This window comes from Streptomyces sp. NBC_00344, from assembly GCF_036088315.1.
Classification (GTDB): Bacteria; Actinomycetota; Actinomycetes; order Streptomycetales; family Streptomycetaceae; genus Streptomyces.
Genome location: NZ_CP107996.1, coordinates 5,204,423 through 5,317,987, shown reverse-complemented (window position 1 = coordinate 5,317,987; position 113,565 = coordinate 5,204,423). Strand labels below are relative to the sequence as shown.

111 protein-coding genes and 2 riboswitches (2 of these 113 only partly in view) are annotated in these 113,565 nt (G+C 70.3%); of the genes, 35 read left to right on the top strand and 76 right to left on the bottom strand.

Going from position 1 to position 113,565, the window contains the following annotated elements; translation table 11 throughout:
• From trpB to hisI, 8 genes are all read right to left on the bottom strand, one after another.
• Positions 1-867, bottom strand: the 5' portion of a protein-coding gene (gene trpB, locus OHS16_RS24015) for a tryptophan synthase subunit beta (protein WP_328539313.1). The gene continues 378 nt to the left of window position 1, outside the view; 867 of the gene's 1,245 nt are visible here — the first part of the coding sequence; it begins with the start codon at positions 865-867; its stop codon lies beyond the left edge, outside the window.
• Positions 868-942: 75 nt separating this feature from the next.
• On the bottom strand, positions 943-1,122 hold the full coding sequence (gene trpM, locus OHS16_RS24010) for a tryptophan biosynthesis modulator TrpM (RefSeq protein ID WP_328539312.1): 180 nt from the start codon (positions 1,120-1,122) through the stop codon (positions 943-945).
• 7 nt (positions 1,123-1,129) lie between these two features.
• Entirely contained in the window at positions 1,130-1,939 is an 810-nt protein-coding gene (trpC, locus tag OHS16_RS24005; RefSeq protein WP_328539311.1) for an indole-3-glycerol phosphate synthase TrpC, read from the bottom strand.
• A 115-nt stretch (positions 1,940-2,054) separates the two neighbouring features.
• Entirely contained in the window at positions 2,055-2,507 is a 453-nt protein-coding gene (locus OHS16_RS24000) for a DUF2752 domain-containing protein (RefSeq protein ID WP_328539310.1), read from the bottom strand.
• Positions 2,508-2,581: 74 nt separating this feature from the next.
• Positions 2,582-2,830 (bottom strand): HGxxPAAW family protein, encoded by a 249-nt coding sequence (locus OHS16_RS23995; RefSeq protein ID WP_328539309.1) that lies wholly within the window; start codon positions 2,828-2,830, stop codon positions 2,582-2,584.
• Positions 2,831-2,921: 91 nt separating this feature from the next.
• Positions 2,922-3,581, bottom strand: coding sequence for a TIGR02234 family membrane protein (locus OHS16_RS23990; RefSeq protein ID WP_328539308.1), 660 nt, complete (start codon positions 3,579-3,581; stop codon positions 2,922-2,924).
• The gene (locus OHS16_RS23985; RefSeq protein WP_328539307.1) at positions 3,581-5,083 is read right to left on the bottom strand and encodes an anthranilate synthase component I; all 1,503 of its coding nucleotides are present in this window, start codon (positions 5,081-5,083) and stop codon (positions 3,581-3,583) included. The genes OHS16_RS23990 and OHS16_RS23985 overlap by 1 nt, the downstream gene beginning before the upstream one ends.
• Before the next feature lie 89 nt (positions 5,084-5,172).
• Positions 5,173-5,532 (bottom strand): phosphoribosyl-AMP cyclohydrolase, encoded by a 360-nt coding sequence (hisI, locus tag OHS16_RS23980; RefSeq protein ID WP_328539306.1) that lies wholly within the window; start codon positions 5,530-5,532, stop codon positions 5,173-5,175.
• An 84-nt stretch (positions 5,533-5,616) separates the two neighbouring features.
• On the opposite strand from hisI, the gene OHS16_RS23975 reads away from it, so the two are divergent.
• Entirely contained in the window at positions 5,617-6,249 is a 633-nt protein-coding gene (locus tag OHS16_RS23975; RefSeq protein ID WP_328539305.1) for a TIGR03085 family metal-binding protein, read from the top strand.
• A gap of 66 nt (positions 6,250-6,315) precedes the next feature.
• Here the strand turns inward: OHS16_RS23975 and OHS16_RS23970 are convergent, their stop codons facing one another.
• Both OHS16_RS23970 and OHS16_RS23965 read right to left on the bottom strand, forming a co-directional pair.
• Positions 6,316-7,557, bottom strand: coding sequence for an MFS transporter (locus OHS16_RS23970; RefSeq protein WP_328539304.1), 1,242 nt, complete (start codon positions 7,555-7,557; stop codon positions 6,316-6,318).
• Positions 7,558-7,719: 162 nt separating this feature from the next.
• On the bottom strand, positions 7,720-8,313 hold the full coding sequence (locus OHS16_RS23965; protein WP_328539303.1) for an ArsR/SmtB family transcription factor: 594 nt from the start codon (positions 8,311-8,313) through the stop codon (positions 7,720-7,722).
• Positions 8,314-8,728: 415 nt separating this feature from the next.
• Here OHS16_RS23965 and OHS16_RS23960 point away from each other — a divergent pair, with 415 nt between their 5' ends.
• Positions 8,729-9,523 (top strand): alpha/beta fold hydrolase, encoded by a 795-nt coding sequence (locus OHS16_RS23960; RefSeq protein WP_328539302.1) that lies wholly within the window; start codon positions 8,729-8,731, stop codon positions 9,521-9,523.
• A 141-nt stretch (positions 9,524-9,664) separates the two neighbouring features.
• Here OHS16_RS23960 and hisF read toward each other — a convergent pair whose 3' ends face one another.
• From hisF to hisD, 8 genes are read right to left on the bottom strand one after another with little or no spacing between them, the layout of a single operon-like run.
• Positions 9,665-10,420: an imidazole glycerol phosphate synthase subunit HisF gene (gene hisF, locus OHS16_RS23955; RefSeq protein WP_328539301.1), complete on the bottom strand. Its 756-nt coding sequence runs from the start codon at positions 10,418-10,420 to the stop codon at positions 9,665-9,667.
• Positions 10,417-10,812 (bottom strand): RidA family protein, encoded by a 396-nt coding sequence (locus OHS16_RS23950; protein ID WP_328539300.1) that lies wholly within the window; start codon positions 10,810-10,812, stop codon positions 10,417-10,419. Before OHS16_RS23950 ends, hisF begins: the two co-directional genes overlap by 4 nt.
• A complete protein-coding gene (gene priA / locus OHS16_RS23945; RefSeq protein WP_328539299.1) occupies positions 10,809-11,546 on the bottom strand; it encodes a bifunctional 1-(5-phosphoribosyl)-5-((5-phosphoribosylamino)methylideneamino)imidazole-4-carboxamide isomerase/phosphoribosylanthranilate isomerase PriA in 738 nt (245 codons plus the stop codon). The genes OHS16_RS23950 and priA overlap by 4 nt, the downstream gene beginning before the upstream one ends.
• Positions 11,546-12,202: an imidazole glycerol phosphate synthase subunit HisH gene (hisH, locus tag OHS16_RS23940; RefSeq protein ID WP_328539298.1), complete on the bottom strand. Its 657-nt coding sequence runs from the start codon at positions 12,200-12,202 to the stop codon at positions 11,546-11,548. The genes priA and hisH overlap by 1 nt, the downstream gene beginning before the upstream one ends.
• A complete protein-coding gene (locus tag OHS16_RS23935) occupies positions 12,199-12,366 on the bottom strand; it encodes a hypothetical protein (protein ID WP_328539297.1) in 168 nt (55 codons plus the stop codon). The genes hisH and OHS16_RS23935 overlap by 4 nt, the downstream gene beginning before the upstream one ends.
• Before the next feature lie 2 nt (positions 12,367-12,368).
• The gene (gene hisB / locus OHS16_RS23930; protein ID WP_328540966.1) at positions 12,369-12,962 is read right to left on the bottom strand and encodes an imidazoleglycerol-phosphate dehydratase HisB; all 594 of its coding nucleotides are present in this window, start codon (positions 12,960-12,962) and stop codon (positions 12,369-12,371) included.
• A 5-nt stretch (positions 12,963-12,967) separates the two neighbouring features.
• Positions 12,968-14,131 carry a histidinol-phosphate transaminase gene (locus OHS16_RS23925; RefSeq protein WP_328539296.1) on the bottom strand — a complete coding sequence of 388 codons (1,164 nt, stop codon included), beginning with the start codon at positions 14,129-14,131 and terminating at the stop codon, positions 12,968-12,970.
• Entirely contained in the window at positions 14,128-15,450 is a 1,323-nt protein-coding gene (hisD, locus tag OHS16_RS23920) for a histidinol dehydrogenase (protein WP_328539295.1), read from the bottom strand. The genes OHS16_RS23925 and hisD overlap by 4 nt, the downstream gene beginning before the upstream one ends.
• Positions 15,451-15,634: 184 nt before the next feature.
• On the opposite strand from hisD, the gene OHS16_RS23915 reads away from it, so the two are divergent.
• The 4 genes from OHS16_RS23915 (at position 15,635) to ybaK (ending at position 19,625) form a co-directional block, all read left to right on the top strand.
• A complete protein-coding gene (locus tag OHS16_RS23915) occupies positions 15,635-17,173 on the top strand; it encodes an oxidoreductase (RefSeq protein WP_443042789.1) in 1,539 nt (512 codons plus the stop codon).
• 153 nt (positions 17,174-17,326) lie between these two features.
• Positions 17,327-18,343, top strand: a complete 1,017-nt coding sequence (locus OHS16_RS23910) for a hypothetical protein (protein ID WP_328539294.1) — start codon at positions 17,327-17,329, stop codon at positions 18,341-18,343.
• A gap of 5 nt (positions 18,344-18,348) precedes the next feature.
• On the top strand, positions 18,349-19,092 hold the full coding sequence (locus OHS16_RS23905) for an LON peptidase substrate-binding domain-containing protein (protein ID WP_328539293.1): 744 nt from the start codon (positions 18,349-18,351) through the stop codon (positions 19,090-19,092).
• Positions 19,093-19,127: 35 nt separating this feature from the next.
• Positions 19,128-19,625: a Cys-tRNA(Pro) deacylase gene (ybaK, locus tag OHS16_RS23900; RefSeq protein WP_328539292.1), complete on the top strand. Its 498-nt coding sequence runs from the start codon at positions 19,128-19,130 to the stop codon at positions 19,623-19,625.
• Between the two features lie 29 nt (positions 19,626-19,654).
• On the opposite strand, the gene OHS16_RS23895 is transcribed toward ybaK, so the two are convergent.
• The 4 genes from OHS16_RS23895 to OHS16_RS23880 form a co-directional block, all read right to left on the bottom strand.
• Positions 19,655-20,344 (bottom strand): hypothetical protein, encoded by a 690-nt coding sequence (locus tag OHS16_RS23895; protein ID WP_328539291.1) that lies wholly within the window; start codon positions 20,342-20,344, stop codon positions 19,655-19,657.
• 34 nt (positions 20,345-20,378) lie between these two features.
• Positions 20,379-21,197 (bottom strand): ABC transporter permease, encoded by an 819-nt coding sequence (locus OHS16_RS23890; RefSeq protein WP_443042685.1) that lies wholly within the window; start codon positions 21,195-21,197, stop codon positions 20,379-20,381.
• Positions 21,194-22,165 (bottom strand): ABC transporter ATP-binding protein, encoded by a 972-nt coding sequence (locus tag OHS16_RS23885; RefSeq protein WP_328540963.1) that lies wholly within the window; start codon positions 22,163-22,165, stop codon positions 21,194-21,196. The genes OHS16_RS23890 and OHS16_RS23885 overlap by 4 nt, the downstream gene beginning before the upstream one ends.
• Positions 22,166-22,254: 89 nt before the next feature.
• The gene (locus OHS16_RS23880) at positions 22,255-23,505 is read right to left on the bottom strand and encodes an NYN domain-containing protein (RefSeq protein ID WP_328539290.1); all 1,251 of its coding nucleotides are present in this window, start codon (positions 23,503-23,505) and stop codon (positions 22,255-22,257) included.
• Positions 23,506-23,743: 238 nt separating this feature from the next.
• On the opposite strand from OHS16_RS23880, the gene OHS16_RS23875 reads away from it, so the two are divergent.
• Positions 23,744-23,932 (top strand): hypothetical protein, encoded by a 189-nt coding sequence (locus OHS16_RS23875; RefSeq protein ID WP_328539289.1) that lies wholly within the window; start codon positions 23,744-23,746, stop codon positions 23,930-23,932.
• An 82-nt stretch (positions 23,933-24,014) separates the two neighbouring features.
• Here OHS16_RS23875 and dnaE read toward each other — a convergent pair whose 3' ends face one another.
• The gene (gene dnaE / locus OHS16_RS23870; RefSeq protein WP_328539288.1) at positions 24,015-27,551 is read right to left on the bottom strand and encodes a DNA polymerase III subunit alpha; all 3,537 of its coding nucleotides are present in this window, start codon (positions 27,549-27,551) and stop codon (positions 24,015-24,017) included.
• Positions 27,552-27,723: 172 nt separating this feature from the next.
• Here dnaE and OHS16_RS23865 point away from each other — a divergent pair, with 172 nt between their 5' ends.
• The 3 genes from OHS16_RS23865 to OHS16_RS23855 all read left to right on the top strand — a co-directional run bounded on the left by OHS16_RS23865 (position 27,724) and on the right by OHS16_RS23855 (position 30,660).
• On the top strand, positions 27,724-29,049 hold the full coding sequence (locus OHS16_RS23865) for a DUF2252 domain-containing protein (protein ID WP_328539287.1): 1,326 nt from the start codon (positions 27,724-27,726) through the stop codon (positions 29,047-29,049).
• Positions 29,050-29,112: 63 nt separating this feature from the next.
• Positions 29,113-29,802 (top strand): hypothetical protein, encoded by a 690-nt coding sequence (locus OHS16_RS23860; protein ID WP_328539286.1) that lies wholly within the window; start codon positions 29,113-29,115, stop codon positions 29,800-29,802.
• 48 nt (positions 29,803-29,850) lie between these two features.
• Positions 29,851-30,660 carry a thioredoxin domain-containing protein gene (locus tag OHS16_RS23855; protein ID WP_328539285.1) on the top strand — a complete coding sequence of 270 codons (810 nt, stop codon included), beginning with the start codon at positions 29,851-29,853 and terminating at the stop codon, positions 30,658-30,660.
• Between the two features lie 23 nt (positions 30,661-30,683).
• On the opposite strand, the gene OHS16_RS23850 is transcribed toward OHS16_RS23855, so the two are convergent.
• Positions 30,684-31,253, bottom strand: coding sequence for a dienelactone hydrolase family protein (locus OHS16_RS23850; RefSeq protein WP_328539284.1), 570 nt, complete (start codon positions 31,251-31,253; stop codon positions 30,684-30,686).
• 29 nt (positions 31,254-31,282) lie between these two features.
• Here OHS16_RS23850 and OHS16_RS23845 point away from each other — a divergent pair, with 29 nt between their 5' ends.
• On the top strand, positions 31,283-32,383 hold the full coding sequence (locus tag OHS16_RS23845) for a mechanosensitive ion channel family protein (RefSeq protein WP_328539283.1): 1,101 nt from the start codon (positions 31,283-31,285) through the stop codon (positions 32,381-32,383).
• A 27-nt stretch (positions 32,384-32,410) separates the two neighbouring features.
• Here the strand turns inward: OHS16_RS23845 and OHS16_RS23840 are convergent, their stop codons facing one another.
• The 5 genes from OHS16_RS23840 to OHS16_RS23820 all read right to left on the bottom strand — a co-directional run bounded on the left by OHS16_RS23840 (position 32,411) and on the right by OHS16_RS23820 (position 37,122).
• Positions 32,411-33,994: a Na+/H+ antiporter gene (locus OHS16_RS23840; protein WP_328539282.1), complete on the bottom strand. Its 1,584-nt coding sequence runs from the start codon at positions 33,992-33,994 to the stop codon at positions 32,411-32,413.
• Positions 33,995-34,163: 169 nt separating this feature from the next.
• Entirely contained in the window at positions 34,164-34,613 is a 450-nt protein-coding gene (locus OHS16_RS23835; RefSeq protein WP_328539281.1) for a GNAT family N-acetyltransferase, read from the bottom strand.
• Positions 34,610-35,551, bottom strand: coding sequence for an RluA family pseudouridine synthase (locus OHS16_RS23830; RefSeq protein ID WP_328539280.1), 942 nt, complete (start codon positions 35,549-35,551; stop codon positions 34,610-34,612). The genes OHS16_RS23835 and OHS16_RS23830 overlap by 4 nt, the downstream gene beginning before the upstream one ends.
• 49 nt (positions 35,552-35,600) lie before the next feature.
• Positions 35,601-36,218 carry a signal peptidase II gene (gene lspA / locus OHS16_RS23825; protein ID WP_328539279.1) on the bottom strand — a complete coding sequence of 206 codons (618 nt, stop codon included), beginning with the start codon at positions 36,216-36,218 and terminating at the stop codon, positions 35,601-35,603.
• A gap of 73 nt (positions 36,219-36,291) precedes the next feature.
• Positions 36,292-37,122 carry a TraR/DksA family transcriptional regulator gene (locus OHS16_RS23820; protein ID WP_328539278.1) on the bottom strand — a complete coding sequence of 277 codons (831 nt, stop codon included), beginning with the start codon at positions 37,120-37,122 and terminating at the stop codon, positions 36,292-36,294.
• 545 nt (positions 37,123-37,667) lie between these two features.
• Between OHS16_RS23820 and ileS the strand changes: the two genes are divergently transcribed.
• Complete coding sequence (ileS, locus tag OHS16_RS23815) at positions 37,668-40,844, top strand: isoleucine--tRNA ligase (RefSeq protein ID WP_328539277.1); 3,177 nt, start codon at positions 37,668-37,670, stop codon at positions 40,842-40,844.
• Between the two features lie 179 nt (positions 40,845-41,023).
• Here the strand turns inward: ileS and OHS16_RS23810 are convergent, their stop codons facing one another.
• The 16 genes from OHS16_RS23810 to rsmH all read right to left on the bottom strand — a co-directional run bounded on the left by OHS16_RS23810 (position 41,024) and on the right by rsmH (position 58,810).
• On the bottom strand, positions 41,024-42,265 hold the full coding sequence (locus OHS16_RS23810) for a DivIVA domain-containing protein (protein WP_328539276.1): 1,242 nt from the start codon (positions 42,263-42,265) through the stop codon (positions 41,024-41,026).
• A gap of 49 nt (positions 42,266-42,314) precedes the next feature.
• The gene (locus OHS16_RS23805) at positions 42,315-42,599 is read right to left on the bottom strand and encodes a YggT family protein (protein WP_250303709.1); all 285 of its coding nucleotides are present in this window, start codon (positions 42,597-42,599) and stop codon (positions 42,315-42,317) included.
• 70 nt (positions 42,600-42,669) lie between these two features.
• A complete protein-coding gene (locus OHS16_RS23800) occupies positions 42,670-43,275 on the bottom strand; it encodes a cell division protein SepF (RefSeq protein ID WP_328539275.1) in 606 nt (201 codons plus the stop codon).
• A gap of 140 nt (positions 43,276-43,415) precedes the next feature.
• On the bottom strand, positions 43,416-44,135 hold the full coding sequence (locus tag OHS16_RS23795) for a YggS family pyridoxal phosphate-dependent enzyme (protein ID WP_328539274.1): 720 nt from the start codon (positions 44,133-44,135) through the stop codon (positions 43,416-43,418).
• A 6-nt stretch (positions 44,136-44,141) separates the two neighbouring features.
• The gene (gene pgeF / locus OHS16_RS23790) at positions 44,142-44,867 is read right to left on the bottom strand and encodes a peptidoglycan editing factor PgeF (RefSeq protein ID WP_443042684.1); all 726 of its coding nucleotides are present in this window, start codon (positions 44,865-44,867) and stop codon (positions 44,142-44,144) included.
• Between the two features lie 14 nt (positions 44,868-44,881).
• Positions 44,882-46,087 (bottom strand): cell division protein FtsZ, encoded by a 1,206-nt coding sequence (gene ftsZ / locus OHS16_RS23785; protein WP_328539272.1) that lies wholly within the window; start codon positions 46,085-46,087, stop codon positions 44,882-44,884.
• 275 nt (positions 46,088-46,362) lie between these two features.
• Positions 46,363-47,166, bottom strand: coding sequence for a cell division protein FtsQ/DivIB (locus OHS16_RS23780; protein ID WP_328539271.1), 804 nt, complete (start codon positions 47,164-47,166; stop codon positions 46,363-46,365).
• A gap of 16 nt (positions 47,167-47,182) precedes the next feature.
• Positions 47,183-48,277 (bottom strand): undecaprenyldiphospho-muramoylpentapeptide beta-N-acetylglucosaminyltransferase, encoded by a 1,095-nt coding sequence (murG, locus tag OHS16_RS23775; protein WP_328539270.1) that lies wholly within the window; start codon positions 48,275-48,277, stop codon positions 47,183-47,185.
• A 6-nt stretch (positions 48,278-48,283) separates the two neighbouring features.
• The gene (gene ftsW / locus OHS16_RS23770; RefSeq protein WP_328539269.1) at positions 48,284-49,621 is read right to left on the bottom strand and encodes a putative lipid II flippase FtsW; all 1,338 of its coding nucleotides are present in this window, start codon (positions 49,619-49,621) and stop codon (positions 48,284-48,286) included.
• 62 nt (positions 49,622-49,683) lie between these two features.
• Positions 49,684-51,066, bottom strand: coding sequence for a UDP-N-acetylmuramoyl-L-alanine--D-glutamate ligase (murD, locus tag OHS16_RS23765; protein WP_328540962.1), 1,383 nt, complete (start codon positions 51,064-51,066; stop codon positions 49,684-49,686).
• Between the two features lie 32 nt (positions 51,067-51,098).
• The gene (mraY, locus tag OHS16_RS23760) at positions 51,099-52,169 is read right to left on the bottom strand and encodes a phospho-N-acetylmuramoyl-pentapeptide-transferase (protein WP_328539268.1); all 1,071 of its coding nucleotides are present in this window, start codon (positions 52,167-52,169) and stop codon (positions 51,099-51,101) included.
• Positions 52,166-53,587, bottom strand: coding sequence for a UDP-N-acetylmuramoyl-tripeptide--D-alanyl-D-alanine ligase (locus OHS16_RS23755; RefSeq protein WP_328539267.1), 1,422 nt, complete (start codon positions 53,585-53,587; stop codon positions 52,166-52,168). The genes mraY and OHS16_RS23755 overlap by 4 nt, the downstream gene beginning before the upstream one ends.
• Positions 53,588-53,591: 4 nt before the next feature.
• The gene (locus OHS16_RS23750; protein WP_328539266.1) at positions 53,592-55,265 is read right to left on the bottom strand and encodes a UDP-N-acetylmuramoyl-L-alanyl-D-glutamate--2,6-diaminopimelate ligase; all 1,674 of its coding nucleotides are present in this window, start codon (positions 55,263-55,265) and stop codon (positions 53,592-53,594) included.
• A 14-nt stretch (positions 55,266-55,279) separates the two neighbouring features.
• On the bottom strand, positions 55,280-57,253 hold the full coding sequence (locus tag OHS16_RS23745; protein ID WP_328539265.1) for a peptidoglycan D,D-transpeptidase FtsI family protein: 1,974 nt from the start codon (positions 57,251-57,253) through the stop codon (positions 55,280-55,282).
• 4 nt (positions 57,254-57,257) lie between these two features.
• Positions 57,258-57,857: a hypothetical protein gene (locus OHS16_RS23740; RefSeq protein WP_328539264.1), complete on the bottom strand. Its 600-nt coding sequence runs from the start codon at positions 57,855-57,857 to the stop codon at positions 57,258-57,260.
• Entirely contained in the window at positions 57,854-58,810 is a 957-nt protein-coding gene (gene rsmH, locus OHS16_RS23735) for a 16S rRNA (cytosine(1402)-N(4))-methyltransferase RsmH (protein ID WP_328539263.1), read from the bottom strand. The genes OHS16_RS23740 and rsmH overlap by 4 nt, the downstream gene beginning before the upstream one ends.
• 386 nt (positions 58,811-59,196) lie before the next feature.
• Here rsmH and OHS16_RS23730 point away from each other — a divergent pair, with 386 nt between their 5' ends.
• From OHS16_RS23730 to OHS16_RS23715, 4 genes are all read left to right on the top strand, one after another.
• Positions 59,197-59,763, top strand: coding sequence for a beta-class carbonic anhydrase (locus OHS16_RS23730; RefSeq protein WP_328539262.1), 567 nt, complete (start codon positions 59,197-59,199; stop codon positions 59,761-59,763).
• Positions 59,764-59,996: 233 nt separating this feature from the next.
• A complete protein-coding gene (locus OHS16_RS23725) occupies positions 59,997-61,052 on the top strand; it encodes an AAA family ATPase (protein WP_328539261.1) in 1,056 nt (351 codons plus the stop codon).
• On the top strand, positions 61,052-62,422 hold the full coding sequence (locus tag OHS16_RS23720; protein WP_328539260.1) for a DUF58 domain-containing protein: 1,371 nt from the start codon (positions 61,052-61,054) through the stop codon (positions 62,420-62,422). Before OHS16_RS23725 ends, OHS16_RS23720 begins: the two co-directional genes overlap by 1 nt.
• The gene (locus OHS16_RS23715) at positions 62,419-64,836 is read left to right on the top strand and encodes a transglutaminase TgpA family protein (protein WP_328539259.1); all 2,418 of its coding nucleotides are present in this window, start codon (positions 62,419-62,421) and stop codon (positions 64,834-64,836) included. The genes OHS16_RS23720 and OHS16_RS23715 overlap by 4 nt, the downstream gene beginning before the upstream one ends.
• A gap of 156 nt (positions 64,837-64,992) precedes the next feature.
• On the opposite strand, the gene OHS16_RS23710 is transcribed toward OHS16_RS23715, so the two are convergent.
• The 3 genes from OHS16_RS23710 to OHS16_RS23700 form a co-directional block, all read right to left on the bottom strand.
• Entirely contained in the window at positions 64,993-65,385 is a 393-nt protein-coding gene (locus tag OHS16_RS23710; protein ID WP_328539258.1) for a DUF3040 domain-containing protein, read from the bottom strand.
• 247 nt (positions 65,386-65,632) lie between these two features.
• Positions 65,633-66,391, bottom strand: coding sequence for a methyltransferase (locus OHS16_RS23705; RefSeq protein ID WP_328539257.1), 759 nt, complete (start codon positions 66,389-66,391; stop codon positions 65,633-65,635).
• A gap of 159 nt (positions 66,392-66,550) precedes the next feature.
• Positions 66,551-67,093, bottom strand: coding sequence for an SAV_6107 family HEPN domain-containing protein (locus tag OHS16_RS23700; RefSeq protein WP_328539256.1), 543 nt, complete (start codon positions 67,091-67,093; stop codon positions 66,551-66,553).
• Between the two features lie 158 nt (positions 67,094-67,251).
• Between OHS16_RS23700 and OHS16_RS23695 the strand changes: the two genes are divergently transcribed.
• From OHS16_RS23695 to OHS16_RS23680, 4 genes are all read left to right on the top strand, one after another.
• Entirely contained in the window at positions 67,252-68,040 is a 789-nt protein-coding gene (locus OHS16_RS23695) for an ATP-binding cassette domain-containing protein (RefSeq protein WP_328539255.1), read from the top strand.
• Positions 68,012-70,096, top strand: a complete 2,085-nt coding sequence (locus OHS16_RS23690) for a YhgE/Pip domain-containing protein (RefSeq protein WP_328539254.1) — start codon at positions 68,012-68,014, stop codon at positions 70,094-70,096. The genes OHS16_RS23695 and OHS16_RS23690 overlap by 29 nt, the downstream gene beginning before the upstream one ends.
• A 28-nt stretch (positions 70,097-70,124) precedes the next feature.
• Positions 70,125-70,730: a TetR/AcrR family transcriptional regulator gene (locus OHS16_RS23685; protein ID WP_328539253.1), complete on the top strand. Its 606-nt coding sequence runs from the start codon at positions 70,125-70,127 to the stop codon at positions 70,728-70,730.
• Positions 70,731-71,095: 365 nt separating this feature from the next.
• Positions 71,096-72,514 carry a phytoene desaturase family protein gene (locus OHS16_RS23680; RefSeq protein ID WP_328539252.1) on the top strand — a complete coding sequence of 473 codons (1,419 nt, stop codon included), beginning with the start codon at positions 71,096-71,098 and terminating at the stop codon, positions 72,512-72,514.
• Between the two features lie 10 nt (positions 72,515-72,524).
• Here OHS16_RS23680 and OHS16_RS23675 read toward each other — a convergent pair whose 3' ends face one another.
• The 6 genes from OHS16_RS23675 to OHS16_RS23650 form a co-directional block, all read right to left on the bottom strand.
• Positions 72,525-73,535, bottom strand: a complete 1,011-nt coding sequence (locus OHS16_RS23675) for a hypothetical protein (protein ID WP_328539251.1) — start codon at positions 73,533-73,535, stop codon at positions 72,525-72,527.
• Between the two features lie 51 nt (positions 73,536-73,586).
• Entirely contained in the window at positions 73,587-74,504 is a 918-nt protein-coding gene (gene metF, locus OHS16_RS23670; protein WP_328539250.1) for a methylenetetrahydrofolate reductase [NAD(P)H], read from the bottom strand.
• A 99-nt stretch (positions 74,505-74,603) separates the two neighbouring features.
• Complete coding sequence (gene thiE, locus OHS16_RS23665; protein ID WP_328539249.1) at positions 74,604-75,281, bottom strand: thiamine phosphate synthase; 678 nt, start codon at positions 75,279-75,281, stop codon at positions 74,604-74,606.
• Between the two features lie 74 nt (positions 75,282-75,355).
• Positions 75,356-75,721, bottom strand: a complete 366-nt coding sequence (locus OHS16_RS23660) for an Rv2175c family DNA-binding protein (protein WP_328539248.1) — start codon at positions 75,719-75,721, stop codon at positions 75,356-75,358.
• Between the two features lie 59 nt (positions 75,722-75,780).
• Positions 75,781-76,956, bottom strand: coding sequence for an NAD(P)/FAD-dependent oxidoreductase (locus OHS16_RS23655; protein ID WP_328540961.1), 1,176 nt, complete (start codon positions 76,954-76,956; stop codon positions 75,781-75,783).
• A gap of 57 nt (positions 76,957-77,013) precedes the next feature.
• Positions 77,014-77,364, bottom strand: a complete 351-nt coding sequence (locus tag OHS16_RS23650; protein WP_328539247.1) for a hypothetical protein — start codon at positions 77,362-77,364, stop codon at positions 77,014-77,016.
• A 51-nt stretch (positions 77,365-77,415) separates the two neighbouring features.
• Positions 77,416-77,529, top strand: a riboswitch (TPP riboswitch).
• Here OHS16_RS23650 and thiO point away from each other — a divergent pair.
• From thiO to OHS16_RS23620, 6 genes are all read left to right on the top strand, one after another.
• A complete protein-coding gene (gene thiO, locus OHS16_RS23645; protein ID WP_328539246.1) occupies positions 77,527-78,690 on the top strand; it encodes a glycine oxidase ThiO in 1,164 nt (387 codons plus the stop codon). (Overlaps the previous riboswitch by 3 nt.)
• Positions 78,687-78,908 carry a sulfur carrier protein ThiS gene (gene thiS / locus OHS16_RS23640; protein WP_328539245.1) on the top strand — a complete coding sequence of 74 codons (222 nt, stop codon included), beginning with the start codon at positions 78,687-78,689 and terminating at the stop codon, positions 78,906-78,908. The genes thiO and thiS overlap by 4 nt, the downstream gene beginning before the upstream one ends.
• A gap of 5 nt (positions 78,909-78,913) precedes the next feature.
• Positions 78,914-79,708, top strand: coding sequence for a thiazole synthase (locus OHS16_RS23635; protein WP_328539244.1), 795 nt, complete (start codon positions 78,914-78,916; stop codon positions 79,706-79,708).
• A 164-nt stretch (positions 79,709-79,872) separates the two neighbouring features.
• Positions 79,873-81,798, top strand: a complete 1,926-nt coding sequence (pknB, locus tag OHS16_RS23630) for a Stk1 family PASTA domain-containing Ser/Thr kinase (protein WP_328539243.1) — start codon at positions 79,873-79,875, stop codon at positions 81,796-81,798.
• Between the two features lie 6 nt (positions 81,799-81,804).
• Positions 81,805-82,656, top strand: coding sequence for a deoxyribonuclease IV (locus OHS16_RS23625; RefSeq protein WP_328539242.1), 852 nt, complete (start codon positions 81,805-81,807; stop codon positions 82,654-82,656).
• A gap of 77 nt (positions 82,657-82,733) precedes the next feature.
• On the top strand, positions 82,734-83,228 hold the full coding sequence (locus OHS16_RS23620; RefSeq protein ID WP_328539241.1) for a DUF4396 domain-containing protein: 495 nt from the start codon (positions 82,734-82,736) through the stop codon (positions 83,226-83,228).
• Between the two features lie 18 nt (positions 83,229-83,246).
• Here the strand turns inward: OHS16_RS23620 and OHS16_RS23615 are convergent, their stop codons facing one another.
• Positions 83,247-83,879 (bottom strand): sulfite oxidase-like oxidoreductase, encoded by a 633-nt coding sequence (locus OHS16_RS23615; protein WP_328539240.1) that lies wholly within the window; start codon positions 83,877-83,879, stop codon positions 83,247-83,249.
• Between the two features lie 153 nt (positions 83,880-84,032).
• On the opposite strand from OHS16_RS23615, the gene bfr reads away from it, so the two are divergent.
• Positions 84,033-84,512, top strand: a complete 480-nt coding sequence (bfr, locus tag OHS16_RS23610; protein WP_328539239.1) for a bacterioferritin — start codon at positions 84,033-84,035, stop codon at positions 84,510-84,512.
• A 55-nt stretch (positions 84,513-84,567) separates the two neighbouring features.
• Here the strand turns inward: bfr and OHS16_RS23605 are convergent, their stop codons facing one another.
• Positions 84,568-84,798 carry a (2Fe-2S)-binding protein gene (locus OHS16_RS23605; protein ID WP_443042683.1) on the bottom strand — a complete coding sequence of 77 codons (231 nt, stop codon included), beginning with the start codon at positions 84,796-84,798 and terminating at the stop codon, positions 84,568-84,570.
• A gap of 197 nt (positions 84,799-84,995) precedes the next feature.
• Complete coding sequence (locus tag OHS16_RS23600) at positions 84,996-86,327, bottom strand: class II 3-deoxy-7-phosphoheptulonate synthase (protein WP_328539237.1); 1,332 nt, start codon at positions 86,325-86,327, stop codon at positions 84,996-84,998.
• 96 nt (positions 86,328-86,423) lie between these two features.
• Here OHS16_RS23600 and OHS16_RS32165 point away from each other — a divergent pair, with 96 nt between their 5' ends.
• The 3 genes from OHS16_RS32165 (at position 86,424) to OHS16_RS23590 (ending at position 89,414) form a co-directional block, all read left to right on the top strand.
• A complete protein-coding gene (locus OHS16_RS32165; RefSeq protein ID WP_353961846.1) occupies positions 86,424-86,480 on the top strand; it encodes a trp operon leader peptide in 57 nt (18 codons plus the stop codon).
• A 116-nt stretch (positions 86,481-86,596) separates the two neighbouring features.
• Positions 86,597-88,564: an anthranilate synthase family protein gene (locus tag OHS16_RS23595; RefSeq protein WP_328539236.1), complete on the top strand. Its 1,968-nt coding sequence runs from the start codon at positions 86,597-86,599 to the stop codon at positions 88,562-88,564.
• 361 nt (positions 88,565-88,925) lie between these two features.
• Complete coding sequence (locus OHS16_RS23590; protein WP_328539235.1) at positions 88,926-89,414, top strand: SRPBCC family protein; 489 nt, start codon at positions 88,926-88,928, stop codon at positions 89,412-89,414.
• A gap of 254 nt (positions 89,415-89,668) precedes the next feature.
• On the opposite strand, the gene OHS16_RS23585 is transcribed toward OHS16_RS23590, so the two are convergent.
• The 4 genes from OHS16_RS23585 to OHS16_RS23570 all read right to left on the bottom strand — a co-directional run bounded on the left by OHS16_RS23585 (position 89,669) and on the right by OHS16_RS23570 (position 93,474).
• Positions 89,669-90,697: a 6-phosphofructokinase gene (locus OHS16_RS23585; RefSeq protein WP_328540960.1), complete on the bottom strand. Its 1,029-nt coding sequence runs from the start codon at positions 90,695-90,697 to the stop codon at positions 89,669-89,671.
• Between the two features lie 113 nt (positions 90,698-90,810).
• On the bottom strand, positions 90,811-91,482 hold the full coding sequence (locus OHS16_RS23580; protein WP_328539234.1) for a response regulator transcription factor: 672 nt from the start codon (positions 91,480-91,482) through the stop codon (positions 90,811-90,813).
• On the bottom strand, positions 91,479-92,678 hold the full coding sequence (gene macS / locus OHS16_RS23575; protein WP_328539233.1) for a MacS family sensor histidine kinase: 1,200 nt from the start codon (positions 92,676-92,678) through the stop codon (positions 91,479-91,481). The genes OHS16_RS23580 and macS overlap by 4 nt, the downstream gene beginning before the upstream one ends.
• A gap of 28 nt (positions 92,679-92,706) precedes the next feature.
• A complete protein-coding gene (locus tag OHS16_RS23570; protein ID WP_328539232.1) occupies positions 92,707-93,474 on the bottom strand; it encodes a lysophospholipid acyltransferase family protein in 768 nt (255 codons plus the stop codon).
• 164 nt (positions 93,475-93,638) lie between these two features.
• Here OHS16_RS23570 and OHS16_RS23565 point away from each other — a divergent pair, with 164 nt between their 5' ends.
• Entirely contained in the window at positions 93,639-94,418 is a 780-nt protein-coding gene (locus tag OHS16_RS23565; RefSeq protein WP_328539231.1) for an alpha/beta hydrolase, read from the top strand.
• On the top strand, positions 94,330-94,965 hold the full coding sequence (locus tag OHS16_RS23560) for a hypothetical protein (protein ID WP_443042682.1): 636 nt from the start codon (positions 94,330-94,332) through the stop codon (positions 94,963-94,965). The genes OHS16_RS23565 and OHS16_RS23560 overlap by 89 nt, the downstream gene beginning before the upstream one ends.
• Positions 94,966-94,996: 31 nt before the next feature.
• Here the strand turns inward: OHS16_RS23560 and OHS16_RS23555 are convergent, their stop codons facing one another.
• The 6 genes from OHS16_RS23555 to OHS16_RS23530 form a co-directional block, all read right to left on the bottom strand.
• Entirely contained in the window at positions 94,997-95,737 is a 741-nt protein-coding gene (locus OHS16_RS23555; protein ID WP_328539229.1) for an endonuclease/exonuclease/phosphatase family protein, read from the bottom strand.
• Positions 95,738-95,826: 89 nt separating this feature from the next.
• Positions 95,827-96,768 carry an ROK family glucokinase gene (locus OHS16_RS23550; protein WP_328539228.1) on the bottom strand — a complete coding sequence of 314 codons (942 nt, stop codon included), beginning with the start codon at positions 96,766-96,768 and terminating at the stop codon, positions 95,827-95,829.
• A gap of 54 nt (positions 96,769-96,822) precedes the next feature.
• On the bottom strand, positions 96,823-97,254 hold the full coding sequence (locus tag OHS16_RS23545) for a DUF5304 domain-containing protein (protein WP_328539227.1): 432 nt from the start codon (positions 97,252-97,254) through the stop codon (positions 96,823-96,825).
• 98 nt (positions 97,255-97,352) lie between these two features.
• Entirely contained in the window at positions 97,353-98,492 is a 1,140-nt protein-coding gene (locus tag OHS16_RS23540; protein WP_328539226.1) for an ArsA family ATPase, read from the bottom strand.
• A gap of 7 nt (positions 98,493-98,499) precedes the next feature.
• The gene (locus OHS16_RS23535; protein WP_328539225.1) at positions 98,500-98,970 is read right to left on the bottom strand and encodes an SRPBCC family protein; all 471 of its coding nucleotides are present in this window, start codon (positions 98,968-98,970) and stop codon (positions 98,500-98,502) included.
• An 80-nt stretch (positions 98,971-99,050) separates the two neighbouring features.
• Positions 99,051-99,812, bottom strand: a complete 762-nt coding sequence (locus tag OHS16_RS23530; RefSeq protein WP_328539224.1) for a metallophosphoesterase family protein — start codon at positions 99,810-99,812, stop codon at positions 99,051-99,053.
• Between the two features lie 229 nt (positions 99,813-100,041).
• On the opposite strand from OHS16_RS23530, the gene OHS16_RS23525 reads away from it, so the two are divergent.
• A complete protein-coding gene (locus OHS16_RS23525; RefSeq protein WP_328539223.1) occupies positions 100,042-101,838 on the top strand; it encodes an AMP-dependent synthetase/ligase in 1,797 nt (598 codons plus the stop codon).
• 80 nt (positions 101,839-101,918) lie between these two features.
• Here the strand turns inward: OHS16_RS23525 and OHS16_RS23520 are convergent, their stop codons facing one another.
• The 6 genes from OHS16_RS23520 to OHS16_RS23495 form a co-directional block, all read right to left on the bottom strand.
• A complete protein-coding gene (locus OHS16_RS23520) occupies positions 101,919-103,061 on the bottom strand; it encodes a glycosyltransferase family 4 protein (protein WP_328539222.1) in 1,143 nt (380 codons plus the stop codon).
• Between the two features lie 51 nt (positions 103,062-103,112).
• Positions 103,113-104,336, bottom strand: a complete 1,224-nt coding sequence (locus OHS16_RS23515) for a hypothetical protein (protein ID WP_443042681.1) — start codon at positions 104,334-104,336, stop codon at positions 103,113-103,115.
• A gap of 33 nt (positions 104,337-104,369) precedes the next feature.
• On the bottom strand, positions 104,370-105,401 hold the full coding sequence (locus OHS16_RS23510; protein WP_328539221.1) for a C40 family peptidase: 1,032 nt from the start codon (positions 105,399-105,401) through the stop codon (positions 104,370-104,372).
• Between the two features lie 237 nt (positions 105,402-105,638).
• Complete coding sequence (locus OHS16_RS23505; RefSeq protein ID WP_328539220.1) at positions 105,639-106,664, bottom strand: C40 family peptidase; 1,026 nt, start codon at positions 106,662-106,664, stop codon at positions 105,639-105,641.
• Positions 106,665-106,936: 272 nt separating this feature from the next.
• A complete protein-coding gene (locus tag OHS16_RS23500) occupies positions 106,937-108,298 on the bottom strand; it encodes an NYN domain-containing protein (protein ID WP_328540958.1) in 1,362 nt (453 codons plus the stop codon).
• Between the two features lie 34 nt (positions 108,299-108,332).
• Entirely contained in the window at positions 108,333-108,575 is a 243-nt protein-coding gene (locus tag OHS16_RS23495) for a hypothetical protein (protein WP_328539219.1), read from the bottom strand.
• A 172-nt stretch (positions 108,576-108,747) separates the two neighbouring features.
• On the opposite strand from OHS16_RS23495, the gene OHS16_RS23490 reads away from it, so the two are divergent.
• Entirely contained in the window at positions 108,748-109,461 is a 714-nt protein-coding gene (locus OHS16_RS23490) for a rhomboid family intramembrane serine protease (RefSeq protein WP_328539218.1), read from the top strand.
• A complete protein-coding gene (locus tag OHS16_RS23485; RefSeq protein ID WP_250304618.1) occupies positions 109,458-109,739 on the top strand; it encodes an Lrp/AsnC family transcriptional regulator in 282 nt (93 codons plus the stop codon). The genes OHS16_RS23490 and OHS16_RS23485 overlap by 4 nt, the downstream gene beginning before the upstream one ends.
• A 40-nt stretch (positions 109,740-109,779) precedes the next feature.
• Here OHS16_RS23485 and OHS16_RS23480 read toward each other — a convergent pair whose 3' ends face one another.
• The 3 genes from OHS16_RS23480 to qcrB form a co-directional block, all read right to left on the bottom strand.
• Positions 109,780-111,156 (bottom strand): aminotransferase class V-fold PLP-dependent enzyme, encoded by a 1,377-nt coding sequence (locus OHS16_RS23480; protein ID WP_328539217.1) that lies wholly within the window; start codon positions 111,154-111,156, stop codon positions 109,780-109,782.
• A 158-nt stretch (positions 111,157-111,314) separates the two neighbouring features.
• A riboswitch (SAM riboswitch) is annotated at positions 111,315-111,432 on the bottom strand.
• A gap of 193 nt (positions 111,433-111,625) precedes the next feature.
• Positions 111,626-112,690, bottom strand: coding sequence for an anthranilate phosphoribosyltransferase (trpD, locus tag OHS16_RS23475; protein WP_328539216.1), 1,065 nt, complete (start codon positions 112,688-112,690; stop codon positions 111,626-111,628).
• Positions 112,691-112,815: 125 nt separating this feature from the next.
• Positions 112,816-113,565, bottom strand: the 3' portion of a protein-coding gene (gene qcrB, locus OHS16_RS23470) for a cytochrome bc1 complex cytochrome b subunit (protein WP_328539215.1). The gene runs 876 nt beyond the window's last position; the window shows 750 of its 1,626 coding nt (coding positions 877-1,626); the start codon falls outside the window, past its right edge; its stop codon occupies positions 112,816-112,818.

Genomic DNA, 113,565 nt, shown 5'->3' with positions numbered 1-113,565 from the left:
CGGCTCACCGGCGGAGAGAGTGGCCGCGTGTTCGCCGGTCTCGATGCCGTGTCCGGCGGGCTCGAAGCCGAGCAGCCGTACCCCGGTGTCCGGGACGAACGCGTGGAAGAGCCCGATCGCGTTGGAACCGCCGCCGACACAGGCGGCGACGGCGTCGGGCAGCCGGCCTGTCCGCTCCAGGATCTGCCGGCGGGCCTCCACCCCGATCACCCGGTGGAAGTCGCGGACCATGGCGGGGAAGGGGTGCGGGCCGGCGACCGTACCGAAGAGGTAGTGCGTGCGGTCCACGTTCGCGACCCAGTCACGGAACGCCTCGTTGATGGCGTCCTTGAGGGTGCGGCTGCCGGACTTCACGGCGATGACCTCGGCGCCGAGCATCCGCATCCTGGCCACGTTGAGCGCCTGGCGCTCGGTGTCGATCTCGCCCATGTAGATCGTGCACTCGAGGCCGAAGAGGGCGCAGGCCGTCGCCGTGGCGACGCCGTGCTGGCCGGCGCCGGTCTCGGCGATGACCCGGGTCTTGCCCATGCGCTTGGTCAGCAGGGCCTGGCCGAGCACGTTGTTGATCTTGTGCGAGCCGGTGTGGTTGAGATCCTCACGCTTGAGGAACATCCGCACACCGCCGGCGTGCTCGGCGAATCGCGGGACCTCGGTGAGGGCGCTCGGCCGGCCGGTGTAGTCGACCATGAGCGCGTCCAGCTCGGCTGCGAAGGCCGGGTCGGCCTTGGCCTTGTCGTATTCGACGGCGACCTCGTCCACCGCGGCGACCAGCGCCTCGGGGATGAATTTGCCGCCGAACTCACCGAAGTAGCCGTCGGTGCTCGGAATGTTGCCGTCGGGGTCCGGAACGAAGAAATCTGAAGGCATGCGTGATCTCCACGGGTACGTGTACGGGTACGCAGGAAGTCGTACGTGTGGGTGGGGGTGTCGCTGAGCAGCTGCTCAGCGACGCCATCGCATGCCGTTGATCTGGCCGGGCTCGGAGCCGATGTGGTAGCGCACCCGCCGCCCGTGCACCCGCCGGGCGGGCGCACGGCAGCCGCGGGGCTTGCACCCACGCGCGAGCCGGGCATGGGCGCTCCCCTGCCCGGACGATGCCGGGAGCGCGGGGAACATGGACATGGCCGGGTCAGCCCCGTCCGTGGCGCAGCGCCGGGTGGGCACCCGCCGCGACGAGATCGGCAACGGCCGCCTTGGGGTCACGGCCGGTGACCAAGGACTCCCCGACCAGGACCGCGTCCGCGCCGGAGTTGGCGTAGGCGATCAGGTCGTGCGGACCGCGGACGCCGGACTCGGCGACCTTGACCACGTGCGCGGGGATCTCGGGAGCCACTCGCTCGAAGGTGCCGCGGTCGACCTTGAGGTCCTTCAGATTGCGGGCATTGACCCCGATGATCCGGGCGCCGGCCGCCACGGCCCGCTCGGCCTCGTCCTCGTCGTGCGCCTCGACCAGCGGGGTGAGCCCGATCGACTCGGCGCGCTCGATCAGCGAGACCAGGGCCTCCTGCTCCAGGGCCGCGACGATCAGCAGCACCAGGTCGGCGCCGTACGCCCGCGCCTCCCAGAGCTGGTAGGCGGTGACGATGAAGTCCTTGCGCAGCAGGGGGACATCGACCTTGGCCCGGACCGCCTCGAGATCCGCCAGGGATCCGCCGAAGCGGCGCTGCTCGGTGAGCACGGAGATGACCGAGGCTCCGCCGGCCTCGTAGTCGGCGGCGAGAGCGGCGGGGTCGGCGATCGCGGCCAGCGCGCCCTTCGAGGGGCTGGAGCGCTTCACCTCGCAGATGACCTTGACGCTGTCGCCGCGCAGGGCGGCGACACCGTCCTTCGCCCGGGGGGCCTTCGCGGCGCGGTCCTTGAGCTCGTCGAGGCTGACGCTCGCCTGCCGCTCCGCGAGGTCGGCGCGCACGCCTTCGATGATCTCGTCGAGCACACTCACGCGAGCGGCCCCCTTCCGGAACGGTGTGGATGGATCAGGATCAGCCATGGCGATGTTATCCGCATACGGGCCGCGGCCCCGCATCCAGTCGGTGCGAGTCCCACCTGGTGGGCTTTCACGGAGCCAGTGCGGCGCCCATGGGCAGGTTCCGCACGACGGTGAAGACCAGGACCACCGCCCCGATCGTCCACCAGAGGGCGGGCCTGAGCGTCACCTGGGTGGGGCGGCCGCGTACGGCGCGAATCAGCCACACCGCCATCACCAGCGCGAAGACGCCGTATCCGATCACGGCCAGCGCGTTGTCACCGAAAGCGGTGACGATGTCGCCGTGGGCGACGGCGTGGGCGCTGCGCAGACCGCCGCAGCCCGGGCAGTAGATGCCGGTGAGCGCCAACAGCGGGCAGACGGGATAGTGCCCGGGGTGGTTGGGATCGACGGCGCCCACGTAGCCGAATGCGGCACCCACCGCGGCCAGCGTGCCGAGCGGGGTGAGGAGCCGCCGTACGAGGGGTTCGGGGGAGGGGGCCGGTGCGGACGGCCGGAAGGCGGGCGCTGGGTATGGATCCACTCGGTGATTGTCCCCGTTCACGCCGGAAGGCGCAGCCCGGCTGGGGCTGCGCCTCACTTCGGATGTACGGCGCTTCAGTGCGCCTGTGCCTGAGCGGCGTTCGCCCTGGCCTGCACGCTCGCCTCGGACTCCTTGGGCATGCCCATGCCGGCGAGCTTCATGGCGTAACCGACGACGCCGCCGATGGCGACGACGATCAGGCCGGCCCAGAACCCGAGCGGGTTCGCCACCACCATGAAGGCGCCCGAGACGCAGAAGCCGATGAAGGCGATGACGACGCCGGTCCAGGCGGCCGGGGTGTGTCCGTGGCTGGTGCCCGCCATGAGTTGCTCCTCGTTAGCTGTAAGTCAAAAAGCTCACTCACATTGTCGCGCACCCGGGCCCCCCGGCGTGAACCGGGGGGTGAGCTGAGCGTCACGCCTCGCGGGTGGGGTCCTCACCGCGGTCCAGCGCCTTCCAGATCTCCTCGGGCCGCTCCGGGTCCGGCGCCTTGCGGGCGGCCCGCCGCTGGCGGGGGGTGCCGTCGCGTTCGTAACGGCCGGACATGGCCGGCCACTGCCTGCCGTAGCGCAGGGCCAGCAGGCCGGCGAAAAGGATCAGCAGGCTGCCCACGGCGGTCACATAGGGCCACGCCGTGTGGGAGAGCGAGCCGATGGTGGCGGCGGTGTTGCCTGCCGCGCGGGCGGCCTTCTCGTCCAGCGCGCTGCTGTCCTGCGCACCGATGAAGGCGGCCACGGCGGCCCCGGCGCCGCAGAGCGCCAGCAGAGCCGCGACCAGCACCCGGCCCGCGCTGCGTACCGCGAAGATCGCGACGAGTGCGGCAAGGCCCACTATCGCGAGTGCGGTCGGGACACCGGTGACATCCCCGCCGTCGGCGGAGAGCGGCAGGGAGCCGCCACCGCCGATGGCGGCCTTGCCCTCGGCCCATGTCCGGCCTGAGGCGAGGAGGACGACCGCAGCGCCGAGCGCACCGAGCATCAGGGCGGCGGCAAGACTGCGGCGGCCGCCCGAGGAGGCGGCGGCCGGTCCTGTTTCGGATCGGGGTGGGGGTACGGCGCTACTCACGCACTCCACTATCCCCTACCCGGTGACGGCGCTGCGAGGCGGTTCGCCGTACCGACGGCCCGCAGCACCGCGGCGGCCTTGTTGCGGCACTCGTTGTCCTCGGACACCGGATCGGAATCGGCAACAACACCCGCTCCGGCCTGAACATACGCGGTGCCGTCGCGGAGCAGCGCGGTACGGATGGCGATCGCGGTGTCGGAGTCGCCCGCGAAGTCCAGATAGCCGACGCAGCCTCCGTAGAGTCCGCGCCTGGAGGGCTCCACCTCGTCGATGATCTGCATGGCGCGTGGCTTGGGCGCTCCGGAGAGGGTGCCTGCGGGGAAACAGGCGGTGAGTACGTCGAACGCGGTGCGCCCCTCGGCGACCCGGCCGGTCACGGTGGAGACGATGTGCATGACGTGGGAGTACTTCTCGACGGACATGAAGTCCACCACCTCGACGGAACCCGGTTCGCACACCCGGCCCAGGTCGTTGCGGCCGAGGTCCACCAGCATCAGATGCTCGGCGCGCTCCTTGGGGTCGGCGAGCAGTTCGTCGGCGAGTTCCTGGTCCTCGCGCGGGGTGGCCCCCCGGTGCCTGGTCCCCGCGATGGGGTGGACCATCGCCCGCCCGTCCTCGACCTTGACCAGCGCCTCGGGGCTGGAGCCGACGACGTCGAAGCCGTCGAACCGGAACAGGTACATGTACGGCGACGGGTTGGTGGCCCGCAGCACCCGGTAGACGTCCAGTGCGCTCGCCGTGCAGGGGGTCTCGAAGCGCTGCGAGGGCACGACCTGGAAGGCCTCGCCGGCCCTGATCCGCTCCTTGATGTCGTCGACGGTGTCCTGGTAGGCCTTGCCGCCCCACAGCGCGGTGTACTCCGGCAGCTCGGAGGCCGGCAGCGCGACCGGCGCGGTCTCGGTGGCGCGCGCGAGGCCGGCCTCCATGGTGTCGAGCCGGGCCACGGCGTCGGCGTACGCCTCGTCGACCCCGGTCTCGAGGTCGTTGTGGTTGATCGCGTTGGCGATCAGCAGGACCGAACCGTCCCAGTGGTCCAGCACCGCGAGGTCCGATGTGAGCAGCATGGTCAGCTCGGGGAGTTTGAGGTCGTCGCGTTCGCCCGGGCCGATCTTCTCCAGCCGGCGCACGATGTCGTATCCGAGATAGCCGACCATTCCCCCGGTGAAGGGCGGCAGCCCGGCTGACAGGTCGTGCGGGGTGTGCAGCGCCTCGACGGTTGCGCGCAGCGCCTGCAGCGGGTCACCGTCGACGGGGACGCCGACCGGCGGGACGCCGTCCCAGTGGGTCTGCCCTGCCCGCTCGGTGAGGGTGGCGGCGCAGCGCACTCCGATGAAGGAGTAACGGGACCAGGAGCGCCCGTTCTCGGCGGACTCCAGGAGGAAGGTGCCCGTCCGCTCCGCCGCGAGCTTGCGGTAGAGGCCCACCGGGGTGTCGCCGTCGGCGAGCAGTCTGCGGCTGACGGGGATGACACGGCGGTCTGCGGCCAGTTTGCGGAAGGTCTCCAGGTCCATGGCGGAAAGCTTAGGGGGCCGGACAGGTAGTTCCCGCTGCCCGGCCCCGGGGGCCGCCCGGGGCCGGGCCGGGTCCGGGACAGCGGGACCTATCCGAGCAGCACGTCCGCGTCGAAGCAGGTCCGGTCCCCGGTGTGGCATGCCGCACCCACCTGATCCACCTTCACCAGAATCGTGTCGGCGTCACAGTCCAGGGCCACGGACCTGACGTGCTGGACATGGCCGGATGTATCGCCCTTGACCCAGTACTCCTGGCGGCTGCGCGACCAGTAGGTGCAGCGGCCGGTGGTGAGCGTGCGGTGAAGGGCCTCGTCGTCCATCCACCCGAGCATCAGCACTTCACCCGTGTCGAACTGTTGTGCGATGGCCGGAATCAGACCATCCGCGGTGCGCTTGAGGCGGGCGGTGATGTCGGGGGCGAGGCTGCTGGCGCCGGGCGTGCTGCTCATGGGGTCCATTGTGCCGTGGCCACGGGCCGCGGCAGTGCGCCGTCCACTGGGCGGAACACAGGCCGCGGTCGTACGCTGGCGGGCATGTCGACCCATGCCAAGCGCGAACGACTTCTCCTGGCCGATCTGTTGGAAGCGGCGGGGCCCGACGCCCCGACCCTCTGCCACGGCTGGCGGACCCGCGAGCTCGCCGCCCATGTGGTGGTGCGCGAACGCCGTCTCGACGCGGCGGGCGGGATCATGATCGACGCGCTCAGGGGGCGCCTCGACCGGGTCCAGGGCGAATTCGCCGCGAAGCCCTACGAGGAACTGATCCAGCTGATCCGTACCGGGCCGCCGAAGTTCTCGCCCTTCTCGGTCAAGCAGATCGACGAGGGCGCCAACGCGGTCGAGTTCTTCGTGCACGCGGAGGACGTCCGGCGGGCGCAGCCCGACTGGTCGCCGCGCGAGCTGGACCCGGTCTTCTCGGAAGCGCTGTGGAAGCGGCTGGAAAAGGCGGCCAGGCTGATCGGCCGCAAGGCGCCGGTGGGGCTGGTGCTGCGCCGCCCGGACGGCCAGACCGCGGTCGCGCACCGCGGCACCCCGGTGGTGACGGTCACCGGCGAGCCGGGCGAGCTGACCATCTTCGCCTTCGGCCGGCAGGAGGCGGCGAAGGTGGAGCTGGAGGGCGACAAGGACGCGTCGGCAAGGGCGCTCGAGGCCAAGCTCGGGATGTGACGGCGCCGGCCGGTGCGGTCGCACCGTGTGGCCGGCGAGCGCACGGTGCGGTCAGCGGCAGTGCCGTCAGTGCGGGAGTTCGACGCGGCGCAGCACCCGGGAGGCGAGCCCGGTCAGGGCGCCCGTGGCACAGACTGCCGCGCTGGCGACGAAGACCGGGCCGGTGCCCCAGGCGCCGATCGCCGCACCGGTCACCGGGTAACTGAGCGGCGCGATCCCGAGGCTGAAGAGGGTGGCGACCGAGGTGACCCGGCCCAGGTAGGCGGGTGCGGTCACGGTCTGCAGCAAGGCCCCGCAGATCGCTCCGCTCAGCCCTGCCAGGGCCCCGATGAGGGCGCCGGCGGCGGCGGCGAGCACGACCGAAGGGGCGAAGGCGAGACCGACGGCGGAGGCCGCCCCGCCGAGCAGAGCGCACGACTGGACCAGCCCGGCCCGCGGTATCCGTCCCCGTACCGCGAGCAGCAGCGAGGCTGCTCCGGCGCCGGTTCCGAACGCCGCGACGATCCAGCCCATCCCGGCGGCGCCCCAGCCGCGCTGCTGGGCGAGCAGGGTGAGCCCGATGTTCATCGGACCGACGAAACCGAGCTCGCCGACCGCGAGGACAACCATCAGCGGGGCCAGCACCCGGTGGCTCCGGATGTAGCGCAACCCGTCGGCGAGCCGGCGCCATGCGGTGCTCTCGCTCCTCGCCCCGCCGGCCAGGGGCGACATCCGCACCGTGAGCAGCAGCGCCAGCGAGACCGCGAAGAGGGCGCCTGCCGCGGTGAAGGCGGCCACTGATCCGCCGAGCGCGACCGCGAGGCCGCCGATCGGCGCACCGGTGACGTTGGCGATCCGGGCGGCAAGCCCCCGCAGCCCCTGAACCCGGCCGAGCTGCCCCTCCGTGGTAATCCGCGGCGGCAACGCGCCGACGGCCGGCAGAAACAGCGCGTCGACCACGCCGAAGACCAGCGCCGTCGCGATCAGCAGCCCGAGTGCGGGGCCGGTGAACAGCAGACAGGCGGCCATCCCGAGGATGATCACGGACCGGGCGGCATCGCTGCCGATGACGACCCGGCGCGGTCCGAAGCGGTCGGCGAACACTCCCCCGCCCAGCATCAGCAGGGCCCGGGGCACGGAGCCGACAGCGAGCACGAGGCCGGCCTGCGCGGGACTTCCCACGCGGGCCGCCGCCCAGGAGAGCGCCAGATAGTAGACGCTGTCGCCGACCATCGACGCGGTGTAGGCGGCGAGCCAGCGCAGCACGTTGCCGTCGCGGTGGGCGGGGCGTTCCAGCGGAACCGCGGGTATGACAGCGGTCGTGCTCATGCTGGCCGGTCCTCTCGGTCTCGGATACGGATCGGTCTCCGGTGCGGACGGGTTGGTGCGTGCGGACACGTCCTTCCGCGGTCGGGTCGCGGTCGGGTCTGTGGTGCGGATCGGCCTTCGCGCCACGGATCAGGCGCGCGACACCCGGCAGCCGCCCGTTGATCAGACACGGAACGGGAAGCCGTACACATGCAGTGCGACGTTCTCGCGGCCGGCGGTGTCGCCCGCTTCCTCGGCCCGGCGGGCCATCTCGCTGTATCTCCGCATCAGGGCGTCCATCTCCCTGCTGAGCTCCGCGAGCTCGGGCGCGGTGAGCCGTGGCAGATACTCGCTGCCGAAGGACGCGCTGCGCCACTCGGGCGGCCAGGCGGACCGGGAGTCCAGGTGGGCGCGGTACATGTCGGCGTGCTGCTCGAAGGCCATCCTGCCGACCGCGGCATGGGTCGCGGCCTTCTCCGGGGCATCTCTGAAGTCCTCGTCGTGGAAACTGAGGCCCTGTGCCACGACCTGCCACCACCGCTCGCGGCCGTCGCCGCTCTGCGCCTCGGCCTGCTCGATCAGCCCGTGTTCGGCGAGCTTGCGCAGATGGTAGCTGACCAGCGAAACAGCCTCGTCGACCTGTTCGGCGAGGTGCGAAGCGGTGGCCGTGCGGGCGACGTAGAGCGAGCGGTAGAGGCGCATCCGCAACGGGTGCCCGAACGCCTTCAGGGTGTCGAGATCGGTGATCCTGCGGAGTTCTCCGGGCGCGTCTGCCATGCCTCCACCGTAAACAGAAAAGAAAACTTGCACAATATTATTTGCGCAATTTGATGTGCGTGGATCGGCCGGGCGCCACGGGCCGGTCGCCGAGAAGCTGCCGGGCTGCGGGCGGTGGGCGCGAGGAAGACCTCGACCGCGTCGGCGAGGCGCGCCAGGACGTCCGGTGAGCCGCTCGAAGCGGCGCAGCCGGTTCAGGACGGTGTCGCGGTGACAGGAGAGGCGGGCGCGGGCGGCGCCGCGTTCCCCCGGTGCCCAGCCGGACGGCGGAGCACAGAGCCGCCTTCCCGCGGACAGGCGCCCGCAGGTACCCGTGCGGGGCGCGAGGTGCTGGGCACCCGCCAGGACGTCCGGGGCGCCGGTGCACCCGCACACCCCCGGCGCATCGGACGGTGTCCGCACCTACCTTGTGCGCATGACCTCTGCGCCGCACACGCCGCACACCCTGCGCACATCCGACGGGCTGTCCCTGCGCTACTACGCGTGGGGAGAGGAGAGCGCCCGGCCACCGGTACTGCTGCTGCACGGCTTCGCCGCACACGCCAGGCTCAACTGGGAGTCGTCGGGCGTGGTGGACGCACTGGTCGCCCGGGGCCGCCGGGTGCTCGCCCTCGATGCCCGTGGCCACGGCTCGTCCGCCAAGCCCGAGGACCCGGGCAGTTACGGGGAGCGGGTGATGGCCCGCGATGTCGGCGAGCTGATCGATCTGACGGGGGCCGGCCGGATCCATCTGGCGGGCTACTCGATGGGCGCCGTGGTCGCCCTGCTCGCCGCGACCGCCGACCCGCGTATCACCCGGCTGGTGATCGGCGGGGTGGGCGCGGGTGTGGTGGAGGTCGGCGGCCTCGACACCAGGGCGATGCCGGTGGAGCTGGTGGCCCGGGCGCTGAGCGTCGACGACCCGGCGGACGCGCCCGCCGCGGCGGCCGCGTTCCGGATGCTGGCCGACGCGGTGGGCGCACACCGGCCCGCGCTGGTCGCCCACTTGGGGGCGGCGCAGCGCGGGCCGATGCCACTGGAACGGATCAGGATTCCGGCACTGGTACTGGCCGGGGACAAGGACCCGCTGGCCGTCCGCCCCGAGGTGCTGGCCGCCGCCGTCGACGGGGCCCTGCTGCGGGTGCTGCCGGGTGACCACCTGACCGTGGTGCGCGATCCCGGGTTCGCTTCGTCCATCGCCGGTTTCCTGACGGACGACGACGCACCCTGACAGGGAACGGACCCGTCCGCCTTCGGGGAGCCACCGGGTGGAAACCCCCGTATTCGTCGGCGGTTTCCACATGGCGGCTCGTCTGTCGCCGGGCACCGGCCGGAACACCGGTCTTCGCACTGCGGGCGGACCGGGCTGCCGCTATCTGACCGGGTGACCGGCCCCCCGCAGTGTGTCCTTGACCTGGGAGATCCGCAGATCGCCGAAGTGGAAGACCGACGCGGCGAGCACCGCGTCCGCGCCGGCGGTGATGGCCGGCGGGAAGTGGCCGAGGGCCCCGGCGCCGCCACTCGCGATGACCGGGACGGTGACATGACTGCGCACCGCCGCGATCATCTCGGTGTCGTAGCCATCCTTGGTGCCGTCCGCGTCCATGGAGTTGAGCAGGATCTCGCCCGCGCCCAGTTCGGCGGCCCGGTGCGCCCATTCCACGGCGTCGATGCCGGTTCCCTTGCGTCCGCCGTGCGTGGTGACCTCGAACGAGCCGTCGGCGGCGCGCCGGGCGTCGACGGACAGGACGAGCACCTGGCGTCCGAAGCGCTCGGCGATCTCCCGGATGAGTTCCGGGCGGGCGATGGCCGCCGTGTTGACACCCACCTTGTCCGCGCCGGCCCGCAGCAGCTTGTCCACGTCCTCGGTGGTCCGTACGCCGCCGCCGACAGTGAGCGGGATGAAGACCTGCTCGGCGGTGCGGCGCACCACGTCGTAGGTCGTCTCACGATTGCCCGACGAGGCGGTGATGTCGAGGAAGGTCAACTCGTCGGCGCCCTCGGCGTCATAGAGCTTGGCCATCTCGACGGGGTCTCCCGCGTCGCGCAGATTCCGGAAGTTGACGCCCTTGACGACCCGGCCGTTGTCCACGTCGAGGCATGGGATGACCCGTACGGCGAGTGTCATGCGGAGTCCCCCCGATATGCGTCGACCTCGACCTCGACGACCAGGCTCGGGTCGATGAAGCCGGAGACGATGAGCATCGAGGCGGCCGGGCGCACCGTGCCGAACAGCTCCTTGTGGGCGCGGCCCACCTCCTCGACGTCCCGGGCGTGGGTGATGTACATCCTGGTGCGGACCACGTGCCGGGCCCCGAGACCGAGTTGCCCGAGCGCGTCGATGGCGACACCGAAGGCGGTGACAGCCTGGTCGTAGGGGCCGCCGGCCGAGATCTGGCCGTTGACGATCGAGGTGCAGCCGGAGACGAGGACCAGACCGTTCGGGAGTTCCACCGCGCGGGAGTAACCGACGCTCTCCTCCCACGGCCCGCCCGATGTGATGCGGCGGACTTCGCTCATACCGACACCACTTCGAGCGCCTCCTGAAGGGTGAAGGCCTTCGCGTACAGCGCCTTGCCGACGATCGCGCCCTCGACGCCCGCGGGAACCAGCGAGGCGATGGCCCGCAGGTCGTCCAGGGAGGAGACACCGCCCGATGCGACGACGGGCTTGTCGGTGGCGGCGCAGACGTTCTTCAGCAGTTCCAGGTTGGGGCCCTGAAGGGTGCCGTCCTTGGCGATGTCGGTGACGACATAGCGGGCGCAGCCCTCGGCGTCGAGCCGGGCCAGCGTCTCGTAGAGGTCGCCGCCGTCACGGGTCCAGCCCCGGCCACGCAGCGTCGTACCCCGCACGTCGAGTCCGACGGCGATCCTGTCGCCGTACTCGGCGATGATTTTGGCGACCCATTCGGGGCTCTCCAGGGCGGCTGTGCCGAGATTGACCCGGGTGCAGCCGGTGGCCAGCGCGGCGGCGAGCGAGGCGTCGTCACGGATGCCGCCCGACAGCTCGACCTTGATGTCCATCGCCTCGGCCACCTCGGAGATCAGCTGCCGGTTGTCGCCGGTGCCGAAGGCCGCGTCGAGGTCCACCAGATGCAGCCACTCGGCGCCGGCGCGCTGCCAGGCGAGTGCGGCTTCCAGCGGGGAACCGTAGGAGGTCTCCGAGCCGGACTCGCCATGGACGAGACGGACCGCCTGGCCGTCGCGGACATCGACGGCGGGGAGGAGTTCGAGCTTCTTCTGCAACGCAGACATCACAGGGTTCCGATCCAGTTGGTCAGCAGCTGGGCGCCGGCGTCGCCGGACTTCTCGGGGTGGAACTGGGTGGCCCTCAGCGGGCCGTTCTCCACGGCGGCCACGAAGCGCTCGCCATGAGTGGCCCAGGTCACGCGCGGGGCGCGGATCCTGGCGTTGGTGACTTCCAGCGACCAGTCGTGCGCCGCGTAGGAGTGCACGAAGTAGAAGCGCGCTCCTGGGTCGACGCCGGCGAAGAGCTCGGAGTCCTCGGGGGGCTCAACGGTGTTCCACCCCATGTGCGGTACGACGTCGGCCTTGAGCGGACCGACCGTACCGGGCCACTCGTCGAGGCCCGTGGTCTCCACACCGTGCTCGATGCCGCGCTCGAAGAGGATCTGCATCCCGACGCAGATGCCCATGACCGGCCGGCCGCCGGCCAGCCGGCGGCCGACGATCCAGTCGCCGCGGGCCTCCTTGAGGCCCTGCATGCAGGCCGAGAAGGCTCCGACGCCGGGCACGAGCAGCCCGTCGGCGTTCATCGCCCGGTCGAAGTCGCGGGTGATCTCGACATCCGCACCGACGTGGGCGAGGGCGCGCTCCGCCGATCGGACATTGCCGAAGCCGTAGTCGAAGACCACGACCTTCTTGCGCGCGGTCGTCCCGGGCGCGCTCATGACCAGATCCCCTGGATACGCATCACACCCGCGGCCAGGCACATCACCGAGCCGAGGGAGAGCAGGATGAGCAGGCTCGCGGGCATCTTCTGCTTGTAGAAGGAGTAGACACCGCCGAGCAGGAACAGTCCGACGACGATCAGGATGGTGTTGAGGCCAGTCATGCTTACAGTGCGCCCTTGGTCGAAGGAAGGATGCCCGCGGCACGCGGGTCGTGTTCGGACGCGTAACGCAGTGCGCGGGCCAGGGCCTTGAACTGACACTCCACGATGTGGTGTGCGTTGCGTCCGTACGGTACGTGCACATGCAGCGCGATCTGTGCCTGGGCGACGAACGACTCCAGGATGTGCCGGGTCATCGTCGTGTCGTAGGAGCCGATCATCGGCGCCATGTTCTCCGGCTCGGTGTGCACCAGATACGGACGGCCGGAGAGATCCACGGTGACCTGGGCGAGGGACTCGTCCAACGGAACCGTGCAGTTGCCGAACCGGTAGATCCCCACCTTGTCGCCCAGCGCCTGCTTGAAGGCGGCGCCGATCGCCAGCGCCGTGTCCTCGATGGTGTGGTGGGAGTCGATGTGCAGATCGCCGTCGGTCTTGACCGTGAGGTCGAAGAGCCCGTGGCGGCCCAGCTGGTCGAGCATGTGGTCGTAGAAGCCGACGCCTGTCGACACATCGACCCTGCCGGTGCCGTCGAGGTTGATCTCGACGACGACCGAGGTCTCCTTGGTGGTGCGTTCCACACGTCCGATGCGGCCCACGCGAGTCATGCGGTGATCTCCTTGTGCAGTGCGCGTGCCGCTTCGAGGAACGCGTCGTTCTCGGCCGGGGTGCCCACGGAGACCCGCAGCCACCCGGGAACCCCGTTGTCCCTGATCAGGACGCCGTGTTCGAGGATCGCCCGCCATGCGACGCGGGCGTCGTCGAAGCGACCGAACTGGATGAAGTTGGCGTCCGACGCGGTGACGTCGTAGCCGATGGAGCGCAGCTCGGCGACCAGACGGTCGCGTTCGGCCTTCAGCTGCTCGACGTACTGCAGCAGGGTATCGGTGTGCTCCAGGGCGGCGAGCGCGGTGGCCTGGGTGATGGACGACAGGTGGTACGGCAGCCGTACCAGCTGGACGGCGTCCACCACGGCGGGGTCCGCGGCGAGGTAGCCGAGCCGCAGGCCCGCCGCGCCGAAGGCCTTGGACATGGTGCGGGAGAGCACCAGGTTGGGGCGGCCCTCGATCAGCGGGAGCAGCGAGGGCGCGTGGCTGAACTCGCCGTACGCCTCGTCGACCACGACCATCGACGGACCCGCCGCCTGAGCGGCGTCGAACAGCGCGACGACCGTTTCGGTGTCCACGGCCGTGCCGGTCGGATTGTTGGGCGAGGTGATGAAGACGACATCCGGCTTGTGCTCGGCGATGGCCCGCTCGGCCGCCGCGACGTCGATGGTGAAGTCGTCGTTGCGCGGGCCGGAGATCCAGCCGGTGCCGGTGCCGCGTGCGATCAGGGCATGCATCGAGTACGAGGGTTCGAAGCCGATGGCGGTGCGTCCTGGCCCGCCGAAGGTCTGCAGCAGCTGCTGGATGACCTCGTTCGAACCGTTCGCCGCCCACACATGGGCCGTGGAGACGTGGTGCCCGGCGGTGCGGCTGAGGTACCTGGCGAGTTCGGTACGCAGCTCGACCGCGTCCCGGTCGGGGTAGCGGTTGAGGGAGCGGGCCGCCTCCCGTACCCGTTCGGTGATGCGTTCGACCAGCACATCGGGCAGCGGGTACGGGTTCTCGTTGGTGTTCAGCCGTACGGCGACATCCAGCTGGGGCGCGCCGTAGGGGGACTTGCCGCGCAGCTCCTCCCGTACCGGCAGATCGTCGATACGTGCCGCACCGGTGTCCGCCACGCGGGGGCCGGTCACGGAGCCGGTCGGGTCGGGGTGTGTCATGCGTTCGGCACCTTCCAGTCGAAGCGCGCCCTCATTGCGGCGCCGTGCGCGGGCAGATCCTCGGCGTCGGCGAGCGTCACCACGTGGTGGGTGACCTCGGCGAGCGCGTCGCGGGTGTAGTCCACGACATGGATGCCGCGCAGGAACGACTGGACCGAGAGGCCGGACGAGTGGCAGGCGCAGCCACCGGTCGGCAGGACGTGGTTGGAGCCCGCGCAGTAGTCACCGAGCGAGACCGGGGCCCAGGGGCCGACGAAGACCGCTCCGGCGTTGCGTACCCGGTCGGCCACCGCGGCGGCGTCGGCGGTCTGGATCTCCAGGTGTTCGGCGCCGTACGCGTCGACGACCTTCAGGCCGTCGTCAATGGACTCGACCAGGACGATCGCGGACTGCTTGCCCTGGAGTGCCGGGACGATCCGGTCCTCGACGTGCTTGGTCGCGGCGATCTGCGGGACCAGTTCCCTCTCGACCGCGTCGGCGAGCTCCGGGGAGTCGGTGACCAGCACTGCGGCCGCCAGCGGGTCGTGCTCGGCCTGGCTGATCAGGTCCGCCGCGACATGCGCCGGGTCAGCGGTGGAGTCGGCGAGAACCGCGATCTCGGTGGGGCCCGCTTCGGTGTCGATGCCGATGCGGCCGGTGAAGTACCGCTTGGCCGCGGCGACCCAGATGTTGCCGGGGCCGGTGACCATGTCCGCCGGGGCGCAGGACTCTGTGCCGTACGCGAACATCGCGACGGCGGTTGCCCCGCCGGCCGCGTACACCTCGTCGACGCCGAGCAGCGCGCAGGCCGCCAGGATCGTCGGGTGCGGCAGGCCGCCCGACTCCTTCTGCGCGGGGGATGCGAGGGCGATCGACTCGACGCCGGCCTCCTGGGCGGGGACCACGTTCATGATCACCGAGGACGGGTACACGGAACGTCCGCCCGGGGCATAGAGCCCCACCCGCCCGACCGGCACCCATTTCTCGGTGACCTGGCCGCCGGGGACGACCTGGGTGGTGTGGTCGCTGCGGCGCTGGGCGCGGTGCACCAGCCTGGCGCGGCGGATGGACTCCTCGAGTGCCGCCCTGACCTCCGGATCGAGCTGTGCGAGTGCGGCACTCAGCGCCTCGGCGGGCACCCGCACCCGTGCGAGCTGCACACCGTCGAATTTCTCCGCGTACTCGACCAGCGCCGCGTCGCCGCGATGATGCACGTCCTCGCAGATGGGCCGGACCTTTTCCAGGGCGGCCTGTACGTCGAAGTCGGCACGGGGCAGCAGGTCGCGCAGCGCGCCGCCCTCGGGGAGGGCGTCGCCGCGCAGATCGATTCGTGAGATCACGGGGCCAATTCTCTCAGACCGGCCGGGGCCACCGGTCGCCCGTATCAGTGGCTGATACACGCCACGGACGCCTCTCGTGACCATTAGCGTTCAGTCCATCACTCATGGGCAGGAAGGGGCGGCAGTGACCGAGGCGCAGCACGACGACGATGCGCCCGACTGGCTGACCGGTGCCGAAGTCGGCATGTGGCAGGCCTTCCGCAACGGCAGCACCTACGATCTTCGCACTCGCAATCCGGTACTCGACGATCCGCTCTCCACGCGCGCCTGGGGGCCCGAGCGCACCGTCCGCGCCCGGGTGGTCGCGCTGCTGCTGCTCGACGGTCCGCAGGCGCTCGCCGGGCGGGTCGCCGCACTCAAGCTGAGAGGCGTGCAGATCAGCGGCACGCTCGACCTCGCGGGCGGCACCGTCGAGCCGTACATGGAGCTGAACGACTGCCGTTTCGAGAACGAAGTAGTGATGCCCGAGTGCCGGGTGAACACGGTCCGGATGGTCGGCTGCGCCCTTCCGCGCCTGGAGGCGGCCCGGCTGCACACGGAGGGTGACCTGCATCTGCCCCGCTGCCATGTGGCACGCGGCATCCGTCTCACCGACGCTCAGATCGGCACCGATCTGCTGCTCAACATGCTGGTGGTGCATCCGGACCGGATGGGGCGTTCGATCGCCGCGGACGGACTGACGGTCGGCCAGGACCTGCAAGCCGAGATGATCGAGTCGCACGGCGAGGTGAGTCTCCGCGCGGCGCGGATCGGCGTCTCACTGAGCCTCAACGGCAGCAGGCTGCTCAACCCCGGCGGCCGCCGGGCACTGAACGCGCCCCAGCTCACGGTGGAGCGCACGCTGTACCTGACGGCCGCCGGGGTGGCCCCCGACGGCGCCGGCACCGGGGCCACACCCCCGTACGGAACGGGGACCACTCCGCGGTTCGGCACCCGGCTCCAGCCGTTCGAATGCAACGGCGGGGTCCGGCTGGACGACGGGCGCTTCGGCGATGCCGTGGATCTCCGGAGCGCGAAATTCCGGATGCAGGGCGAGCAGGAACTCTCGCTGCGCCGGATCCAGACCCCGGAACTGCGCTTCCTCGGGGAGCGCCCCGACCAGGGCCGCGTGGTTCTCTCCGGCGCCAAGGTGGTCAATCTGGTCGACATGTCGACCAGCTGGCCCGGCCCCGGCGGCCTCGCCATGGGCGGCTTCAGCTACGAGAATCTGGTCCCGGTCGGCCACTTCCCGCTGGACCGCAGGCTGGAATGGGTGACGGCGGCCACCCCGGAATACGCCCCCGAACCCTATGAGCGGCTGGCCTCGGTGCTGCGCAACAGCGGCGAGGACGCCGATGCCCGCGAGGTGCTGCTGGCCAAACAGCGCAGACGACGCGAGACACTCCCGCTGGCCGCGAAACTGTGGGGCTACCTCCAGGACTGGACCGTGGCCTACGGCTACCGGCCCGGGCGGGCCGCGCTGTGGATGGCGGTGCTGTGGGCGGCGGGCACCGTGGCGTTCTCGCGCTACGACCCGGCGGCGATGAACGCGGACGAGCATCCGCAGTGGAACGCCGCCCTGTATGCCCTGGATCTACTGATTCCGGTGATCAATCTCGGCCAGGACGGCTACTGGAAACTCTCCGGCGGCTGGCAGTGGGTGGCCGCGTCGCTGGTCCTGCTCGGCTGGATCCTCGCCACCACTATCGCGGCCGGGGCCTCCCGGCTGCTGCGCAGAGGGTAGCGGGACACCCCGGGAAGCGCTGATTCTTCCGGGAGTTGACCCACGTCTTTACCGCCCCTTGACTGTGTGCCGTACAACCATCACGGCCGATACGAACTCTTCACAGCTTGCCCCTGGCGCCCTCCTCACCTGCGGTTTTCAATGGTCCGCACCATGTCTTACCTTCGCTCCCTGATCGGCACCGCGCGCAGGCTGCGGCCCAGGCCACAGCCTGCCGCCGGGCTGCCCTTCGACAACGAGGTACTCCTCGACGTCCCCGACGAGCGGCTGGCCCCCGCGCTCGTCGCCGCGGCGAACGGGGAGTACGAACCGGCCGCCAAGCTCCTCGCCACCACCCGCGACGCGGCCGAGTGGGAGGACCGGGACCGCTACACCGCACGGCTCGCCGCCTTCACCCTCAGCCGTGAGGACTGGCTCTCGGACTGGCTGGCGGCGGCCCCCTACGACCCGGACGCCCGGTTGCTCAAGGCCCAGCTCGCGGTGCTCAAGGCCTGGGACTCGCCCGCGCGCGCCGAGCGGCTGCGGGAGGTCGGTCCGCTGATCGACGCGGCCGCCGCCGGCGACCCGCACGACCCGGTGCCCTGGCGGATAGCGCTGGACCACGCCCGGGGTGTGCACGCCCCGCACACCGCCTTCGAAACCCTCTGGGAGCAGGCACTCCACCGCTCGTCCCGGCACTACGGCTGCCATGTCGCGGCCCTCCAGTACCTCTCGGCCCAGTGGTACGGCTCGCACCGCGAGTGCTTCGACTTCGCCGAGCAGGCCGCCGACGACGCACAGCCGGACTCGCTGATCCAGGCGCTGCCGGTGCGTGCCGCCTTCGCCTACCTCCTCAGCGGCGGCCATCTGGCCATCGCGCGGGAGCGGATGGACGCCGCGGCCGACCGGGCGATCGCGCTGTCCTCCGGATATCCGGCCGGCGACATCTGGCCGGCGGAGATGCGGAACCTGCTGGTGTACGTGCTGGTCAGCCGCGAGCGGTGGACCGAGGCACTGGAGCAGTTCCGGCTGATCGGCCCGTATGTGACGTCGTTCCCGTGGGCGCAGCTGAACGACGATCCGCTGGGCCGGTTCCTGGAACTGCGGGCCGGCGCACGGCTGCGGGCCGCTCCGGGGCGGCCGGTGTACGGCAGGGCGGAGCACACCCGGGCCGACGGCCATTACGCTTGACCGCTGTGACCACCGCGCGCCTCCCTCTCTTCCCGCTGAACTCGGTTCTGTTCCCGGGCCTCGTGCTGCCGCTGAACATCTTCGAGGAGCGTTATCGCGCCATGATGCGCGACCTGCTGAAGGTGGACGACGAGGCCGAGCCCCGTCGCTTCGCCGTGGTCGCCATCCGGGACGGCCACGAGGTCGCCCCGACCGCGCCCGGTCTGCCGGACGGCACACCGGCGCCCGAGCCGGGCCCGGCCGCCGGATTCGGCGACGACCCGCTGCGGTCCTTCCACGAAGTGGGCTGCATCGCGGACGCCGCGACGATCCGCGAGCGCGACGACGGCAGCTTCGAGGTACTGGCGACCGGCACCGCCCGGGTCAGGATCCGCTCGGTGGAAGCGAGCGGGCCGTATCTGACGGCCGAGGTCGAGGAGCTCGCCGAGGACCCCGGCGACGAGGCCACCGCGCTCGCCGAAGGTGTGCTGCGTGCCTTCCGCACCTACCAGAAGCGGCTGGCGGGAGCGCGCGAGCGTTCGCTGTCGACCGGCGCGGATCTGCCGGACGAGCCGTCGGTTGTCTCGTATCTCGTCGCGGCCGCCGTCGTTCTGGACGTACCCGCGAGGCAGCGGCTGCTCGAGGCGGCCGACGTCGAGACCCGCCTGCGGGAGGAACTCGCCCTGCTGCGGGCGGAGACCGCGGTGATCCGCCATCTTCCCTCGCTGCCCGCCACCGAGCTGACACGCGCCCCGACGAATCTCAACTGACGCGTACCCCAGGCCCGCACAAGGAGCAGCCCCCCGTGGCGAAGAAGCCGAAGAAGCAGCCGGGCGGCACCCCCGCCACCGTCGCGCTGACCGCGGCAGGTACCGCGTACACCCTGCATGCCTATGAGCACGACCCCGCTGCGGCGTCCTACGGTGAGGAGGCGGCCACGGCGCTCGGCGTCACCCCCGACCGGGTCTTCAAGACGCTGCTGGCCGAGGTCGACGGCGAACTGACGGTCGCCGTCGTGCCTGTCTCCGGCTCCCTCGACCTCAAGGCCCTGGCCGCCGCGGTGGGCGGCAAACGCGCCGGGATGGCGGACCCGGCGGCTGCCGAGCGTGCCACCGGATACGTGCGCGGCGGCATCTCACCGCTGGGCCAGCGCAGACGGCTGCGCACGGTGCTGGACGCGTCGGCTTCCGCGCATCCCACGATCTGTGTCTCGGCGGGACGTCGGGGTCTGGAGGTCGAGCTGGCGCCGGGTGATCTGGCCGGGCTCACCGCGGCCGCGATGGCGCCGATCGGGCGGGCGTAGGCCGCCGGGATCGTTCGTCCGGACAGCCCTCAGGCCCCCGGCCCGTCCTGCGGACGGTCGCCAGGCCCGGACGGCAGCGGATGCGACGCCATGCCGTAGTCCCCGGCGCCCCACACCGGCTCGGGGTCCCGGGGGCCGAAGACCGCTGTGACTCCGAGGTGCACCAGCATGGCCGCGACCGGCCAGGCCAGCAGAGCGCCCTTCGCCGCCAGCTTCAGTGGCGCGTCGAAGGGGACGCCCTTCCCCGCGTGCTGCGCCGCGGCGACCACATCGTCCGTCGGGCCGAGCCAGACGCCGAGACCCCAGGCGACCAGGGAGCCGAGCAGACCGCCCACCGCGAGGGCGATCACCAGCGGCACCCCACCACGCCTGCGGAAGAGGAACACGGCGAGCGCGCTCACCAGGCCGAAGGCGAGACCCAGCAGGGCGAACACTCCGTCCGCGCCGATCGCCTCCTCCCCCTCGGAGTCCTTGAGGAAGACGGTCGAGCCGTCGGAGACCAGCGGGACGCGAGGGGCGAGCCACACCCACAGCAGGCCGAGGAGCACCCCCGCCACCGTGACCAGCAGCACGACGAGCGCCGCCTGGATCACTTCCGCCCGCATCCCGGGGCCGCTCTCCTCGGCCGTGCCCGGCCAGGGGGTGGCGCCCGATGGGCTCTTCTGCCACGGGTCGTGTTCGGGCTGCGGCTGGTGAGGAGGTGTCAGCGGTGCGGTCACCCTGCCATCGTGCCAGGCCGTCCTGTGCGCCGCCTCACCGGACTGCCGCCCGGCGGTACGCCCAGGTGGCGACGGCCAGCGAGGCCACTCCGACAGCCGTGCAGACCGCCAGATCGAAAGCGACGGCCGACCAGTCGGGGCGGGCGGCGAAGGTGCGGGCCAGGGCCTCCACGCCGTACGTCGACGGCAGCAGATCGCGGGCCCAGACGATCGGCTCGGGCAGTCGGCCGGCCGGCAGCACGCCGAGGAGCAGGGCGGCGGACATGCCCAACTGTCCTAGTAGGGTGGCGAGTTCCTGGCGCGGTGCGAGCAGGCCGAGCGCTGCGCCGAGCCCGGCCAGCGCCGCCCCTGCCAGCGGGATCACCGCTGCGAGCACCCACAGATGTGTCAGTGGCAGCTGAAACAGCACCGAGCCGGCCACCGCGGTGACGACGGTGCCGGGGACGGTGAAGGAGGCATACGCCCCGGCCGTGCCCAGCACCACCGATGCCGGCGGCACCGGCAGCGTGGCGTAGTGATCGAGACCTCCGCTCGCCCGCAGCGAGCCGAAGTACTGGGCGAGCAGGTTGAGCGCGACGAACGCGACGACCAGGACGGAGGAGCCCGCCACCACGGCGCGGGCCTCGTCGCCGCCGTCGACGACTCCGCGCATCAGGATCATGATCCCGACCGACTGGAAGGTGGCCACGAACAGCAGCGGAATACGGGACACCCGGGCCCTGGACAGCTGAGCCCGGTAGACGGCGGCCAGCGCGGGCAGCAGCCGGGCACGGGGCGCGAGGGGCGCCGCACCGCTGTCGGGCTCGCCGTGCGCCGCCTTCGTCACCGTCCCGGAGGGGATCACGGCGGTCACGCCTTCACCAGCCCCTTCGTACGGCCGCCGAGCGCCAGATAGACGTCCTCGAGGCTCGGCGTGGACAGCGTGAAGTCGTCGAGTGCGGCGAAGGCGGGTCCACCGGTCACGGTGGCGACAGCCGCACGTGCCGCGTCGGGGGCCAGCCGCAGCACCCAGCGGCGGCCGGATTCCTGGGCGGACTCGCGCAGCGCCGCGACCTCGGGAAGGCCGATCGGCGCCCGTTCCCGCCAGACGAGCTCTACCCGCACCTCACCGGCGATCTCCGCCTTCAGTCCGGCCGGGGTGTCGCAGGCGATCACCCGGCCGCGTTCGATCACCGCCACCCGGTCCAGTACGGTCTCGGCCTCGATGACGTTGTGGGTGACGAGCAGTACGGTCGTCCCTCGTTCGGCCCGGCGCCGGTCGACCGCCGCCCACACCGCGCGCCGGGCGACCGGGTCCATCCCGGTGGTGGGCTCGTCCAGTACCAGGACCGCCCGTTCGCCGACCAGCGTCGTGGCGAAGCAGGCAAGACGCCGCTGCCCGCCGGAGAGCTTCTTCAGCGCCCGCCCGGAGATCTCACCCAGCCCGAGCTCGTCGACCACCGCGTCCCGCTCCCGCCGCGCGTCCCGTACCGAGAGACCGCGGAGCCTTCCGGTGGTCTCGGCGGCGAGCGCGACGGTCAGTTCGTCGAGGGCGGTGGACTCCTGTCCCAGGTAGCCGAGCAGCCGTGCGGCCCGCTCCGGATGCCGCACCAGATCATGGCCGAGGACCTCGACACTTCCCGAATCCGGCCGCATCAGCCCGGTGAGCTGCCGGACCAGGGTGGATTTGCCCGCACCGTTGGGCCCGAGCAGCCCGAAGATCTCACCGCGGCGTACCGAGAGCGAGATCCCGTCGGTGGCCCGCACCTCGGCCGTGGCGGGAGTCCCGCGCCTGCCGCGCGTGGCGGGGTACGTCTTCACCAGATCGCGCACCACGCACACATTGCCCGTACTCACGAGGTACGAGCCTACGGGGTTCAACCACTTCCGGTGCCGCCGGGGGCGTTTCGCCCCGCGGTGACACGCTGCCGCTACTCCCCCGCCGCCGGGCGGTCCGCCGCTGCCCGCACATCGATCTCCCGCCAGAACCCTGCCCGGATCGCATAGCGGTCGTGCTCGTCGATCTGGTCGTCCTTGTGCGCGAGCAGCCCGAACCGGGCCGCGTACCGCAGCAACTCTCCGTCGATGCGGTGCGGAATCCGCGGATACATCGCCGAAAGCTTCTGCACGTGTCCGGGCTCAGGCAGCCGCTCCATCCACCGCCGGGCGAAGACCTGACCGACCTCGAAGGGGTCGCCGCCGACCGTGGTGATGTCCTCCTCGCGGTCCGCCCACCGCTGCTCCGCGCTGGTCAGCTGGGCCAGCGTGGGCAGCGAAGCGGTCTCCGGCGGCTCGCCCGCCTGCCCGCCGGGCCGCTCGACCCAGCCGCGCTCGGACGACCAGCGCAGCGTCGCGCTCGCCGGGTGCGGGGCGACGGGCTGGGGGCCGTGGGTCCGCAGCCCGGCGAGGTCCTTGGGGGTGGGCACCCCCTTGCCCGCGGTGTGCTCCCGCTCCGCGTCGGCCGGCGCCTCCGCCGTCCCGGCCGGCGCCGGGCCTTCGTGCAGGCCTGCTGCCCGGGCGGCGCGTTCCGCGGACGCGGCGAGCGCGGACTCCGGAAGCGGCGCCGAGAGGATCGCGGCGATTTCCGGACGGGGCACCGGCGGAGGTGCGCAGACCCCGCCGAGATCCTTGGCGCGCACGGCCTTGGTGATCCAGGTCCGGTCAAGGACCCTGCGCTCGTCGGCCTCGGCGACCAGGTCCTCCGACTGGTTGTAGTCGCCGTCGGCGGCCTGCACCGCCCAGAGGTGAACCGCGACCCCGTGCTCCTTGGCGGACATCAGACCGGGGAGCAGATCCCCGTCCCCTGTGACGAGCACGATGTCGGAGCAGGCGCGATTTCTGGCCAGCTCGGTCAGCTCCGCGTGCATCGCGGCGTCGACACCCTTCTGCGCCCAGCGGCCGTCGCTGCGGGTCAGCGCTCCCAGCCGTACGGTCACCCGCGGCATCACCCGCAGCCTGCGGTGCTCCGGCTGCGGCACCCGGTCGGGGGCGCCGTCGAACCAGTAGATCCGGAGCAGGGGCTGCTGCGTGTCGTCCTCGGCCCGTTCCCGCAGGCCCTGGATGAGAGCGGCGTGATCGACGGTGATGCGGGAGCGGGCGGGCTCCCCGGCGAGCAGACTCGCGGCGGCGCCCAGCAGGTATCCGGCGTCCACCAGGACTACGCAGCGGTCCACGCGATCCACCCTCTTTCGGGTACCTCGGGAGAAGGGGAAGTCTTTTCGGGCTTCCTTCGAGTCTGCCCGACCGCATGAGGGTTATCGGCCGGAACTCGATCATCGGCGTGGCGCAGCGTGAAGTTGCGGCGAAGTTGCCTGGCACAAGGCCTTATTACGCACGGTAATGATCCAAAATGCGGCGGTATGCTCGGTATGTGAGTCTGGCAGCGGCCCTGGCCCCTAGTCCCCCTCAAGGAGGCACCCCATGGCCAAGCACAAGAACCGGAACAAGCAGGACAGCCAGCACGATCGCTCCTCCGCCGCGGAGCGCGGTCAGCAGGACGCGCAGTCCAGCTCCTTCGAGTCGCAGAACCAGACACAGCCCCAGTCCATGCCGCAGGGCAGCCCGGCTGATGTTGCGCGTAAGCACCAGCGGCGCTTCGGTCACAACTGACCCCAGCCGCAATGCATTCGAGGGGCGCGCCGTGCACGGCGCGCCCTCGAGGGGTTACAGGGGGCCGGCCGGCCCGGGTTGATCAGCCTGCCAGGCAGGCAGGGCCGAGCAGCACCTTCAGATCACCGAAGAGAGCCGGATCCGGCTGTACCCGGTGGCGGTCGAGCCGGAGGACCGTGGTCTTCCGGGCTCCCTGGAGCTTGATCCGCACCTCGGAATTGCCGCGGTGGTGGGAGAGGATCTCGCCGAGCCTGCTGACCATCGGCGGTGTGACCTTCACGGTGGGGATGGTGATCGTCACCGGTGCGTTGGTGCCGGCCGACGAGAGGTCCGGGACCTGCATCTCCATGGCGACGAGCCGTGGGATGTCCTCCCGCTTGTCGAGGCGTCCCTTGACGAAGACCACGGTGTCCTCGACCAGCTGGGTCGAGACCAGCTGGTAGGTCGCGGGGAAGAACATGCACTCGATGGAGCCCGCGAGATCCTCGACGGTGGCGATCGCCCAGGCGTTGCCCTGTTTGGTCATCTTGCGCTGCAGGCCCGAGATGATCCCGCCGATGGTGACCACGGCGCCGTCCGAGTGCTCACCTCCGGTCAACTGGGCGATGGCCGCGTCGCTCTTGTCGGAAAGGACGTGTTCCAGGCCGAAGAGCGGGTGGTCGGACACATAGAGCCCGAGCATCTCCCGTTCCTGGGCGAGCAGATAGGACTTCTCCCATTCGATGTCGGAGAACTCGACGTCCAGCCCGAAGCCCGGCTCGCTGCTCTCCTCCTCGCCGCCGCCGAAGAGATCGAACTGCCCCTCGGCCTCCTTGCGCTTGACCGCGACCACGTTGTCGATCATCGGCTCGAAATGCGCGGTGAGCCCCTTGCGGGTGTGCCCCATCTCGTCGAAGGCACCCGCCTTGATGAGCGATTCCGTGGTGCGCTTGTTGCAGGCCGCCGCCTCGACCTTGTCGAGGTAGTCGGGGAAGGAGCTGTACTTCCCCTTGGCCTTGCGCGAGCGGATGATCGACTCCACCACGTTGGTACCGACGTTGCGGACCGCGGTGAGGCCGAAGAGGATCACGTCGTCGCCCTGGGCGGCGAAGTTGGCCTCCGATTCGTTCACGTTGGGCGGCAGCACCTTGATGCCCATGCGCCGGCACTCGTTGAGGTAGATCGCGGACTTGTCCTTGTCGTCGCGCACCGAGGTGAGCAGCGCGGCCATGTACTCGGCCGGGTAGTTCGCCTTGAGGTAGGCGGTCCAGTAGGTGACGAGGCCGTACGCGGAGGAGTGCGCCTTGTTGAAGGCGTATCCGGCGAAGGGCACGAGGACGTCCCAGAGTGCCTTGATCGCCGCATCGGAGAAGTTGTTCTTCTTGGCACCGGCCTGGAAGAGAACGAAGTTCTTCTCCAGCTCGTCAGCCTTCTTCTTGCCCATCACCCGGCGCAGGATGTCGGCCTCGCCGAGCGAGTAACCGGCGACGATCTGAGCGGCCTTCTGCACCTGCTCCTGGTACACGATCAGGCCGTAGGTGAGGCCGAGGACCTCCTTGAGGGGCTCCTCCAGCTCCGGGTGGATCGGGGTGATGTCCTGGCGGTTGTTCTTGCGTTCCGCGTAGTTGGTGTGCGAGTTCATGCCCATCGGGCCCGGCCGGTAGAGGGCCGAGACGGCGGAAATGTCCTCGAAGTTGTCGGGCTGCATCTGGCGGAGCAGGGAGCGCATCGGGCCGCCGTCGAACTGGAACACCCCGAGCGTGTCACCCCGGCAGAGCAGTTCGAAGGTCTTCGGGTCGTCCAGCGGGAGGGACAGCATCTCCAGATCGATGCCCTTGTTGGCCCTCACCATCTTGACCGCGTCGTCCATGATCGTGAGGTTGCGCAGACCCAGGAAGTCCATCTTCAGCAGGCCGAGCGACTCGCACTGCGGGTAGTCCCACTGCGTGATGGTGACGTTGTCGGTGTGCCTGACCCAGACCGGGGCGTGGTCGACGATGGGTTCGCTGGACATGATCACGCCGGCCGCGTGCACACCCATCTGCCGGACCAGGCCCTCGACGCCCTTGGCGGTGTCGATGACCTTCTTCACGTCCGGTTCGTTCTCGTACATCCCCCGGATCTCGCCCGCCTCGTTGTAGCGCGGGTGCTTCGGGTCGGTGATACCGCTGAGATCGATCCCCTTGCCGAGGACGTCGGCGGGCATCGCCTTGGTGAGACGGTCGCCCATCGCGTACGGATAGCCCAGGACGCGTGCCGAGTCCTTGATCGCGTTCTTGGCCTTGATCTTTCCGTAGGTGCCGATCATGGCGACCTTGTCGGCGCCGTACTTCTCGGTCACGTACCGGATCACTTCGACGCGCCTGCGCTCGTCGAAGTCGATGTCGACATCGGGCATGGAGACGCGCTCGGGGTTGAGGAACCGCTCGAAGATCAGCCCGTGCGTGATCGGGTCGAGGTCGGTGATACCCATGGCATAGGCGACGATCGAGCCGGCCGCCGAGCCACGGCCGGGGCCGACCGCGATGCCGTTGTTCTTGGCCCACATGATGAAGTCGGCGACGACGAGGAAGTATCCCGGGAACCCCATCTGGATGATGATGTCCATCTCGTACTCCGCCTGCTTCTGGCGGTCGTCGGGCACACCTGCCGGGTAGCGGCGCTCCATGCCGACCCGGACCTCCTCCTGGAACCAGGTGATCTCGGTGAAGCCGTCCGGGATGTCGAACTTCGGCATCAGATCGCGCTTCTCGAACATGCCGGTGGTGTCGATCTGCTCCGCGACCAGGAGCGTGTTGGCGCAGCCCTGCTGCCAGGCGTCCGACGAGTCGATGGCGTACATCTCGTCGGTGGACTTGAGGTAGTAGCCGGTGCCGTCGAAGCGGAAGCGGTCCGGGTCCGAGAGGTTCTTGCCCGTCTGGATGCAGAGCAGGGCGTCATGCGCGCTCGCCTCGTGGGCGTACGTGTAGTGCGAGTCGTTGGTCACCAGCGGCGGGATGCCGAGCTTCTTGCCGATCTCCAGCAGGCCCTCGCGGACCCGGCGTTCGATCTCGATGCCGTGGTCCATCAGCTCCAGGAAATAGCGGCCCTCACCGAAGATGTCCCGGTAGTCGGATGCCGCCTGCAGCGCCTCGTCGAACTGGCCGAGCCGCAGCCGGGTCTGCACCTCGCCCGATGGACAGCCGGTGGAGGCGATCAGGCCGTCGGACCACTGGGAGATCGTCTCCTTGTCCATGCGCGGCCACTTCGTCAGCCATCCCTCGGCGTAGGCGTCCGACGAGAGCTTGAAGAGGTTGTGCAGCCCCGTGCTGTTCGCCGCCCAGATCGTCTTGTGCGTGTAACCGCCCGAACCGGACACATCGTCGCGCTTCTGGTGTGGCTGGCCCCACTTGACCTTGCGCTTGTTCCGCCGCGATTCCGGTGCGACATACGCCTCGATGCCGATGATCGGCGTGACGCCCGACTTCTGCGCCGTGTGGAAGAAGTCGTACGCCCCGTGGAGGTTGCCGTGGTCGGACATGGCGATGTGCGACATCCCCATCTCGTTGCACGCGTTGAACATGTCCTTGAGCCGCGCGGCACCGTCCAGCATGGAGTACTGCGTGTGGACGTGGAGGTGCGTGAAGGGCGGCTTGGTCACGGTGGGGGCCTCCGGCGAGACGAGTGGCTGAACGAGTGGTGAGTGGTGCGGGGGAACAGCGTGGAAGTCTACGTCGGGCGACTGACAACCGGAGGGCACTCACGGGTACCTTCGTGCGTTGAGCCGGGCAGAACGCCTGTCCCATTTGTCATGTACCAGGAGGCACCCCGCGATGTCGGTCCCGCAGCCCAGCGCCGAGCAGCGTGGCGAACAGATACTCGCCGTGTTCGGCACCGCGTTCGGCGAGCTCCTGGCCGCCGACCCGGCGGCCTTCAGGGTCAAGTTCCGGAAGATGGCCGCATCAGCCTTCGCCTTCTACCGCGGGACGGCCTGCCTCTTCTACGAGGACCTCCGGGACAGCACGGACAGCGGCCCCTACCTCGACGAGCGCACCAGCCGGGTCTGGGTGCACGGCGATCTGCACGCGGAGAACTTCGGCACCTATATGGACGCCAACGGCCGGCTGATCTTCAATGTCAACGACTTCGACGAGGCCTATGTGGGGCCGTTCACCTGGGACGTGCAGCGCTTCGCCGCCTCCCTCGCGCTGGTGGGCCACGCCAAGGCGCTGAGCGACGACCAGATCACCGAACTGGTGCAGATCTACGCGGCTGCCTACCGCGAACGCATCCATGTGCTGGCCACCGGCGCCAAGGACGACGACGTACCGCCCTTCATGCTGGACACCGCCGACGGCGCCCTGCTCGGCGCGCTCCGTTCGGCCCGGGCGCGCACCCGCTTCTCCCTGCTCGACTCGATGACCGAGATCCGGGACTACGAGCGCCGTTTCAGCTCCGGCGGGGGCTCGATCGAACTGGACGCCGCCACCCGGTACAAGATCCTCGCCGCCTTCGACGGCTATCTCGAGACACTGCCCGACAGCAGTCTGGGACGCCCCGATTCCTACCGGGTCAAGGACGTGGTGGGCCGCCGGGGCATCGGGATCGGTTCGGCGGGGCTGCCCTCGTACAACATTCTGCTCGAGGGCCACAGCGACGCCCTCGAGAACGATGTGATCATCTACATGAAGCAGGCGCAGACCCCGGCGGTCTCCCGGCACATCGCGGATCCTGCGGTCCGTGGGTACTTCCAGCACGAGGGTCACCGCACGGTGATCTCCCAGCGGGCTCTGCAGGCCGCCGCCGACCCGTGGCTCGGCTGGACCGAGCTGGACGGGGCCGGACAGCTGGTGGCGGAGGTCTCTCCGTACGCGGTGGACCTGGACTGGTCGGACATCGACGACCCCGAGGAGATCGCAGCGGTCGTCGCCGACCTCGGAAGGGCCACGGCCACCATGCACGCGGCGGCGGACGACGAGAGCGGGCACTCCCTGGTGCCGTTCTCCACCGAGCGGGCCATCGACGCGGCGATCGCCGCCGACGAGGCGGGCTTCGCGAAGCTGCTGGTGGAATTCGCGCACACCTACGGCGCCCGGGCCCGGGCCGATCACCAGATCTTCGTCGACCTGTTCCGCAATGGCCGGATTCCTGGCCTCTGATCCCCTGCGGTCTCATGCATCTTTAAGAGGCATTTACCGCGGCGCATGACACACTCTGGCCCGATGGACATATCAGGGACGCAGCTCAGAGCGGTTCGCGCGGCGCTTTTCACAGCGCTCGTCGTGGCCCTCTCGGCTGCGTCCCATGTACTGCTGTCCCGTGCCCCGCTGCCGCCGGTCACCGTTGTCGCGCTGTCCGCAGCGGTCTTCGCCTTCGCCTTCGCGCTGGCCGGGCGCGAGCGGGGATTCGGCGCGATCGCGGGTGTACTGATCCCGCTGGAACTCGCCGCCGACACGGTCTTCACGTCCGGGCAGCAGCTCTGCTACGGGCCTTCGGGCGGCCCGGTCACCGGGGCACTCCGCTCCTTCGGGGTGGACGTGCTCTGCGGCGGCAACGGTGTCACGACCCCACTGGGCTCCGTCACCGGCCCGGGCAGGGGAACGGCAGCGGCCCTGTTCGACAACCCGGACCCGGCCCTGCCGTGGCTTCTGCTCGGTGCCCATGTGACCGTCGGGCTGCTGGCCGCCTACTGGCTGCGCAGCGGCGAGCGCGCGCTCGCGGCACTGCTGCGCTCACTCGGTACCTTCGCCTTCCGGCCGCTGATGACCGCGGTCTCGGTGACCGGTGCCGGGCCGGCGACCGTGCGCGACGCCGCTCTTCCCGTACACCGCCCGCGCACCTCGCGTGCGCTTCTCCTCGTGCACTCCGTGGGACTGCGCGGACCGCCGCTCTCGGCTCCTTCCCCCGCCTGAGTACGGCAGTTCCCCCTCGCTCCACGCCCTGACACGGAGATCATCACCATGAGTTCACGCAACAGCCAGTCCAACAAGGCAGCGGCCCGCGAGCGGCTGCGCGCCGAGCGCGAGCGCCAGGCGAAGAAGGACAAGATCCGCCGGCAGTTCATCGTCGCCGGGGCGATCGTGGCCGTCCTCGCGATAGCCGGCGGTGCCGGCTACGCGATCGTCCAGGCCAACAAGGCGACCGGCTGGGAGGCGGCGAAGGACGCCAAGGTCGTCGCGCCGAAGAACACCTCGGGCACCGACGGGACCACGGTCACCCTCGGCAAGGCATCCGCCAAGAAGACGCTGGAGATGTACGAGGACCCGCGCTGCCCGATCTGCGCCAGCTTCGAGCAGACGGTCGGTCCGACCGTGAAGAAGGACCTCGACGCCGGCAAGTTCAAGATCCAGTACATCGGGGCCACCTTCATCGACAACAACGGCGGTGAGGGCTCGAAGAACGGACTGAGCGCCCTGGGCGCCGCGCTGAACGTGAGCCCCGATGCCTTCGAGGCCTACAAGACCGCGCTGTACTCCGCGAAGTGGCACCCGGAAGAGACCACCGACAAGTTCAAGGACGACGCATACCTGATCAAGGTCGCCCAGACCGTCCCCGCGCTGAAGGACAACGCGGCCTTCCAGAAGGCCGTCAAGAACGGCACCTATGACGCCTGGGCGATGCGGATGTCCGCGAAGTTCGACAAGAGCGGGGTCACCGGCACACCCACGCTCAAGATGGACGGCAAGAAGCTCACCTCCGCCGGAAGCGACAACGCGCCCATGACGGTCGCGGACTTCAACACCGTCATCGACAAGGCACTGAAGGCCTGAGGCCCGGCCGAAGGGCCGACGGGCTACAGCGACTCGAGGAAGCCGAGCGCGGTCTGCCAGGTCCGCTCGTCCGACTCGGCGTCGTAGTCGGGCAGATCGGGGTCGGTGTAGAGGTGGCCCGCACCCGGATAGCGGTGCACCTCCACATCGGCCCCGATCCGCTGCATCCGCAGATACCAGGCGGTCAGCCAGTCGTGCGACTCGAAGGGGTCGGGATCGGCGACATGCAGCTGCACGGGCAGCCCGTCCACCGACGCGTTGTCCGCGATGTCCGACGTGCCATGCAGAAGCAGCAGTCCGCGCGCCTTCTCGTCGGCGAGCGCCAGGTTCTGGGCGAGCGAGCCGCCGAGTGAGAACCCCGCGTACACCAGGCCCTCGTCGGAGTGCGGCGCGGCGGCCACCACCGCGCGCTTCAGGAGCTCGTCCGAGCCCACCTCCTCCTTGAACGCCATGCCTTCGGCAACGGTCCCGAATGTCCGCCCCTCGAAGAGATCGGGCACCTGGACGGTGTGTCCGGCATCACGCAGCCGGCCGGCCGCGGCGTGCACCGCGGGACGCAGGCCACAGGTCGAGTGGAAGAGGACGATATTCATCCGGCCATCGTGCCAGTTACGGTCGGGGGATGGAGAACGAACTGCGTCCGTTGATCGTTGTCGGCGGCTCGGTCGTGCTCACGCTGCTGGTGGGCTGGCTGGCCGACCGTATGCTCAGGCAGACCGACGCCCGACACCATGAGACCCCGCTGTGGGGGCTGCTGCGCCGCTGCCGGTTCTCACTGCAGATCGTCATCTGCTCGGCCCTGCTGCGCGGGAGCTACCACCAGATCAGAATCGAAGGGGTGCAGGCGCACCAGGCGGCCATCGGGCGGCTTCTGACGCTGGTGCTGATCGGGTCCGCCGGCTGGCTGCTGGTCCGGATCGCCGCGGCCGTCGTCGAGTCCTCGTACGCCCGTTACGCCGCGGCCACCCACGATCCGGCCCGGGTGCGCAGGGTGCGCACCCAGGTCACCCTGATCCAGCGGGTGGTGAGCGCGATCGTCGGGACGGTGACCGTGGCGGCCATGCTGCTGACGTTCCCGGCGATGCGGACAGCCGGCACCTCGCTGCTCGCCTCGGCGGGCGTCCTCGGCATCGTCGCGGGTGTCGCGGCCCAGTCGACCCTCGGGAACCTCTTCGCCGGGCTGCAGATCGCGTTCGGCGACATGGTCCGGCTGGGGGACACCGTGGTGGTGGACGGTGAGTGGGGCACCATCGAGGAGATCACGCTGACCTTTCTCGCCGTACGGACCTGGGACGAGCGCCGGATCACCATGCCCGTCTCGTACTTCACCGGCAAGCCCTTCGAGAACTGGTCGCGCGGCGGTTCCGAGATGACCGGGACGGTCTTCTTCCATCTGGACCACTCGGCGCCCATCGGACAGATGCGCGACAAACTCAGGGACATCCTGCGCGAGTGCCCGGCCTGGGACGGCAGGGACTGGTCGCTCGCCGTCACCGACACCACGCCGAGTACGGTCGAGGTGCGGGCGGTGGTCACCGCGAAGGACGCGTCGGACATCTGGACCGTGCGGTGCGTGGTGCGTGAACAGCTGATCGCCTGGCTGTGCGAACGGCATCCCTACGCGCTGCCGAGGATCTCCACCGGGCCCGCCGCGAAGCGGGTCGACCCGGGGCCCGACCTGTCCAAGCACGACGGCGTACTCCCCCGTACCGGCCAGGGCTGAGCGCCGCGGCCCCCGCCCGGGGCGGGTTCAGCGCAGGCTGCGCACATCCAGATGACGCAGCACCCGGTCGACGATCTCCGGGTCCGCGCCGGGCTCGTTCCGCGCGGAGAGCACCTCGTGGCGGGCGGCCGACATCAGCTCGCGCTGGACCCGCTGCACGGACTTGATCCGCTCGGCACGCTTCAGATACGCCTCGTGCCGCTCCTCGTCGACCATGTCGGGGCTGATCCTGGCCCCGATCTCGAACGCGCTCCGGGACATCCGCTCCACGACGTCCTCGGGCAGGTCCTCGACGTCCTGGATCTCCTTGAGCCGGTGTCTGGCGGCCTTGGCCGCCCGGACCGCCAGACTCCGCTCCAGCTCGCGTTCGGCACCGGTGTCCGCGCGGACACCGAGCCGTTGCACCAGCCGGGGCAGGGTCAGCCCCTGGATGACGAGTGTGGCCATGACCACGGCGAACGCGATGAAGATCATTTCATTTCGGCCGGGAAAGGGGTCGCCGTTGTCCTTGTGCATCGGGATGGCCAGCGCCAGGGCGACGGATGCCACCCCCCGCATCCCGGACCACCACATCACGATGGTCTCCCGCCAGGTGGTGGGGATCTCCTCCTGGTAGTTCAGCCGGTGCAGCCGCTTCGCCAGCCAGGTGGCGGGCAGCAGATACCCCAGACGTACGGCGACGACCACCCCGACGACCACCGCGCCCCAGCCGAACGTCCGGGCCAGATGGCCGGAGGCCGTACCGAAGACCACATGGAGTTCGAGCCCGATGAGCCCGAAGGTCACTCCGGTCACCAGGGTGTCGACGATGCGCCAGAACGCGGCGCCCTCGAGGCGGCCCCGTACGTCGTCGGCGTCGGCCGAGTGCTCGGCCAGGGACAGCGCCGTCACCAGGACGGCCAGCACCCCCGAACCCAGCAGTTCCTCGGCGAGCACATAGGCGACGAAGGGCACCATCAGCGTCAGACCGATCTGCAGGGTGGTGTCCCCGAGCAGGCCCATCAGTTTGTTGGTCAGCCAGCCGAGCGCGAGGCCCACGGCCACCGCGACCACCCCGGACAGGACCAGCTGCCCTGCCGCGACCGGCCAGGAGAACGTTCCCGTCACCGCCGCCGCGATCGCCACGTGGTAGAGCACGATCGCCGTCACGTCATTGAAGAGCCCCTCGCCCTCCAGGATGGAGACCAGCCGTCTCGGCAGCCCCAGTGACCCGGCTACGGCGGTGGCCGCCACCGGGTCGGGCGGCGCCACCAGCGCGCCCAGCGCGACGGCAGCGGCGATCGGCAGGCCCGGCACGATGGCGCTCGCCACGGCGGCCACGGCCGCGGTCGTCACGAAGACCAGCGCCACGGCGAGCAGCAGGATGGGGCGGAAGTTGGCGGTGAACTGCCGCCAGGAGGTGCGCTGCACCGCGGCGTACAGCAGTGGCGGCAGGACGAGGGGCAGGATGAAGTCCGAAGGGACGTGCACGTTCGGCACGCTGGGCAGCAGCGCCAGACCGATACCGCCGAGTGTCATCAGCACCGGGGCGGGCAGGCCGAGCCGCTCCCCGATCGGCACCGAGACCACCGCTCCGATCAACAGGGCGAGCAGCAGTGCCAGTTGGTCCACGGGACACCCTCCGGGCCTGTCGGATTCGCGGCGGTCAAGAGTTCAAGCGTCCCATGGCACCGGCCGCGAACCGTTCAACGGGGCCCCGGCCGCGCGTGGTCGGCGGTCGGCGGTGTCCGGGCGTCGCGGATCGTACCGCCGGTCCGGCCGCCGGTCCCGTTCCGTGGCCTCAGATGGTGCGGCGCATCGCCCGGTGCGCGATGCCCGCGTCCGGGAACTCGGGGCCGTACGCCTCGTAACCCAGCCGCTCGTAGAACCCCAGTGCGTGGGTCTGCGCGTGGAGGTCGACCGCGGTCATTCCGCGTTCCCGGGCGGCGTCCTCGATCGCCCGCACCAGGGTCGCTCCGACTCCCCTGCCGCGGCCCGCGGCGGCGACGGCGAGCCGGCCGAGCGAGCCGACGGTACTGCCCGGCCCCGGCAGCAGTAGCCTTCCGGTGCCTATCGGCCCCTCCGGCCCCGCAGCCAGCACATGGACAGCGTCGGCGTCGTGGGTGTCGTACTCGATATCGGCCGGCACGCCCTGCTCGTCGACGAAGACCGCCCTGCGGACCGCGAAGCAGGCTTCAAGCCCGGCCGGGTCGGTGACGACCCGCACCTCGCTGTGTGTGCTCTTCCTCACTCGCTCTCCGCCCGGATCACGTCGAGAGCCTTCCGCAGATCCTCCGGGTACTCGCTCTCGAACTCGACCCACCGGCCGTCCGCCGGATGTTCGAAACCGAGCCGCATCGCGTGCAGCCACTGGCGCGTCAGCCCGAGCCGCTTCGCCATGGTCGGATCGGCGCCGTACGTGGTGTCTCCGACACAGGGGTGACGGTGGGCGGACATATGGACCCGGATCTGGTGGGTGCGCCCGGTCTCCAGCTTGATGTCCAGGAGTGACGCGGCCCGGAACGCCTCGATCAGGTCATAGTGCGTGACGGACGGCTTGCCCTCGGCCGTCACGGCCCACTTGTAGTCGTGCTGGGGGTGGCGCCCGATGGGTGCGTCGATCGTCCCGCTCATCGGGTCCGGGTGGCCCTGCACCAGTGCGTGATAGCGCTTGTCGACCGTGCGCTCCCGGAACTGCTGCTTGAGCAGGGTGTAGGCGCGCTCCGACTTGGCGACGACCATCAGGCCCGATGTGCCGACATCCAGCCGGTGCACGATGCCCTGGCGCTCCGCGGCGCCCGATGTGGAGATCCGGTAGCCGGCCGCGGCGAGACCGCCGATGACGGTGGTCCCGGTCCAGCCGGGGCTCGGGTGGGCGGCGACACCCACGGGCTTCAGGATGACCACGATGTCGTCGTCGTCATGGACGATCTCCATGCCCTCGACGGGCTCGGCGACGATCTGCACCGGAGGGGCGGCCTGCGGCATCACGACCTCGAGCCAGGCGCCGCCGTGCACCCGTTCGGACTTCCCGACCACTGACCCGTCGACCTGCACCTTTCCCGCCGCGGCAAGCTCGGCCGCCTTGGTACGGGAAAACCCGAACATACGGGAGATGGCGGCGTCGACGCGCTCGCCCTCCAGGCCGTCGGGAACGGGCAGGGTGCGGATCTCGGGAACTGTACTCACTCGTCGAGTATGCCTTGCCCTGAGTGCCCGCCGACCCGCCGGAGGTGTCTCAGTCCTTGTGGAGGGTGCCGTCGGGGTCCAGGCCCTTGAAGGAGAGCAGCACAATCAGGATCCCGCCGCAGACGATCGAGGAGTCGGCGAGATTGAACACCGCGAAGTGCGCCGGTGCGATGAAGTCGACGACCGCACCCTGGAAGGCACTGGGCGAGCGGAAGATCCGGTCGGTGAGATTACCCAGTGCGCCGCCGAGCAGCAGACCGAGGGCGATGGCCCACGGCAAGCTGTAGAGCTTCCGCGCCAGCCGGGCGATCACGAAGATCACGACCGCGGCGATACAGGTGAAGATCACCGTGAAGGCCTCACCCACGCCGAAGGCCGCACCGGGATTGCGGATCGCCTCGAACTTCAGCAGATCGCCCACCACCTTGACCGGCGCGTGGTGCTCCAGCTTGGCGACCACGATCGTCTTGCTCACCAGGTCCAGCAGATAAGCGAAGATCGCCACGGCGAAGAGCACCATGAGTCTGCGTCTGCCCCGCGGCTGCTCGGCGTCCGCGGCGCCGGCCGGCGGGTCCTCCGGCAGCCGCTCCCCGGAGGGCCCCTCCGGCTCGGCCCCTGCGGCCCCGGGAATGTCCGGCGTACCGATGATGCGCTCCGCCTCTGCCACGTGAGTCCCTCCCCTAGTACCTGACTGAGGACGAGGGTACGACACACCGGCGCCGGAAACTCTCCCTGCCTGGTCAGTATCTGCGCTCCTGCTTCTGCTTGCACTCGACACAGAGCGTGGCGCGCGGGAAGGCCTGCATACGTGCCTTCCCGATGGGGTTGCCGCAGTTCTCGCAGAGCCCGTAGGTCCCGGCGTCGAGCCGCTCGAGCGCCCGCTCCGTCTGCTCCAGCATCTCGCGGGCGTTGGCCGCGAGCGCCAGCTCGCTCTCCCTGGTGATGTTCTTGGTCCCGGTGTCGGCCTGGTCGTCGCCGGCGCCGTCCCCCGAGTCCCGCATCAGCCCGGCGAGCGCCGCCTCGGCCGCGGCGATCTCGGAGCCCAGCCTCAGGTCCTCACTCTGCAGCCCGGCACGGGCCTCGGCGACCTCCTCCGGGGTCCACGGGTCCTCGCCGGGACGTACGGGCAGCTCACCGGGCGGCACGGCCGCAGCGATACCGGCGGTGGACCGCTTTCCGGCGGCGCTCCCCCTGGCTGTCTTCTTCGCAACCACTGTCCTGACCTCCGTCTGTTCCGCGGCCTGGGCCGCCCCCTGGGCCGCGGCTGCGGCCTTCGTCGCCGGCGCCCTGTGGGCCGGTGCCTTCCTGGCCGGTGCCTTGTGGGCGGCGGCGGTCTTCCTGGCGGACGCCTTCTTCGCGGCCGGTTTCTTCGTGGCCGCCTCCTTCGCGGGCGCCCTCTTCGAAGGTGCTTTCTTCGCAGCCGCCTTACCGGCCGCCGCCTTCTTCGCGGCGGGTTTCCCGGCGGCGCTCTCGTCGGCGCCCGGTGGCTCCTCTCCTGCCGCGTCTCCGGCCGACGGACCAGTGGATCGTGCGGACGCCGGATTCGATTCGGCGGTCTTCTTCGCCACCATGGCCGCGGCCCCTTCACATTTTGTGATCTTGCGCGCAAATCGTGCTGGGACGATAAGTCGACCCCAGCCGCGCGGCAACGGGGCTCGCCGCCCGTTCAGCCCTCCTCACGGCTGCGACACGGCGGGTCTCCATCCGTTGTGCCCAGCTCCCCGCCCGGTAATCCGCGCCCCGGGCGCGTACGGAATCCGGACGAAGCGCCTATGGCCATTCGGGTCAAGGAACCTGTGCCGGCGATGTGTGAAAAACGGTCGGGCATCTCCGATGGAGGCCCGTACACTGAGGCCAGCGGAAGGCATGGATGGGACGAGTAGCGTCGCAGGCGGCCATGAGCGATCCGGGGACGGTGAGAGCCCGGAGGCAGGCACGATGTGAAGATCACCCCTGAGCCGTCGGAAGAAAGCCAGCAGGCGAGTAGAACCGGCATCGCGACCCCAATGAGGGGGCCACGGGCACACACCCGGGGCCAAGGAGGGTGGTACCGCGGGAGCGACCGGGCTCTCGTCCCTCCGACGGAGAGAGAAACGTCCGTTGGAGGAGCTCACCCATGACACCGCCGCTGTACCGACAGGTGCCCGCCCAGGTCGACCTGCCCGCCCTCGAGCACGCCGTGCTCGATTTCTGGCGCGAGGCCCAGGTCTTCTCGAAGACCCTGGAGCAGTCCGAGGGGCGCCCCGAGTGGGTGTTCTACGAGGGACCGCCCACCGCCAACGGGATGCCGGGCGCGCATCACATCGAGGCCCGCGTCTTCAAGGACGTCTTCCCGCGGTTCCGCACGATGCAGGGCTACCACGTCCCCCGCAAGGCCGGCTGGGACTGCCACGGCCTGCCCGTCGAGCTCGCGGTGGAGAAGGAACTCGGCTTCAGCGGTAAGCCTGAGATCGAGGCGTACGGCATCGCGGCCTTCAACGACAAGTGCCGCGCATCGGTGACCCGCCACACGGATGCCTTCGCCGAGCTGACGACGCGCATGGGCTACTGGATCGACCTCGAAGACGCCTACCGGACCATGGACCCCAGCTACATCGAGAGCGTCTGGTGGTCACTGAAGGAGATCTTCAACAAGGGTCTGCTGGTCCAGGACCACCGGGTGGCCCCCTGGTGCCCACGCTGCGGCACCGGCCTCTCGGACCATGAGCTGGCCCAGGGGTACGAGACGGTCGTCGACCCCTCCGTCTTCGTTCGCTTCCCGCTCACCGGCGGACCGCTCGCGGGTGAGGCTTCGCTGCTGGTCTGGACGACCACTCCCTGGACACTGGTCTCCAATACGGCGGTCGCCGCGCATCCCGATGTCACCTACGTCGTGGCGACGGACGGCACGGAGAAGCTGGTCGTCGCCCAGCCGCTCCTCGAGAAGGCGCTGGGCGAGGGCTGGGAGGTCACCGGCCCAAGTTTCACCGGTGCCGAGATGGAGCGCTGGACGTACCAGCGTCCGTTCACGCTGATCGACTTCCCGGACACCGGCGAGGGCAGCGACGGCAAGGGGTCCGGCGGTGCGCACTACATCGTCAACGCCGAATACGTCACGACCGAGGACGGCACCGGGCTCGTCCACCAGTCCCCCGCCTTCGGTGAGGACGACCTCAAGGTCTGCCGTGCGTACGGCCTGCCCGTGGTCAATCCGGTCCGCCCGGACGGGACCTTCGAGGAGGACGTCCCGCTCGTGGGGGGTGTCTTCTTCAAGAAGGCCGACGAGACCCTGGTGGCCGATCTCCAGGCCCGCGGCGTCCTCTTCCGGCACGTCCCGTACGAGCACAGCTATCCGCACTGCTGGCGCTGTCACACCGCACTGCTCTACTACGCGCAGCCGTCCTGGTACATCAGGACCACCGCGGTCAAGGACGCGATGCTGCGGGAGAACGAGAAGACCAACTGGTTCCCCGACTCCGTCAAGCAGGGCCGCTTCGGTGACTGGCTGAACAACAACGTCGACTGGGCGCTGTCGCGCAACCGCTACTGGGGCACCCCGCTGCCGATCTGGCGCTGCGAGGAGAACCACCTCACGGTCGTCGGGTCACGCGCCGAGCTGACCGATCTGACCGGCACCGACCAGTCGGAACTCGACCCGCACCGTCCGTACATCGACGAGGTCACCTTCGGCTGCCCCCAGTGCTCGCGGACCGCGACCCGGGTGCCCGAGGTCATCGACGCGTGGTACGACTCGGGTTCGATGCCGTTCGCGCAGTACGGCTACCCGTATCAGAACAAGGAGCTCTTCGAGCGGCGCTACCCGGCGCAGTTCATCTCGGAGGCCATCGACCAGACGCGCGGGTGGTTCTACACCCTCATGGCGGTCGGCACCCTGGTCTTCGACAAGTCGAGCTACGAGAACGTCGTGTGCCTGGGCCACATCCTCGCCGAGGACGGCCGGAAGATGTCCAAGCACCTGGGCAACATCCTTCAGCCGATCCCGCTCATGGATCAGCACGGAGCGGACGCGGTGCGCTGGTTCATGGCTGCCGGGGGCTCTCCCTGGGCGGCCCGCCGGGTCGGCCACGGCACGATCCAGGAAGTGGTGCGCAAGACGCTCCTGACGTACTGGAACACGGTGGCCTTCCAGGCCCTCTACGCGCGCACCTCCGGCTGGGCGCCGTCCGCGTCCGACCCCGCGCCGGCGGACCGCACGGTCCTGGACCGCTGGCTGCTGAGCGAACTCAACGCGCTGGTGGACCAGGTCACCACGTCGCTGGGCGCCTATGACACCCAGCGGGCCGGGAAACTGCTCTCCGCCTTCGTCGACGACCTCTCCAACTGGTACGTACGCCGCTCGCGCCGTCGCTTCTGGCACGGCGACCCGGCCGCGCTGCGCACCCTGCACGAGGTCATCGAGACGGTGACGCGTCTGATGGCACCGCTCACGCCGTTCATCACCGAGCGGGTCTGGCAGGACATGGTCGTACCTGTCGCCCCCGAGGCCCCGGAGTCGGTGCACCTCTCCAGCTGGCCCGAGGCCGACCTCTCCGCGATCGACCCGACGCTCTCCCGCCAGATGGTGCTGGTGCGCCGGCTGGTGGAGCTGGGCAGGGCGACGCGTGCGGAGTCCGGGGTCAAGACCCGGCAGCCGCTGTCCCGCGCCCTGGTCGCGGGGGCCGGCTTCGAGTCCCTGACACCCGAACTCCGCGCCCAGATCACCGAGGAGCTGAACGTCTCGTCGCTGGCCTCGCTCTCCGAGGTCGGCGGCTCACTGGTCGACACCACGGCCAAGGCCAACTTCCGTGCCCTGGGCAAGCGTTTCGGCAAGGGCGTCCAGGCAGTGGCGAAGGCGGTGGCCGAGGCCGACGCGGCAGCGCTCTCGCTGGCGCTGCGCGAGGGCAACGCCTCGGTGACGGTCGACGGCGAGCAGGTCACACTCGCGGCCGACGAGGTGATCATCACGGAAACCCCGCGCGAGGGCTGGTCGGTGGCGTCCGACTCCGGCGCCACGGTCGCCCTGGATCTGGAGATCACTCCGGAGCTCCGGAGGGCGGGCCTCGCCCGGGACGCGATCCGGCTGATCCAGGAGGCACGCAAGAACAGCGGCCTGGATGTGGCGGACCGGATCGCGGTCCGCTGGACCGCCACGGACCCGGCGGTCGCCGAGGCGCTCGCCGAGCATGCCGGGCTGATCGCCGACGAGGTACTGGCGCTGGACTACGCACAGGGTGAGGGGGACGCGACGTTCGGCGCACCGTTCGACGACGAGGGCCTGTCCCTCACGTTCCGCCTCCGTAAGACGCAGGCGTAGCACGGCTGAAGGGCCCGGCCGGATCGGATATCCGGCCGGGCCCTTCGCTGTCCCGGGCCCTTCTGCTGTCCCCGGCCCGGCGACCACGCCTCGGCCGCGCAAAAAGGGCCGGGCCCCGGGGATGTCCCCGGGGCCCGGCCCTCAGCCTGCCGACTGTGGTGCGCTCAGGGCGCCCGCCGTCAGTTGTCGTCCTCGTCGATCAGGAAGCCGCGCATCGGCGAAGGTGCCTGCTGCATCGGCTGCGGCGCCTGCGGCCGCACCGGTGCCATCGGCTGTGTCATGGCCGGAGACATCTGCTGCTGACCGCCGTACGAAGGACCGCCCATCGACGGCTGGCCACCCATGGAAGGGCTGCCGCCCATCGTGTGCTGGGTGTGTCCCATCGCGCCCGCGCCGGCCGGAGCCATCGAGGGCGACGGCGGCAGCGACGCGGTCGCCGGGGTCCGCGGCGGGGCCAGCGAGTCGTCGGCCTGGGTCTCCAGCTGACGCAGCTGGCTCTCCAGGTAGGACTTCAGACGCGTCCGGTACTCACGCTCGAAGCCGCGCAGATCCTCGACCTTGCGCTCCAGCGTGGCGCGGGCGGACTCCAGCGAGCCCATCGCGACGCGGTGCTTCTCCTGTGCGTCCCGCTCCAGCGCGTCGGCCTTGGCGCGGGCGTCCCGCTCCAGGCCCTCGGCGCGGCTGCGTGCCTCGCCGACGATCTTGTTGGCCTCGGAACGGGCCTCCGCGATCGCCTGGTCGGCCGTCTGCTGTGCCAGCGAGAGCACTCGCGCGGCACTGTCGCCGCCGGGGCCCTGCTGCTGCATCTGCGGGGGACCGCCGTGGCCGCCCATCGGGCCGCCCATGGGGCCCTGGCCGAGCTGGCCCTGGCCACCCATCGGACCCTGCAGCTGTCCCTGGCCGCCCATGGGGCCCTGGCCCATCGGACCCTGACCCATCGGGCCGGGGCCGAGCTGGCCCTGGCCACCCATCGGACCCTGACCCATCGGGCCCGGGCCGTGCTGGCCCTGCGGGCCGGGACCGTGCTGCCCCTGGGGCCCCGGACCGTGCTGGCCCTGGGGACCGTGACCGCCAGGACCTGCAGGCAACTGCGGCTGGCCACCCGGAAGCTGGGGCGGTCCCATCTGCGGCTGCTGCTGGACCTGCGGTGGACCGGATATGGCGGCGGGCACCGGGGAGTTGGGACCGCCGCGGCCGTCCTGCTGCTCCGGCTTGCGCATGCCCTGCTGCTGCTGATTCTGCGCGGCGGCTCGCGTGGCGGCTGCCAGCTTGGCGCGCAGATCCTCGTTCTCACGGAGCAGCCTGGTCAGTTCGGCTTCGACCTCGTCGAGGAAGGCATCAACCTCGTCCTCGTCATAGCCTTCTCGCAGCCGGACGGTCGTGAACTGCTTGTTCCGCACGTCCTCGGGGGTCAGCGGCATCTCTTCTTCACCTCTACGTAGTCGTCGGCAGTCGGCAGGACCGAATCGTTCACACCCGGCTCACAATGCTGATCAGGATGTAGACGATGATCATCAGAACGAAGAAGGACAGGTCGAGTGCCACGCCCCCGAGACGCAGCGGCGGAATGAACCGCCGCAGAAGCTTGAGCGGTGGATCGGTGACAGTGTAGGTGGCCTCCAGAACGACCACCATCGCCTTACCAGGTTGCCATGAGCGGGCGAACTGGAAGACGTAGTCCATGACAAGCCGGAAGATCAACACGATGAGGAAACACATCAGCGCGATGTAGACCACATCCAATGCGATGCCCATCTCGCGCTTCCCTCTCCCCTGACGCTCTTGTTCTTCCGGCCTCCCGGCCGGGGTGTCCCGGTGTCTCGTCTCAGCTCTGGTTGAAGAAACCGCCCTCTGCGATACGGGCCTTGTCCTCCGCCGTGACATCGACGTTAGCAGGCGACAACAGGAACACCTTCTGCGTCACCCGCTCAATGCTGCCATGGAGACCGAAGACAAGTCCTGCCGCAAAGTCGACAAGTCGCTTCGCGTCCGTGTCGTCCATCTCCGTGAGATTCATGATCACCGGAGTGCCCTCGCGGAAGTGTTCCCCGATGGTACGGGCCTCGTTGTAGGTCCGGGGGTGCAGCGTGGTGATGCGGTAGGGCTCCCGCTCGGACACAACCTTGGGCATGATCACCGGGGCGTTCTTCTCCATACTCGGGCGTTCAGGTGTGATGGACGCCACGGGGGCGATTCGCGCAGGACGTCCGCTTTCCGCCGGTAGCGCAACTGGCTCGCGCTGGGCGGGCGGTTGCACCATTCGCACCGGTTCGTCCTGCTGTGACTGATGTGGGGGCTGGTGCCGCCGCCGGTCCCGCTCGGGCTCCGGCTCGGGTTCGAACTCGTCGTCGGGGTCGAACCCCGGGCCGTCGTAACCATCGTCCTCCACGAGGCCGAGGTAGACCGCCATCTTGCGCATCGCGCCGGCCATTCTCTGAGTCCTCCGCTCTGTGGTGGATCGCCCTTGTGCCAATGTCACAGTGTCACCAAGTGCCCGCGATCCACTAGGTCTGTCCACCAATCGGCGGAAATGACCATATTTTCTGCTGTGGTCCGACTTGCTTCGCGACGTTACCCGAGCCGAGGGCGGACACCGAGTACCGCAGTGCCGACGCGGACATGTGTCGCACCCGCCGTCACCGCCTCTTCGAGATCCGCACTCATCCCCGCCGACACCATGTTCGCAGCCGGATGGGCCGCGCGCAGGCCGGATGAGATTTCCATCAGCCGCTCGAATGCCGCCTGTTGCCGTCCCGCGTAGGGCCCGGCCAGCGGTGCGACGGTCATCAGCCCGTCGAGCCGCAACCCCGGAGCATCGGCCACCCGAGCGGCCAACTCCTCGACTCCGTCCGGTGCGACGCCACCGCGCTCGCCCCGCGCACCCGATTCCGCGTCGAGTGCCACCTGGATCAGACAGCCCAGCTCGCGCTCCTCCCGCACCGCCGCGCCGGAGAGCGCTGTGACAAGTCTCGCGCGGTCGATCGACTGCACCGTATGGGCGTAACTCGCCACAGAACGCACCTTATTGGTCTGCAATTGACCCACAAAGTGCCAGTTGAGCGGGAGTTCCGCGCATTCGGCGGCCTTGGGCGCGGCGTCCTGGTCGCGGTTCTCCGCGACCTGCCGCACCCCGAGGGCGGAGAGCAGCCGGACATCGCTCGCGGGGTAGGTCTTGGTGACCACGATGAGGGTCACCTCCTCCCGCTCGCGTCCCGCGGACGCACAGGCGGAGGCGATCCGCTCCTCCACCCGTGCCAGATTTGCGGCGAGTTCACACTTGCGGTCCGTCATGTCCTATCAGTCCAGCCAGACATATCCGGCGAGCCGCCCAGTGGTGCGGTCGCGGCGGTACGAGAAGTGGTCGCGCGATTCCAGAGTGCAGACCGACGACGACTGCCGGTCGGTGACCCCCAGCGCCGCGAGCTGAGCCATCACTCCTGCGGTGACATCCACCGCCGGGGTGTTCCACCCGGTCTCGGACCAGGCTTCCGGCACCTGCGCGGCGACCTCGGCCCGCATCGCCGCCGGGACTTCGTAGCAGCGGCCGCAGACCGCGGGCCCGGTACGCGCGGTGATCGCGGCGGGGTCCGCGCCGAGCCGGGCCATCGCGGCGAAGGCCGCCGGGACGACCCCGGCGACCAGGCCGGGACGGCCCGCGTGTACCGCGGCCGCCACCCCAGCGACCGGATCGGCGAGCAGTACGGGAACACAGTCGGCGGTGAGTACGGCGAGCGGGAGTCCCCTGCGGGCGGTCACGATCGCGTCGACGGCGGGAACGGGCTGCGCGCCGGCGGCACTCCAGGGGCCGTCGACCACCGCGACGTCACGGCCGTGCACCTGGTTCATCCAGACGACCTGTGCCTGGTCCAGACCGAGCGACCGGGCCGCGCGTGCGCGGTTGGCGTGTACCGCGTCCGGGTCGTCGCCGACCGCGCCCCCGAGATTGAGCTCCTCGTACGGAACGGCGCTCACCCCGCCCCACCTGTCGGTGAAGGCGAAGTGCGCGCCGTTCGCGGATGCCACGGTGTCGTGCGTTATCACTTCAAGAAGTCCGGGACATCCAGCTCTTCGGCCTGGGTGTCCTGGTACGGACGGGCCGACGGGACCTGCGGTGTGACCGTCGTGGCCGGGGCCTCGTTCGTGCGTTCCGACTCGGCCGGTACCGGGGCCTCTTCCCGCTGGGTGACCGCGCCGAGGCCTCCGAGCGGACGCTGCGGCTCGCTCGTCCGGATCGGTGCGGGCTCGTCACGCTTGGCGGAGCTGCTGCCGATGACGTTCTCCCTGCGGGTCGGCGGCTGCCCGCCGTCGAAGCCCGCGGCGATGACCGTGACCCGTACCTCGTCACCCAGGGCGTCGTCGATGACGGCACCGAAGATGATGTTGGCCTCGGGGTGGGCGGCCTCGCTCACCAGCTGTGCGGCCTCGTTGATCTCGAAGAGACCGAGGTCCGAACCACCGGAGATGGAGAGCAGCACACCCCGCGCGCCGTCGATGGACGCCTCGAGCAGGGGCGAGGAGATCGCCATCTCGGCAGCGGCCACCGCGCGGTCGTCGCCACGGGCCGAGCCGATACCCATCAGCGCCGATCCGGCCTCGGACATCACGGACTTGACGTCGGCGAAGTCGAGGTTGATCAGGCCGGGGGTGGTGATCAGGTCGGTGATGCCCTGGACACCGGACAGCAGCACCTGGTCCGCGGACTTGAACGCGTCCAGCACGCTGACCTGGCGGTCCGAGATGGACAGCAGCCGGTCGTTGGGGATCACGATGAGGGTGTCGACTTCTTCGCGGAGTTCGGCGATGCCGTCCTCCGCCTGGTTGGCACGGCGCCGGCCCTCGAAGGTGAAGGGGCGGGTGACCACGCCGATGGTGAGTGCGCCGAGTGAACGGGCGATGTTGGCGACGACGGGTGCGCCACCGGTACCGGTGCCGCCGCCCTCTCCTGCGGTGACGAAGACCATGTCGGCCCCCTTGAGGACCTCCTCGATCTCCTCACGGTGGTCCTCTGCCGCCTTACGACCGACTGCCGGGTTGGCTCCGGCCCCCAGGCCTCGGGTCAGTTCACGGCCGACGTCGAGCTTGACGTCGGCGTCGCTCATCAACAGGGCTTGTGCGTCAGTGTTGATCGCGATGAACTCGACGCCCTTGAGGCCGACCTCGATCATTCGGTTGATGGCATTGACACCACCGCCGCCGACACCGATGACCTTGATGACTGCGAGGTAGTTCTGCGGTGCTGCCACGTCGAAGGCCTCTCGCCTCGAGTTACGTGTCGCCGCTGCGCGTTTTGCCGCGTCGCGACGACGGATGCCGATGGGACGGTCCGAACGCCGACCCGAACCCTAACGGTGAAGTTCAGGGTTACCAGTGTCTCTGCTCCTTGGACTCTCCGAACAGGACACTAAGTCGACAAGCGGCGCACGTTCAACGAACACGCCGAACCTCCCGTTTTTCTTTTCACCCTATGTGATCAGCCGTTGCGCTGACCAACCAGGGTGCTGGCCAGCGACGATATGCGTCAACTCCCTGACACGGCAGGGGCGGTGGGGGCGCTCACATCGAAGTGCCCGGCATCGGGAGCGGCTTTCATCAGCGCTTTGATGGCGCGCGCCTTCGCGTTGCCGAACTCGCTGCTTCCCCAGACCACCGTCCGGTGCCCGGTCAGCTTCAGTGAGATGGAGTCATATGAACGGACCTGTACGAAGAGTGTGTCCTCGGCGACGGCGGACGGAAGTTCTCCGGCGACCTTCACCGCTTCGAGACGCAGCCTGTCCACGCCGAAACGGCGCAGACTCGGGGACTGTTCGGGGGTCAATTGCAGTACCGGCACACTTCGGGGAGCGCTTTCCACGGTGCCGAAACGGACACCCTTCGCGTCCACTTCGGTGAACTTCCCGCCCGCCTTCATGAGCAGGACCGGCTTTCGTTCGGTCACATTCAGACTGATGCCGTGCGGCCATGAACGGACGACACCGACCGAGTCGATACGCGGCAATTTCCTGCGGAGCCGGTTCCCGATCGCGTCCGTATCCACGGAAATCAACGGCGCCCCCACCGGAACGGCCGCTGCGGACTCCACTTCGTCCCGCGTCAGCACCTGCACCCCCGAGGTCCTGACCTGCCGGACGCGCAGCCAGGACGAGCCGTAGAGAAGCCAGACACCCCCGGCGGTCAGGGCGACAACGGCGGCGAGCACCAGAACGAGCAGCCGCCTGCCGCGCAGCCGCAGCCGTCCCGGGCGCCGGGGCCGAGGAGGGCGGGCGCGGCCGGAATCCGCCGATGGGTTGCGTCCACCGCGCTGGGCGGTCGTCGGTCCGGCCACGCTCGCTCCTTAGGGGTCACGCCTGCCGGCGTGCGGCAATCGCCTCGTACACCATGCCGACGAGCAGGTCGTCGGCGTCCCTGCGGCCGAACTCGGCTGCGGCACGGGACATCTCGAAGAGCCGGTGCGGATCGGCGAGTACCGGGAGAACGTTGCCCTGAACCCATTCGGGGGTCAGCTGGGCGTCGTCCACCAGCAGGCCGCCGCCCGCGTTCACCACCGGCTGGGCGTTGAGCCGCTGTTCACCGTTGCCGATCGGCAACGGGACGTAGGCGGCGGGGAGCCCGACGGCGGAGAGCTCGGCCACGGTCATCGCGCCTGCCCGGCAGAGCATCATGTCGGCCGCGGCGTACGCGAGGTCCATCCGGTCCACGTACGGTACCGGGATGTAGGGCGGCATTCCCGGCATGTTGTCGACACGCGGCAGTTCGTTCTTGGGGCCCACCACGTGCAGGACCTGGATACCGGAGCGCTGGAGCAGCGGAGCGGCCTGCTGGACCACCTCGTTCAGCCTGCGGGCGCCCTGCGAGCCGCCGGAGACCAGCAGCGTCGGCAGGTTGGGGTCCAGGCCGAAGGCGGCGCGCGCCTCGGGGCGGACCCTGGCCCGGTCGAGAGTGGCGATGGTGCGGCGCAGCGGGATGCCGATGTAGCGGGCGCCGCGCAGCTTGCTGTCCGGTGTGGAGACCGCGACGGCGGCCGCGTACCGCGAGCCGATCTTGTTGGCGAGCCCCGGCCGGGCATTGGCCTCGTGGACGATGATCGGCACACCGAGGCGCTTGGCCGCCAGGTAGCCGGGCAGTGCCACATAGCCGCCGAAGCCGACGACACAGTCGGCCTTGGTCCGCTCCAGGATCTGCTCCGCCGCCTTGATGGTGCCGCGCAGCCGCCCGGGGACGGTGATCAGCTCCGGGGTGGGCCTGCGCGGCAGCGGGACCGCGGGGATGAGCCCCAACTCGTAACCGCGCTCGGGCACAAGACGGGTCTCAAGACCGCGTTCCGTGCCCAGGGCCGTGATACCCACGGCCGGGTCCTGCCTGCGCAGGGCATCCGCGAGGGCGAGCGCAGGCTCGATATGACCGGCGGTCCCCCCGCCGGCGAGTACGACATGCACCGAAATTCACCGCTCTCCGGACGGGCGCTTCTTGACGCGCCGTCTCATCGACTTCCATCTCACCCCGGGCCTCCGCAAGGCCAGAGCCGTTCTCGCCGCGGGGTCCTCCCGCGCGAAGGCGATCAGGAGCCCGACGGCGAACATGGTCGGCAGCAGGGCCGACCCCCCGTAGGAGAACAGCGGCAGCGGGACACCGGCGATCGGCAGCAGGCCGAGCACCGCACCGATATTGATCACAGCCTGCACCGTGATCCAGGTGGTCACACCTCCCGCTGCGTACCTCACGAAGGGGTCCTCCGTGCGTCCGGCCACGCGGATACCCGCATAGCCTAGAGCCGCGAAGAGGGCGAGCACCGACAGAGTCCCCGCGAGGCCCAGTTCCTCGCCGGTGACGGCGAAGATGAAGTCCGTGTGCGGTTCGGGGAGTTGACCCCATTTTTCCACACTCGCGCCCAGTCCGGATCCGAACCATCCGCCGGACGCCAGTGCGTAGATTCCGTGCACCGCCTGCCAGCACTGGTCCTGCGGCCCGGGGTCGCTCGCACCGATGCAGGCCAGCCGTCCCATCCGGTTCGGGCTGGTCTTGATGAGCAGGAAGATCAGCAGCGCGGCGATGCCGAGCACTCCGGCGAACATCCGGGTGGGCGCTCCGGCCAGCCACAGCAGTCCGAAGAGGATCGCCGTGAGAATGATCGCAGTACCCATGTCGCCGCCGAGCATGATCAGCCCGAGCAGCATGAACGTGACCGGAACCAGCGGGACCAGGATGTGTTTCCACTGGGTCAGCAGCCTCTTGTCCTGCTTGCGGGCGAGCAGGTCGGCGCCCCACAGGATCAGCGCGAGTTTGCCGAACTCGCTGGGCTGGAGCATGAAGGGGCCGCCGAGCGTGATCCAGTTCTGGTTTCCGTTGACCGACTGCCCTATCCCCGGCATCTGCACCAGCACCATCAGGAAGACGGTGCCCGCGAGGAGCGGATAGGCGAACGCCCGGTGCAGTTTGACCGGCATGCGGGTCGCGATGAACAGCAGGATTCCGCCGAGCAGAGCGGCGAAGAGCTGCTTGCGGAAGAAGTACGAGCCGGGCTCGGACAGTTCCAGCGCCTTGATCATCGAGGCTGAGTAGACCATCACAAGGCCCAGCACGGTGATGAGGATGCCGGAGCCGATGATGAGGTAATAAGCCGTCAGCGGCCGGTCCCAGGCGCTTCTCGCCTGCTCGTACGTGCGGCGCAGCCACCCGATGCCCCCGCGCCCGGCTCGCAGCGGCGGTGGGCCGCCCCGCACCACCGCGGGACGGCGCGCCGTCCCGGCGCCGCCACGCCCGTCCCTGTCCTTGACCGGCATGTCCCTGTCCCCTCCACTCGTGCCCGGCTCTGCCGGGTACCGGCGCGGGGCCGTGCGGCCGATCAGTCGCTCTCGGCAGCCAACTCGCGTACCGCGTCGGCGAAAGCGTCGCCCCGCTTGTTGTAGTTGACGAACATGTCCATCGAGGCACAGGCCGGAGCCAGCAGTACCGTGTCCCCTGTGCGGGCGAGGCGGGCCGCCTCGCGGACCGCCGCCGGCATCGCCCCAGTGTCGGTCCGGTCGAGGTCGACCACCGGGACTTCCGGCGCGTGTCGCGCGAGGGCTTCGGCGATCAGAGCGCGCTCGGCGCCGATCAGTACGACAGCGCGCAGCCGCTTCGCCGCGCCGATGACGAGATCGTCGAAATCGGCACCCTTGGCGAGGCCCCCGGCAATCCAGACAATCGGATCGTATGCCGCCAGCGAGGCTGCCGCCGCATGGGTGTTGGTGGCCTTGGAGTCGTCGATGTAGGTGACACCCGCGACGTCCGCGACGTGCTCGATACGGTGCGCGTCGGGACGGAAGGCACGCAGCCCGTCGCGCACGGCCGCCGGTGCGACACCGAACGCACGGGCCAGGGCGGCAGCGGCAAGGGCGTTGGCGATGTTGTGCGGCGCCGGGGACGCGATGTCGGCGACTTCGGCGAGTTCCTGGGCATGCTTCTGCCGGCCGGCCACGAAGGCGCGGTCCACCAGGATGCCTTCCACGACTCCGAGCTGGGAGGGCCCCGGCGTACCGAGGGTGAAACCGATGGCGCGGCAGCCCTCCTCGACATCGGCACCGCGGACCAGCTCCTCGGTGGCCGGGTCCGCGGCGTTGTAGACACAGGCAACGGTGTTGCCCTCGTAGACACGGCCCTTGTCGGCGGCGTACGCCTGCATCGAACCGTGCCAGTCGAGGTGGTCGGGGGCGAGGTTGAGCACCGCTGCCGAGTGCACCCGCAGGCTCGGCGCCCAGTGCAACTGGTAGCTGGAGAGCTCGACCGCCAGTACGTCGTACGTCTCGTCGCCCAGTACCGCGTCGAGCAGCGAGACGCCGATGTTTCCGACGGCCGCTGTCCGTAGTCCTGCCGCCTCCAGGATGGAGGCCAGCATCCGTACCGTGGTGGTCTTGCCGTTGGTGCCGGTGACCGCGAGCCAGGGGGCAGGCGTCCTGCCGTCCAGATCGCGCAGCCGCCAGGCCAGTTCTACGTCACCCCATACCGGGACGCCCGCTTCGGCCGCCGCCGCGAAGAGCGGCTTGTCCGGGCGCCAGCCCGGGGTGGTGACGACCAGTCCGGTGCCCTCCGGCAGGGTCGCTCCGTCGCCCAGGCGCACCGTGACGCCCAGTGCCTCGAGCTCCGCGGCCTGCGTGCGGGAGCGGTCGTCGTCGCCCTCGTTGACGACCGTGACCACCGCGCCGAGACCGTGCAGCGCACGAGCCGCGGGCAGTCCGGAGACGCCCATCCCGGCCACGGTGACCCGCTTGTTCCGCCAGGTCACTTGTCGGCCGCCCAGCCCGCGTAGAAGAGGCCGAGACCGACGATCACACACATGCCCTGAATGATCCAGAAGCGGACCACCACAAGGACTTCGGACCATCCCTTGAGCTCGAAGTGATGCTGCAGAGGCGCCATCTTGAAGACCCGCTTGCGGGTCATCTTGAAGGAGCCGACCTGAATCACGACGGACAGGGTGATCAGCACGAAGAGACCACCGAGGATGGCCATCAGGAACTCCGTACGGGAGCAGATGGCCAGACCGGCGAGGGCGCCGCCGAGTGCGAGTGACCCGGTGTCGCCCATGAAGATCTTGGCGGGTGAGGTGTTCCACCACAGGAAGCCGAAGCAGGCGCCCATCAGAGCCGATGCGACGACCGCCAGGTCCAGGGGATCCCTGACCTCGAAGCAGGCGCTGGGGTTGGTCAGGGTCGCCGCGTTGGCACACGACTCCTGGAACTGCCAGACGCCGATGAAGGTGTAGGCGCCGAAGACCATCACCGACGCGCCGGTGGCGAGGCCGTCGAGGCCGTCGGTGAGGTTCACCCCGTTCGACATCGCGAGGATCATGAACAGCGCCCAGACGACGAAGATGACCGGGCCCAGTGTCCAGCCGAAGTCCGTGACGAACGACAGCTTGGTCGAGGCCGGCGCGTTGCCGTGGATGTCCTTGAACTGCATGGCGAGCACGGCGAAGGCGATGCCGACGATCAGCTGGCCGGCCATCTTCGCCTTGGCCCGCAGACCGAGCGAGCGCTGCTTGACGATCTTGATGTAGTCGTCGAGGAAGCCGACGAGCCCCATCCCGGACATCAGGAAGAGGACCAGTACACCGGAGAAGGTCAGCGGGGCGCCGGTGATCACCTTTGTGGCGAAGTAGGCGATCAGCGTGGCCAGGATGAAGGCGATACCACCCATGGTCGGGGTACCCCGCTTGCCGTGGTGGCCGCGCGGTCCGTCGTCCCGGATGAACTGCCCGTACCCCTTGCGGGCCAGCAGCTTGATGAGCAGCGGGGTGCCGATCAGGGTCAGGAAGAGCCCGATGACTCCCGAGAAGAGAATCTGCTTCATCGGGCTGCGACCTCGCCCTCGGTGCCACTGTCGAGCAGCGCGTACGCCACCTGTTCCAACCCCACCGACCTGGACGCCTTCACCAGCACGACGTCTCCCTCACGCAGTTCACTGCGCAACAGGTCGACGGCCGCCTGTGCGTCGGACACGTGCACCGACTCCTCACCCCACGAACCCTCGTTATAGGCGCCCAGTTGCAGCCAGGACGCTTCCCTGCCCCCGACTGCCACGAGCTTGCTCACGTTGAGCCGGACGGCAAGCCGTCCGACCGCGTCGTGCTCGGCGAACGACTCGTCACCGAGCTCGGCCATCAGACCGAGCACCGCCCACGTGCGCCCCCCTCGAGCCCGTGAGGCTGCGCCCATCGCGACCAGCGCACGCAGCGCGGCTCGCATGGATTCGGGATTCGCGTTGTAGGCGTCGTTGACGACCGTCACACCGTCCGGACGCTCAGTGACCTCCATGCGCCAGCGGGACAGCGTGCCGGCCTCGGAGAGCGCCAGCGCGATCTCGTCCACGGACATGCCCAACTCATGCGCGACGGCGGCCGCGGCGAGCGCGTTCGACACGTGGTGCTCACCGTACAGGCGCAAGGTCACATCGCTGCACCCGGTGGGTGTGTGCAGCGTGAAGGCAGCCTGTCCGGTGGCTGTGAGCCGGACGTTCTCGGCCCGTACGTCCGCTTCATCCGCCTCTCCGAAGAGCAGGACGCGTGCCTTGGTGCGGGATGCCATGGCCCGTACCAGCGGATCGTCCGCGTTGAGCACGGCGAGACCGGATTCCGGGAGGGACTCGACCAGTTCGCCCTTTGCCTGTGCGATCTGCTCGCGACCGCCGAATTCGCCGATGTGGGCGGTCCCGACATTGAGGACGAGTCCGGTCTTCGGTGGCACGAGGCCGGTGAGATAGCGGATGTCGCCGATGTAGCGCGCGCCCATCTCAAGCACCAGATACCGGGTGTCCGCGTCCGCCCGCAGAGCGGTGAGCGGCAGGCCGATCTCGTTGTTGAGGTTGCCCGCCGGGTAGACCGTGGGGCCCTTGCGCTCCAGGAGCTGGGCGATCAGGTCCTTGGTGGACGTCTTGCCCGCCGAGCCGGTGAGCGCGACGACTTCCGTGCCGAGACGCTCGACCACGGTGCGGGCCAGCGCACCGAGTGCGGCGGTGACGTCGTCCACCACGATCGCGGGCACCCCGACCTGCCGGGTGGCGAGCACGGCGGCCGCGCCGGCTTCGACGGAGCGCCGCGCGTAGTCGTGGCCGTCGGCCTTCTCGCCGGCGAAGGCGACGAAGAGGCTGCCTGGCTCCACCGCGCGGGAGTCGGTGACGACCGGCCCGGTGACGGTGACGGACGGATCAGGTATGTCGTACGCATGCCCGCCGACGATTTCGGCGATCTCGGCGAGGGAGAGGGCGATCACTTGGTCATCCCTGACTGTTGTTCTCGGTTGCTGCACGCTCGATGGCCGCACGGAGGACCTGGCGGTCGTCGAAGGGGCGTACCACTCCGGCGATGTCCTGGCCCTGCTCATGGCCCTTGCCCGCGATCAGCACGGTGTCACCTGGCCTGGCCCGGGCGACCACCGCGCTGATGGCTGCGGCCCGGTCGGAGTCGATCAGTACATCACCGCGTTCGTGCACGGGCACCTCGGCGGCGCCCGCGATCATGGTGGCAAGGATGGCCAGAGGGTCCTCGGAACGGGGGTTGTCCGACGTCAGTACGGCGGTGTCGGCGAGCCGGGCAGCCGCCGCGCCCATCGGGCCGCGCTTCGTCCGGTCGCGGTCACCGCCGCAGCCGAGCACGATGTGCAGCCTGCCCTCGGTGACCTTGCGCAGGGCGCGCAGCACCGACTCGACCGCGTCGGTCTTGTGCGCGTAGTCGACGACCGCGAGGTACGGCTGACCCGCGTCCACCCGCTCGAGGCGCCCGGGGACACCGGGGACGGCCGCGACGCCGTCGGCAGCGGTCTGCGGGTCGGTGCCGGCGACGGCGAGCGTGACGATCGCGGCAAGGGTGTTGGCGACGTTGAAGGGGCCGGGCAGCGGGGACGTGGCGGCGATCCGCTCGCCCTTGGGGCCGATCGCGGTGAACGTACTGGTGAACGGGGAGACTTCGACGTCCGCGGCCCGCCAGTCGGCGTCCGGGTGGCCCTCGGCCGAGAAGGTGGTCACCGGCACGGTGGCCTGGGCGACGAGTCTGCGGCCGTACTCGTCGTCGAGGTTGACGACGGCGAGGCGGCTGCGCTCCGGGGTGAACAGCTGTGCCTTCGCCTGGAAGTAGTCCTCCATGCCGGAGTGGAATTCCATGTGCTCAGGGCTGAGGTTGTTGAAGACGGCGACGTCGAAGACGCATCCGTCGACCCTGCCGAGGACCAACGCGTGGCTGGAGACCTCCATGGCGACCGTGTCGACGCCACGCTCGCGCATCACGGCGAACAGCGCCTGCAGATCGGTGGCTTCCGGGGTGGTGCGCTCGGACTTGATGCGCTCGTCGCCGATCCGCATCTCGACCGTGCCGATCAGGCCGCTGAGGTGCCCGGCCGCACGGATACCGCCCTCGACGAGATAGGCGGTGGTGGTCTTGCCCGAGGTACCGGTGATGCCGATCTGGAGCAGATCACGGCCGGGGCGGCCGTAGATCTCGGCGGCCAGTTCGCCCATCACGGCCCGCGGCTCCGCGACGGTCAGCACCGGCAGGCCGGTCGCCGCCGCGCGTTCGGTGCCGGTCGGGTCGGTCAGTACTGCCGCGGCGCCCAGACCGGCCGCCTGTTCGACGAAATCCGCCCCGTGGAGCCGGGCGCCGGGCAGCGCCGCGTACAGGTCTCCGGGGCGTACCGCTCTGGAGTCGTGGGTGATACCGGTGACCTCACCGGCACCCGGTGACACGACACCCAGTTGTCCTGCCAGATCCCCCAGGGGGGTCGGGCGGACCGCGGCCGGACGGGGCGCTCCCGGGTAGGTCACAGAGGCGTCCTTCTGGGGGGTTTGGGACTGATCAGCGTGTGGCACGGCGGTGAGCGTACCGGGCGCACCGGGCTTGTCGCGAAGTGAGGGGGGCGGAGTGTTTCCGTTCCCCGGGTCACTGGTGATGGTCGTCACTGATGGTTCCTGGATCACTGGTGGGGATCGCTGCTGGGGCCGAAGGCGACCGGCAGAGCGGCGGGTTTGCTGCCGGTCGGGGGCACCTGGAGGGTCTTGAGGGCGAACTCCATGACCTTCTTGTAGATGGGGCCGCAGATCGAGCCTCCGAAGTAGGGCCCTCTGACCGGATTCTGAATGGCGCAGTAGACCGTGACCCGGGGTTTGTCGGCCGGGGCGAAACCGGCGAAAGAGGCCGTGTAACCGCGGTAGACACCGGTTCTGGGATCCACCCGGTTGGCCGTTCCGGTCTTGCCCGCCACCCGGTATCCGGGAATCCTGGCCGAGACCCCGGTGCCCTCCTCGTCGCCGACCACCGACTCCAGCATCCTGGAGACCGTGCTCGCCGTCGCGGCGCTGACCACCCGGGTCTTCTTCGGAGTGGGAGCCGGGGTGAAGCGGCCGTCGGGACCCTTGGTACCGCGGATCAGGGAGGGTTCGACCCGGACGCCGCCGTTACCGATCGTGGAGTAGATCGACGCGGCCTGCAGGGCGTTGAGCGAGAGGCCCTGGCCGAAGGGGATGGTGTACTGCTGCGAGGTCGACCACTTCTGCGGCTCGGCGAGAATGCCGGAGGTCTCGCCCGGGAAGCCGACACCGCTGGGACGTCCGATGCCGAACTTGCGCAGGTACGAGTAGAGGACCTTGTTGGCCTCCGGCTGGGTCTTCCCGAGCTGCCCTGCCGCCAGGATGGTGCCGATGTTGCTGGACTTGGCCAGCACACCGTTGAGTGTGAGGGACCAGGTGTCGTGGTCGATGTCGTCGTGGAACAGACGGTCGCCGCGGTGCAGCCGGTTGGGGACGGTGACATGGGTGCCCGGTGTGGCCACACCCTCCTGGATGACGGCGGCCATGGACATCACCTTGCTGGTGGAGCCGGGTTCGAACGCGTCCTGGAGCGCCGCGTTGCCCAGCGCTCCCGGGTCGGCGTGGGTGAGGTCGTTGGGGTCGAAGCCCGGGGCGTCGGCCATCGCGAGGACCTCGCCGGTCCTGGTGTCCTGGACCACCACGTAGCCGCGGTCGGCCCTGGACTTCTTCACCTGGGCCGCGATGGCGCTCTGCGCGGCCCACTGGATGTCGCGGTCCAGGGTGAGCTGTACGTCCGAGCCGGTGACGGCGGGGACCTCGCTCTGCCCGGCGGTCGGCACCTGCCGTCCGCCGGACTGGGCGTAGGTGATCTTTCCGTTCTTGCCCGACAGCTCCTTGTCCAGTGAGGACTCCAGGCCGCCGGCTCCCTTGCCGTCGGCGTTGACCCAGCCGAGGACACCGGCGGCGAGATCGCCGTTCGGGTACACCCGTTTGGTGCTCGGTTCCTGGAAGACCCCGGCCATCACATCGGCGCCCTTGCCGCCCTTGGCCTTGTCCGCGCCCGCCTTCCGCAGGAAGACGCTCTTCAGGTCCTTGATCTGGTTCCAGACCTGCGGGCTCTGCCGCCGCGCCAGCAGCACATAGCGGGTCCTGGGGGTTCTGAGCCTCTTGGCCAGCGTGCCGGCGTCCACGCCGAGGATCGGCGCGAGCAGCGCACCCGCCTGTTCCGGGGCGTCCGCGGCATGTGCCTGCTCCGGAGTGAACATGGTGGGGTCGGCGGTGATGTCGTACGCGTCGACGCTGGCGGCGAGTGCGGTACCGCTGCGGTCGGTGATCTCACCGCGGTCCGCGGTCAGCGTATGGCTGAGATAGCGGTTCTTGTCGGCCTTGGCCGCGTACGCACTCGCGTCAACGGCCTGCACCTGGAGCAGCCGTACGACGAAGACCGCCATCACCAGGGTCAGGCAGAGGCTGACGAGCCTGAGCCGGGGGCGCGGGCTGCCCAGCCGCAGGGTCCGTGCGTTCTTGCGCTGCGGGCCCGGGCGGCGCCGGGCCGGACGCACCGGCCCGGCGGACCGTGCGGACCGCGCGGGCCGGGCTGGGGCCGGTACGCGGCGACGCGGTGGTTCCTTGGACGGCACTGCGTCACCTGCCGGGGGTCGGGATCGGCGCTGCTGTCGCCGGCGCCTCGGCGAACGGTGCGGGGACGGCAGCGGTCGGTGCGGGGATGGCAAATGCGGAGGCCGCGGCGCCGGACGGTGGGACGCCGGCGGGAAACGACAGCTCCGATGTCATGGACGGTCCCGGTGTCGTCAACGGTTCCGGTGTCGTGGCCGGTTCCGGTGGCGCGGGGGGCGCCTGGGCCGCGGCGGGCAGCGCGGTGGCCTTGGCGGGGACACCGTGCACCGTTCCGTCCGGATCGAGGAACACGGGGCCGCCACCGGGGACCATCCCGAGCTCACGGGCTCGCTTCGCCAGGGCTCCGGGCGCCGAACGGTCGTCGATGTCCCGTTGCAGCGCCTGTTCCTCGTCGGTGAGCTCGGTGTTCCGTTTCTCGTACCTGCTGAGCTGGAACGATCCTGCGTTCAGGGCGGAGTTCAGCACCAGGAGGCCGATCAGGCCGCCGCCGAGCAACAGCACTACCAGGAGGACGAAGGGGGTACGCGCCGCTTTGTTGCGCCCGGACGGCAGCAGCTGGGCCAGCCGGGCCGCCCGCCCCTTCAGTTCCCTGGCCGGCTTGCTCACGAGGCCTCCTCACGAATCCGCTGCGCACCCCGCAGCCGCGCGGGGGCCGCACGGCGGTTCTCCGCGACCTCCTCCTCCGTCGGGAGCTCCGCACCGCGGGTGAGCAGTTTCAGCCGGGGCTGGTAGCGCTCGGGCACGACCGGCAGACCGGCCGGCGCCGTATTGGCGGCGCCCGCCGCGAAGACCTGCTTGACCAGACGGTCCTCGAGCGAGTGGTACGACAGCACGGCGATACGGCCGCCCACTGCCAGCGACGCCACCGCGGCCGGGATCGACCTCTCCAGGACGGTGAGTTCGCCGTTGACCTCGATCCGCAGTGCCTGGAACGTGCGCTTGGCGGGGTTTCCTCCGGTGCGCTTGGCGGCCTGCGGCAGGGAATCACGGATCAGCTCGACGAGCCGGGCGCTGTCGGAGAAGGGCTCCTTCTCGCGTTCCCGTACGACCGCCGACACGATGCGCTTGGCCTGCTTCTCCTCGCCGTAGGCGCGCAGGATCCGCACGAGTTCGCCGGGCGGATACGTGTTGAGCACCTCGGCCGCGCTGATGCCCGTCGTCTGGTCCATGCGCATGTCGAGCGGGGCGTCCTGGGCGTAGGCGAAGCCGCGGTCCGCCTCGTCCAGTTGCATCGACGAGACACCCAGGTCGAAGAGGACCCCCTGGACGCGCGGGATGGCGAGGCGTTCCAGCACGTCGGGCAGTTCGTCGTAGACGGCGTGCACCAGCGTGGCCCGGTCGCCGAACGGCGCGAGCCGCTCACCGGAAAGCCGCAGGGCCTCCTTGTCCCGGTCGAGCGCCACGAGCCGGGCCGCCGGGAAGGTGGAGAGCAGGGCCTCGCTGTGCCCGCCGAGACCCAGAGTGCAGTCGACGACGACCGCGCCGGGCTCAGCGAGCGCCGGGGCCAACAGATCCAGGCATCGCTGGAGCATTACCGGGACATGTCGGAACTGGGTCATGCGCCCTCTCAGTTACGGCGTGGTCGCACGTACTGCCGGGTCCCCGCCCGCTCGGAAGGGGACGGTCCGCCGGCGCCGGGAGGGGCGTCGGCCGGCCGACGAGCGGGAGAGGGCCGAGCCGTACGTACACCGCGCATGCGTGGATGTGCGGATGGTGGCGGACAGTCCGGAGGATGTGCGGGGACGGATCGCGCCCCCACTGCGCGTCACTTTAGTCCACCCGTCACGCCGGTCAATCAACCGGCCAGCGCGCCGCCGGGTCCGCTTTTCACTCGAACGGGTTACCCGAGCCGACCCTGTGGGTTAGCTCACAGGCTGCCGGATTGACACTTTTTTTCCCCTACCCGGACGGGACCGGCCGATCAATGCCAGTTACCGTCATATGCATGTCGACTCCTGCGCACCGCTCCGCAGAGCCCACCTCTCCGCGCCCCGATCTCACCGTCCGTGACGACGGATCGATCACCGACCGGCTGGTCGGGGCGAACCGGCGTTATGCCGACGCCTTCACGGACCCCGGTATGGACTCCCGTCCCGTGCAGCACGTCGCCGTGGTGGCGTGCATGGACGCCAGGCTCGATCTGCACGCCGCCCTCGGCCTCGAACTCGGCGACTGCCACACCATCCGCAACGCGGGTGGCGTGGTGACGGACGACGCCATTCGGTCGCTCACCATCAGCCAGCGCGCCCTGGGCACCCGCAGTGTCGTGCTCATCCATCACACCCAGTGCGGTATGCAGACCATCACCGAGGACTTCAGGCAGGAGCTCGAGGCCGAGGTCGGACAGCGGCCCGCCTGGGCCGTGGAGGCGTTCAGCGATGTGGACCAGGACGTACGCCAGTCGATGCAGCGGGTTCGGACCTCGCCGTTCCTGCCGTACACCGACGACGTCCGGGGTTTTGTCTTCGACGTACACACCGGGCTGATGCGGGAGATCGACCCGGCCGTCTGAACGGTCACAGCAGGACGAAAACACGGCAAGCAGCGACATAACCCGTCCACTTGTCCACAGTCGAGTGACACGAAGCGGTAACGGCAACAAGAATGCAGGCGTGACACCTCGCCCGTTCACTTCGGGCGGGGCGTCCGCTGTTCGGGGTGGGCCGGGCCGTATGCAGCGCCCCGGCCCGTGAATGGGGTATCCCGTGCTCCGCAAGAGCTTGGGGAAGGGCCGAGGAGGACCGGGTGACGACCTATGACGATCGAGCGAGCCGCACAGATCTGACCACCACAGCGGAGCGGATCCGCAGGTCGGTGGAGAGTGTGATCGAGGGCAAGCCCGAGGTCGTACGGCTATCGCTGACCGTGCTGCTCGCCGAGGGACATCTGCTCATCGAGGATGTTCCGGGCGTCGGCAAGACCATGCTGGCCAAGGCACTGGCGCGCTCCATCGACTGCTCGGTACGGCGTATCCAGTTCACGCCCGACCTGCTGCCATCGGACATCACCGGTGTGTCGATCTTCGACCAGCAGCGCCGCGACTTCGAGTTCAAACCGGGTGCGATCTTCGCGCAGATCGTGATCGGCGACGAGATCAACCGTGCTTCGCCGAAGACCCAGTCGGCGCTCCTCGAATCGATGGAGGAGCGCCAGGTCACCATCGACGGGCAGACCTATGAGCTGCCCAGCCCCTTCATGGTGGTGGCCACCCAGAACCCGGTGGAGATGGAGGGCACCTACCCGCTTCCCGAGGCGCAGCGCGACCGTTTCATGGCGCGGGTCTCCATCGGCTATCCCAGTCCCGAGGCCGAACTGCAGATGCTCGATGTGCACGGCGGGGTCTCGCCGCTCGACGACCTTCAGCCGGTGGCGCACGCCCACGAGATCGTGAAGCTCATCGACGCGGTGCGCTCCGTCCACGTGGCCGACGCGGTGCGGCGCTACGCGGTGGAGCTGGTCACGGCGACCCGCAGTCATCCGGACCTCCGACTTGGCGCATCGCCGCGTGCGACGCTGCATCTGCTGCGCGCGGCGAAGGCTTCGGCGGCGCTGAGCGGGCGGGAGTACGCACTGCCCGACGATGTTCAGGCACTGGCGGTCGCGGTCCTCGCCCACCGGCTGCTGCCCACCGCACAGGCCCAGTTGAACCGCCGTACCGCCGAGCAGGTCGTGCTGGACATCCTTCAGCGCACCGCGGTGCCCGCCACGAAGGCACCCGATGGCGGCTTCGGCTCCGGGCGCCGGACTCCGCAGCCCGGCGGCTCCGCGTACCACCAGCAGCCCGGCCCCCGGCGGCTGTGATGGCCGCCGACGGCGGCGCACCCGCTGTCGAGGAGGACCAGGGCGGTCTGCGGGCCGCCCTGTCCGGGCTCACCACGCGGGGGCGTTCGTTCCTGGCGGCCGGTGTCGCCGCCGTGGTGTGCGCCTACGTGCTGGGGCAGGCCGATCTGCTGCGGGTCGGGCTGCTGCTCGTCGTACTGCCACTGGTGTGCGTTGCCGTGCTGTACCGCACGCGCTACCGCGTGGCGGGCAGCAGACGGCTCTCTCCCTCCCGGGTGCCCTCGGGGACCGAGGCACGGGTGCATCTGCGGATGGACAACGTCTCGCGGATACCGACCGGCCTGCTGATGCTTCAGGACCGGGTGCCCTATGTGCTCGGCCCCCGGCCCCGGTTCGTGCTGGACCGGGTGGAGGCGGGCGGCCGGCGCGAGGTGTCGTACCGGGTCCGGTCGGACCTGCGCGGACGCTACCCGCTGGGACCGCTCCAGCTCCGGCTGACCGATCCGTTCGGCATGTGCGAACTGACGCGTTCCTTCAGCAGCCACGACACCCTGACCGTCGTCCCGAGGACCGAGCCGCTGCCGCCGGTGCGGCTGACCGGCGAGGCCGCGGGCTACGGCGACGGACGGCAGCGGTCGCTCGCGCTGGCCGGCGAGGACGATGTGATCCCACGCGGCTACCGGCACGGCGACGACCTCCGCCGGGTGCACTGGCGCTCGACCGCTCGGTACGGCGAGCTGATGGTTCGTCGCGAGGAGCAGCCCCAGCGGGCTCGCTGCACCGTGCTGCTCGACACCCGCGGCTGCGCCTATCAGGGGGCAGGGCCGGACTCGGCCTTCGAGTGGGCCGTGTCGGGGGCGGCGTCCGCGCTGGTGCACGTGCTGGAGCGGGGTTTCTCGGTGCGGCTGCTGACGGACACCGGAAGCTCGGTGCCGTCCGACGCGTCCGGCGGGTTCGCCGGAGCCACCCAGGAGTCGGCGGACTCCGCCGGGCTGATGATGGAGACGCTGGCCGTCGTGGAGCACTCCGGCGAAGCCGGGCTCTCCCGTTCCTACGACGTGCTGCGCGGCGGGAACGAAGGACTGCTGATCGCCTTCCTCGGCGATCTGGACGATGAACAGGCGGCGGTGGCCGCCCGGATGCGGCAGCGCAGCGGCGCGGCCGTCGCGTTCGTACTGAACAGCGAGACCTGGGCGCCGAGCGGAGCGGCGGACCGCGCCGAGCACCGGCTCCGGTTGCTGCGCGAAGCGGGCTGGACCGCACTGGAGGCCCGGCCGGGGGTGTCACTCACCGAGCTGTGGCGCCAGGCAGGCCAGGAACACACCGCGACCGCCGCATCCGCATGGCACGCCGGGAGCACTGCGGCAGGGACGCCGGGGGGACGGTCATGAGCGGACGGGCAAGGCTGACACTGTGCGCCTTCGCGGCGACGATGCTGGCATCGGGCGTCCTGCTGCCGCTGGTCAACCCGTCCTCCTGGATCGTGCAGGCGGCCTTTCTGCTGGGGGTCCAGAGCGGTGTGGGCGCGCTCACCAGGCGGGTGCCGCTGGCGCGCCCGCTGACCGTGCTGGCCCAGGCCGTGACGGCGTTGCTGCTGCTCACCGTGATCTTCGCCCGCGGCCAGGCCATCGTCGGCATCCTGCCGGATCCCGATGTAGTCCGGCACTTCGGACAGCTGCTGCGCCAGGGCGCCGACGACGTGGGGCAGTACTCCATCCCCGCGCCCGCGACCTCGAGCATCCGGCTGATGCTGATCGGCGGGGTGCTGCTGATCGGTCTGCTGGTGGACACGCTGGCCGTGACGTTCCGCAGCGCGGCACCCGCCGGGCTGCCGCTGCTCGCCCTCTACTCGGTCGGCGCGGGAATAGCGCGGAGCGGCTCGGCCTGGCTGTGGTTCGTCCTCGCCGCGTCGGGCTATCTGCTGCTCCTGCTGGCCGAGGGCAGGGACCGGCTTTCGCAGTGGGGACGGGTCTTCGGCGGTGCGCCCCGCGCGGGCAACAGCCAGGGTTTCGAGTCCGGCGGGTCAGCTCCGACGGCCCCGGTGCGGACCGGGCGGCGTATCGGCGCGGTCGCGCTGGGGTTCGCGCTGGTGGTACCCGCCGCCCTGCCCGCGCTGGACGCCGGGCTCCTCGGCGGTACGGGTCCCGGCACCGGTCCCGGCGGTGGCGGAGGCACCATCTCCGCGGTGAACCCGCTGGTCTCCCTGCAGAACAGCCTCACCCAGTCCGACGACCGCGAGGTGATGCGGTACCGCACCAACGCGAGCGACACCGGAGGCCTCTATCTGCGGATCGTCTCGCTCGACCAGTTCGACGGAACCGCCTGGAAGTCGTCCGAGCGGCGGATCGAGGACGTGCCCGCCGAACTTCCGCAGCCCGAGGGCCTGAGCCCGCAGGTCGGCACCACGCAGATCAGGACGAATATCTCGGCCGCGGGCTGGTACGCACAGAACTGGCTGCCGCTCCCCTATCCGGCCACGAAGGTCAGCATCAAGGGCCGTTGGCGCTTCGAGCCGACCGGGCGGACCCTGGTGGGCGACCGCGGACAGACCACCCGCGGAGTGCAGTACGGGGTGAACAGCCTGGTGGTGCAGCCGACCGCGACACAGCTGGCCACCGCCCCCGCTCCCGCGGACAGACTGCTGCGCGAGTACACCAAGGTGCCCGGCTCGCTGCCCGACGTGGTGAAGTCGACCGCGGAACAGGTGACGGCGGGCGCGGCCAATGACTACGAGCGCGCGGTCAAGATGCAGGACTGGTTCGCGTCGGAGGGTGGCTTCACCTATGACACCCAGGTGCAGTCCGGGACCGGCTCCGCCGCGATCGCGCGCTTCCTGAAGCAGAAGCAGGGCTTCTGCGTGCACTTCGCCTTCACCATGGCCGCGATGGCCAGGACGCTGAAGATCCCGGCCCGGGTGGCGGTCGGGTTCACCCCGGGCACCGTGCAGCAGGACGGCAGCATGTCGGTGGGGCTGCGCGATGCCCACGCCTGGCCGGAGCTGTACTTCCAGGGTGTGGGCTGGACGCGGTTCGAACCCACCCCGACGCGTGGCTCGGTGCCCTCCTACACACGCACCGATACCTCCCCCGACAGCCCTGCGACACCGGCGCAGCCGGAGAACACCTCGTCGGCCGCGCCGGTCGCCACGCCCTCGTCGACGACCGACTGCCCGCCCCAGATGCGCAAGATGGGCGACTGCGGGGGCTCTTCCCAGCTGGGCGGCGGCGCCCCCACCGACCGGGGCACACCGCTGGCCCCGGTGATCGGTGCGGCCGTGGCCGTCGCGCTCCTGGTACTGCTGATCCTGCTGCCTATGCTGTGGCGGATCAGGGTGCGGGCCCGGCGGCTCGGATCCGGCGGACGTACACCCGCGGACGGTGCCCACCGGACGCTGTCGGCCTGGCGGGAGATCATCGACTCGGCCTGGGATGTCGGCATCGTGCCGGATGAATCCCGGACCCCGCGCAGTACGGCCGACCGGATCGTGCGGGCAGGTGGGCTGCACGGGCCGGCCGCCGATGCGGTGCACCGGGCAGCGGGCGCGGTGGAACAGGTGCTGTACGCACCGCAGCCCGGCGCTGCCGGGGGCCTCACCGACGATGTGCACCGGATCCGGGCGGGGCTGCGGGCAGCTGTGGGGCGGACAGCCCGTCTCCGCGCGGTGATGGCCCCACGTTCGGCCATTCGGGTGACGTGGGAGCTGTCCGGGCGCCGGACCGCAGTCGCGGCGCGGCTGAGGCAGCGCCTCAGCGGCCTGGACCGCTGGGCGACGGCCCTGCGGCGGCCCTCCCGGCAACGGGGCTGAACCACCGGCGGCCGGGCCGGGGCCTCTTCGAGCCCGGCCCACCGCCCTGTCCGGGAGAGCCGGACACGGCTTGAGGGGCGACCGCCGCGCGGTCGCCCCTCAAAGCCGTGACGTGTGTGTGCCGGCGCCGGGGGCGCCGTCCGTGCTCTGCTGTGCTCAATGCCCCTGTTCGTCGCGGCGGCGCTGCCACCGCTCCTCGATCCGGTTCATCACCGAGCGGTGTTTCCTTGGCTGCCTGGCCGCAGGACGGCCTGCGGCCTGCTGCTGCTCACCGGGTTTGGGCGCTTTCCGCCATCCGGTGATCGCGAGCACCGCGCAACCGAGCATGACGAGGAACCCCACCACACTGATCCAGATCTGCTTGGCGACCATTCCGGCCATGAGGAGCGCGATACCCACCAGAAAGCCAGCGACCGCCTGGTAGACCCGTCGCCGGGTGTACGTACGCAGCCCGCTTCCCTCGAGCGCTGTCGCGAACTTGGGATCTTCGGCGTACAGCGCTCGCTCCATCTGCTCGAGCATGCGCTGCTCGTGCTCCGAGAGCGGCACGGAGTCCTCCTACTCGTCGGTCGCGGGGGGCGACCGTGATGCGGCCCTTTCAGAATAGGCAGGGAATCGCCCCCGTGAAACCCGCCCTCTACGCCAGTTCACCATCCGGGCCGCCACGCGGAACGGCTCCCGGGGCGTGCGTGCCCCGGCGGCCGAACCGTCATGCCGGATGGTTACCCCGATCATACGGGGACTAGCCCCCGATCGGGGGGCCTGTGGCCCAGTACGTACGTCACTGAGCTGCTGATCAGCCCTGCTTCTCGCCCAGAACGTGCAGCTGGGTGGCCACCGAGTGGAACGCGGGCACCTCGGCTGCCGCCGCTTCCAGCTTCAGCAGTGCCTCCAGGGCGCCCGGCTCGGTGTCGACCAGAACACCGGGCACCAGGTCGGCGAAGACCCTGACGCCGTGCACCGCACCGACCTCCACACCTGCCGCCGTCACCAGCTCGGTGAGCTGGTCGGCGGTGAAGCGCCTGGGCACCGGGTCGCCTTCGCCCCAGCGCCCGGCCGGGTCGGTCAGCGCCTGCCTGGCCTCGACGAAGTGCCCGGCCAGCGCCCTGGCCAGCACAGCGCCGCCGATCCCGGCGGCGAGCAGACTCAGCGCACCGGAGGGACGGAGCGCGTCGACCGCGTTTCTGACCCCCTCGGCCGGGTCCTCGACGTACTCGAGGACCCCGTGACAGAGCACGGCGTCGTATCCGCCGCGCTCCACGACGTCGAAGAGTCCGAGCACGTCGCCCTGCACGCCGCGCACCTGATCGGCGACCCCCGCCTCCTCAGCCCTGCGCTCGAGTCCGAAGAGAGCGTTGGGACTGGGGTCGACCACGGTGACCCGGTGGCCCAGCCGCGCGACGGGCACCGCGAAATTGCCGGTGCCGCCCCCGGTGTCCAGTACGTCCAGGGTGTCGCGTCCTGTCGCCTTCACCCGGCGCTCGAGAGCGTCCTTGAGCACGTCCCACACCACGGCGGTACGAAGGGAGGCGCGGGGGCGCAGCTGGTCCGGCACGGCGGTTGACTCCTCGGCGCGGGGCCGCCGCCCGCGACACGACGCGGGCAGGGGCTCAGACAGGGGGCGTAGACAGCAGGGGCTGGCTCCCACCCTATTGCCTCGGCATGGCCCTCCGGCCACCCCCGGTCGACCGGCCGCCGACCTGCCGCCCCACGGTCAGCCTGCCCGGGGATGCTCCACGCTGGGCTGCTCCGCCCTGGGTTGCGGGAGCACCGGCTGCAGGACGAGCAGCCGCTCGACGAGCCGCAGGAACATGGCGGCGTCGCGCAGCAGATCGTCGGCGTCGCGGCTGCCGGCCGCGCCCGGTATCCCCGCCTCCGCCCTGGCCCTGCGGTCGGCGCCCGACGCGAAGAGCGCGCTCCACTCGGTGAGTTCAGGTGCGATCTCGCTGAGGACTTCCCAGGCGGTGCGAATGCGCTGCCTTCGGCGGGGCAGAGCCTCCGGCCGGCCTCGGGCCGCGAGTACGGCGGCGGCAGTGCGGAGCGCGGCGAGATGGGCTGTCGCATAGCGCTCGTTCGGTGTCTCGAGGACGGCGGCCTCGTCGAGTCCGGTACGGGCCTGGGCCAGCAGATCGAGGGCGGCCGGCGGGGCGGTCGCGCGGCGCAGGACCGGGTGGATGTCGGCCGCCGGGCCGCTCGGTGAGGGGGCAGGGGCGGTGACACGGTGCCTGCGCGCGGCTGAGGCGTTCGAGCGGGCCATGACGAACCTCCTGTCGTCGTGTGACGGCGCTGTGGCCGTATGTGTCCACTGTGCAGGGCGCCACTGACAATCGGCTGCGACCTGCGGCTTTGCTTCGAACGCAGGATCGGGGGTATTTTTGAACTGACTGGTCAGTTCAAAAACTCCGGGAGGGCGCTGTGGACACCGGCGACAGGGAGACCGAGGATTCGGGGCACGGGGAGGACCCGCACGGGGCGGCCGTCGCCGCCGCGGGCCTCGGGCTGAGAGGCCCCCGCGGCTGGGCCTTCCGCGATGTGCGATTCGATGCGGGACCCGGTGCGCTGGTCGCCGTCGAGGGACCGTCCGGCTCGGGACGCACCTGTCTGCTGCTCGCGCTCACCGGCCGGATGCGCCCCACCGAGGGCGAGGCCGAGGTCGGCGGGTTCCCGCTGCGCAAGAAGCCGGCGGCTGTCCGCCGCTTCAGCTCGCTCGGCCCCGTCCCCGGGGTCAGCGAACTCGATCCGGCGCTGACCGTCGCCGAGCATCTGCGCGAGCGCGCCCTGCTCCAGCGCAGATACAACGGCTCGCTGCGCGCCCTGCTGCGGCCTCGCGCCGAACGTACCGCGGCAGCGCGGGCGCGTATCGAAGCGGCGCTCGATGCCGCCGGCCTCGACACCGGGGCACTGCCCAAGGCCGAGCGGACATCGGTACGCGATCTGGAAAGGCTGGAGGCACTGCGGCTCTCCGTCGCGCTCGCGCTGATGGACGGCCCGCGGCTGCTCGCCGTGGACGACGCCGATCTCAAGCTCTCCGACGCGGAGCGCGCCGATGCGTGGAAACTGCTGCGTTCCGTCGCCGACAGCGGTGTCACCACCCTTGCGGTATGCGGCCAGGCGCCCGAGGGCGCGATCACCGTCCGTACCCGGCTGCACAGCCGGACGAAGGAAGGGGCAGCCGATGCGCTCGCCGAAACTGGCCGCGCTTGAGCTGAAGCGGTTCGGCAGGGGAAGACTGCCGCGCGCCGCGCTCGTCGCACTTCTGCTGCTGCCGCTGCTCTACGGCGCGCTCTATCTCTGGTCGTTCTGGGATCCGTACGGGCGGCTGGACCGGATACCCGTCGCCCTGGTCAACGACGACCGGGGCGCCGAAGCCGCCGGCCGGCAGGTCAGAGCGGGCGACGACATCACCGAGGGGCTGCGGGACAGCAAGGTCTTCGACTGGCACGAGACCAGCGCCGCGGAGGCACGCAGGGGCGTCGAGGACGGGACGTACTACCTGTCCCTCACCATGCCGCCCGATCTGAGCAAGCGGATCGCGTCGAGTTCCGGCGGTTCCCCGGAGACCGGCGCCCTCCAGGTGCACACCAACGACGCCAACAACTACATCGTCGGACAGATCTCCCGGACGGTGTTCTCCGAGGTCCGCAGCTCCGCGTCGACCCATGCCACGCGCACCTTCCTCGACCGGATCTACGTGTCGTTCTCCGATCTGCACGACCAGACGGCGAAGGCGGCGGCGGGCGCGACCGATCTGAAGAACGGTCTCGGCAAGGCGAAGAAGGGCTCGAAGGATCTGGCCGACGGGCTGAAGGACGCCAAGGCTGGCAGCGGAAAGCTGGCCGGAGGCATCAAGAAGCTCGACAAGGGCTCGAACGATCTCCAGTCCGGCTCCCAGCAGGTCGCGGCGGGTACCCAGACCCTGGCGGACAAGGTCAACGGGGCCGCCGGTTCGGTCCGCCCCTACCTCAAGGACAACGGGAAGACAATCGGTGCCGCGGCCCGGCTGGTCTCCGATTCCACCAGGGCGGTGCGGAAGCATCTCGCCACCCTGGTGAGGACCGCCCCTGCCGCGGCCGCGGGGGCCCGTACCGCATCCGCGGACCTCGACTCCGTCTACCGCGCCCGGTGCCAGGAACTCCCGATCCCCGATCCGGCCTGTCCTCAGCTGAAGAAGGCCAAGGAGGCGGCAGCCGACGTGGCGCGCATCGCCGGCGATGTCAACACGCTCGTCCAGCAGCAGAACGGCGACCTGGGCAAGCTGGACGGACAGCTCGCGGCGCTGCAGAAGCAGGCGGACAACCTGGCCCGGCACGCCCCTTCGCTGAGCAAGGACCTGGACTCCGCCGTCGCGAAGATCAACAAGCTCAACAGCGGGGCCCATCAGGTGGCGAGCGGCGCGAAGCGCCTGCACACCGGCCTCTCCACGGCGCGGACCGGAGCCACCGACCTCGACACCGGGGTGGGCAAGCTGAAGACCGGCGCGGGGACCCTGAGGTCCGGAATCGTCAAGCTCTCCGACGGGGCGGGCACGCTGGCCGGCGGACTGCACGAGGGTGTCGGCAAGATCCCCGACTACGACAAGAAGGACCGCGACCAGCGCACCGGGGTGATGGCCGATCCGGTACAACTGGCCTCCCGGTCCGCGCATCCCGCCCCCAACTACGGCACCGGTTTCGCGCCCTACTTCATTCCGCTGTCCCTGTGGGTGGGCGCGATGGTGGCGTACATGCTCATCCAGCCCTTGAGCCGCCGCGCACTCGCCGCCGGCTCATCGGCCTGGCGGATCACCCTGGCGGGCTGGCTGCCGGTGGCCGCGATCGGTGTGCTGCAGACGGCCGCGCTGATGGCCGTGCTGCACTGGGCGATCGGCCTGCAGATGGTCAGGGCAGCCGGAACACTGGGCTTCCTGGCTCTGGTCACCTGCTGCTTCGCGGCGATCGTGCAGTGGCTCAACGCACGTTTCGGAGCCGCTGGACGCATTCTGGTGCTGGCTCTCCTGATGCTCCAGCTCACCTCGGCGGGCGGCACCTATCCCGTCCAGACGAGCCCCGGCTTCTTCAACGCCATCCATCCCTGGCTGCCCATGAGTTATGTGGTCGACGGGCTGCGCAGACTCATCACGGGCGGCGGACTCGGCCCGGTCTGGACCGCCTGCGCGGTGCTGCTGGCGTTCACCGCGGGCGCCCTGGCCCTGACCGCCCTCTCCGCGCGGAGCAAGCAGGTGTGGACCCTGGAGCGGCTGCACCCCGAGCTCACCCTGTGAGCGCTGCCGACCTGTGAGAATCGGAGCCATGGACACCAGCACCAGACGCCAGGCCACTCGGCAGAAGCTCTACGAGGCGGCGGTCACCCTCATCGCCGAGCAGGGATTCTCGTCGACCACGGTGGAGGAGATCGCCGAGCGCGCCGGGGTCGCGAAGGGCACGGTCTACTACAACTTCGCGAGCAAGACCGTGCTGTTCGAGGAGCTGCTGCGGCACGGCGTCGGCCTGCTCACCCAGTCCCTCCGGACGGCGGCCGACGAGACCGCGGAACGCGGTGGCAGCAAGGTCGAGGCGCTGGACGCGATGATCAGGGCCGGTCTCGTGTTCATGGAGCGCTATCCGGCCTTCACCCAGCTGTACGTGGCCGAGCTCTGGCGCACCAACCGCGCCTGGCAGTCGACCCTCCTCGTGGTGCGCCGCGAGGCGGTCGCCGTGGTGGAGACCGTGCTGCGCGAAGCCGTCGAGACGGGCGAGCTGCACGAGGACATCGACATCTCACTGACGGCCGCCGCGCTGGTCGGCATGGTGCTGGTGGCCGCACTGGACTGGCAGGCGTTCCAGAGCGAGCGTTCCATCGACGATGTGCACGCGGCGCTGTCACGGCTGCTCCACGGGCGGGTCAGCGGGCGCTGACCGGGGTGCGCGGAGCGGTGATCCGTGCGCGCGGAACCGCCACCCGGGCGCGCGGGAACAGAGGAACGCCGCTCCGGCGGGGCCCGGAACTTCCGAGCCCCGCCGGAGCGGCGCATCCCCCGTACTCCCCCGGTGCACTCCCCCGTACATCCCCGTACTCGGCAGGGGAGCATCGCCGTTCCGCAGCCCCGTGCCGGCGGTGCCGGCGTGCGCCCCTTCCGTGTCCCCCACTCTGCCGTCCGCGCGGGGGGCCGCCCATCCGCACACCTACTCATCTCTCGGCGTAGGTACGGGTACTCAGGCCGGCATTCCGCGCTCGCAGCCCGTCGGCAGGACCGGTCACCCGCACCGATAAAGTGCCTGCCATGGCACAGATTGCGGTGATCGGCGCCGGGATGGGCGCCATGGCGGCTGCCGCCCGGCTGGCCGTGGCAGGCCACCGGGTGACGGTGTACGAGCGCTCGTCGACGTACGGCGGCTCCGTCGGCCGCTTCGAGCGGGACGGGTTCGCGTTCGACACCGGGCCTGGGCTGCTCCATCTGCCCGCCGTCTACCGGGACTTGTTCGTCAAGACCGGCCGGGAGCCGCTGGAGGAGTGCGTCGAACTGGTCCAGGTGGACCCGTCGAGCCGTCATCTCTTCGCCGATGGGACGGATGTGCTGCTGCCCGACGCTTCGCGTGCCGGGGTCGTCGATGCCCTCGATGCGGCGCTGGGCGGCGGCGCGGGCGCCCGCTGGGGAGCCTTCATGGACCGGGCGCGGGAGACCTGGGACAGGACGAGGCGCCCGCTCCTCGAGGAGCCGCTCCCCGCCGACACCGCGGCACTGCGTCATGACCGGTATCCGGCGCTCAGGACCGGTCTGCTGCGGCGCACCGCGACGACGCTGGGCGAGGTGGCCGACCGGGAGCTGCGCGACCCCCGGCTGGCGGCCCTGCTGGGCAGTTACGCCCTGTCCTACGGCTTCGACCCGCTGAACGCGCCCGCGTCGGCGGCCGTACTGCCGTACATGGAGCAGACCTTCGGCAGCTGGTACGTGCGCGGCGGGATGCGGGCGCTGGCGGACGCGCTGTACCGGCGGTGCCTCGCGCGGAAGGTCGGTTTCGTCTTCCGTGCCGAGGTGACCGGGGCAGCGGAGAAGGACGGCCGGGTGTGCGGTGTCGAGCTGGCCGGTGGCCGGCTCGAGCCCGCTGATCAGGTGGTCGCGGCCGCGCCGGTTCCGGCCGTCCGGTGGCCGCACCGGGAGAGGGATGCGTACACCGGACGGGTCGTCGTGTGTCTGGCGCTGCGCGGTGGCCGTCCGGCCGGCACGGTGCACCGCACCGTGGTGCACCGGACGGACGAGGCTCTGCCGATGGTGACGGTGCTGCGCCCGGACGACCCGGCGCTGGTTCCCGGCGGCGCGTACGAGTCGGTCACGCTGACAGCCACGGTCCCGGTCGCGGAATGGACCGGAGCGGGCTCCGGGCACACCGGGGCGTTCGCCGACCGTGTGGTGGCGGCCGCCGAAGCAGCCGTGCCGGGACTGCGCGGGCGCGTTCTGTGGCGGGAGGTGCGGACCCCGGCCGACACTCTCCGGGAGACCGGCACACCGGGGGTGCCGGGCCCCGCGCTGGCCGGTGCGGGCGGGGACCTGCTGCCCGAACCCAACCGGGCGCCGCTGCCGGGTCTGTACTTCGCGGGCGGCTGGTCGCACCCGGGCGGCGGTCTCGCTCATGCCGGTATGTCCGGGGCCCTCGCCGCCGGGCTGATCGTGGAGGGCGAAGGGTTCCGCGGCTCACAGTGAGCGCGCTGTCTCAGTACCGGTGCTGCTGCTCGGTGTACCCGTTGTCGTAGCCGTTCTGCTGCGGCTCGTACCCGGGCTGCTCAGGTGTGCCGTACTGCGGCTGCTCGGTGTCCCGCTGCTGCGGCACCCACACCCCTCCGGGCGGAGTGTCGTTCGCGTACTGCTGGGCATACGGGTCGGCGTACTGCTGCTGGCCGTACGAGGCGTCGTACTGGCCCGAGCCGATGTACGGATCCGAGTAGGCGGCGTACTGCTGCTGGCCGGAGCCGTAGTCGTACTGCCCGGTGTACTCCTGCCGGCCCTGGTCGTAGCCGGTGTCGTAGGCGCCGTACTGCGCGGCCGCGCCCTGCGCGGTGTCGCTGCTGTATATCCCGTACTGGCCGGTGTCGTCCGGCATCGGCTGCGGGGCGTAGACGGCAGTCGCGTCCGCCGCGTCCGCGGCCGGGTCGTGGGCGGCCTGGGCGTAGGCAAGCGGGTCGTAGCCGCCCGGACTGTACGCGGGCTGCTCGTACTCGGACTGCCCGTAACCGGACTGCTGGTATCCGGACTGCTCGTATCCGGACTGCTCGTATCCGGACTGCTCGTAGTCGGGCTGACCGTATCCGTCCTGCCCGTAGCCGCCCGGCCCCTGCTCGGCGGCCGCGTGGATCTCCTGCTCCGCTGCGAAGGAGCCGTCATCCGCGGCGGGTGCGTACTCCAGGTCCGACACCTCGAGCGTCGGCTCGGCGGTCTCTTTGCCGCCCTTGCGCCGGCGGCTGGCTCCCGGGGAGCCGCCGAGGGCCCAGCCCGTCGAGAATCCCCGCCGGAACGACAGCGTGACGTAGGTCTGGCCGACCGCGAAGGCGAGAGCGCCCACCACGATGACCGGCACCGAGTGCAGCAGTACGCCGACGACCACGCCGAGGAAGCCGGTGAAGGCGAGCATCCGCCAGCGCAGCCGCGCCTTGTACTGGAGCAGCACCTCACCCAGCAGCCAGAGAGCCACGAATCCGAACCCGACATAGAGGACCGTCCAGCCCATGTACGCCCCTCTCCTAGGGCTGCCGCCCTGGGAAGGAGCGTGTACAGCCGGTCAGGACTGCTCGTGCAGTCCGAGATTCTCGTAGATTTCGAGGGTCGCCGTGGAGTTGTTCAGCGTGATGAAGTGCAGCCCCGGGACCCCCTCGGAGAGCAGCCTCGCGCAGAACTCCGTAGCAAACTCGATGCCAATGGAGCGTACAGCGGCTGGATCGTCCTTGACCGCGAGGATGCGCTCTTTCAGACCCGACGGGAAGTGCGCGTTACTGAGCTGGGCGAACCGCTCGAGCTGCCGCACATTGGTGATGGGCATGACTTCGGGGATGACCGGAGTCTCGCAGCCTGCTGCGACGACCCTCTCGCGCATCCGCAGATAGTCCTCGGGTTCGAAGAACATCTGGGTGATCGCGTAGTCGGCGCCGGCCCGGCACTTGTCGACGAAGTGGCGGATGTCGCTGTCCCAGCCGTCCGAGCGGGGATGCATCTCGGGAAAGGCGGCGACGCCCACACAGAAATCGCCGGACTCCTTGATCAGCCGGACCAGGTCGGCGGCGTAGGTCACGCCTTCCGGGTGCTTGACCCACTCGCCCATCGGGTCCCCGGGCGGGTCGCCGCGTACCGCGAGCATGTTCCTGATCCCGGCGTCCGCGTACTGGCCGATGATGTTGCGGAGCTGGGCGACGGAGTGGTCGACCGCCGTGAGATGAGCGACCGGGGTGAGCGTGGTGTCCGATGTGATCTGCTCGGTGGCCCGCACCGTACCCGCCCGCGACGAGCCGCCCGCACCGTAGGTCACGGATACGAAGCTCGGTGCCACCGCCTCGACGCGGCGCAGCGCGTTCCAGAGGTTGCGCTCGCCCTTCTCCGTCTTGGGCGCCCAGAACTCGAAGGAGTACGACGTCTTGCCGGTCGCAAGCATGTCGCGCACGGTCCGTGCGTGATCGGTTCTGGTGGAAGAAGTGCCAAGGGCCATACCGGCAGATTAGTCAGGGCTTGCCACTCCCCCAACCGCACAGGGGTTATATGGCCGTTTTGCCGGTTACTCGTCCATCCTTCGGACACTTTCGGCGCATCAGCCCCGCGACTGGCGCTGCCCGGGCCGTTCGCTTCGCTCACGGACCCGCTTGGCGAGTTCCGCCGACGCGGACGCCGGGTCGTCTGCACCGGTGATCGCCCGGACGACCACGATCCTGCGCGCACCCGCGTCCAGCACCTCGTCGAGATTGCCCGCGTCTATCCCGCCGATCGCGAACCAGGGGCGCTCGGTGGTGAGGGCCGCCGCGTAGCGCACCAGGCCGAGTCCGGGGGCGTACCGGCCGGGCTTGGTGGGAGTGGGCCAGCAGGGACCGGTGCAGAAATAGTCGACACCGACTTCGGCGGCTGCCGCGTCCACCTCGGACTCGGCGTGTGTCGAGCGGCCTATCAGCACATCCTGGCCGAGCACCCGGCGGGCCGCGGGGACCGGGAGATCACCCTGGCCGAGATGCAGCACATCCGATGCGATGGCGTGCGCGACATCCGCGCGGTCGTTGACGGCGAGCAGCTTGCCGTGCCGGCGGCAGGCGTCGGCGAAGACCTCCAGGTGTTCCAGCTCCTCGGCGGCTTCCATGCCCTTGTCGCGGAGCTGGACGATGTCCACGCCGTTCGCCAGGACGGCATCCAGGAACCCGGCCAGGTCGCCCTGGCGTTTACGGGCGTCCGTGCAGAGATAGAGCCGGGCGTCGGACAGCGGTGCGGGTGCGGTGGACATCGGACGTTCCCCCCGGTCGGTGGTGTGGGGTACGGACCGGCCCGGCCCGTACCCCACGGTGTTTCAGACAGTGCTCAGAGGGCGAGCGCCTGAGCGCGGCGCTTCACCTCCGTCCCGCGATTCTCGCTCAATGCCTGCGCGGGCGTGCCCGGCAGGGTCTCATCCGGAGTGAAGAGCCACTCCAGCATCTCTTCGTCGCTGAAGCCGTCGTCCCTCAGCAGGGTCAGGGTCCCGGACAGCCCCTTGACCACCTTGGCACCGTCGATGAAGGCGGCGGGCACCTGGAGTGCTCGGTTCTCACCCCGGCGCACGGCGATCAGCTGGCCCTCCTTGACCAGCTGACGGACACGCGTCACCTCGACACCGAAGACTTCGGCGATGTCGGGGAGGTGCAGCCAGGCGGGGACGAGAGCATCGATGTTTGCGTCAATCTCGGTCACGGCACAAGCCTGCCATCCCGCACCGACACTTACGACCCGGTGGGCCCCGGGTGCGGCGTTCAGCCCCTCCCCGCCAGGACCGCTGTCTTCAGCGGCGCGTCCGGATCGGCGGCCCGCACCGGATCGAGCGGGGCCCCCGCCTCGATGAGTTTCCGCCCCTGGGCGAGGTCGCGGGGCCGTCCCACCGCGAGGACCGCGACCAGCCTCCCCGCCCGCAGCCAGCAGACCGACCAGGACGGCCCGGTCGGCTCGCCGCGCCGGATCACCGTGTCGGCGCCCGTGTGGTGGCCCGCGTACTGCACGAAGCGGCCGAACTGCTCGGACCAGAAATACGGCACCGGGTCGTAGATCCGCGGCTCGTCGCCGATGATCCCGGCGGCGACCGCACGGGGGCCCTGGAGCGCGTTGTCCCAGTGGTGGACCAGCAGGCGTTCGCCGTACCGGCGGGAGGGGAAGGAGGCGCAGTCCCCGACGGCGTACACGCCGGGCAGCGAACTGCGCAGCCACTCGTCCGCGGTGACCGAGCCGTCGGCACCGATGGCGATCCCGGAGCCGGCCAGCCAGCCCGTCGCAGGCCGCGCGCCGATACCGACGAGTACGGCGCCTGCGGTCAGCCTGCGCCCGGACTCCAGGACCACGGCCCCCGGCTCGATGCGCGCCACTCGTGCGTGCGTGATGAGCTCGGCGCCGCTGTCCGCGTACCAGGCGGCCATGGGGTCGGTGATCCCGGCGGGCAGCGCGCCCACCAGCGGCCTTCCGGCCGCCTCGACCACGGTCACCGCGCAGCCGGCCTCGCGGGCCGCCGTCGCGAACTCCGCGCCGATCCAGCCCGCCCCCACGACCACCACGTCACGCCGGTCGGCCAGGACCGCCCGCAGCCGCCCGGCGTCGTCGAGGGTGCGCAGCGTATGGACATCGGGCAGGCCCTCGCCGCCCGGCAGGGTGACCGGGCGGGAACCGGTGGCGATGACCAGGGCGTCGTAGGGCACCGGCCCCTGGACGGTGTCCAGCTCACGCTCCGCCGCCCGCACCCAGGTCACTTCGCGGCCCAGCTGGAGTGTCACACCGAGCGCCTCGAAGTCCACGTCGAAGTAGGACGCCTCCGTCGCGCCGAGGAGCACCGCCTTGGACAGCGGCGGTCTGTCGTACGGCTGGTGCGGCTCGTCGCCGATCAGTGTGACGGCGCCGGTGAAACCCTGGTCCCGCAGCGCGACCGCGGTCTGCACCCCGGCCATACCCGCGCCGGCGATGACGACGTGCTTCGGCTGGTTCACCTGCCCACCTCAATCAACTCACATGCCGTCAGAGAGCAGTTCCTCGACGGCGCTCGTTCCGGCGCCCTGCCGGGATTCCCACTCCCAGGCCTCCTCGAGCCGGATCCGCCCGTCCGGGAGCTCCGCCACGACGGACACGCAGTGGCCACTGGACGTCATCCCCTCCCGCGTCAACTGGACGTAACGGAAATCCAGCCGGTCGCCCTCGCGCGTGCCCACAAGACGGCCGTGCGCAATGTCACCGCCGTCGTATTCCGCCCAGATCCTGCCGTCCTGTTCGTGGTACGCGAAACGGGTCCGGGCACCGACCTGACCGGGCGCCTGATCGGTGACCGGCGAGAGCACAAGACCGTCGAGCGACCGTGTCACTGCGCCTGCTCCCTTACTGCCGGAAGAAACCTGGGGTTAGGCTGGCCAAGCTAAACCACTCGCGGGAGTCCGGACGCACCGGGCTGAGAGGGGGGCTGAAACGGCCTCCGACCGTACGAACCTGATCCGGGTCATGCCGGCGAAGGGAGGGGCTGGACGCCCATGCACACGGACAGATCTCCGGACGTCCTGATCGTCGGAGGCGGGATCATCGGTCTTGTCACCGCCTGGCGCTCGGCGCAGCGCGGCCTGCGCACCATCGTGGTCGACCCGGAACCGGGCGGCGGGGCGGCGCAGGTCGCCGCCGGGATGCTCGCCGCCGTCACCGAACTGCACTACGGCGAGCAGATGCTGCTCGGTCTCAATCTGGAATCGGCCCGCCGCTATCCGGCGTTCGCCGCCGAGCTGACGGAGGCGTCCGGCCAGGAGCTCGGTTACCGCACCTGCGGAACGCTCGCCGTCGCACTCGATGCCGACGACCGGGCGCACCTGCGTGAACTGCACGCTCTGCAACAGCGTTCGGGGCTGGAGTCGGAGTGGCTCACCGGACGGGAGTGCCGGCGCCTCGAGCCGATGCTCGCGCCGGGGGTACGCGGCGGGCTGCGGGTCGAGGGCGACCATCAGGTCGATCCGCGGCGCCTGGCGAAAGCTCTGGTGACGGCCTGTGAGCGGGCCGGTGTCGGCTTCCGCCGGAGCAGGGTGGAACGGCTCAGGGTGTCGGACGACCGGGCCACCGGCGCCGAGCTCGAGGACGGAGCGGTGCTCGGCGCCGGCCAGGTGGTGGTGGCCGCGGGCAGCCTCAGCGGCAGGCTCGCCGGGGTGCCGGGGGATGTCCTGCCGCCGGTCCGCCCGGTGAAGGGTCAGGTGCTGCGGCTCACCGTGCCGGGCGCCTACGCGCCCTTCCTCAGCCGGACCGTGCGCGCGGTGGTGCGCGGCAGCGACGTGTATCTCGTCCCGCGCGAGAACGGTGAACTCGTCATCGGCGCGACCAGCGAGGAGCTCGGCTGGGACACCACGGTCACCGCGGGCGGGGTGTACCAGCTGCTGCGTGACGCCCATGAACTGGTGCCTGGCATCACCGAACTGCCGCTCACCGAGACCCGCGCGGGTCTTCGCCCCGCGTCCCCCGACAACGCCCCGCTGCTGGGCCCCACCGCTCTGCCCGGCCTGCACCTGGCCACCGGCCACCACCGCAACGGCGTCCTGCTCACCCCTGTCACCGGAGATGTGATGGCCGAGCTGCTCGCCACCGGGGACCTGCCGGCCGAGGCCCGTCCCTTCTCGCCCCTGCGCTTCTCGCCCCTACGACAGGAGCAGCCCGTATGACCACCGTGAACAGCTCCGTGCCGGTCTCCGTGAACGGCGCGGAGCACCACGTCGCCCCGGGCACCACCCTCGATCTGCTGGTCGCGACGCTGACCGGGGCGCCGACGGGTGTCGCGGCCGCGCTCAACGAGGCGGTCGTGCCGCGCGGGCAGTGGCCCGCGACCCGGCTCGGTGAGGGTGACAGGGTGGAGATTCTCACAGCGGTCCAGGGAGGCTGACCGGCATGGCCGACGATCTTCTGACCATAGGCGGATCCACCTTCTCGTCCCGGCTGATCATGGGGACGGGCGGTGCGCCCAGTCTCGACGTACTGGAACGCTCCCTGATCGCGTCGGGGACCGAACTCACCACGGTCGCCATGCGCCGGCTCGATCCGACCGTCCAGGGCTCGGTCCTCTCCGTGCTCGACCGGCTCTCCATCCGGGTCCTGCCGAACACCGCGGGTTGCTTCACGGCGGGCGAGGCCGTACTGACCGCGCGGCTGGCCCGAGAGGCGCTCGGCACCGACTGGATCAAGCTGGAGGTGGTCGCCGACGAACACACCCTGCTTCCCGACCCGGTCGAACTCCTCGACGCGGCCGAGACGCTGGTCGACGACGGCTTCACCGTGCTGCCGTACACCAACGACGATCCGGTGCTCGCCCGGCGGCTCGAGGACGTGGGCTGTGCGGCGATCATGCCCCTCGGCTCCCCCATCGGCTCCGGGCTCGGAATCCGCAATCCGCACAACTTCCAGCTGATCGTCGAGCAGGCGGGGGTGCCGGTCGTCCTGGACGCGGGCGCCGGCACCGCTTCGGATGCCACGCTGGCGATGGAACTGGGCTGCGCCGCCGTGATGCTGGCGTCGGCGGTGACCAGGGCGCAGGAGCCGGAGCTGATGGCCGGGGCTATGCGGCACGGAGTGGAGGGGGGACGGCTGGCGTACCGCGCGGGACGGATCCCCCGGCGGCACTTCGCCCGCGCCTCCTCACCCGTCGGGGGACGGGCCGCCCTGGATCCGGAGCGGCCGGCGTTCTGACGCGGCGGCCGGGGCCCGGTGCGTCGTCAGTCCTGCGCCGGGCGGAGATCAGGTGCCGTCAGAGGGCCTGCCCCGCCCCGGACCTGTCACAGCTCGGCTTCAGTCCCGCACCAGCGCATCCGGCCGTTCCCTGCCTGTCGCCTGCGGCTCGTACACTCGCCTGCGTGGATACGACCGTCAAGGACCCTCTCGTCGGGCAGCTGCTCGACGGCCGCTACCGGGTGGAGGCGCGCATCGCCGTCGGTGGCATGGCCACGGTCTACCGGGCCGTCGACACCCGGCTGGACCGCGTGCTCGCCCTCAAGGTGATGCATCCGGCGCTGGCCGTCGACGCCACTTTCGTGGAGCGCTTCATCCGGGAGGCCAAGTCCGTCGCCCGGCTCGACCACCCCAATGTGGTCGGCATGTTCGACCAGGGCGCGGACGGCGCGTACGTGTATCTCGCGATGGAGTACGTCGCGGGGTGCACCCTGCGTGATGTGCTGCGCGAGCGCGGCGCCCTTCGCCCCCGCGCCGCCCTCGACATCCTGGAGCCCGTGCTGGCCGCTCTCGGTGCCGCACACCGCGCCGGGTTCGTCCATCGCGACATGAAGCCGGAGAACGTCCTGATAGGGGACGACGGCCGGGTCAAGGTGGCCGACTTCGGCCTGGTGCGTGCAGTGGACACCGAGACCAACAGCACCGGGACCATCATGGGCACCGTTTCCTATCTCGCCCCCGAGCAGATCGAGCACGGCACCGCCGACACCCGCGCCGATGTCTACGCCTGCGGTGTGGTCCTCTACGAGATGCTGACCGGCGCCAAGCCGCATTCGGGCGAGACCCCCGCACAGGTCCTCTACCAGCACCTCAACGACGGCGTACCGGCGCCGTCCGCGGTGGTCCCCGGGCTTGCCGCGGGGCTGGACGAGCTGGTGGCGAGCGCTACCGCCCGTACCCCCGGCGCAAGGCCGCACGACGCCGTGGCGCTTCTCCGGCAGGTACGCGAGAGCCGCGCCGCACTCAGCGACCGGCAGCTCGACGCGGTGCCGCCGCAGGCGCTGGAGGACGAGGCCGCCGAGAGGACGCCCGGCGGCTCCGAGGACCGCACCAACGTGATCCCCCGGGTGCTTCCCTCCGCCTCGGTCAACCGGACCAGCAGGCTCGAGATGCCCGCACCGCAGCCGGAATCCCACCGCTCACCCCCGCGCCGCACTCGGCGGGCGAGCCGCGGGCTGATCGCATCGGTCGTCGCCGTGCTGCTCGTACTGGGTGTCGGCGCCGGTGTCTGGTACATCAACTCCGGGCAGTTCACCCGGGTGCCCTCGGTCCTCGGGCAGACCGAGAGGACGGCGAAGTCCCGGCTCTCCGCGGCCGGTCTCGATGTGAAGGGAACGCAGCGCAAGTTCAGCGACTCCTTCGCGCGCGGCACCGTGATGAACAGCGACCCCCGGTCAGGTGCCCGCATCCGCGACAACGGAGCGGTGACCCTGGTCGTGTCCCGCGGCCCCGAGATGGTGAAGGTCCCGCAGGTCGCCGGCAAACAGCTGGCCGAGGCGAAACGTGACCTGAGCAGGGCGGGTCTGGGCGCCGGCATGGTGACAAGGGAGTTCAGTGACGACATCGGCCGGGGCAGGGTGATCCGTACGGATCCCGCGTCCGGCACGGAGCGCCATGCGGACTCGGCGGTCGCGCTGGTCGTGTCCAAGGGAGCCCCGGTGGACGTGCCCGACGTCACAGGCGAGTCGGCCGACGACGCCAAGGCCGACCTCGAGGACCAGAATCTGAAGGTCAGGATCGCGCAGCAGCAGATCAACTCCTCCGAGGACGCGGGGAACGTCGCCAAGCAGTCGGTGGCCGCGGGCTCCAGGGCCGAAGAGGGCGACACGGTCACGCTGACCGTGTCCAAGGGCCCGCGGATGATCGGCGTACCCGATGTGACGGGCCGCAGTGTCGACGACGCGAAGAAGGCGCTGACCGGCAAGGGCTTCGAGGTCCATGTCGACCGGCCGTTCCTCTCCTTCAGCGACACCGTCGAGAGCCAGTCCGTGGCGGGCGGCGACCGGGCTCCCGAGGGCAGCACCATCACCATCACGACCAAGGGACTCTGAACGCACGTGCGCAACCCCATCGGTGGTCATGTCCCCGTGGCCGGCGGCCTGGCCAGAACCGGACTGCCCTACGCACGTGAACTCGGCGCGGAGGCGGTCCAGATCTTCGTGGCCAATCCGCGCGGCTGGGCGACGCCCGCGGGGGATCCGGCCCAGGACGAGCAGTTCCGCAAGGAGTGTGCCGAAGAGTCGGTCGCGGCCTATGTACACGCCCCCTATCTGATCAACTTCGGCTCGCACACGGCGGCAACCGTGGAACGGTCGGTGGACTCCCTGCGCCACTCGCTGCGCCGCGCCCGGCAGACCGGAGCGCTCGGTGTCGTGGTGCACACCGGGTCGGCGACCGGTGGCCGACCGCGTGCCGAAGCGCTGGCTCAGGTCCGTACGCATCTGCTGCCGCTGCTCGACGAGCTCACCCATGACGACGACCCGTTCCTGCTGCTGGAGTCCACCGCGGGCCAGGGCTCGTCGCTCTGCTCACGGACCTGGGACTTCGGCCCCTACTTCGACGCACTCGACTCGCACCCGAAGCTCGGCGTCTGTCTGGACACCTGCCATGTCTTCGCCGCCGGCCACGATCTCGCCGGGCCCGGAGGAATGAAGCAGACCCTTGATCTGCTCGTGGGGACCGTCGGTGAAGGCCGGCTGAAGCTGATCCACGCCAATGACTCCAAGGAGGCAGCCGGCGCCCACAAGGACCGCCACGAGAACATCGGCGCCGGCCACATAGGGGAAGAGCCGTTCAGGGAGCTGCTGTCGCATCCGGCGACCGAAGGTGTCCCGCTGGTGATCGAGACCCCGGGCGGCAAGGAAGGACATCGCGCGGATGTGCGCCGTCTGAAGGCGCTCCGCAACTGACGGTTCTCCGCTGGAATACCCCTTGGGGGTATAGCGTTCTCCAGTGGACAGTCTCCGTCACGCGACCGGGGGTCTTCATGCGGGACACACATGAGCAGCACGGGCAGCATGGGCACACCGTCCACGGTGACGGCGGCGCCGACTGGCCCACGGCCGTCCGGGCCACCCTGCACTGCCTCACCGGCTGCGCCATCGGCGAAGTGCTCGGCATGGTGATCGGCACGGCCTTCGGCTGGGGCAACGCCCCGACCACTGTCGTCGCGATCGCGCTGGCGTTCTTCTTCGGCTACTCACTCACGCTGCGCTCGGTGCTCGCGGCGGGCGTCGGATTCAGGTCCGCGGTCCGCGTCGCCCTCGCCGCCGACACACTCTCCATCGCGGTGATGGAGCTGATCGACAACGGTGTGATCGTCCTCTGGCCCAGCGCCATGAGCGCCGGCCTCTCCGATCCGCTGTTCTGGACCTCGCTGGTGGCCTCACTCGCCCTCGCCTTCGTGGCGGCGACCCCGGTCAACAAATGGATGATCGGTCGCGGCAGGGGCCATGCGGTGGTGCACCGGTACCACCACTGACGTCCGGCACACCGAGCCTCAGAGCTCGGGGCCGTCGCCCGGCCCCTCCTGGTACGAGTAGCGCTGCTCACGCCAGGGGTCGCCGAGATTGTGGTAGCCGCGCTCCTCCCAGAAACCCCTGCGGTCCGCGCTCATGTACTCGATACCGCGGACCCACTTGGGGCCCTTCCAGGCGTACAGATGGGGCACGACGAGGCGCAGCGGAAAGCCGTGCTCTGCGGTGAGGAGTTCACCGGCCTTGTGGGTGGCGAAGAGGGTGTGGCCCTCGGTGAAGTCGGCGAGCCGCAGATTGGCGCTGTAGCCGTACTCGGCCCAGACCATGACGTGGGTGACATGGGGCGCGGGCGGTGCGAGCTCCACGACCGTACGGGCGAGCACCCCACCCCATTCGGCCCCGAGCATGGAGAATTTCGTGACGCAGTGCAGGTCCGCGACCACGGTGGAGAACGGCAGCGCCGAGAACTCCTCGTGATTCCAGCAGTGCTTGTCCCCGTCGGCGGTGGCGCCGAAAACCCGGAACTCCCACCGGTCCGGCTTGAACTTGGGGACCGGCCCGTAGTGGGTGACCGGCCAGCCGCGCTGGAGCCGCTGGCCCGGCGGAAGGTCGGACTGCGCCGCTCCCTGCTGCTCCCGGCTTTCCGGCTGACCCATGTGTCCATGGTGACAGACCGGGCAGGGTGGTCATGACCAGCTATGCACCACCCGGGCAACTCCTACTAAGCCTCTACTTACTGGACGCCCCCCGTGGGCGATGCGAGGATTCGCGGAATCTGCCCGGATACACGCCTGGAAGGAGCCTCTGCAATGCAGGGCGATCCCGAGGTCATCGAGTTTCTCAACGAGCAGCTGACCGCCGAACTCACAGCGATCAACCAGTACTTCCTGCACGCGAAGATGCAGGAGAACTTCGGCTGGACCAAGCTCGCGAAATACACCCGGTCCGAGTCGTTCGACGAGATGAAGCACGCCGAGATCCTCACCGACCGGCTCCTGTTCCTGGAGGGCCTGCCGAACTACCAGCGGCTCTTCCATGTCCGGGTGGGCCAGACGGTCACCGAGATGTTCCAGGCCGACCGGCAGGTCGAGGTCGAGGCCATCGACCGCCTCAGGCGCGGGATCGAGATCATGCGGAACAAGGGCGACATCACATCCGCGAACATCTTCGAGGCGATCCTGGCGGACGAGGAGCATCACATCGACTATCTCGACACCCAGCTCGAGCTGGTCGAGAAACTCGGGGAGCCGCTCTACATCGCCCAGCTCATCGAGCAGCCGGACAGCTAGCGGACACGCGCCGGGCGCCGCCCCGACATTCCTGGCGGGTGCACGACGACGGCGCTCAGGCCGCCTCGGGGATCTCCGGGAGCCCGGGCGTCTCACCGGTCAGCGATGCCAGCGCGGGCATCCCCTGGTCGAGCAGCCCGCGGCTGGGGCAGTCCCCGCGGCCGAGCAGCGCCTGGATCCTGCGCACACAGCCACCGCAGTCGGTGCCCGCCTTGCAGGCCGACGCTATCCGGCGGGGGGTGCAGGCACCGGCGTCCGCGTGCTCCTTGATCTGCTTTTCGGTCACTCCGAAGCATGAGCAGACATACACGCGGGTTCACCTCCCGAACGGGGTCGCTGACGTTTCGCCGCCCCGATTAATCGGTGAGGCTAACCTAACCTTACCCGGAGGCCTGGTATCGCAAAAGAGCCGCGGGGTCCGGATCGCTGTGATCCGTGCCCCACGGCTCCTGCTGTACGGTCTCGCCGGAATACGGCCGCCCGCTACTGGTCGCGGTACATCTCCGCCACCAGGAACGCCAGGTCGAGAGACTGACTGCGGTTGAGCCGCGGGTCGCAGGCCGTCTCGTAGCGCTGGTGCAGATCGTCGACGAAGATCTCGTCACCGCCGCCGACGCACTCGGTGACGTCGTCACCGGTCAGCTCGACATGGATACCGCCCGGGTGGGTGCCGAGGCTCTTGTGCACCTCGAAGAAGCCCTTGACCTCGTCGAGCACATCGTCGAAACGGCGCGTCTTGTGGCCGGACGCGGCCTCGAAGGTGTTGCCGTGCATCGGGTCCGTGACCCAGACGACCTGGGCACCGGACGCGGTGACCTTCTCGACCAGGTCCGGCAGCCTGTCGCGGACCTTGTCCGCGCCCATGCGGACGATGAAGGTCAGCCGGCCCGGCTCACGGTCCGGGTCGAGCCGCTCGATGTAGCTGAGCGCTTCCTCCGGAGTGGTCGTGGGGCCGAGCTTCACGCCGATCGGATTGCGGATCTGCGCGGCGAACTCGATGTGCGCGTGGTCGAGCTGCCGGGTGCGCTCGCCGACCCAGACCATGTGGCCGGACGTGTCGTAGAGCTTGCCGGTGCGCGAGTCGGTACGGGTCAGCGCCGATTCGTAGTCGAGCAGCAGCGCCTCGTGCGAGGCGTAGAACTCCACCGCGCGGAACTCCGCCGGGTCGGTGCCGCAGGCCTTCATGAAGTTGAGCGCGCTGTCGATCTCGCGGGCGAGCTGTTCGTATCGCTGCCCGGACGGCGAAGACTTCACGAAGTCCTGGTTCCAGGCGTGCACCTGGCGCAGGTCTGCGTAGCCGCCGGTGGTGAACGCGCGGACCAGATTCAGCGTCGAGGCGGACGCGTGGTACATCCGCTTCAGCCGGTCCGGGTCCGGGACCCGGGACTTCTCGTCGAAGTCGAAGCCGTTGACCGAGTCGCCGCGGTACGTCGGCAGGGTCACGCCGTCGCGGGTCTCGGTGCCCTTCGAGCGCGGCTTGGAGTACTGCCCGGCGATCCGGCCGACCTTGACCACCGGCACGGAGGCGGCGTAGGTGAGCACCGCGCTCATCTGCAGAAGTGTCTTCAGCTTCGCCCGGATGTGCTCGGCGGACACCGCGTCGAAGGCCTCGGCGCAGTCGCCGCCCTGCAGCAGGAACGCCTCGCCCCTGGCCACGGCCCCCAGGCGGTCGCGCAGCTGGTCGCACTCGCCGGCGAAGACGAGCGGCGGATAGGACTGGAGGTCCGCGAGGGCGTCGCGCAGGGCCTCGGCATCCGGGTACTCGGGCTGCTGCGCCGCGGGAAGGTCTTGCCAGGTGTTCACGTTCACGGTCACCCGCCCAACACTACGGGTTCGCGCGGTGCGCCTGGCGCCCCGCCCACGAAATGAGACACCTGCCCGGAGAGCGGTCGATCGGCTACAGTCCTGTCCATGTTCGCGACGACGACTCGAAACTGGTGGTGGACCGCTCATCCGGCGGCCCACTGACATCGCGCGCACAAACGAAGCGAAGGCCGCCCGAGGGGCGGCCTTCCGTGTTTCCGCGGGCCGTTCCTCTCCACCCGTTCCCGGGGTCTCCCGGGACATCCGGAAGGAACACCCCGATGCTCATCAGCGGACTGCTGGACGACCACCGGCCCTTCGCGCTGCTGCGCCGGCGCACCCCTGGCCATGATCACGACATCGTCGAACTGCTGATCGGCGAGATCCGCGAGGTCGAGCGGCTCGCGGACATCCCGGCGGACGGCGACCGCCCGGTGCTGGCGATGGTGCCGTTCCGGCAGATCAGGGAACGGGGCTTCGACGTACGCGACGACGGGACGCCGCTGACGGTCCTGGTCGCCGACGAGACGTACGAGCTGCCGCTCGAAGAAGTGCTCGACACCTTGCCCCGGCACGCCGTACGGGTCGAGGACGGCGGTTTCGATGTGTCCGACGACACCTACGAGGACATGGTGCGGCGGGTGGTCGAGGACGAGATCGGGCAGGGCGAAGGGGCCAATTTCGTCATCCGGCGCACCTACACGGGCAGCATCCCCGGCTTCGGCCGGGCGGACGCGCTCGCCCTGTTCCGGCGGTTGCTCGCCGGCGAACGGGGTGCGTACTGGACCTTCGTCGTGCACACCGGGGAGCAGAGTGGTCACGAGCCTCCCGGTCCCGGCGGGCTGGCGCAGGGGACGGGCGGGCGCACTCTCGTCGGCGCCAGCCCCGAGGTGCATGTCCGGATGTCCGGCGGGACCGTGGTGATGAACCCGATCAGCGGCACCTTCCGCTACCCGCCGGAGGGGCCGACCACGGAGGCGCTGCTGGACTTCCTCGGCGACCGCAAGGAGACCGAGGAACTGTCCATGGTGGTCGACGAGGAACTCAAGATGATGTGCACCGTCGGCGACATGGGCGGCGTCGTCGTCGGGCCGCGGCTCAAGGAGATGGCCCATCTGGCCCACACCGAGTACGAGTTGCGGGGCCGCAGTTCGCTGGACGTGCGTGAGGTCCTGAAGGAGACGATGTTCGCCGCGACCGTCACGGGCTCACCCGTGCAGAACGCCTGCCGGGTCATCGAGCGGTACGAGGCGGGCGGGCGCGGGTACTACGCGGGGGCGCTGGCCCTCATCGGCCGGGACCCCGGCGGGGCCAGGACACTGGACTCGCCGATCCTGATCCGCACCGCCGACATCGCGGCCGACGGCGGACTGCGGGTGCCCGTCGGCGCGACGCTCGTACGCCACTCGGACCCGGCGGGCGAGGTCGCCGAGACCCACGCCAAGGCGGCGGGGGTGCTCGCGGCGCTCGGAGTACGGCCCGGTCGGACGCTGCCCGCCGCCGGGAGTCCGGGGCTCGCCGACGATCCGCGGGTGCGGGCCGCCCTGGAATCCCGCCGCACCGGCCTGGCGCCGTTCTGGCTGAGGATGCGGGACGGGGCCCCATCGGATGCCGCCACCCTGGCGGGGCACGCCCTGGTGGTGGATGCGGAGGACACCTTCACCTCGATGCTGGCCCACCTGCTGCGCGCATCCGGCCTGGAGGTGACCGTGTGCCGCTACGACGAGCCCGGTCTGCGGGACGCGCTGCGCGCCCATCGGGGACCGGTGGTGATCGGCCCGGGTCCCGGCAACCCGAGCGAGGGGGGCGATCCCAGGATGCGGCTCCTTCGCGGCCTCACCGCGGAACTGCTGCGTGATCACCGGCACGGCCTGTTCGGGGTCTGCCTGGGCCATGAGCTGCTGTCGGCCGAGCTGGGCCTGGACATCGTCCGCAAGGAGGTCCCGCACCAGGGTGCCCAGGAGCGGATCGACTTCTTCGGGCGGCAGGAGACGGTGGGCTTCTACAACTCGTACACCGCGCGGTGCGACGACCAGGTGGCGGCGGAGCTGGCGATGCACCGGATCGAGGTGAGCCGTGACGCGGTGAGCGGTGAGGTCCATGCGGTGCGGGGGCCGGGATTCGCCGGGGTGCAGTTCCATCCCGAGTCCGTGCTGACGATGGACGGGACCACCATCGTGGCCGAGCTGCTGGCCGGGGTACTCGACCGGAGCGTCTCTCCTGCATCGCGGCCCGCGCGCCGGGCGTGATCCGGGGCGGGAGCACGCCGCGGGGCCGGGGGCCGGGAGTGCAGGCCCCGCGGAACTTCCGGCGGCCCGGCGCGTGCCGCAAAGATCATGACGGACATCGCTGCCCCCGGCTCGCCGGAGGCGATCGTCGCGTTACACCGGGCGGCACCCAAAATCCCAGGTCACAGCCCCAGGGATGCTCCGTGCCACGATCGACACGGTGGTGCGGCCATCGAGAACCCCCTCGGGTGGCGGTGGCATGGGTGCGGGTCATGCCCGCACGACCGATGAGTTCCGCCTGACCGGGTCGTCTGCAGGGTGGGAACGTCCCCTCCCGCGCCGGCGGGGGGCCCGGGACGAGATGACAAGGAGCGTGGACACCGTGGACCAGGAGAACGTGAGCGCCACCCGAACTTTCACCGTGCCCGCCGCGAGGGTGTTCGCGGTGCTGGCTGACCCGACGACCCATGCGGCGATCGACGGCACCGGCTGGGTGCGGGAAACCCTCGACCGGGAACCACTGACCGAGGCGGGGCAGATTTTCCGGATGGCCATGTATCACGCCAGGCATCCGGACGGTGACTACCGCACGGTCAACAAGGTCCAGGTGTTCGACCCGCCTCGCGCCATCGGCTGGCTGACGGGGCGGGAGAAGGACGACGGTGACCTGGAGTTCGGAGGCTGGATCTGGCGTTACGACCTGGCGCCGGCCGGTCCGTCCGAGACCGAGGTCACGCTCACCTACGACTGGTCGGCGGTGCCGCAGTTCATCCGCGAGCGCGGCATCCGGTTCCCGCCGTTCGGCCCCGGGCATCTCACCGACTCGCTGGACCACCTGGCCGAGCTCGCCGCACCGGCCTCCCGGGCCTGAGGCCAGGCGGTCATGTGCTGTCCGGCCGGTCATGTGGCCAGGGGGTCACACGCCTCACCGGCCCGGCAGCGGGTGGACCGCGGGCCGGGCCGGTGAGGTTCCGGTCGGTGGTGAAGCAGTGGTCCTCCCCGAGGCCGGCCGATCGGACCGGGGCTGGACGGACTCCTTGGTGCGGCATTCCGGCCGGGGTCAGCCGGCGGAGCGCCGCACAGCCGTTCACCAGCGGCTGCGGGACGCCGGTGCTCGATGCCGCGTCAGCCGAAGAAGACACCCGCCTCCGTGTACTGCCCGGGATCCACCGTCTTGAGTTGCGCCGTCGCGACCGCGATCGGCACGCGCACGATGTCGGTACCGCGCAGCGCCACCATCGCTCCGAAGTCCGCCTCCCTCACCGCATCGATCGCGTGCAGCCCGAATCTGGTGGCCAGCCAGCGGTCGAACGCACTGGGGGTACCACCGCGCTGGACATGGCCCAGGACGGTCGTGCGGGCCTCCTTTCCGGTGCGTTTCTCGATCTCGGTGGCAAGCCACTCGCCGACCCCGGACAGCCGGGCGTGGCCGAACGAGTCGAGGGTGCCGTCCTTCAGTACCGCGTCCCCGTCCTTGGGCATCGCGCCCTCGGCGACGACCACGATCGGTGCGTACGACGCCTTGAAGCGGGAGGTCACCCAGGCACAGACCTGGTCGATGTCGAAGCGCTGCTCGGGGATGAGGATCACGTTGGCACCCCCGGCCAGCCCGGAGTGGAGGGCTATCCAGCCCGCGTGCCGGCCCATCACCTCGACCACGAGAACCCGCATATGCGATTCGGCGGTCGTGTGGAGACGGTCGATGGCTTCGGTGGCGATCCCGACCGCGGTATCGAATCCGAAGGTGTAGTCGGTGGCCGACAGGTCGTTGTCGATGGTCTTGGGTACGCCGACGCAGGGAATCCCGTGCTCGTCCCAGAGACGGGCCGCCACCCCGAGCGTGTCCTCGCCGCCGATCACGATCAGCGCGTCGACCTCATGGGCGGCGAGGTTCTCCTTGACCCGGCGGACGCCGTCACCGGTCCGGAAGGGATTGGTGCGTGACGAACCGAGGATGGTGCCGCCCCGGGGGAGGATGCCGCGCACAGCGGGGATGTCGAGCCTGACGGTGTCGCCTTCGAGGGGACCGCGCCAGCCGTCCCTGAATCCGGTGAACTCGTAGCCGTAACGCTGTACGCCCTTGCGGACCACAGCCCTGATGACCGCGTTGAGACCGGGGCAGTCGCCGCCCCCGGTCAGTACTCCGACCCGCATGGAACCACGTCCCTTCGCAGTGGAAGAAGCCATGACGACCACGCTACGGTGACCCAGGTCACCAGGAGACCGAGCGGAAGGCCAATTCCCTTCCAGGAGCGGTGAGTTGTGGATCAGGCGTCGTCCAGGCCGCGCTCGATGGCATATCTGACCAGCTCGACGCGGTTGTGCAGCTGAAGCTTTCCGAGGGTGTTCTGCACATGGTTCTGGACGGTCCGGTGCGAGATGACCAGGCGCTCGGCGATCTGCTTGTAGCTCAGCCCCTTGGCGACCAGCCGCAGCACCTCGGTCTCGCGCTCGGTGAGCCGGGGGGCCGTCGGCTCGTCGGGCGCGGCCGGCGCGGGGTCCGACGCGAGCCTGCGGTACTCGCCGAGCACCAGACCGGCCAGGCCCGGGGTGAAGACCGGATCGCCGACAGCGGTGCTGTGCACCGCCTCGGTCAGCTCCTGGGTACTGGCCGATTTCAGCAGGTAGCCGGTGGCACCGGACTTCACGGCTTCCAGCACATCGGCGTGCTCACCGCTCGCGGAGAGCACCAGGACGCGCAGCCCGGGGTAGGCGCCGACGAGCTCCTTGCACACCTGGACGCCGGGCATCCCGGGCAGATTGAGGTCGAGGACCAGAACGTCGGGAGTGACCGCGCGGGCACGGCGCACCGCTTGCGGCCCGTCGCCTGCGGTGGCCACGACATCGAACCCGGCGGCGGCCAGGTCGCGGGCGACCGCGTCCCGCCACATCGGGTGGTCGTCGACCACCATCACCCTGACCGGCTGCTGCTCGCTCATGCGTGTCCTGCCTTCCCCCGTGGGACCTTCAGCTCTACTTCCGTGCCCTGTCCGGGCACCGAGATCAGTTCGGCGCTGCCGCCCAGGTCCCGCAGCCGTCCGCGGATCGACTGGGCGACGCCGAGGCGGCCCTCCCCCTCGGCCACCGCGAGCCGCCCTTCCGGGATGCCCGGTCCGTCGTCCCGCACGGTCACGACCACCTCGTCCGGTTCGTCCTCGACCAGGATCCAGGCCTGGGCGTCGTCTCCCGCGTGTCTGCGCACATTGTCCAGGGCAGCGCCGACAGCGGCCGTCAGCTCGCTCGCCGCCGCGGCGTCGAGGAGTACCGGGGTGCCCGGTTCCGCGAAGCTCACCCTCGATCCCGCATAGCGGGCGAGCAGGGTCCGCAGATCGCACGGTCCCGCCCGGTGCGGCTCGTTCCCGGCGGTCGCTCCGTCGGAGGGACCGGTACTCCCGGTGGGCACCAGGCCGCTGGAGACCATGGTGCGCAGGGCGATCTCCTGCTCCCCCGCCATCCGGCCCAGCTCGGCGGACTCGCCGCCCAGTTCGGCTCCGCGCCGCTGCACCATGGCAAGGACCTGGAGCACGCTGTCGTGGATGCCGCGGGCCAGGCGCTCCCGTTCCCGGGTCGCCGCCTCGATCTCCAGGGCGCGGGCGAGGGTGCGCTCGGAAGCGCGGGCGACCTCCACGATGTAGCCGATCGCGATGGAGGCGATCCAGACCAGCAGCACGTTGTGCAGGGTGTCCCTGGTCGGCCGGCCACGCTCGATGATGTCGGCGGCGGCCACCAGGGAGGACGCGAAGGCCGCCCAGCGCCATCCGCCCTTGAGGGCGAAGGCGAGCACCGAGCCCGCGGTCCAGATGGACGGCAGCGTCGTGGCGCCGTGCATGACCCGGAAAGCCGAATCGGCCGCGGGCGTGAGCAGGATGCCGGAGATCGCCACCGTCAGGTCGGCGCCCAGAAAGCGCTTGGTGCAACTGGCGGCATTGGCCACCCTGGGGAGGGTGGCCAGCGTCCACGCGGCCAGCAGCGCCAGATAGGCGACAGCTATCCAGGGGTGCGGGAACCTCTGCCACGAAAATCCGAACAGCAGACTCGCGTAGACCGTGGTCAGCACCCGATAGCCCGTCAGCGCGCGCCACAGCGGCTGCTCCACCGACATCATCACGACGCGCTCGCGCCGCTCCTTCGCCATGTCCCCACCCCCGGACGGACGCTCCGGCTCAACTGCCGGATCGTTCCGCCTCATCTGCCGCCGCGTCCCCGGCCGGCCGGTCCTGCGCTTTCGCCGCATCTGTCTGCGCGCTCTTCGCGGCCTTCTCCCGTTCGGCGATCTGCCGCTTCGCCGCGGTCGCGTAGATGTCGACGTACTCCTGGCCGGACAGCTTCATGATCTCGTACATGACCTCGTCGGTCACCGACCGCAGGATGAACCGGTCGTTCTCCATGCCGTGGTACCGGCTGAAGTCGAGCGGCTCGCCGATCCTTATGCCCGGCCGCATCAGCTTGGGCATCACCTGGCCGGGGGGCTGGATCTTCTCGGTGTCGATCATCGCGACCGGGATGACGGGCGCGCCCGAAGCGAGCGCCACGCGCGCGAGACCACCGGGCTTGCCGCGGTAGAGACGGCCGTCGGGCGAGCGGGTGCCCTCCGGGTAGATACCGAAGAGCTCGCCGCGGGCCAGCACATCGACGCCGCTGCGAACGGCGGCCTCGCCGGCGCCGCGACTGCCCGAACGGTCCACGGGGAGCTGTCCGACGCCCTTGAAGAAGGCCGCGGTGAGCCTGCCCTTCACGCCGGGTGAAGTGAAGTACTCGGCCTTGGCGATGAAGGTGACCTTGCGGTCCATCACCGCGGGCAGGAAGAAGGAGTCCGAGAAGGACAGATGGTTGCTCGCGAGAATCGCGGGCCCCTCGGCCGGGACGTTCTCGAGGCCCTCCACCCAGGGCCTGAAGGCGACCTTCAGCGACCCCCCGATGGCGAACTTCATGGCGCCGTAGATCAACTCGGATGCCTTCCTGTGACTGTCGTACCGACCTTAGCCTCCGTACGGCCTGTGCTCTCCTCCACAGCCGGGTGACGGCCCTGGTCGGTGTCGGTCCGGTCGCGTACGGTGAAGTACACCTTCCGAGACCTGACGAACAGGAGTTCCCGGTGCCGGTGCTTCCTGGAGCCGAGCCCTACCGCCACGAGGGCGGAGAGACCGGTGTCCTCCTCTGCCATGGCTTCACCGGATCGCCGCAGTCGCTGCGCCCCTGGGCCGAGTATCTGGCCGAGCGCGGCCTGACGGTGTCCCTGCCGCTGCTGCCCGGGCACGGGACCCGCTGGCAGGACATGCAGATCACCGGCTGGCAGGACTGGTATGCGGAGGTCGACAGGGAGCTGCGCCTCCTGCTCGACCGGTGCAGCCGGGTCTTCGTCTTCGGCCTGTCGATGGGCGGCGCGCTGGCTCTGCGGCTCGCCGCCAAGCACGGGGACGAGATCAGCGGTCTCGTCCTGGTCAACCCCGCGAACAAGGTGCACGGCCTCTCGGCGTACGCGCTGCCCGTCGCCCGGCATCTGGTGCGTACGACGAAGGGGCTCGTCAGCGACATCGCGAAGGAAGGCTCCACCGAGGTCGGATACGACCGGGTTCCGCTGCATGCCGCCCACTCCGTGCGGAATTTCTTCCGGCTCGTGGACCGCGAGCTGCCGCAGGTCACCCAGCCGGTCCTGCTGCTGCACAGCCCGCAGGACCATGTGGTCCCGCCGGCCGACACGGCGCGCGTCCTGAGCCGGATCTCCTCCACCGATGTCGAGGAGATCCTGCTGGAACAGAGCTACCACGTGGCGACGTTGGACCACGATGCGGAGCGGATCTTCGAGAAGAGTCATACCTTCGTCGGCCGCCTCGCTCCGAGCGTCGGGAAGAAGGGGAACACCACCGGTGGCTGAGAACGAAGCGGAACGCGAGCCGCAGCCCATCGACGAGGAAGCGGCCTGGGCGGCGATCGTCGCGGCGTACGGCGAGGAACCGGCGGATCCGGCCGGCGCAAGGCCCTTCAAGTCCGTGGAGGACCTGGCGCTGCCCGGTGACGAGCCCGATCCCGGGCCGGCGGAAGCGGACCGGGATCCGGAGAAGGGCCCCGGCCCCGACAGGCCTCTCGGCAGCTCCGTGGTCTTCGCACCCGGCGTCGCGGGGCCGCGCGACTACCGTGTGACCGAGCCGAAGGGCGACGATCCGGGAGACGCGGACGAGGGCCACTTCGTCCCTCCGGACCCCGAGCTTCCCGAGGCCGATGTCACGGCCAAGTTCGCCTGGCTCGCGGCCGTGGGCGGGCCTGTCCTGCTGCTTGTCGCCGTGCTGCTGGGCTGGGACATGACGTGGTGGCTCACGACCCTCGGGATCGGCGGATTCCTGGGCGGCTTCGCGACCCTGGTGGCACGGATGGGGTCGGACGAGGACGACGAGGGCGATCCTGGGCGGGGGGCCGTGGTCTAGGCCGCGCGCAAGAAGCCCCGGGGCCGCGACGCTAGCCCACCGGGACCCGCACCGCTGCCAGCACGGGCAGATGGTCTGTCGCCGCCACCAGGTCGGCCTGGGACAGCTCCGGCGGCACCCCGCACCCCAGTACCTCCACACCCGAGGTGGCGAAGACCGCGTCGATGCGCTTTCTGGGGTTCTCGGCGGGATAGGTGAGCTCCCCGCCCCAGGGTTTCACCGCCCAGCAGTCCTGCAGCGCCCCGGCGACGCGGCGGAAGGCGCGGCCCTCGGGGCGGTCGTTGAGGTCACCGGCCACGATCGCGTGCGGGACGTCCATCGAGGCGAGTCGGCCCAGCAGCAGCCCGGCCTGGGTGTGCCGCTCCTCCGCCTGGAGGCTCAGATGGCAGCTGAGCACGCCGATCCTGGCGCCCCCGATGCGCACTACCGCGGTCGCGAAACCGCGCCGGTACTGGCCCGTCGTACGCGGCAGCAGCACATCCTCGGTGCGCTCGACCGTGGCGCGCAGCGAGCAGAGCAGCAGCGGGCCCGCCGCGGTGGCTCCGCCGCTCAGCGTGACCAGGTCGGTGCCCGCGGCCAGCCACGCGGCGGCCTTGCGCCAGCGGAAGAAGATCGGGGCCTCCTGGATGAGGACCAGGTCGGGGTCGCAGGCGCGGATGATCCGGGCCAGTGCCTCCCGGTCGTCACGCATGGAGCGGATGTTGTAGCTGAGCACCCGGACAACGGCCGAGCCGGCCTCCGTACGGGATACGGGCAGCGTAGTGATCGCCATGGCGACACGATACGACGCCCCCGCGGCGGCCGGAGGCACGACGGCGCCCGCCGTCCCCGGGGGAACGACGGGCGCCGTCGTGTTGCGTATCAGCCCTGCCGGGCGAGGTCCGCCGCGCCCACCAGGCCTGCCTCGCCGCCCAGTTGGGCCGCGAGGACCTGAGCGTGCGGCCGCCAGGCGCCACCGATCAGCCAGCGGCGGAAGGACTTGCGGATCGGATCGAGGACGAGTTCGCCCTCGTCCGAGACACCGCCTCCGACGATGAAGGCCGACGGGTCGAAGAGCGAGGCCAGATCGGCCAGGCCGGCGCCGGCCCAGCGCGCCAGTTCACGGAACGAGTCGACCGCCACGGGGTCGCCGCGGCGTGCCGCCTCGCTGACGTGCCGGCCCTGGATTCCCTCGGCGGTGCCGTCACCGAGGCCGAGGAGGATCTGTGCGTTCTCCGGAGTGGCGTTGGCCCGCTGGGTCGCGTAACGGACGAGGGCCCGCCCCGATGCGTACTGCTCCCAGCACCCCTGGCTGCCGCAGCCGCACAGCAGACCGTCGGGGACGACCCTGATGTGGCCGAACTCGGCAGCCACTCCGAAGCGGCCGCGGCGCAGCTTGTTGCCGATGATGATGCCGCCGCCGAGGCCGGTGCCGAGCGTGATGCAGATGACGTCCTCGTGCCCCTGCCCCGCGCCGAACTTGTATTCGCCCCAGGCCGCCGCATTGGCGTCGTTCTCGACGACGACGGGCATGCCGACCCGCTGCTCGACCTTGTCCTTGAGCGGCTCGTGCCGCCAGTTGATGTTCGGCGCGAAGAGTACGGTCGCGCGCTTGTCGTCGACGTAGCCGGCAGCGCCGATGCCGACCGCCTCGATGTCGTGCCCCTTGCCGGCCTCGGAGACGGCCGAGCAGATAGCGTCGACGATGCCTTCGGCGGTCGGCGGGGTGGGCACCTTGTGCACATCGAGAATGGCGCCCTCTTCGTCGACCACTCCGGCCGCGATCTTCGTGCCGCCGATGTCGACGCCGATGGTGAGTCCCATTAGTCCCTCAGTTTTCGGTCGAGCCCCGCTACGGCCAACCGTACCCGAGGGGAGTCAGTCCAGGTCGATGTGCTCGGAAGGTCCGGGGCCTTCGTCGCCGTTGTCCTTCTTCGTACCCCGGCCCTCGGTCCAGCGCTGCTCGTGGTTCTCCACCGCCGAGCGGTAGGCGGCGAGGAGTTCACCTCCGGCGGCGGCCAGATGTCCGAAGACATCCGGGTTGCGTTCGATGACCGGCTCGACTGCCGCCCTGGCCTGGCTCAGGAACTGCTGCACGGCCCCCTGGGCGGCCATCCCGGGCAGGGACGACTGGAAATCCGACACCTTGTCGGAGACGGCGTCGACAAGCTTGCGCAGCTCGTCGGCCGCAGATCCGGGCGGGGTGCCCCGCTCGGCGCGGCGTCGGGCCTTCTCGGCCTCGAGGTCTTCGGCACACGCCTGTGCCCAGGCGTCCGAGTCGGTTCCGGGCTGCTCGGTGGCTTCGCTCATGACGGGCTCCTGCGACGGGACGGGTGCTGGACTCGGGGCTGCCGTGCGGACGGGCTGCGGTCCGTACACCCGACGTTACCCGAACGGGCCTGCGGCGTTCATCGGCTCCGCGGCCAGAGTCCCGGATCCGGGGTGAACCTTATGCTCAGGACGCCATCGGACAGGCCCGCCCCGTCGACGGTGCAGCGGCGGAGCGCGGACGGCAGGGTGACGGTTCTGCGGAACGGACCGGCGGTGAGCAGCAGTTCGTCGCCCCTGCGGATCAGTCCCAGCTCCTCCTTGACAGCGCCGGGCAGTGGCAGCCGCCAGACCAGGACGTTGTCGTCGGCAAGCCGGTCCTCGACGTGCCATTCCCGGGCGGGTGCGAGCGGCACGACGGGGCGCTCCAGCAGGGCGAGGTCGTCGGCGGTACGGGGGTCGCGCCCGAGGTGCGGCAGTTCCTGGACCGCTCCGAAGGCGGCGGTCAGGTCCTTGAGGTGGTCCTGCTGCTGGGCGGCGAGCGAGCCGAGCCAGGGGTCGGGTGATCCGGTGGGCAGCAGCCGGTTGGCGACGACCATGTCCAGCGGACGGCTGTGCAGGGCGATTCCGGTACGGGAGGCGAGCAGGGCCCGTGTCGCGGCGGGCCCCGGTTCGGCGACCAGGCGCAGCGTGGTGTCCGGATCCTCGATCCGGCCCTGGACCTCGGTGAGTTCCCGTTCCCAGCGGGCGGCTGCCCCGTACAGCCACTGCGCGGGCATCGGTACGCCGGCGAGCTGGGCCAGCACCGGCCGCAGCGCCCGGGCGGCCTGCCGCTCCGGCGGGAGCAGCCGCCGCAGATAGCGGCGCAGCTGCTGCGGCAGGGCGAGGGCGGCCAGGGTCTCCTGGACCGGCGGCATGTCGACGACCAGCAGATCCCACTCGGCGCTGTCGACACCGCGCAGGGCGTGCAGCAGGGCGAACTGCCCGGCGCCGGGCAGTTCGGTCAGTTCAGCCTCGTCGAGCGGGGCGGCACCGAGCAGTTCCAGCGCGGCGGTGCTGCGCTCCTGGAAGGCCAGCAGCTCGCTGCGGAAGTGGGCAGCGGAGTCGATCCGTTCGGCCCGTACCCCCGCTTCCCCTGCGGCCGTCAGGGGTTCGCCGGGGTCACGGTCGGTGGAGAGGAGCAGAACGCGCTCACCGGCGCGGGCGTGCGAGAGGGCGGTCGCCGCGGCGACCGTGGTGCGGCCCGCGCCGCCGAGGCCGGTGACGAGGACCGTGCGCACCGGGGTGTCAGTCCTTGGGCTTCGAGGAGGCGCCGGTTCCGGCGGCACCGGATTCGACGCGCTTCTTCAGGCCGGCCAGGGCCCGGTCGATGATGACCTTCTCGGCCTTGCGCTTGATCATCCCGAGCATCGGGATCTTGACGTCGACGGTCAGCCGGTAGGTGACCTCGGTGCCGCCGCCGACCGGGGCGAGGATGTACGAACCGTCGAGGTCCCGGAGCATCTGGGACTTCACCAGCGTCCAGCTGACCTGGTTCTCGCCGGTCCAGGTGTACTCGAGGGTGTGGTCGTCCTTGATCGCTCCGGCGTCCAGCACCAGTCGTACCCGTTCGGCGCGGTTCTCGGCGTCGGTGGAGAGCACCTCGGCCTCCTTCACCTCGCCGGTCCACTCCGGGTAACGGGCGAAGTCGGCGATCACGCCCATGACGTCGGCCGGTGCGGCCTCGATCGTGATGCTCGAGCTGGTGTGTTCAGCCATCGCCGTGGCTCCTCCAGTGCGGGGTCCGGTGTGCATGCGCTGTGAAGGCTATCGCGTGCACACCGGGCCGCCGACCGCCACTACCACTCAAGGGCGTACGGCGTGGAGGTGGATGCGAAATGACCGACGTTGACACACTCCGTCCGGCCGATCCGGGCCCGGCGGGACAGCGGCTGGTGAACATGGCCGAAGAGCGCGTACCGGGGCCGGGTCCGGTGGATCGCCGCGAGCAGGGCACGGCTGCCGCGCTCGAAACGGCGGGCCACCGTGTCGTACACCAGCTCGGGGACTTCGGGCGGGATGTGCGAGCAGAGCACATCGACCTCACCCAGCGCCTCGATCTTGGCGGCGAACTCCTCGTCGCTGATCTCGTACGGGGTGCGCATCGGGGTCCTGAGGCCACCGCCGACGAAGCCGAAGACCCGGCCGCCGATCTCGATCCGCTCGCCGTCCAGCACGGTGGTGCCGGGGCCCGCGTACTCGGCCCAGAGCGGCGGAATGTCCACGTTGCCGTAGGTGGCGTAGGTGGGGGTGGGGAAGGCGGCGAACATCGCGGCGTACTGCTTGCGCACCGCGGACTCGATCGCGGAGTCGCGGTCTATCCCGCCCCAGAGCCTGCGTCCCAGGTCGCGGGCCTCATCGAAGCGCCGTGCGGTGCGCAGCTCCACGATGCGGTCGGCGTTCTCGACGCCGAACAGTTCGGGGAAGATCCCGCGCGAATGATCGGCGTAGTCGAGAAAGAGAACCAGGTCGCCGAGGCAGACCAGGGCGTCCGCCCCGTCACCCGCCCTCGCGAGACCCTCGGTGTTGCCATGGACGTCGCTGACCACATGCACGCGCATGGTGATCACCCTAGGACTCTCGTGCGCAACCTGGATAGAGGGGGCCGGACCTGCGATTACCGCCGGGTCCCGACATGCGTGGACTAGTCTGCGCGAAGTACCGCACTGTCGTGTGACGCATAAAACATCTGACCGGACCCCCCTATCGGGAACCACTTACTCATGGGTAACGTCCGGGCAGTCAGGTCAAGTCGTGGCGACAGCGATGTCGACCAGAGGAGCAGCAGTCTTGCGCGAGTTCAGCCTTCCGGCCCTGTACGAGGTCCCCTCGGACGGCAATCTGACGGATCTCATCCGCCGCAATGCCGCTCAGCACCCTGATGTGGCGGTCATGGGCCGCAAAGTGTCGGGGGTATGGACCGATGTCACAGCCACCCAGTTCCTCACCGAGGTCCGTGACGCCGCCAAGGGGCTGATCGCCGCCGGTGTCCAGCCGGGCGACCGGGTCGCCCTGATGTCCCGCACCCGCTACGAGTGGGTCCAGATGGACTTCGCGATCTGGAGCGCGGGCGCGATCACCGTCCCGGTCTACGAGACCAGTTCCGCCGAACAGGTCCAGTGGATCCTCGGGGACTCCGGCGCGGTCGCGGTGATCGTGGAGAACGACGCGCACAGCGCCGCCGTCGAGTCCGTGCGCCACACCCTGCCGGCGCTGAAGCAGATCTGGCAGATCGACCGGGGCGCGGTCGTCGACCTGCGGACCGGTGGTGCCGGTGTCTCCGACGCCACCGTGGAGGAGCTCAGCTCCCGTGCCACCGCCGACGACCCGGCCACCATCGTCTACACCTCGGGGACCACCGGGCGCCCCAAGGGCTGTGTGCTGACCCACCGCAGCTTCTTCGCCGAGTGCGGGAACATCGTCGAACGTCTGAAGCCGCTGTTCCGTACCGGCGAGTGCTCCGTGCTGCTCTTCCTGCCCGCCGCGCACGTCTTCGGCCGGCTGGTCGAGGTGGCCTCCGTGATGGCGCCGATCAAGATCGGCTGCGTACCGGACATCCAGAACCTCACCGATGAGCTGGCCTCGTTCAGGCCGACGCTGATCCTCGGTGTGCCCCGGGTCTTCGAGAAGGTCTACAACTCGGCCCGGGCCAAGGCCCAGGCGGACGGCAAGGGCAAGGTCTTCGACAAGGCCGCGGACACCGCGATCGCCTACAGCCGCGCCCTGGGCACCCCGCAGGGTCCCTCGGTCGGGCTCAAGTTCAAGCACAAGGTGTTCGACCGGCTGGTGTACAGCAAGCTGCGCGCGGTGCTCGGCGGTCGCGGTGAGTACGCGATCTCCGGCGGTGCCCCGCTGGGCGAGCGCCTCGGCCACTTCTACCGCGGTATCGGCTTCACCGTGCTCGAGGGTTACGGCCTCACCGAGTCCTGCGCCGCGACGGCCTTCAACCCGTGGGACCGCCAGAAGATCGGCACGGTCGGCCAGCCACTGCCCGGTTCGGTCGTGCGGATCGCGGACGACGGCGAGGTCCTGCTGCACGGCGAGCACCTCTTCAGCGGCTACTGGAACAACCCCGCTGCGACCGCGGAGGCGCTGGCCGACGGGTGGTTCCACACCGGTGACATCGGCACCCTCGACGAGGACGGCTACCTCGCGATCACCGGCCGCAAGAAGGAGATCATCGTCACGGCCGGCGGCAAGAACGTCGCTCCCGCGGTGATAGAGGACCGGATCCGGGCGCACGCCCTGGTCGCCGAGTGCATGGTGGTCGGCGACGGACGGCCGTTCGTCGGCGCGCTGATCACCCTGGACGACGAGTTCCTGGGCCGCTGGGCCGAGGAGAACGGCAAGCCGGTGGGTTCCACCGCGCTGAGCCTGCGGGACGACGCCGAGCTGATCGCCGAGATCCAGCGGGCCGTCGACTACGGGAACGCCGCTGTCTCCAAGGCCGAGTCGGTCCGCAAGTTCCGGATCCTGCCCGCACAGTTCACCGAGGAGGCGGGGCACATCACTCCGTCGCTGAAGCTGAAGCGCAATGTGGTGGCGAAGGACTTCGCGGACGAGATCGAAGCGCTCTACCGCGGCTGAGCGACCGGGCAGACGGTGAGGGGCTCGCGCCGTGGCGCGAGCCCCTCACAGTTTCCCGGCTCAGGGCGCCTCGCCCGGCCTCAGAGCAGCGTCCTGAGCTTCCCCGCGAGGAGGTCCCAGCGCCATTTCTCCTCGACCCAGGCCCGGCCGCGCTCCCCCATCCGCCGCCGCAGGCCGGCGTCCCGGAGCAGTGTCACGATGCGGTCCGCCGAGTCCTGAGCCGAGCCGCCCCTGACCACCCAGCCGGTCTCGCCGTCGAGTACCGCGTCGGGCGCGCCGCCGGAGTCACCGGCGACGACGGGCAGTCCGGTCGCCGATGCCTCCAGGTAGACGATGCCGAGCCCCTCGACATCCAGTCCGCCCCTGCGGGTACGGCACGGCATGGCGAAGACGTCGCCCGCGCCGTAGTGGGCAGGGAGCTCCGGCCAGGGGACGGGGCCGGTGAAGCGCACGGAGTCCGCGACGCCGGTCCGCGCGGCGAGTTTCCTGAGCTCGCCGGCGTACGGTCCGCCGCCGACGATCAGCAGCACCGCGTCGGGCACCTGCCGCAGGATCAGCGGCATCGCGAGGATCAGGGTGTCCTGGCCCTTGCGCGGCACCAGTCGCGAGACACAGACCACCACGGGCCGGTCGGTCAGTCCGAGCCGTGCGCGTACCGCCTCGCCTCCGGAACCCGGGTGGAAGGTCTTCTCGTCGACGCCGGGCGGCAGTTGGACCATGCGCGCGGCGGCGGCAGGGCTCAGCGCCGGCGCGATCCGCCCGCGGGTGTACTCGCCCAGATACGTGAGGGTGTCCGTGCCCTGGCCGATCCGTCGCAGCAGTTGCCGAGCCGCGGGCAGTTGTGCCCAGCCCGCCTCGTGGCCGTGCGTGGTGGCGACCAGCCGCCGGGCACCGGCCCTGCGCAGCGCGGGAGCCATCAGGCCGAGGGGGGCCGCCGCTCCGAACCACACGGAGCCGCAGCCGTGTTCGCGCAGCAGCCGGGTCGCGGTCGCGGTGACCCGCGGGGTGGGCAGCAGCATCGTGGTCCGGTCACGGACGACGGTGAAGGGCTGCTCGGCGTCGAACGCCGCGGTCGCCTCGGCACCCTCGCTGCCGCGCTTCCAGGTGGAGGCGTAGACCACGAGCTGCTCGGGATCCAGTCGCAGCGCCATGTTGTGCAGGAACGCCTGGATCCCGCCGGGGCGCGGCGGGAAGTCATTGGTCACGATCAAGGTCTTGTGCATCGCCGCCGACAGTACCCAACGGCGGCGCACCACCGCTCACCCGCGGACCGCTCAGCCGAGCTGCGCCCTGAGGTACTCGCGCCACCGCGCCGTGAAGTCCTCCGGGGTCGTCCCGAGCACCGAGTTCATGGCGGCCTCCACCGCGCCGTCGCGCCGCTGGTGCGCGCCGACCGCCCGGTAGAAGTCCGCGAGCCTCTGCCCGCCCCACTCCCGCGCGATGAGCCTGCAGGCCAGCCAGCCGCCCTCGTATGCCCGGGCGAGCGTACCGGCATCGCCCCCGAAGCCGAAGTCCGCGTCGGCCGGCAGTGCGGCGGGCAGAGCGCCACCGCGGACCGCGCGCTGGAGTTCGGGGGCTGCATCGGGCGCGCCGGTGCCGGTGTCCCGGTAGGCCACCCAGTCCGCGAATCCCTCGGACAGCCAGAGCGGGGTGGCCTGCGAGGTCTGGCTGCGGGTGGCCACATGGGTGGTCTCGTGGGTGATGACCACCTGTTTGCCGAGCTCGCTCAGGACGGCGTAGGCAGCGGGGTTGACGATCACCCGGTCCGCCGGGGCCGCCCCTGCGCCGCCCGCCTCCCCCGTGGTGACCGCGGCGATGTCCCGGTAGGAAGCGGCGGGGGAATCGAGCAGTGCGGCCATCGAGTTCAGCGATGAAGGGACGAGCACCACCACCCGCCCCGCCCATGTACCGTGCCAGGACGAGTCGACGGCCGGTACCGAGGCATCCGCGACGGCCGCCACCGCGCGGAGTATCCGGCTCTGCCGGCCCACGCCCAGCACCAGGCTGTGTCTCCCCCGGACGACCGCCACCCTGCCCTGCTGCCAGAGCTGCTGTCCTGCGCCCTTGCCCGGGCTGTCCGCGGTGAGATACCAGCGGCCGCCGTGCTCCGCCAGCCTCAGGGTGCGTGCCGCCCGCACCGGCGCGCTGTCGTAGCCGTCGATCCGGTAGCGCAGTTCGATCTCCGCCGTGGCCTCGGCGCCCTGACGATGCACCTGCCCCAACCGGTACGTCCAGGAACGCAGCGGCAGCCCCGCGAGGTTCTCGAACTCCTCGCGCTGCTCCGTGCGCAGCGCCTTCGCCCGGGGGTCGACCACGGCCAGGTAGCCGCTCGCGTCGTGGTGCAATACGGCCGATGCCCGGCGGTCGAGGGTCCGCCGGATGTCACGGCCGGCGCCGTCCTGAGCCGGCGGCGCCCCGCAGCTGGACATGAGGACCGCGACGGCCAACGCGCAGCCCGCCAACCGCCTTCGTCCCGTACCGCGTCGCCGACCTGCCACGCCGCCGATCGTACGTGGCCGGACCCGCCCCGCTCAGACCCGTGTCACCGAGGAGATGGGCATCATGCCCACCGGGTCGTAGCGCACCCGGGCGCCCGGATACGGGGCGTGCACCACCTGGCCGTTGCCCATGTACATCCCCACATGGCCGGCGTCACTGCGGTACACGACCAGATCACCGGGTCTGGCCTGCGAGAGGGGAATCCGCCGCCCCGCGCCCCGCTGCTCCTGCGAGGTGCGCGGCAGCGCCACGCCGGCCTTGGCGTACGACCACTGCATCAGCCCGGAACAGTCGAAGCCGTAGGGCCCGTTGGCACCCCAGATGTACGGCCGCCCCACGGCGCTGCGGGCGGCCAGCACGGCGGCGGCGGCCCGGCCCGATGTCGGCAGCGCACCCAGGGCCGGCATCTCGTCGCCGCCGGAGCGTGACCCGCGCTCGTACTGTGCGCGCTGAGCTGCGGGCAGCGCCCTCACCAGCTCGCGCGCCCTGGTGAGCTTGCTCTCGACCGACCGCTTGTGCCGGGCCACTTCGGTCCGGCTGTGCCGCAGCTCGGCGAGTTCGCGGGCCGCGTCGGCCCGTTGCTGCGCGAGTCCGCGCTGGGCCTGCCGGACCCGGCGCAGTTCGCTCGCCCGGTAGTCACCGATCTGCTGCAGCGCCGCGGCCTTGTCGAGGTACGAGTCGGGGTCGGACGAGAGCAGCAGGGCGAGCGAGGGGTCGATGGCCCCGGCACGGTACTGGGCACTCGCCAGGGTGCCCAGTGCGCCGCGCATGCGGTTGAGCCGTTCCTGGCCACGGGCGACGCTGTCCTGGGTGTCGCTGATCCGGTGGCGCAGCCCTTCGGCACGCTCATCGGCCCTGTTGTACAGCTCGGTGGCCTTCTCGGCCTGCTCGAAGAGCCCGTCGACCTCGCTCCGCGAGGCCCTGGCCGATGCCGTGTCCCGTGGCTCGGCGCCCGCCGGTGCGGCCGCGAGGGCTGCCGCCGCTGTCGCCATCGCGGCGGACACGACGGTGACCCGGGCACCCCGGGTGAGGCCGGGCTGGGTGGGACGGCGATGGGACGCCACAGGAGCCGCACTCCTTCCGCTGCGCGCAGCCCCTGCCGTCCTGATGGACGGACCGGTTGGCGGGAACTGCACGCCGGACAGTAACCGTGCGGACACTCGGTGACCAAGGAGCCCGTTGCGCAACAGAAGTGACGCCCCGCCGGAGATCACAAGGTCACCGGCAGGGCGGGGAGCCGGCGGGCGGCCCGGTAATTCGCTCGAATGGGCGGAGCGGAACGGCGCGCGTCGCCGGGTGGGTCAGATACGGACGCCGAACTGGAAGGGCATGTTGCCCAGCGCCTCGTACCGCACGTTGGCACCGGTGTGCGGCGCGTGCAGCACCATGCCGTTACCGGCGTAGAGCCCGATATGGTGCAAGTCACCGTAGAAGAGGACCAGATCGCCGGGCTTGAGAGCACTCGACGAGTAGATCCGCGTACCGGCGTTGGCCTGCGCCTGCGAGGTCCGCGGGATCGAGACCCCGGCCTGCGCATACGCCCAGGACGTCAGCCCGGAGCAGTCGAAGGAGGCGGGGCCGGTGGCGCCGTAGACGTACGGCTTGCCTATCTGGGTCTGCGCAGCGGAGAGCGCGGCGCCGCCACGGGCGGAGGCCGGCACGGCGTTGCCGAGGTCCGCACGGCTGCTGTTGCGGTTGGCGCGGGCGTCGTCGGCGGCTATCGAGGCACGCTCGGCGGCGGTGAGGCTGTTGAGCAGCTTCTGCGCCGAAGCGAGCTTGCTCTGGACTTCCTTCTTCTTGTCGCCCAGCTTCTTACGGGTCGACGAAAGGTCCTTGAGCTTGTCCTGGGCCTCGGCGCGCTGCTGGGCGAGGGAGCGCTGCTTCGCCTGGATCTTCTTCACCGCGTCGGCCTGCTGACTGCTCAGCTGGTCCTGCGCGGTGGCCTTGTCCAGGAAGTCGTCCGGGTCCGACGAGAGGAAGAGCTGCACCGAGGGGTCGATCCCGCCCGAACGGTACTGCGCGCTCGCCAGCGAACCGAGCTGGCCCCGCAGCTTGTTGAGGTCCTGCTGGCCGCGTGCGACGTTGTCCTGGAGGTCGTCGACCTGCTTCTTGAGCTTGTCCTGCTGCTCCTTGGCCCCGTCGTACTTCTCGGTGGCCTTCTCCGCGTCCTCGTAGAGCTTGTCGACCTTCGCCTTGACCTCGCTCTTGGTCGGCTTGGGATCGGCGTGCGCGGCCTGGGAGGTCAGGGCCACTGCTGCTGCGGCGGTCGCGGTGAGCACGGTCACGCGAGTGCGGCTCGGCTGCTTGGGTCGACGGTGGGACGCCACGAAGGCGAGCTCCTTCTTCCTGAGCCGCCGAACACGTGATGGGGGCCACGCGGTCCTCGGCGGTTCCTTCGCTGCCACCCCGGGTGAGTGATCAACCGTGCGAAGGTTCGAGGCCTGACCTTAGTGACCTTCTTGTGATCACTTCAAATCCTGATGGCAAAAAAATCGGTCACCGAGTGGTTTCTTTACATACATCACACGCGCAGTAATGGCCACTTGACGCTCTGCTCGACCTCGGACCTCCCGAAGTCGGGCATTGGGCACAGCAGTTACTAGACGCGCGAAAGCCGCTTCAGCAACAAGACGGACGCGACAGGTCTCGCACCCGACCTGGCCACCCCGTCGGCCACCTCGCGGTCGGTGGAGACCACTACGACAGGACGCCCCGAAGGCTCCGCGCGCACCAGCTGGCGGATCAGCTCATCCGCGGTGACGCCCGGTTTGCTGAACAGCACCCGCACCCCGCGCGGCGGCGCGAGCAGTACCGGAGCCGCCAGTTCGGCTCCGTCGAACACGCAGGTCATCTCGGCGCCCGTCTGGGCGGCGAGCACCGAGAGACCACCGAGCAGTCGCAGCCGCTGCTTCTCCAGCGGCATCTGCGGATAGCCGGTCTTGGTGACGTTGTAGCCGTCGACGACCAGATGTGCCTGCGGCAGGGAGAGCAACTGATCGAGCAGCGCGGGGTCGGTGTCCGAAAGCGCCCTGGCCGCAATGTCCTTGGGCGACATCCGGCCCGGCTCCACCGCGTCGACGGAATCGGCCGGGCGCAGCGAGGCGGGCGGCAGAGCCAGCTCGCGCCGCAGCCCCTGGGCCGCGTCGAGCACCGTGTCGAGCAGCAGACGCAGCCGCATGTCCTCGACGGAGCGGCCCTCGCGCACCGCGCGGCGGCCGGCCTCCACCGAGGCCTCCGCCTCGCCCAGCCGGGCCTTCAGCCGCCGCGACTCGCTCTCCGCGGCGCCCACCCTGGCGGCCGCGTCCGATCGGACGCCCTCGATCTCGGAGCCGGCACGGCGCAGCGCGGCCTCGCCGCGCTTCACATCGCTCTGGGCGCTGCGCAGCTTGCGCTGCAGGGATTCGATGTCCTTGCGGGCCGCGTCCAGCTCGGTGCGCAGCCGCTCGGTCTCGCTCTTCGTCTGCGCCCTTGCCTCTGCGAGCTCCTCGCGCAGCCGCTCCGTGTCGCGCTGAGCCGCCTCGCCCGCCCGCTCGGCGTCGGCGCGCAGCGCCTCCTCCCCTGCGGCCGCCACCAGCTTCACCCAGCCGACGGGGCGCAGCACATACGCGGCGGCGGCCACATCGAGCGGATCCGCCGCCGCGGGCGGCGAGCCCGCCTCGAGTGCCCCGGCCAGTTCGGGCTGGGACTCCTTCAGCCGCTCGCCGATGCGCTGGCGGAACAACGGGTCGCTCTCCAGCGCGGCCGCCATCGCGGTGCCCGCGAACTTGGCGCGCCTGCTGGGGGTGAACCGGGCGTACTGCCGCAGCTGCGTGGGGAGCTCGACGACGGTGAGCCCCCCGAACGCGTCCGAGACCAGCGCGACGACCCGGTGCCGCACCCCTTCCGGCAGCGGGCGGTCGAGCGCCTCGGCGGCGTCGTCGGCCCCACCGGCCGGCTCACTGCCGCTTTCAGGCTCCACGATCCGTCACCCCACTGTCGCTCTTCAGCGGTCTCCCTCAGGAGCCGCCACCCGGCCTGTCCACCAGCTCGATCTGATCCACCGCGTTGCACCAGCGGCAGCGCACCGACTCGATGGTCTCACTGACCACCTCGCGTTCTTCGACCTTGGGCTCACCGGCCAGGTCGAGATGCATGTACTCGACAACCTTCGACGAGCGGGTCACATCGAAACGCGTGAGATTGCCACAGAGCGTGCAGCGCCACCGGGTACCGGCGGTCGGCATGGGAACCGTCGTCATAGTGCCGTCCTCTTGTTTGTCCTGCGTGGTTCGCGGTGCGCCATCGAACTGCGGATGTACTCCCCGTAACCCTACGGCCTTGCACCTGCCCCGACGGGAGGACCGGTCGACACCGCAAGGGCTCCGGCGAGGCGCTCTGCCCCATTCACGCCCGTTAAGCCATGCTCTGTGCATGCTCAAGCGGCGGGAAGCATTCCGGGGGCCCCTGGTGACCTACGGCCTGATCGGTCTCTGCTGCCTGTTCTTCCTCGTCAGCCCGGTCTCCGGCCTCAGCCCCGGATACGGCACGGGAGAGAGGCTCCTCGCCGCCCAGAGCTCCTACTTCGAGCACTGGGGGGTGATCCCCGCCGAACTGATGAGCGGCTCATCCGCGGCGCTGCTCACCCCGTTCACCGCTCTGTTCGTCCACGCCGGCTGGGTGCACCTGCTCGGCAACATGCTGTTCCTCTACGTCTTCGGGGCCATGGCCGAGGAACGCATGGGGCGCCTGCACTTCGCGGTGTTCTACCTGGCCGGCGGCTGGGCCGCGCTGGCCGCCTTCGCGCTGACGCACTCCGCGTCGGACCAGACCCTGGTCGGGGCGTCGGGCGCGATCTCGGCCGTGCTGGGCGCCTTCCTCAGTCTCTTCCCGAAGGCCAGGGTCACCAGCGTCTTCCCGTTTCTGCTGTTCGTGCCGCTGCGCTTCCCCGCCTGGATCGTGCTGGTCTTCTGGTTCGCCCTCCAGTGGCTCGCCGCCGGCCGGCAGAGCGGAACCGGCCCCGGGGTCGCCTACACGGCGCATCTGGCGGGGTTCTCGCTGGGGTTCCTCTACGCCACGGCGCGGTACCGGCGTACGACTAGAGTGAAGGCCCCAGCGACGGCCACCGAGGGAGAAAGCAAACCGTGATCACCGCGATCGTGCTCATCAAGACAAGCGTGGACCGGATTCCCGAGATCGCGGAATCGCTCGCCGCACTGGAGAGCGTCAGCGAGGTCTACTCCGTCACCGGCACGTACGACCTGATCGCACTGGTCCGGGTGGCCCGCCACGACGATCTCGCCGACATCATCCCCGGCCGGATCAGCAAGATCCCGGGTGTCGAGGCCACCGACACGCACGTGGCGTTCCGCACCTACTCCCAGCACGACCTGGAAGCGGCCTTCGCCATCGGGCTCGACGCATGAGCGCGCCCTCGGCCGCCGGGGTGGCCGAGGGCCGAACCGCTCAGACGGCCGGCACGCAACGGCCGTTCTCCGTACGGTAGTTCCAGCGGGCGCCGTCGCGCACCAGCTCCTTGACCGCGGTCACGAAACGCTCCACGTGCTCGTCCGGCGTACCGGCGCCGAAGCTCACCCGGATGGCGTTGAGCGAGCGCTCGCCGGGCTCACCATCGGGTGCGCCGCACTCCCCCTGGTCCTGCGGGTCGCCGCCGAGCAGTGTGCGTACCAGCGGGTGCGCGCAGAACAGTCCGTCGCGGACGCCGATGCCGTACTCGGCCGAGAGCGCGGCCGCGAAGTGCGAGCTGTTCCAGCCGTCGACCACGAACGAGATGACACCGACGCGCGGGACGTCGTCGCCGAAGAGCGAGAGCACCTTCACGGCGTCCACCTCCCCGAGGCCGTCGAGGACCTTGGTGACCAGCGACTGCTCGCGCTCGACCAGGGAGTCGAAGCCGGCGTCGGTGAGTGCCCGGCAGGCGGCGGCGATGGAGTACACCCCGATGACGTTGGGCGAGCCGGCCTCGTGACGGGCGGCCGTGGTGTGCCACTCGACGTCCACACCGCCATCGGCCCGCCGGGTGACCTGGCGGGACGCCCCGCCACCCGCGAGATACGGCTCCGCCTCCTGCAGCCAGTCCGAACGGCCCGCCAGGACCCCGGAGCCGAAGGGCGCGTACAGCTTGTGCCCGGAGAAGGCCACCCAGTCGACGTCCAGGTCCGCGATGTCCACCGGGTGGTGCGGGGCGAGCTGGGCGGCGTCCAGCACCACCCGGGCACCATGTGCGTGAGCGGCAGCCGCAAGTTCCCGCACGGGCCAGTGCTCACCGGTGACGTTCGAAGCGCCAGTGACACAGACCAGCGCGGGCACGGTCGACCCGGACGGCGAGGTACCGCGGCCCGCGAGTGCGCGCTCCAGGATCCCGACGGCCTGCTGCGGGGTGCGCGGCGCGTCCAGGTAGGTCACATCGGCACCGCGCCAGGGCAGCAGCGAGGCATGGTGCTCGGTCTCGAAGACGAAGACCTGGCAGTCCGCGGGCAGTACCGCGGCCAGCAGGTTGAGTGAGTCGGTGGTCGACCGGGTGAACACCACCTGGTCACCCTCCCGGCAGCCGAGGAATTCGGCGACGGCGGTACGGCTGTTCTCGAAGAGGTCGGTGGACAGCTGTGAGAGGTAGCCGGCGCCGCGGTGCACACTGCCGTAGTACGGGGCGTAGGCGGCCACGTCGTCCCAGACCCGCTGCAGGGCCGGAGCGCTCGCCGCGTAGTCCAGCGCGGCGTAGTCGACCTCGCCACCGGTGACGAGGGGAACCCGTACATCCCGTCCCAGGACGGGCAGCGGGGCACAAACCGAACGGTCGACGGCAGCGGTGGGGACAGACATGGCGAACTCCCGGAAAGGGCAGGCGAATTCACTGCGCGGGCCACCCGACGGTGGGCGCGGGGCAGTGCGGAAAGGGTGTGCGGAGAAGGGGGCTACTGCCCTATCGCATTCGCTGAACCACGGAAGAACTCCCTCGACGACCAGGATCCCTGGCGAGGGATCCGCGCTTGCCGCGGACTCTGCTGTCCACGGCCAGGTCTTCACCCAGGGCACCCCGCCACGGACGGAGGGTTGCCGGACAGCGGGCTGGGGCCGTAGTCGCTGTCACTCATGACCTGAGAGCATCTTGCCACACGCCGCGGAACGCGCAAGGCGCGGTCCGCAATGCGGACCGCGCCCTGCTGTGCCGTCACCGCCCGCCATGACCGGCGGGGGTTCACGCGTCGCTCGCCGTACCCGGCGGGGGTTCACGCGTCGCTCGCCGTACCCGGCGGGGGTTCACGCGTTGCTCGCCGTACCCGGCGGGGGTTCACGCGTTGCTCGCCGCGACCCATCTCTCCAGCGCGCCGCGGGCGGCGCCCGAGTCGATCGACTCGGCAGCCTGCTCGAGCCCCGCCGCGATCTGTTCGTTCAGCGAGCCCGCACCCGGGTTCAGCGCGACCAGCGCCGCCGCCGAGTTCAGCAGCACCGCATCGCGCACCGGGCCGGTCTCGCCGGCCAGCAGCCGACGGGCGACGTCCGCGTTGTACGAGGCGTCGGCGCCACGCAGTGCCTCCACAGGGACCAGGCCGATGCCGACATCGCGGGGATCGAAGGGCTCCTCGCGCACCACGCCGTCCGCCACGATCCACACCCTGGACGTGGCGGTGGTGGTCAGCTCGTCGAGTCCGTCGTCGCCCCGGAAGACCAGCGCGGACGAGCCCCGCTCGGCCAGTACACCCGCCACGATGGGCGCCACCCGTGCGTCGGCCACACCGGTGGCCTGGGCCCGCACCTTCGCCGGGTTGGTGAGCGGCCCCAGGAAGTTGAAGGTGGTGCGGATGCCCAGCTCGCGCCGTGCGGCCGCCACGTACCGCAGCGCGGGGTGGAACTTCACCGCGAAGCAGAAGGTGATCCCTGCCTCTTCGGCGACCTCGGTGACCCTCTGCGGGGTGAGGTCCAGATTGACGCCGAGCTTCTCCAGAACGTCGGATGCGCCGCTCCTCGACGAGGCCGCGCGGTTGCCGTGCTTGACCACCTTCGCGCCGGTGCCCGCCACCACGATCGACGACATGGTCGAGATGTTCACCGTGCTGGAGCCGTCACCGCCGGTGCCGACGATGTCCACGCTGGGGCCGGGCACCTCGATGAGCCTGGCGTGCTCGTACATGGTGCGCACCATGCCACTGATCTCTGTGACCGTCTCGCCCTTGGCCCGTAGCGCCACCATGAAGCCCGCGATCTGTGCGCCGGTGGCCTCTCCGCTCATGATGCGGTCCATTGCCCAGGCGGTGGCATCGGCGCTCTGGTCGGTGCCCGCGAGCAGGGAGTCGATGACACCGGGCCAGGAGTATGCCGCCACGCTGTCGCCGCCGACCGGGGTCACAACGTTCATGGTCCACTCCTGGGTCCACAGCCGAAAGGGATGGTCCCACCTTATCCAGCCCTGGGGACGGCAAAGAGCCCCGTCCATCGAATGGACGGGGCTCCTGCCGTGGCGACCTGTTTCAGGTCAGGCGATCAGTGATGGCCGTGGCCGCTGGTGATCTCCTTGTACTCCTCCGCGGTGGGCTTCTGGATCTGGTGGTGCTCGCCGAAGTATCCCTGGCTCAGCTTGGCGCGCAGCCTGGTGAGACGGGACACCTTGCGTTCGACACCGTTCTCGTCGACCGTCGGGCCGATCTCGAGCGGCTTGTACTGCTCGTGCGCGGTGAGCGAGTGCAGCTGACCGGGACCGAGCGGTTCGTGGATCTCGACGAACTCACCGTGCGGCAGGCGCTTGATGACACCGGACTCACGTCCGTGCAGCACCTTGTCCCGGTCGCGGCGCTGCAGACCGATGCAGAACCGCTTGGTGGCGATGAACGCCAGGACCGGACCGACGAACATTCCGATCCGCACGAACCACGTGATCGAGTTGATCGACAGGTGGAAGTGCGTGGCCCAGAGGTCGTTGCCGCCACCGACGAGCAGGATCGCGTACAGGGTCAGCCAGGCGACACCGAACGCGGTGCGTGTCGGGGCGTTGCGCGGGCGGTCCAGGATGTGGTGCTCGCGCTTGTCGCCGGTGATCCAGGACTCGATGAAGGGATAGACACCGATGATGACCAGGACCAGCGGGAAGACCACGATCGGGATGAACACACCCAGTACCAGGGTGTGCCCCCAGGCGTTGATCTCCCAGCCCGGCATGATGCGGACCAGACCCTCGGAGAAGCCCATGTACCAGTCGGGCTGGGCGCCGGTGGACACCTGGTCCGGGCGGTAGGG

Excerpts from the sequence above, each read along its gene's own strand:
- trpM (WP_328539312.1), bottom strand. The coding sequence starts at position 1,122 with ATGTCCATGTTCCCCGCGCTCCCGGCATCGTCCGGGCAGGGGAGCGCC.
- OHS16_RS23995 (WP_328539309.1), bottom strand. The coding sequence starts at position 2,830 with ATGGCGGGCACCAGCCACGGACACACCCCGGCCGCCTGGACCGGCGTC.
- OHS16_RS23985 (WP_328539307.1), bottom strand. The coding sequence starts at position 5,083 with ATGGACCTGGAGACCTTCCGCAAACTGGCCGCAGACCGCCGTGTCATC.
- hisI (WP_328539306.1), bottom strand. The coding sequence starts at position 5,532 with ATGAGCAGCACGCCCGGCGCCAGCAGCCTCGCCCCCGACATCACCGCC.
- OHS16_RS23975 (WP_328539305.1), top strand. The coding sequence starts at position 5,617 with ATGTCGACCCATGCCAAGCGCGAACGACTTCTCCTGGCCGATCTGTTG.
- OHS16_RS23970 (WP_328539304.1), bottom strand. The coding sequence starts at position 7,557 with ATGAGCACGACCGCTGTCATACCCGCGGTTCCGCTGGAACGCCCCGCC.
- OHS16_RS23965 (WP_328539303.1), bottom strand. The coding sequence starts at position 8,313 with ATGGCAGACGCGCCCGGAGAACTCCGCAGGATCACCGATCTCGACACC.
- OHS16_RS23960 (WP_328539302.1), top strand. The coding sequence starts at position 8,729 with ATGACCTCTGCGCCGCACACGCCGCACACCCTGCGCACATCCGACGGG.
- hisF (WP_328539301.1), bottom strand. The coding sequence starts at position 10,420 with ATGACACTCGCCGTACGGGTCATCCCATGCCTCGACGTGGACAACGGC.
- OHS16_RS23950 (WP_328539300.1), bottom strand. The coding sequence starts at position 10,812 with ATGAGCGAAGTCCGCCGCATCACATCGGGCGGGCCGTGGGAGGAGAGC.
- priA (WP_328539299.1), bottom strand. The coding sequence starts at position 11,546 with ATGTCTGCGTTGCAGAAGAAGCTCGAACTCCTCCCCGCCGTCGATGTC.
- hisH (WP_328539298.1), bottom strand. The coding sequence starts at position 12,202 with ATGAGCGCGCCCGGGACGACCGCGCGCAAGAAGGTCGTGGTCTTCGAC.
- OHS16_RS23935 (WP_328539297.1), bottom strand. The coding sequence starts at position 12,366 with ATGACTGGCCTCAACACCATCCTGATCGTCGTCGGACTGTTCCTGCTC.
- OHS16_RS23925 (WP_328539296.1), bottom strand. The coding sequence starts at position 14,131 with ATGACACACCCCGACCCGACCGGCTCCGTGACCGGCCCCCGCGTGGCG.
- OHS16_RS23915 (WP_443042789.1), top strand. The coding sequence starts at position 15,635 with ATGTGGCAGGCCTTCCGCAACGGCAGCACCTACGATCTTCGCACTCGC.
- OHS16_RS23910 (WP_328539294.1), top strand. The coding sequence starts at position 17,327 with ATGTCTTACCTTCGCTCCCTGATCGGCACCGCGCGCAGGCTGCGGCCC.
- OHS16_RS23875 (WP_328539289.1), top strand. The coding sequence starts at position 23,744 with ATGGCCAAGCACAAGAACCGGAACAAGCAGGACAGCCAGCACGATCGC.
- OHS16_RS23865 (WP_328539287.1), top strand. The coding sequence starts at position 27,724 with ATGTCGGTCCCGCAGCCCAGCGCCGAGCAGCGTGGCGAACAGATACTC.
- OHS16_RS23860 (WP_328539286.1), top strand. The coding sequence starts at position 29,113 with ATGGACATATCAGGGACGCAGCTCAGAGCGGTTCGCGCGGCGCTTTTC.
- OHS16_RS23855 (WP_328539285.1), top strand. The coding sequence starts at position 29,851 with ATGAGTTCACGCAACAGCCAGTCCAACAAGGCAGCGGCCCGCGAGCGG.
- OHS16_RS23850 (WP_328539284.1), bottom strand. The coding sequence starts at position 31,253 with ATGAATATCGTCCTCTTCCACTCGACCTGTGGCCTGCGTCCCGCGGTG.
- OHS16_RS23845 (WP_328539283.1), top strand. The coding sequence starts at position 31,283 with ATGGAGAACGAACTGCGTCCGTTGATCGTTGTCGGCGGCTCGGTCGTG.
- OHS16_RS23820 (WP_328539278.1), bottom strand. The coding sequence starts at position 37,122 with ATGGTGGCGAAGAAGACCGCCGAATCGAATCCGGCGTCCGCACGATCC.
- ileS (WP_328539277.1), top strand. The coding sequence starts at position 37,668 with ATGACACCGCCGCTGTACCGACAGGTGCCCGCCCAGGTCGACCTGCCC.
- OHS16_RS23810 (WP_328539276.1), bottom strand. The coding sequence starts at position 42,265 with ATGCCGCTGACCCCCGAGGACGTGCGGAACAAGCAGTTCACGACCGTC.
- OHS16_RS23805 (WP_250303709.1), bottom strand. The coding sequence starts at position 42,599 with ATGGGCATCGCATTGGATGTGGTCTACATCGCGCTGATGTGTTTCCTC.
- OHS16_RS23800 (WP_328539275.1), bottom strand. The coding sequence starts at position 43,275 with ATGGCCGGCGCGATGCGCAAGATGGCGGTCTACCTCGGCCTCGTGGAG.
- OHS16_RS23795 (WP_328539274.1), bottom strand. The coding sequence starts at position 44,135 with ATGACGGACCGCAAGTGTGAACTCGCCGCAAATCTGGCACGGGTGGAG.
- ftsW (WP_328539269.1), bottom strand. The coding sequence starts at position 49,621 with ATGCCGGTCAAGGACAGGGACGGGCGTGGCGGCGCCGGGACGGCGCGC.
- murD (WP_328540962.1), bottom strand. The coding sequence starts at position 51,066 with ATGGGCGTCTCCGGACTGCCCGCGGCTCGTGCGCTGCACGGTCTCGGC.
- mraY (WP_328539268.1), bottom strand. The coding sequence starts at position 52,169 with ATGAAGCAGATTCTCTTCTCGGGAGTCATCGGGCTCTTCCTGACCCTG.
- rsmH (WP_328539263.1), bottom strand. The coding sequence starts at position 58,810 with ATGACCCAGTTCCGACATGTCCCGGTAATGCTCCAGCGATGCCTGGAT.
- OHS16_RS23730 (WP_328539262.1), top strand. The coding sequence starts at position 59,197 with ATGTCGACTCCTGCGCACCGCTCCGCAGAGCCCACCTCTCCGCGCCCC.
- OHS16_RS23720 (WP_328539260.1), top strand. The coding sequence starts at position 61,052 with ATGGCCGCCGACGGCGGCGCACCCGCTGTCGAGGAGGACCAGGGCGGT.
- OHS16_RS23715 (WP_328539259.1), top strand. The coding sequence starts at position 62,419 with ATGAGCGGACGGGCAAGGCTGACACTGTGCGCCTTCGCGGCGACGATG.
- OHS16_RS23700 (WP_328539256.1), bottom strand. The coding sequence starts at position 67,093 with ATGGCCCGCTCGAACGCCTCAGCCGCGCGCAGGCACCGTGTCACCGCC.
- OHS16_RS23690 (WP_328539254.1), top strand. The coding sequence starts at position 68,012 with ATGCGCTCGCCGAAACTGGCCGCGCTTGAGCTGAAGCGGTTCGGCAGG.
- OHS16_RS23685 (WP_328539253.1), top strand. The coding sequence starts at position 70,125 with ATGGACACCAGCACCAGACGCCAGGCCACTCGGCAGAAGCTCTACGAG.
- OHS16_RS23680 (WP_328539252.1), top strand. The coding sequence starts at position 71,096 with ATGGCACAGATTGCGGTGATCGGCGCCGGGATGGGCGCCATGGCGGCT.
- OHS16_RS23675 (WP_328539251.1), bottom strand. The coding sequence starts at position 73,535 with ATGGGCTGGACGGTCCTCTATGTCGGGTTCGGATTCGTGGCTCTCTGG.
- metF (WP_328539250.1), bottom strand. The coding sequence starts at position 74,504 with ATGGCCCTTGGCACTTCTTCCACCAGAACCGATCACGCACGGACCGTG.
- thiE (WP_328539249.1), bottom strand. The coding sequence starts at position 75,281 with ATGTCCACCGCACCCGCACCGCTGTCCGACGCCCGGCTCTATCTCTGC.
- OHS16_RS23655 (WP_328540961.1), bottom strand. The coding sequence starts at position 76,956 with ATGGCCGGGGTGCAGACCGCGGTCGCGCTGCGGGACCAGGGTTTCACC.
- thiO (WP_328539246.1), top strand. The coding sequence starts at position 77,527 with ATGCACACGGACAGATCTCCGGACGTCCTGATCGTCGGAGGCGGGATC.
- thiS (WP_328539245.1), top strand. The coding sequence starts at position 78,687 with ATGACCACCGTGAACAGCTCCGTGCCGGTCTCCGTGAACGGCGCGGAG.
- OHS16_RS23635 (WP_328539244.1), top strand. The coding sequence starts at position 78,914 with ATGGCCGACGATCTTCTGACCATAGGCGGATCCACCTTCTCGTCCCGG.
- OHS16_RS23620 (WP_328539241.1), top strand. The coding sequence starts at position 82,734 with ATGCGGGACACACATGAGCAGCACGGGCAGCATGGGCACACCGTCCAC.
- OHS16_RS23615 (WP_328539240.1), bottom strand. The coding sequence starts at position 83,879 with ATGGGTCAGCCGGAAAGCCGGGAGCAGCAGGGAGCGGCGCAGTCCGAC.
- bfr (WP_328539239.1), top strand. The coding sequence starts at position 84,033 with ATGCAGGGCGATCCCGAGGTCATCGAGTTTCTCAACGAGCAGCTGACC.
- OHS16_RS23595 (WP_328539236.1), top strand. The coding sequence starts at position 86,597 with ATGCTCATCAGCGGACTGCTGGACGACCACCGGCCCTTCGCGCTGCTG.
- OHS16_RS23585 (WP_328540960.1), bottom strand. The coding sequence starts at position 90,697 with ATGCGGGTCGGAGTACTGACCGGGGGCGGCGACTGCCCCGGTCTCAAC.
- OHS16_RS23580 (WP_328539234.1), bottom strand. The coding sequence starts at position 91,482 with ATGAGCGAGCAGCAGCCGGTCAGGGTGATGGTGGTCGACGACCACCCG.
- macS (WP_328539233.1), bottom strand. The coding sequence starts at position 92,678 with ATGGCGAAGGAGCGGCGCGAGCGCGTCGTGATGATGTCGGTGGAGCAG.
- OHS16_RS23570 (WP_328539232.1), bottom strand. The coding sequence starts at position 93,474 with ATGAAGTTCGCCATCGGGGGGTCGCTGAAGGTCGCCTTCAGGCCCTGG.
- OHS16_RS23560 (WP_443042682.1), top strand. The coding sequence starts at position 94,330 with ATGCGGAGCGGATCTTCGAGAAGAGTCATACCTTCGTCGGCCGCCTCG.
- OHS16_RS23555 (WP_328539229.1), bottom strand. The coding sequence starts at position 95,737 with ATGGCGATCACTACGCTGCCCGTATCCCGTACGGAGGCCGGCTCGGCC.
- OHS16_RS23550 (WP_328539228.1), bottom strand. The coding sequence starts at position 96,768 with ATGGGACTCACCATCGGCGTCGACATCGGCGGCACGAAGATCGCGGCC.
- OHS16_RS23545 (WP_328539227.1), bottom strand. The coding sequence starts at position 97,254 with ATGAGCGAAGCCACCGAGCAGCCCGGAACCGACTCGGACGCCTGGGCA.
- OHS16_RS23535 (WP_328539225.1), bottom strand. The coding sequence starts at position 98,970 with ATGGCTGAACACACCAGCTCGAGCATCACGATCGAGGCCGCACCGGCC.
- OHS16_RS23530 (WP_328539224.1), bottom strand. The coding sequence starts at position 99,812 with ATGCGCGTGCATGTGGTCAGCGACGTCCATGGCAACACCGAGGGTCTC.
- OHS16_RS23520 (WP_328539222.1), bottom strand. The coding sequence starts at position 103,061 with ATGCACAAGACCTTGATCGTGACCAATGACTTCCCGCCGCGCCCCGGC.
- OHS16_RS23495 (WP_328539219.1), bottom strand. The coding sequence starts at position 108,575 with ATGACGACGGTTCCCATGCCGACCGCCGGTACCCGGTGGCGCTGCACG.
- OHS16_RS23490 (WP_328539218.1), top strand. The coding sequence starts at position 108,748 with ATGCTCAAGCGGCGGGAAGCATTCCGGGGGCCCCTGGTGACCTACGGC.
- OHS16_RS23480 (WP_328539217.1), bottom strand. The coding sequence starts at position 111,156 with ATGTCTGTCCCCACCGCTGCCGTCGACCGTTCGGTTTGTGCCCCGCTG.
- trpD (WP_328539216.1), bottom strand. The coding sequence starts at position 112,690 with ATGAACGTTGTGACCCCGGTCGGCGGCGACAGCGTGGCGGCATACTCC.